Below are 115343 nucleotides of genomic sequence, written 5' to 3'. Positions count from 1 at the left end.
GGATTAGCCACTGTAACAGGTGACGGAAATATTAAAAATTATTCACGTCCTACGGATTTGATGTATGATGATGCTGATCCAAACGTATTACTAACCTTTGCAGAAACAAAGTTCCTAACAGCTGAAGCCATCGAAAGAGGATGGATAACTGGTTCAGCAAAAGATGCTTTTGAAGCCGGACAAAAAGCTGCCGTTACTCAGTTGGTTGTTTACGACGCAACAGCGGTTGTTTCTGATCCTGCGGCTTATGTTACAGCGAATCCATATCCTGCATCCGGAAGTCTGGCTGATAAAATGACGCAGATCCATAATGAAATATTCATTCTGACTGCCTCAACTTTCAACCATTACGAAGGATGGGCAAACTGGCGCAGAACCGGAATTCCGGCATTGAAAGCAACGAATTATCCTGGCAACCAGACTGGCGGTGTTATTCCACGCCGTTTGATTTTGCCGATTAATGAAAAAGCGGTTAACGAAACCAACTATAACGATGCCGTATCACGCATTGGCGGCGACACGTTCCTTGGCCGTATGTGGTGGGATAAACAATAAGTATTTTCACTTATCAAAAAGATGCTCCAAAACTTTTGGAGCATCTTTTTGCTTTTTATCCTAATTTTGAACTTCTACCGGATCTTAACCAAACTTATCAAATATGCTTGATGTATTTCCAGCTTCGACCGACAAAGCTGTTGTTTTTGAAAACGTTCAGAAGTTCATTGACGAACAAGGTTTTTCAGTTGTAGCCAAAGACCATTCCCGTCCCTGGGGAGGTTTTTTTGTACTTGACGAAAGTCAGGCACCTCAGTTTATCAAAACTTTTTTCCCGCATCTTTCATTGGAAGATTTCGCGGGTTATGACAAATTGAGCCCTAAAATATTAGTTGTTGCACCTGAAAAACGTTTATCGTGGCAATACCACCACCGCCGTGCCGAAATATGGAAAGTAATCGGAGGAAATGCCGGTATCGTAATCAGTGATACGGATGAAGAAACGGAAATGAAACAATTGCCAATCGGAACGGTGATCAGCCTTAACCAGGGCGAGCGTCACAGACTCATCGGCGTTGACGAATGGGGCGTAGTTGCTGAAATCTGGCAGCATACCGATCCTTCGAACCCTTCGGATGAAGATGATATCGTTCGTGTTCAGGACGACTTTGGAAGATAGTTCAGCGTATAATATTGACAAGTGCCATGGTTATATTTCATCCATGGCACTTCTTTTTTATACAATGAGCTAAGCGGGATTTTACTTCCTCGTTGATTCATTATATTTATTATCTCAAAAAAGAAAAACAAATACTAACCGACCAGCCATGAAATTCGGAAAAATTGATAACCCGGAAGTAGTTGATTTCGTACTTCCACCCGACCATAAAGACAACAAGCTCGTTTTAGAAAAATCAAAAAAAGGGAAACCGAATATATACATTGGCTGTGCCAAATGGAATAAATCGGATTTGAAAAACTTTTATCCGAAAGGTACAAAGGACGAATTGGCATATTATTCGACACAATTCAACAGCATTGAATTGAATGCCACTTTCTATAATAATTTCCCGCTTGAAACCATTGACAGCTGGCATACCAAAACGCCGGAAGGATTTCGCTTTTTCCCAAAACTTCATCAGGGAATAAGTCATTGGAAAAGGCTCAAAGATGCCGAACAGCCAACAAGCGTTTATCTCGACCACATTTCTCATCTGGAAGAAAAACTGGGAATGTTATTTTTACAAATGCCGGATAATTTCGGGCCTAAAAACTGGGAAGTATTAAGAGATTATCTGGAAGTATGGCCTTCGGGATTTCCATTGGCTCTCGAATTAAGACATTCCGGCTGGTATGACGGATCCTGGGACAGCAACGAATTATACGCGCAGCTTGAAAAGAAAAACATTACACATATCATTACCGATACTGCTGGCCGGCGTGATATTATGCACATGCGGTTAACAACGCCTACGGCATTTATCCGTTACAATGGAGCCAATGTGGATTCGGATTACAGCCGTCTGGACGACTGGATGGACCGTTTGAAACTTTGGGCTGATCAGGGCATCGAAAATATTTATTTCTTCGTGCACCAAAATCATGAAGAGGCTTCTCCCCTTTTATCTGCCTATCTGATTGAGAAAGTAAATAAAGAATTTGAGACTGATATTAAAATTCCGCACAATCCGAACGCCTCAAAACAAATCGGATTGTTCTGATAATTGGCTTATTCTTGCCACGAATGCACTAATTTTCACAAATGTGTTTTGGTTTACGTGTTCGTGGTATTTTTATAATTCAAAAGCTGTGCCTTGCTCTGGATAAATAATTTCTAATCCCAATGCATTATTGCTACCAAGCTGGCCTTTGATAATTACTTCGTTCTGGCCGGTTGGTTTGATGTGCGTGATGATTAACTTTAAATCTTTCATATTTTCCTTTCCGGCCAACATCGCCAGCTTATCCATTTCCTTCATAATCCAGTTTGGCGTTAAGTGACCAAACAGTTTGTTATCGGGCTGTTCATTTGGATAGGAAACTTCCAAAAAAATTCCTGTTAATGTTTTTGCTCTAATTAAAGGAGCAACAGCTTCCCATACTTTTTGCAGCCTGGTTGATTTTTCGACTTCATCCGGACCGGTATCACCAAAATATAAAGCATGTTTTCCATTATTCTGAATTAAAAAAGCCGCGCTTTCATAAGGACTGCCATGACTTAACGAAAAAGCCTTCACAGTCATTTCCGTATTTTCAAGCGTCATTTCCTGACCTTCTGATAATGGTTTGTAAGTATATTTTTTCAAAGGAGTAACACCTTCGCTTCCAAAATTTGGCCAGCTTTCCCAGTTGAAATAATGGTTTTTTATGACATCAAGACATTTTGGAAGCGCATAAATACTTTTCGCAGTATCCTCAGGCGCGTTTGTGATCATGCCTGAAACGTGATCCAGATGAGCATGAGAAATGAGAAAACCTTTAATAAAACTTCTTGAAACCTGATCTGCCGTTGCTGCAAAAACACCGTTGGCAACAGCCACTTCAACTCCTTGCCGAACCGTTCCGGCATCCAGACAAACATAGTCCTTGGAGTTAATTGGGGCAATCATGTAAGCCGAAAGGTTTCCTTCCGCTCCTCCACCTTTTACGCCCAGCGGTACCACATTAAAAGCCGATTGCGCCTGACTAACGGAAACAAAAATCAGGTATAAAATGGAGGTTGAAATCAGGTTACAAATCCGTTGTCTCATGATGATTTGGATTAAGAGGTATCGTAAAAATAAAATCCTTCACCCTAAAAGTACGGATGAAGGATTTATATTATTGTTTATTTAAAATTCAATTCAACAATCTGATAACTAAAAGTCGAATTTGAATTACTAAAATGCTACAGTATATCGTACGGAAACGGCGCGACCGGGTAAATTATAACCCCGTTTTTCGTAATAATTTTCGTCTGTCAAATTATTTACTTTCAATGCCAATGTGTGTTTCTGAGCGATTTTGAAAGCGGCTGTGAAATCCAGAACCATGTATTTTGGATAATCGATTACCGGATTAATTGGATCAGTGTAGTCAATATCCGTACGTGTTCCAATCGAACGACCCGACAAACGCAGGCGTAACCATTTCAAATTATCATATTCCAGACCATAATTGATCGTATTTTTCGCCACATTCTGGATGTCGCGCGTAACTTTTGATTCGTCCGTTCCAACGATATCTTCCGTTGCTTTGAACATGGAAGTTGCCTTCACAAAAGCTTTCAGCGAATATCTGTAATTTGATAATGCACCAAAATCATACGTCACTTCCGTTTCCAAACCATTGATTTCCGCATTGGCCGCGTTGACAAAAGTCGCACGGGAAACGATCACATCTTTGTTAGCAAGGGGCTCATTAACCGTTCTGATCACCTTCGTAATCCGGTTCGTTACCTTTGTTGAGAAATAAGTAACGTTTGCAGAAAGTCCGGTTTTCGGTTTATTAAAACTCAATCCTAAATCCCAGCTCACGCTACTTTCATTTTTCAAATCAGGATTTCCGGCAGTCACAGCAATTCTTCCTTTTGAATCACGCACTTCATTATATCCGGCCACACTGTAAGCATCCGTGGTCACGAAAGCACGGCCGATTGTTCCTTTCACACGCAAAGCCGGAACAAGTTCATAACTTATTCCAAGACTTGGGCTCGTAAACGGATTCGTTTTTTTACCCGATTTATAGGTTGGTAAAAGAGCCGTTTCCTTCACATCAAAAGTAATATTATCATAACGAACACCCGGCTGAACAGTCAGGCCACCGAAATTCAACATCGCCTGAGCGAAAAAGGCAGAAGAAATTAATGCATAAGCAGGCTGCGTCGGTGCACGTTCTGTGGTATCATTCGTCCAACGCCGACTTTGTGTTGAAGAATTTAAATAATCATATCCAACAATTAAGGAGTGCTTACCGATTGACCAAACATCTTTTACCTGGATACCTTTCCAATTATTCCCTAACTCAGCCGAACGGAAAGGCACAACAGGTTTGCCGGATACATTGAGTGTATAGTTTTTAGTATTTTCTTCCGAAGTAAACACTTTCAGACTCGGACTATGGTTCCCAATTTTTCCGGTCAGCGATACATCAAACGCAGCACGATCCACATCTTTGGTACTTGCCTCGGTAGATCCGGAAGAAATTTCTCCCGGAGATTCAACGCCTTTTGCCTGAAATTTATCACCACGAATATCAACTCTCCAATTGTCATTCAACTGATATCCCAATCTCAATGCACCTGAGAAATAATGTAGTTTGGTGTAAGGTCTTGTTGCACCGTCTGTCTTAGTTTCGTCAACGTCCTGCGCAGGTTGAGTCGTGTAATTTTTTCGAACCGTATTATAATCAAAAGCATCACGGAACAAATTCCATTTCCCGATCTTGTAATTTTTTGATCTTTCAAAATAAGAAAATGACATATCGTAATCCAGTTTTTTCGTCAAATTACCGCCTGCATTTAGTCCGGCCTGGTATGACTGAAAGCTACCATATTCCAGAAAACCATTTCCTTTTGTATCTCCTTTTGATCGTTGGGTAATGATGTTGATAACACCACCCATCGCCTGAGAACCATACAAAGAAGAAGCCGGGCCTTTTAAAACTTCAATTCTTTCAACACCATTCAGATTGATTTGAGACAAATTGGTTGCTCCCGCGGCACGGCCATCAATAAGCAACAATGTCCGCTGATTCAATCCCGAAAACTGGGGACGAAAACCACGGATACCAATGCCAGACGAAAGGTTTGGATACTGAATAACATCCACCGCAGCCGTTTTCCGTACAATATCCGTCAGGTCATTTGAAGGCGTCATTTCAATATCCTGACGTGTGATAATATTCAGTTTTTGAGGAATTTTTTCTTTCCGGGTTTCATAACGCGTTGCCGTAACAACGACAGGATTCAAAATATTTTCTCTTGTAGAATCTGATAAAACCACTTCCTGTGCCTGCGCAGAGAAAGTGGCGGTCATGGCGAATAGACCTGCAAACGTGAGTTGATGAATGGTAGATTGGTAAAAATTGAAATTCATTGGGTATGGATATATAAATGGATTGCGATTTTAAGCGAAAAGAAAGAAGACTTGTTGAAAATTCATTACCCTTCAAAAGCTCCGTATAGTGTGATAAGTCCGATAACGATTGAAAAAGTACCGACTACATAATTGATCATTTTCAAAACTGAATCCCGTTTCTCGGCAAATTTGTTAATAGAAAAAGCGAAGAAATAACCGTAAGCCGACATGGAGAAGATGATCCCGAAGCTTTGAAGAATGATAATCCAGACAGCGGTATAAGCATCGCTTGCAGCAAGGGTTAATGCAACTGCGCAAGCACCACCCGTTCCGGCAAGGCCATGCACCATACCAACCCAAAATGATCTGCTAAATTTTTGTTCAACTATCGGTTGTGCTTTAAAATTCGGCTTCCTGAAATTCCGGCGAAAAGCAACAATTCCAAGCCAGATCATCAAAGGCCCAATTACCAGTTCGACCTTTTCAGAAATATTCAGAGAGATTGTTGATTTCAATATCAAAACTAGACAAGCAAAGAGAATTAGCGTCAATGAATGCCCAAGCGCCCAGTGCGACGACCGCCAGATTAGCTTCAAACGATCCTTTGGCTTTTGATTTTTTTCCGTGGCCAAAACAGAAACTGCCGCCATATGGTCCGGCTCAAAAGAATGTTGAACACCTAGAAGAAGAGAGTCGACCAATAAATAATTTATCATTTTCTTTTCACATAAGTTGTAGAAAAATCCCGTCTCAGACATAAACGGGCAACTTTATGGAAAATGCAATACGAAGCAACCTGGCAACAAAACAACGCTGCCAAACCAGTAACTTCACGCCCTTTTTCCCGAAAGCATTCCGAATATGATGTTATATGGCAGGTCTTCTGGCTCGTTCAATCAAACAACGCCTTCCCGGTCCAATGCTGAATTTTGAATGAGTGAATGATAGAATGGTGGAAAAACTGAGATCTGGCTCACTCCATCATTCACTCATTCACCAATTCTATCATTCAACATTATTCCCCCAGTGGCAAAAATGTTGTGACTTTTTAGTGAACTTACAGCAGCGGGTACTACTCCGGATTTTCACCGGATTCCCTTTTAAGTGCTCGGCAAATTTTGCTTCACACACCACTTAACGGCTGCAAACTTACTATTAAATTTATTAGGTGATTAAATTATTTTGCTTCTACTTTAAAATCAGACCATACTGACAAACCCGATTCTTGATGTATTTTTGCCTTAGACTATCACTAACGCCATTCGCCGACTCCTATGAAGCACAGATTTATTTACCTGCTCTTATTTTTATTTCCGCTTCTCTCTGAGGCCCAAAATGCAGCGATGCCAGACACGGGCTGGGTTAGGAAAAACTATCAAAAAACAGAACAATTCATTGAAATGCGGGATGGCGTGAAGTTATATACTGCCATTTACACGCCTCGTGATAACGACGAAAAATATCCGATCCTGATGCAAAGGACGCCCTATTCCTGTCGCCCTTATGGTGTAAATAACTACCGTCCACGTATCGGACCGAATGGTGTTCTGATGAAAGAAAAATACATTTTTGTTTACCAGGATGCACGGGGACGTTATAAAAGCGAAGGAAACTTTAGGGAAATGACACCCGCTATTGATAATAAAAAAACGAAACAGGATGTCGATGAATCCAGCGATACCTATGACACGATTGAATGGCTTTTGAAAAATACGGCTTCCAATGGCAAAGTTGGGATTTATGGAATTTCCTTTCCAGGATATTATTCCTCGGCGGCATTGCCTGATGCTCACCCGGCTTTGAAAGCTGTTTCGCCGCAAGCACCGATGTCAGATGAATTTTTGGGAGACGACTGCAACCACAACGGAGCATTTTTCCTGATGGATAATTTCGGTTTTTACAGCCATTTTGATGGTCCGAAAAGTGAAAACGGAGAAAGTTATAAACCGTTTTTCAATGCAGATTTCAGTGATGCTTATCAATATTTCCTGGATTTCGGTCCGTTGAAAAAGACAAATACGAATACCTTTTTCTCAGATCCAAATAGTGTTTGGCGGCAAGTTACTTCCCACGATACTTACGACGAATTCTGGCAATCCAGAAATATCAAAAAGCATTTGAATAATATCAAACCTGCGGTGATGGTTGTTGGCGGATGGTTTGATGCGGAAGATCTGTACGGTGCTTTAAAAACCTATTCTGCAATTGAAAAACAATCTCCGAACAATAATACGAGATTGGTTATGGGTCCGTGGACGCACGGCGGCTGGGCTTCACCAAGTTGGAAATCGTTTGCAGATTATCAGTTTGGCGCTGATTTAAACCAATATTATCAAAATGAAATCGAAACCAGGTTTTTCAATTTTTATTTGAAAGATAAAGGTGAATTTAACCAGGCAGAAGCGACCGTTTTTGAAACGGGTTCTAATCAGTGGAAAAATTATGATGTCTGGCCCCCGAAAAACAGTCAGCCGGAAACATTCTATTTTCACCCGAAAGGAAAACTTTCTTCGGATAAACCCAAAACTGCAAAAGCAGTTACCGAATACACAAGCGATCCTGCCAAACCTGTTCCTTATACCAACGAAATCAGCGGCGACAGAAATAATAAATACATGGCCGAAGATCAGCGTTTTGCTTCGCGCCGCCCGGATGTGATCTATTTTCAAACGGATTCTTTAACCTCTGATCTGACTTTGACAGGCGAAATAACAGCAAATCTTTTTGTATCAATCACCGGAACAGATGCTGATTTTGTGGTAAAAGTAATTGATGTCTGGCCGGATAGTTTGCCCGCACAAGTACAACGCGGACAACCTAAACCATTGGATATGAGCGGTTATCAACAAATGGTGCGTGCAGAAGTCTTCCGTGGAAAATTCCGTAACAGTTTTTCAAAACCGGAACCGTTTGTAAAGGATAAGGTTGAAAAAGTATCTTTCAAACTAAATGAAGTGGCGCATACATTCAAAAAGGGTCACCGCGTGATGGTACAAATCCAAAGCAGCTGGTTCCCCCTGGTTGATCGTAACCCACAAAAATTTATTAACATATTCGAAGCCAACGAATCCGATTTCCAATCCGCCAAAATCACCGTCCACCACGACCTAAAAAACAGCAGCAACGTAATATTGCCCGTCCTAAAATAGGTATTGGATAGGTTACACAGAGATTCACAGAGTTAAAAAGAGGGGGCACAGAGTTTTTCTTTTTCTCCAATAAAACCTCTCTGTATCTTCTATTTACTATGTGTACCTCTCCTTTTCTCCGTGGCCCTCTGTGTAACCAAAAAACATGCAAAGTTCTCATTTTCTCATTTCAGCTCCTTCCAGTAATTCCGGTAAGACCACCCTTACCCTCGGCCTTTTGCGGGCTTTGAAAAATCGAGGATTGAGTGTGCAGCCATTCAAATGCGGGCCGGATTATATTGATACACAACACCATACAACCGCATCAGGAAATCCGGGAATAAATATGGATACTTTCATGGCTTCCGAAGCGCATGTCCGGGATATTTATGAACAGTATTCTGAGACGGCTGATGTTTCGGTGACAGAAGGTGTTATGGGACTTTTTGATGGTGCTGATAAAATGAAGGGAAGCAGCGCGGCGATTGCGGAGTTACTGGATATTCCGGTGATTCTGGTAATCAATGCTAAGTCGATGGCGTATTCCGCGGCGCCTTTGCTTTATGGTTTCAAAAATTTCTATAATAAAATTCGTGTCGTTGGCGCGATTTTCAACTTTGTCAGCACCGCTTCGCATTACCGGTTTTTACAGGAAGCTTGTGAAGAAGTTGGTATTGAAGCACTTGGTTATTTACCAAAAAATGAAGCATTATCGATTCCGTCACGACATTTAGGATTACATATTTCTGCCGAAACAGATTATGAAATTATTATCGAAAAACTGGCCGAAGAAATCCCAAAAACGATAAATATTGATCGGTTACTGGAAATTTCAACAAGAGAAATTCTTCCCAAAACAGAATCAATAGCCGTATCTAAAAATCCTGTTTTAGCTAAAAAATATAAAATAGCTATCGCCCGGGATGAGGCTTTCACTTTTACTTATCATCAAAATATTGAAGTACTTTCTTCTTTCGGCGAGGTTACGTTTTTTAGTCCAATGCATGATAAGATACTTCCTGAAACGGATTTCTTATACCTGCCTGGCGGTTATCCTGAATTGTTTGGGAAAGTCTTACGCGCAAATAAATCAATGCTTGAAAGTATTCAATCGTATTGTTTTAAGGGCGGATTGACTTTTGCGGAGTGTGGAGGTTTGATGTATTTGGGGAATGAAATTATTACTTCCGAAGGTATCAATTTCCGAATGACCGGGATTCTGGATTGCACAACTTCCATGGAAAATTCGAAATTGACATTAGGATACCGGATAGTTCAATGGAATAATTTGGAAATGAAAGGACATGAATTTCATTATTCCCGGTTTGTGAAAAATACTTTGCGTGCTGAATCTGTCATTATTAAAAATGCTAAAGGAATTGAGGTGGAAACACAGCTTTTCCGAAAACTGAATACGTTTGCTTCTTATGTGCATTTGTATTGGGGAGAAAATCGTAGCTTCATTGAATACTTATTGGAAAATTTCACGCAAAGCAGGTAAGAAAAAAAAGCAAAGCACGCTAAGATTTCCCTTTGCGGACTTAGCGTTTTATCGGCGCGGCGTCCGCTTTTTTGCTTTGCGTGAAAAATCACACACATCTAAACTTAAAAATGAATAAAGACGACACACTCCTATGTTTACAAAATTAATTCAGTCGAAGGATAAAAGTTAAATTTGTAAGATAAAGTGATAAAAAGATGAGAGTAGATGACACACTCAATAACTCATGAAGTATATTGTTCCATAGAAATTGCCTCATCTTTTTTTATCTTTTCGAGTCTGAACAGAATGTAAGGAATTGAGTATAACTCAATATTCAGAATATCCAACCAGGAGACAAGACTGTGGGAGATTCATCACTTTATGTTAACTATTAACATTAGAACGATGAACACTTTAAAACAAGTATTGGGAGTAGATGTAGCACAGAAGGAGCTCGTGGTCACGTTAGGTCGGTTGCTGGCAGATTTAAGCATTGAGTTGTATGCTTATAAAGTTTTTAGTAACACAGAAAAGGGCTTTTCTTCCTTGTTGACATGGGTTCAAAAGTTGACAAATCCTGATACAGAAGTTCGGTTTGTGATGGAGGCCACTGGTGTCTATCATCAGAAATTTGCTTATTTTCTGGATGATCATGGTTACTGTTTAAGTATTGTTTTACCCAACAAGATCAGTAATTACATCAGGACTCTGGATGTTAAAACGGTTACAGACAAAAGTTGTTCGGAGGCCATAACCAGGTTTGGGTTGGAGCGAAAGCTAGATAATTGGAAACGTCCTAAAAAAACTTATAAAAGCCTTCAGCAACTTACCAGAGAGCGAGATCAGGTGGTTTTAGAGCGATCAATGGTAAAAAATCAGCTACATGCGGAATCTCAGGAAGCAGAGCCACATGAGCGGAGTTTGGAGCGCTTGAAGGAGCGGATTAAGTTTCTTAGTAGTCAGGAGAGAGAAATTAAAGAAGATATAGAGCAGGTTGTTAATCGGGATGCTGAGCTCAAAAAAGAAGTGGAAATTATCAGTAGTATTCCAGGGGTAGGAGAATTGACGGCTGCAATTATTTTGGGAGAAACAAATGGTTTTGAATTGATACGAAATAAGAAGCAGCTCACCAGTTATGCGGGCTTTGACGTCAAAGAAAAACAATCAGGGACCTCGGTGAAAGGCAAACCAAGAATATCAAAAAAAGGAAACCGAAGCCTTAGGAAAGCGATGTATTTACCATCAATGAGTGCAGTGAAATGGGACGATAATTTCAAAAATATGTATGTAAGGATCGTCAGTAAACAGGGTATAAAGATGAAGGCCTTGATAGCTGTCCAGAGGAAATTATTGGAACTGGCGTACACCTTATTTAAGACCAAGGCAAGCTATGACAAATCATACGAAAGCAAAAAGGTAGAACAAAAAAATAGCATGTCAGCACCAAAGGCATGAGCATGCTATACTGGCTGCCTCTGGACCGCCTTCAAGAATAAAGGTATGAAAAATTTAAATTTTTAATAGGTAATCAACACAGAATCTATGGAAAGGAATACTCGAAAATATCTGCGATGATTTTTTAAAATTTTTCTTCGAAGACGCAGAAGAGCTCTTCGACTTAGAAAGAGGCTTTCAGTTTTTAGATAAAGAACTCGAACAACTTTTCCCAACAGAAGAAATAGAAGCGCCGAAGTTTGTGGATAAGCTTGTGAAAGTTTTTACCAAAACCGGAGAGGAAGACTGGATTTTAGTACATATTGAAGTGCAGGGATATGATGATAAGGATTTTGCCAAACGGATGTTCACCTATTTTTATCGCATTCTCGACAAGTATGGAAAGCCGGTAACAGCCATCGCCATTTTCACAGATGCGAACAAGAAATTTCATCCTGGTGTTTATGAATATAAATATCTCGGCTCGAAAATTATTTATAAATTCAACACATATAAAGTTATAGAGCAAGATGAAGTGGCGCTGATTGAAAATGAAAATCCATTTGCAATCGTTGTATTAACGGTATTACTGGCGTTAAAAAAGAAAAAGCTGGATGATGAAAGTTTGTTTGATCTTAAATATTCGCTGGCAAAAAATTTACTCAAACGGAAAATTTCAAAGAAGAAAATAGATGATCTGCTGATCTTTCTGCAACGTTACATAACCTTTGCAGATCAAGGATATAATGTTAAATTTGATAAAGAAATCGGAGAGCTAACCGGAAATCAAAAAAGTATGGGAATAAGAGAAATGGTACTCGATAAGGCGAAGAAAGAGGGTATTGCAAAAGGCAAACAAGAAGGTCGTCTTGAAGGCCTGGACGAAGGAGTTGAAAAAGGTTTTGAAATGGCACAAATTTCATTTATTAAAAATCTTTTGGCAACCGACAGTTTTACTACTTCCCAAATTGCAGTTCTTGCTAATGCTTCTGAAGCTTTTGTTGAAAGTGTTAAAACCATGGCAAAGTAATTTTTAAATAAAACACCTTACACACCACCAACCTAAAAAGACTCCCACCCCGGAGTCTTTCTTTTTATTAAAAAACACGTTAACGGCCACACTAAAAGCTAACCGCTAATAGCCAACGCCTGAAAACTTATGTCAGAAATTAAACGCCAACGTATCACCCGCGCAGACGGGAAAGCCATCAATCTTGTACAGCGCCGGGGACATTTGTCTTATTGTTACAACGCTTGCTGCTGCGGTCGCGTGGATCGCGGGTATGCGCCTATTCCAGTTGAATTGTACAAAAGTGAGTGGCTGCGCCGGAAAATGCGGAATGTGGTGCATATGACCAAAGGTGGTTGCCTGGGTCCGTGCACTTTGGCAAATGTGGTTACGCTTTTGTTTGACGGGAATTCTGTATGGTTTCATTCGGTGAACAGCGACTGGCAGATTATTGCTATTTTTGATTATATCGACAGCATGATCGCGGCCGATCGTTTCCTCGTTCCGCCAGCAGAATTATCTGAAAATGTATTTCAATTTTATACCTGGAAAGGCTCCGAAGCTTCCACAAAAATCGGGCAAACGCCTATGCCGACGGAAGGAATTGTCTTCCTTACCCATGCGGATACTGATCTGTTAACACTGCACCGAACCATCCAGGATTTGCCTGATGATTTCCCGAAAACATTAGGCATTAACCTGATGGCCGTGAAAAGCGAAGCGCAGATGGAGCAGTTGCTCGATGGTGAAATTGCGGCGGCGCAAATTATTATTCTCAGGATTCTCGGTCGGCCTAGTGCTATTCCGGGGTTTAATGAATTGATCAATCGTGCTAAGAAAAACGGGCAGCATCTTATTGTCGTCAGCGGAACGGGTGATTTAAATCCTGATTTTGCAGCTGCTTCTACGGTTTCGCCAGCGATTTTGCATGATGCGATGTTATATCTTCAAGCCGGCGGTTATACCAATTTCAGTTCGCTGCTTTATTACCTTTCCGATCATTTATTGATGACAGGTTTTGGCTCCGAAACGCCGGTTACCTTGCCCGAACATGGCATTTATCACCCGGAACTTCCCGAAAACGCTGATCTTTCTGATTGGCTTAAACGATATAATCCAGACCAGCCGACAGCCGGAATTACCTTTTACCGCTCGCACTGGACGAGTGGAAATACTGCTTTTATTGACGCGATGGTCGCTGCTTTGGAAGATCGGGATATGAATGTTTTACCCATTTTCACCTCATCGCTCAAAGTGACCGATCCGGTTTCCGGGCAACCTGTTGCTTTCCAGTTTTTCAACGGTGAAAATGGTGTTCAGATTGATGTTTTGGTTAATACGCTTTCGCTTGCGATTACCGATATTCAAAAAGCAGGTTCTGACAATACCGGTGCAGAAAAAGCATTAAGTCAGCTGAATGTGCCGATTATCCAGGCCATTTCCAGTACCATGAACCGCAATGCCTGGGAATCATCCAGTCGCGGGTTGGGTACTTTGGATACGGCTATGAATGTTGCGATTCCTGAATTTGACGGGCGGATTATCACCGTTCCGATTTCTTTCAAGGAAAAAGACAGACAGGCAAAAGGGTATGAAGCGCTTGACAATCGCATCGATCGCGTGGCCGGCATTGCGCTGCGTTTTGCCCGTTTGCGCCATTTGAAAAACTCGGAGAAAAAAATTGCTTTCATTTTTACCAATTCCAATACCAAAGCTTCCCAGATCGGGAATGCGGTTGGACTGGATGCGCCGGCTTCGCTGATGCATATTTTGCATGCGATGCAAGCCGAAGGTTATCAGATTAAAAACCTGCCGGCTACCGGAACGGAATTGATCCATCAGTTAATTGACCGCTGTTCCTACGACCAGACTTACCTCACACCCGAACAACTTTCCAACGCTGCCGGTCAGGTTTCGTTCGAAAAATATAACGGTTGGTTTGATGAATTACCGGAAGTTTTACGCAAAAAAATAACCAAACAATGGGGACAGGCACCCGGCGAAACGTATGTCCACGATGGCCATATCGCCCTCGCCGGACTTGAACTCGGTAATGCGTTTGTAGCCTTGCAGCCGCCGCGTGGGTATGGCATGGATCCGGACGCCATTTATCACCAGCCGGATCTGGCACCGACGCATCATTATTATGCACTATACCGCTGGCTGCGTGATGGCTGGGGTGCCGACGCGATTGTGCACGTAGGCAAACACGGAACACTGGAATGGCTCCCGGGCAAAGGAATCGGGTTGTCAGAAAACTGTTTTCCGGATGCGATTCTGGGCGATCTGCCGCTTTTTTATCCTTTTATTATCAACGATCCCGGCGAAGGTTCACAGGCGAAACGCCGTGCCCATGCCGTGGTGGTGGATCACCTGACGCCTCCCATGACTTCCGCAGATAGTTATGGCGAACTGGCGCAGCTGACCCAGCTTGTCGATGAATATTATCAGGTGGAAACGCTTGATCCTTCGAAATTGCCTTTGCTGCAAAGACAGATCTGGGAGCTGATCAAACAGACCAATCTGGATGCCGACCTGGCTGCGATGCTGAGCCGTGACCATGGCGATCACAAGCATGATTGGGACGATGACATGACGCCCGAAGGTGTGCCGGCAAGTCTGGCGGAGATGGATGGAAAGGATATTGCCCACCTGATCGAGGACATCGACGGATATTTGTGTGAATTGGGCGCGGCGCAGATCCGTAACGGTTTGCACACGCTTGGACAAATGCCGGAAGGTGACGCGCTGATCGATATGCTGCAAGCGCTGACCCGACTGCCCAATACCACGGTACCGGGTTTACAGTCGGAAATGGCTTTGCTTTTTGGATTTGAAATTGACGATCTTTTACAGAAAAAAGGTCAGAAAATAGATTCCGTTTCGCCGCAGTTTCAGTCGCTTGCCGGACGGCCGGTTGTGACGGCGGCGGATGCGATGGAAATTATTGATGAGCTGAATAATCATCTGTTCCGGGTGCTGGCTAAGCATCGTTTTCATCCGAAATCCATCGATCAGGTTTTCTATGAAGCGCTGGATATGGCGCCTTCGACTACGGGTTTGGCAGGGATCCGGCTGGTGTTGGAATTTGTCTGTACCCAGCTGGTACCGAATCTGGCGCGGACGGATGAAGAAATCACCAACCTCATGCACGGACTTTCCGGCGGGTATATTCCTGCCGGTCCGAGTGGCGCGCCTACACGGGGCATGGCGCATATTTTGCCAACCGGACGAAATTTTTATGCCGTAGATCCGCGTGCACTTCCGTCCAAAGCGGCCTGGGAAGTGGGCCAGCAGCTTGCGCGGGAGGTTTTGGATCGTCACATGAAAGAAACGGGGCGTTATCCGGAAAGTGTCGGGATTAGTATCTGGGGCACTTCGGCGATGCGTACCCATGGGGACGATGTAGCGGAAGTGCTGGCGCTGATGGGCGCCCGGCCGGTATGGCAGCAGGAAAGCCGGCGCATTACCGGCGTGGAAATTATCTCGCTCGAAGAACTTGGCCGGCCGCGGATTGATGTGACCACCCGGATCAGTGGATTTTTCCGTGATGCTTTCCCGCATCTGATCGAATTGCTGGATGATGCCGTGCAGCAGGTCATCGCGCTAGACGAACCGCTTGACCAGAATTTTGTCCGCAAACATTATCTGAAAGATCTGGCTGAACTGCAAAAAGACAATGAATTATCGATTGAAGATGCCGAGGAACGTGCCAGTTACCGGATTTTCGGGGCGGCTCCTGGCGCTTATGGTGCGGGGATTTTGCCTTTAATCAATGAAAAAAACTGGCATGGCGATGCGGATTTTGCACAGGCCTATGTCAACTGGGGCGGTTATGCCTATACGAAGAACGCGCAGGGTGTGGATGCCCGCAGTGAATTTCAGCAATGTCTTTCCGGTGTGGAGGTGGCGCTGCACAACCAGGACAACCGCGAACATGATATTTTCGACAGCGACGATTATCTGCAATTCCATGGCGGGATGATTGCGACCATACGCAGCCTTACCGGACAGCAGCCAAAACATTATTTCGGCGACTCGCAAAACCCGGCCCAGCCGGTGGTGCGCGACCTGAAAGAGGAAACTTTGCGCGTTTTCCGTTCAAGGGTTGTGAACCCGAAATGGCTCGACAGCATCAAAAAACACGGTTACAAAGGCGGACTGGAACTTACTGCTACCGTTGACTATCTCTTCGGTTATGATGCCACGGCGAACGTGATCGACGACTGGATGTACGAAAAAGTAGCCGAAACCTATGCCCTGGACGCCAACATGCAGCAATTTTTCGCTGAAAGCAACCCATGGGCCTTACACGCCATCGCCGAAAGATTACTCGAAGCCGCACAAAGAGGCTTATGGGCCGAGCCCTCCGCTGAGGTTTTGCAGGGGTTGAAGGAGGTTTATCTGGAGAGTGAGGGGTTGTTGGAGGTGAGGGGGGAGTGAAGGGATCATTAAGGGTTAAACTGATGGATTTGATTGTCTAACCTGTTGAACTTCAAGGAGTAGATCATATAACCCTTCATTAAGTTGGTCGTAATTACCTTCTTCATATTCTATAAATTCTAAATTATAGGTATTTGTGTTGTAATTCTTTATTATTTGATGCAGGTTATTTGCCGTTATAAAATAATGCGGATGCGGAGTGGGAGCTGTAATATTTACATTTTCCAATACCAATTGAATATCTGGATCATTTAGGCTATAACCTACAAATAAAATGGTATGAGAGAGAAATAAGGAATCCAATACCTTGTAAAAATTAGAGTAATCCTTTCTTGCTTTAAAATATTGAGATTTTGTCAATACTATTTTGTTGGCATCTGAAACACATCCGTGAGCCTTAACGATAATCCTAACAGGAGATCTAACATCGGTAAGTAAGTGATCATCATAATACTTTGAAATATTATAACCGTCAGAAGCTACTCCATTTGTACAATAATTATCGTAAATTTTATCATAATTGGTTGTTATAACTATCTTTGGATCCAGCTGCAAAACACATTCATGAATTTTAGATGGTCCATAACGGGGTAAATCTAACTCTTCTCGTATTGATCTAGAATAATCAGCTTTGGGTAGAAGCGTATAAATAACTTCGGCTGCCTCTAAATATTTACCGGTTTTTAAAAAGTCTGCTATCATTAGTTTATCAGGAGTATCTGGAATTAAATCCACCATACCTTTCAAAAAATTTTCCCATGTTGGTGGATTCTTTGATCCATCATGTGACAAACTACCAGCAGATGCACCAGCACCTAGGAATATTATACATCTTCTTGCTGCTAATTCCGTTACCAAAGCCTTAGGCCAATGCATAGCTATTTGTTAAGGTTATTAAATAGTTTTTCTACTATTTTTTTAAGTATTTCCTGATAATCCTGAACCTGTTTAAATTGGGATCCTACCAATCCATCACTCCCTTTGAGTTTAAGAAGAGGACTGGCATTTGATTGCGCTAATGGGATCAAACTATATAAATGAGGCACATCCCCCAATTTCAAATCTTGTTTTTCAAGATTTGATTTCCAATATTTACCAAGAGAATTTTCGATTTCTGCGGGAACACTATTAATTATTTCTTCATAAGCCTTTGTAGGTCTTCTAACACCCCCATAACTTTTTGTTATATATTGTTGAATAGTATATCCAATGTATCCACTTTTTACTTTAACCTCCTCCGGTATGTTATATCTTTTTAAAACTCCGGGTGCCCTTTGTTCACATAGTTTTAAAGAATTGTCATAAAGGTCTAACCAACTACTCAGCCATTCAGCAATATTTCTGATTCCTAGTATACTAAAAATGTCTGTACCCATAGGAGTAATAAAGTAGTCACAACCAATTAACACACTTCTATTAATAGAACCTAAACTAGGTCCTAAATCAAAAAATATATAATCGTAGTTATTTTTTACTTTATCAATTAAAAATTTATTCCAATTACTTTTTCTTATTCCACCAATATCTCCTCCTTTAAGTTCATGCCAAGCAGCGCCTAAACGGTCTTCGATAATTGAAAACTTCGGACTGCCTGGAATCAAATCTACATTAAACCGGGTTTCAGAACTTTTTATTGGAACAATGATGCTACTTATATCTGAATCTCCATCTTCAATTGGCTGCAAAATTTGACTTATCGTTGTTACAGTTGAAGATTGCTCTCTATTCCAATAAAGTTTTGTTGAAAATTCTTCGCCCATTAACAATTGCGTCGTGTTACACTGAGGATCACAATCCACTACCAATACCCTTTTTTGGTAGTTTTCAGCGATATAGGAAGCAATATTATTAGTTAATGTAGTTTTCCCGACCCCACCCTTGTTATTAAACATGGCAATAGAAATCATAAATTAAGAATTTACGTTTATGCAATCTTTTGAAATACTAGTATGGTCTCTATTTTGTTACCACTATGATCACGTCGAACTCTCCTATTACTTGGTATTAAGCTCTCATGTTTAAATGTTAACTCATATTTCCCTATATCATTAATAAGTATGTTAGAAATGATTTCTGGTAGGGTAACTTTATATTTTTTACTATAATTATCTCCTAAAAATAAAATACACTTCCCATTAGAACTTAACATTTCATTCCAGTTCTTTAAGCAGTCAGTAATAATCTTAATAAAATCGATTTCCTTCGGCGAAATAATCTCGTCTAAGACTTTATGATTTTCAACGCCTAAAAACCAAAGTCTTAATCTATTATCTCTTGCATAATTTAATTGACGCATGTAAGGTGGACTGGTTATAATCGCATCAATTTTCTCGCGTACAATTAATTTTGAAGCATCCTCATTATAACAGTGTCTGCCAATACCCAAATCGAAATTGGGTTGTTTTTTTGTCGCTCGAATAATCTTTTTTATTAGCCTGTCTTTTACACTTCTATACTCGTATAAACTAGGAAATTCACCTTTTGGAAATTTATTAGTTCGTAAATATGGAACAGTATGACTGGATGGATGAGATAAAAAACCGGGTCTTTGATGGTGTAATATTCCTAGTAAACACGATAGAATAAACCATGATTCCTCTGTCTTTAAAATCTCGGTCCAAACTATTATTTCCCTTAGTGTTTCTGGATGGAAAAATGCCTGCACCCATTCAGGAACGTTAGCTAAGTTAACAGTTTTAACCCTTTCGCTTACCTCCTTATCGTATTTCTCAATTTCCGAAATTATTTCATTTAAGGAATTGGGAGGAGAAAGTTTCGCACTTGTAAGGATGAAGGCATATTTATTAAGATCGTTTCCAATTGCATTACGCCCTAATGACCAAGCTTCAAGAGGTATTGTACCAGCCCCACAAAATGGATCAAAAATCAAATCTCCTTTTTGAGTGAAATTTTCAATGAGATATTTTGCTATAGAAGATTTAATTTTACCTATATACGGAGACAATTGATGTAAAGACCATTCAGACCCAACAGCACTGTTGACGCATTCTTTATTAAATTGGTCAATTAATAATTGATTTTGTAAACTTTCAGTGAAGACTTCGGACATAAAGATTGATAAAGTGTTTACAAAAATAATTTCTTTCTGTCAGTTGACTGTCACAAATTGGTAATAATATAATAAATTTTGACTAAAATACTATTCAATTAGAACCAAAAAATTGATGTCTAATCCAGACTGATATACGTTCATTATCAATTGATTTATTCCAGTTGTCTAAGCCTCTTACCATTACATATAATCCAGCAGCTAACTTCATTGAAAAACTAAAATCTTCACTAACGGCACTTAACTCAAAATTCGAAGTTCTCAATAAGAAAAATATTGTCAGTATTCCAACAACGTATTCGATTATTGCATAAAAAGTTAAGTTGACCTGCTTAAATTTATACATTAGTCCAGCAATTAGAATGCTGACGATTAAAAAGAATGCAGGGCCAGTTTTACTATACAAATATCCAAAGTTTGGATATATATAAAATACAATAAAGGACATTAACAAAGACGCGCCTATTGTTATTAGAAAATTTCGAAACTGTTGATTCTCTGAACTTTTAATTTCATCCTTTAATAAATTCTCATTTCCCTTTTCATTCAATAAGTAAGATTCTATTTCGGATAATGATGTAATTTCAATATCATTATCCTTTGCATATTGAATGATTTCCTTATCTAATGTGGCAATCTTAACTTGTCCCTCCTTATGCTTAATTTCTGACGCAACTTGTATAATCTGATCATCTGCTCCTTCCAATGTAAGATGTTTGAAAAGAAATTCCCATTCAGGGAATGTATCAACGGGTGAGCTGGCACTTATAATTGTCCCATTATCTATTGCTTGTTTTATAAATCCTACAAAAGGACTAAATATGGCATTTTTAATACCGATGTTTTGCGTTCGTTGGTACAATTCCCTTTGAACATGAGTAGGGACAACAAATATGACGTCAGGAATTTTTGTAGAAATGATAGACGGATACCTAATAATAACCGATGTGTCTAGAACAATTTTAGTCATTAAAAAAGAAAAGTAAGTTAAGAGGGTAATGTTGAAATGTAATAATATGAATTAAATTAGAAAAAACAACATTTAACTTGCTTAATGGTTACACCAAGAAATATCGTAAACCATATTGTATAGCGATAAAAAAAGGGAAACCTTATGGAATCCCAGATGACTCCTAATAGTAGTTCGTGACTGAGTTCAGAATCCATTTCAAATATGATGAATATCCTTGATAATCTTGCTTGGCGTACTCCTATCCAACCAACTCATACTCCTTAATCAAAGCATCCGCAGGAATATGCAGCAATTTGCTGAACTTACGGATCATGGTTAGCGACAGTGCCTGTTTGTAGTTCAGCACTTTGCTGATTGTTCCCTTGTCGCCATATTCATTGGCGAGATCCGCGGATTTATAGCCAAAATCCGCCATTCTGATTTTGATTAATTCAATGGGATCAACCTCCGGCAAGTTGCGGTTTTCCTTTTCGTATTCTGAAATGAGATGTGCCAAAAGGATTTTTTCCTTGTGATCAGCAGAATTTTTCGAAGCCCGTTTTACTTCTTCATACCGGGCAAGAGCGCTCTCGTACTCTTGCTCTGTTTCTATCAAAAACCATTGTGGCTGTGTCATTTCCTTATTTTTTAAATCCAGTATGATTATATCGTTTCAGCATCTATCAAATCATATTCTGAATGTGTTCCGATAAACCTAATTTCTACAATGCCATCTTCATAATCGACCTCCACAATGAGACGGTATTTATTACCAACGATCTTGAATCTGGCTCTGTTTCCTTTAATAATTTTGGCTTTGGGGAAGTCATGAAGTACATCAAAACTTCTCTTCCAAACTGCCCTTTCCATCACCGATATCCAAACGCGCAGACTTTTCCCCGAGTCGGAATGCTTACTGACAAACTTGTCCAGTTTGCGGGAATATAATAGTATCATGTCATAAAAGGTTCTTTCTAAACGCTCCGTGTACTTATTCCAATGGATTGATTATCAAGATTTTCATAACAATAACATAAATACAAATCTAGGGAAATAGTTGGTTATTTGCCAACTATTTCCCTGGATAATTTTTCATTATAATGGGATAGATAATTTTTGAAATAAAACGGCATCGGGATATTGCCCAAAACCTAAATATCAAATACCCTGACCAAAACGCTCCAGCTGCTGAAAAACAGGAATTAGCGACTGTCCTTTTTCGGTAAGTACATATTCAATGTGCAAAGGTTTTTGTTTGATCACATTTTTTTGCAGCAGTCCAACGACTTCCAGCTCTTTTAAGGCAACGGCCAGTGTTTGTTTATTAGCACCCTCAATCTGGCGAAGCAGGCTGCTGAAACGCAAGGTGCCGTCCACAGCCAGGCGAAATATTTCAGGCTTCCATTTCCCGGAAAGCGACTTTAAAAGTGCCTGGGCAGGACAAGTTTCATTGGTTACCAATTCGTTTTTAGTAGTCATAAATATCTGACTTATTGCGCACTCAAAATTAAGTCCTCAACTTTACCCAAAGATAAAAATAAACGGTGTCGGGTAATCCACTACCCGTAAAAGTAACTTATCCAACCACAATTTCCATAATGGAAATTTCAGTGACCAGGCTCAAAACAAAACGAAAATGCAAGAACAAATAAATCCTTTACTATGTGACATTGAAAGCGGTCTTTGTGAAGTTCCCGTTGATCAAAAGGACACCGCAGCCCTTGAAACATCAAAAGCAATTAAAAAACCCTTATCCATAACATATTACACAGACCCGATTTGTTCCTCCTGCTGGGGAATTGAACCGCAATTGCGAAAGCTGAAATTAGCATACGGAAATGATTTTGAAATTGAATATAAAATGGGCGGTTTGCTCAAAGACTGGAGTTATAACAGCGGGCAGATCAGCAAACCGACGGACGTAGCAGGGCATTGGGACGAGGTAAGTGTGCATTACGATATGCCCATAGACGGGGATATCTGGCTGGAAGATCCCCTGGATTCATCCTATCCACCATCGATTTCATTTAAGGCGGCTCAGATGCAAAACAGGGAAAAAGCCCTTTTATTTCTTCGTGAGATCAGAGAAATGGTCTTTTTGCAAAAGAAAAATATCACCCGATGGGAACACCTGGAAGCGGCTGCGACAAAAGCTGGACTCGACATTGTACAATTTAAAAACGACTACGAGGGAAAAGCAAGGATATTATTCCATGAGGATGTACAGGCTGGAAAAGAATCAGGTGTCAGAGGATTTCCAACGATGATCTTTACCAATGCCATGGGAGAACAGGAATTCGTATATGGTTCGAAGCCCTATGGTGTCCTTGAAAGCGTAGTGCTTAAACGCTGTCCGGCAGCAACAAAACTGATCTATAAAACGGATTGGAATTCCGTATTTTTGAAATACAATTCATTAACAGCGAACGAGTACGCACAAATAACAGGAACCGAAAGAAATCATAGTGAGAATATTTTAAACGGCCTCGCTGCCGACGGAAAGTTAGAAAAGTTAAGTACGAAAAATGGAGCCATCTGGACTCTGAAAAAAATACAGTAAGGAGCTTTTGGCAATTAGCTGTTAGCATCTGGTACTGTAATCGGATGATTGATAAGTCATTGTAAAATCAATGAAATCAACTATTTCTTGCTAATGCTTATTTAAGTGATAGCTGGGGTTATGAAAAACATAAAAATTAAAAATATGGAACAAAACCAACTTACCGACCCGGAAACCCTGAAAGAGCAAAAAAAGATAAAAAACAATAAAATGATCAATTCATTCCTTATTGGTATGTGTATAGGCATTACCGTGTACAGCGCGGTGAAAAATGGTTTCGGCTTTTTTACGTTTTTCCCCTTGATTTTAGCTTATTTGCTGTTTTATAAGAGAGATAAAATCAAATTATTATAAGTCAGAAATTCCATGCAAATCAATTTAACAGTAGTTTTTAAAAGCAAGCCTGAGCATATCGAAGACGTACGTGCCATGCTTTTGAACCTGGTTGAAAAATCAAGAGAAGAAAAAGCCTGTCTGCAATATGACCTGCACCACGGTACAAAAAATCCCGAAATTTTCATTTTTCACGAAATATGGGAAAGCCAGGAAGGTCTGGACCTGCATGATCAGCAGCCTTACATCAAAAAGCTTGTTGCAGAAATTCCTGCTTTAATTCAGGAACCAGCCGCGATTTACCATACAGAATTGTTGAATTTGTAAAAGTTAATGGTAAACACTCCGGTATATTGTGGTATGCCGGAGTGTTTATGATTTGGCCTACTATGCTTTTTCTGAAGCGTCGGAAAGAAAACCAAACTGACTCCCCAACCACCACCCTATTCCGATCAATCCCACCCTCATAAAAATCAACTACAGTCTTTCAGTGCACGATCATGCACGATTACAAATGTTATCCATATCATGACCAGGATTAATAGCAACATTAATAATTGTAAGTGTTTTGTAATAATTTCTCTGAAAATCACTGGACTTGCTGATCATTTTTATAACCTAAAACCTGGAATCCTTTGAATGAGAGCTCTTAACGATAACACATTGATCCTCGAATAAAGACAAGTGATTAGAAAGCCTGCGAACAGTAAAATCTTTTTTTTGAACAAAAATTGGTTAACTTTATTAAATACTCCAAAAAACGATTTGCTAAATTATTTTTGTGATATTGTTTATGAAATCAGTAATATATCTGCACTTTTTACTGTTTGTTGCTTTGGTTTCCAACGCACAAAATTCCAGCAAAACTACCGCTGACAAAGCTGGTATTGATTCATTAATTGTTAGCTTCAGTAAGGCTTTTAATGCGCATGACCCAAAGGCCTTTACGGCAAACTTTACCCGTGACGCGGATTTTACAAACTGGCTTGGTATTTCCGAACATGGATGGGCCGAAATTGAAGAATCACATATCCCAGTACTTACCGTCATGTATAAAAATGCCCAACAAAAGATAACTTCAAGCAGCGTTAGATTCATTAGGCCTGATGTTGCCGCGGTGGATATTAGGGCAGAGGTGTCCGGAGGCGTTGCCCGTGATGGAAAGGTACTACCGTTAATGAATTTCCTGTTAAATTGGACGGTTACCAAAGAATCTAATGGGAAATGGTTAATTACAGTGATGCACAATACCCGGATATTACCAATTGAGGCATATGCACCGGGTCCAAAATGACGTTATAAAATTTCTGATATGAGATATTTTTTAAATATCACTAGTAGCGGGTATGGGAATTAGACATAAGTAAGAAGTGATCAAACCATAATTTCCAATACCTTTCCCAAATCCCACTTCGCTTGGCGGTCTGGAGACTACGCTCAATAAAAACCTAAATACAACCAAAAATCATACAAGCCGAATCTTATAAATCAATACTTTCCTCAACCCTATTCCCATCAACCCACCAAGCCAACCCCAGCACAATCACCTGCAAAACCACAAACGAAACTAACAACATCATAATATTATCTTCCGGTGGCGGGCCGAACATGTTGTAGGCGTTGGCCAGGACGAAAAAGCCGGTCATGATCCACAATCCCCAGGTACCCTGGGCGTTGATGGCTTTGGTGTTTTTTGCATAGATATAAACGCCGCCGAAAAAGATAATACTTTCCAGCAATATGGTGATCATTTTATAATTCCATAAACCCATCCCGACTTTGAAATCACCAAAAGGCGTCAGAGGCAGATCCGGGATATGGACAACAACGTCCAGAAACCAGTGGCTCAACACCGCGAGACCGACAATAACAGCGCTTTTGACATCCTTTTTGAAAAACCAGTAGCCGCCTCCAACGATCAGTCCCCAGACAATTCCCATAAAAAGGCTGTGCGTATAGGGATAATGGACGAATTCGAAAGGTGTCACTTCGGTAAAACCGGGATGTATTTTCACGGTTTCAATATGGAATAGCAATAAAAACGGCCACAGGATATCTACAAATTCTACGGCTACAAAAAGCATGGTAAGCGAAACTTTGGGAGCGATTTTCTTCGCGGCAAGGGCGAGACCGTAATGTCCTAAAAACATGATTTCTGACTTGGTTTAGTACATTACAAAAGTACCGGTCGGCCAGACCAAGCTACTTGATAAAAATCAAGAAAACGGATTTGGAGGAAAATTTTAAAACTTTGAGAAGTTTATGTACGGGATCATTGCAATTGTTTCCTCCGGATACGGCTGATGGTTTCGGGTGTCATCCCGAGCATGGAGGCAATGTATTGCAAAGGTACCTGGTTGAATAGTTCGCGGTTTTTCTCAAAAAGAAATTGATACCGTTCCTCGGCTGTCATCGAGATAAATGAAAAAATCCGGTCTTCCATCATCGTGAAACAATGCGCCAGGAACAACTTTTCCGTCTCCGGCCATTTCGGAATTATCTCCCCCAGCCGGTTATATTCCGCCCGTTCAATCACAAATATTTCCAGGTTCGTAAGCGCCTGCATATTCCAGCGCGACGGCGTTTGAAATAGCAGACTTGACAGATCTGCCACAAAATAACCTTTGGTTGATATCCATTGCGTCACTTCCTTGCCGTCCATGTCCGCATAAATCCGCAAAAGCCCCGACTGGATAAAACATAGCTGATTACACGGTTTACCCGTTTTCAGGAAATAATCACCTTTATTCAAAGTTTTCTTTTTGAACAGCGCAGACACTTTCACAAGGTCGTCCTGATCAAAGGTAAAATAGGCATGGAGGTATTGTTCGAGGTCGGTCATTTTTGGCGGTCGGCGTTCGGCTATCGGCTTTCTGATTTATGCAAGGAACGAATTTTTGGATGATAACAGAATTTCTACGACAGAGGATCTTATAATTTAATTCGTGCTAAGTTATTATGAAATATTCAAATTCGTAATCTAATTTGCATTTTCCCAATCAAAACGTTTACTTACCACCGTAAAAGTAATTCTCTACTAACAACCAATGTATTATGGGCAAATATGTGATAACCAAACGTTCAAATGGTGAGTATCAGTTTAACCTTAAAGCGGATAACGGCCAGGTAATTTTGGCCAGCGAGGGATATAGTGCCAAAAGTTCCTGTGAAAACGGGATAGAATCGGTAAAGAAAAATTCGCCGGACGATGCGCGTTACGAGAAGAAAACTTCCACCAACGGCAAGTACTATTTTAGCTTAAAAGCCACCAATGGCCAGATCATCGGCAGCAGTGAAATGTACGAAAGCACAGCCGGAAGAGATAACGGAATAGAATCTGTGAAGAAAAACGGACCGGCTGGAACGGTTGATGATCAGACGGTTTAGTGATATTTATGTTCTGAAAACTCACAGGGTTTGATCTCGTGAGTTTTCAGAATGGTTTTGGCCTATTCAGTAATCCCCATCAATCAATCTTCAAAGGAGGTCCAACAACCTGCATTTCATTCTCCACAAATATCCGGGCGATTTCATCCTGTGCAGGCACATGATCAAGACCGGCCATGGTGACAAAGAAATTTTCGATCTTGCCCGCAGGCTGAAATATCACCAGCATTTTACCTTTTTCGGAAACCTGTGTCCAGGCGTGCGGGACTTTGCGGGGAAGAAATATACTGTCGCCCGTTTTCAAATCGTACCTATCTTCTCCAACTTTAAAAATATACGAACCATCAATAACGTAAAAAGTCTCGTCCTGTAATGGATGTACGTGCAGCGGCGTACCTTTGCCCTGAGACAGCGATGTTTGTTCAAAAATAGCCAGATCTCCATTGGTATCACTACCAGAAATTTTGACGTCCAGTACATTCGCGTTCACGCCTTTTAGCTGAATATGTCCGTGAATTCTTCCTTCTCCTGCCGGGATTTTAAAGCCTTTTTCACTTCTTAAAAAAACCTTATTTACATTATTCCATGCGATTAATGGTGCTGAAAAAATCACAAGCAGTGCGGTGATAAAGTTTTCCCTTTTCATATTTTAAATGATTTAATTGCATTGATTAACAATAAGTTAATCATGATACCAATACTCAATTGATATCAAAATTTAACAATAAATCGTGAAACGACCATGAAATCCGATCAGCAGTTAGTAAACGGGGATTTCAAATTTCATTGGCTGAAATAACTTTGGTAAAACAGGTTATCTTTTGCCTGCGCAATACTTACTCTGTGGTTCAAGCCACCAATACACGAATTTTTACTAAATAAGTATTTTTTTATTCTGTTTTTAAAACAAAGACTCTACCCCAATTTCCAAAAAACCGTGACAAATGTCAATGTCAAATTGTGTCATTTAGCTTCGTTTTCAAGGGCTGAGAGCCCATACTTTTGCAAGGCATCTGAGAAGGTACAGATGCTTAACAAATTGATAAACAATAAAATAGAAAACGCTAAATATCATGAAAGATCAATCAAACAGTAACAACGACCCGATTTATTACCAGGAAGCAACCACGCTTGCAAAGCTTATCCGTAATAAAGAAATATCATCAGTAGAAGTTGTGCAGGCGCACCTTGACCGGATTGCAGAAATAAATCCCAGGATTAATGGTGTGGTAACACTCATGGGCGAACAGGCACTTAAATCAGCAGCCCTGGCCGACAAAGCTGTAAGCAGCGGAGAAGAACTTGGTCCGCTTCACGGTGTGCCTTTTTCAATTAAAGATGCGATTGACACGGCCGGCGTACCAACGAAAAGAGGCTCCAAAATCTTCGAAGATTTTATTCCTGAAAAAGATGCGACCGTCGTTACCCGCATGAAAAATGCCGGCGCCATTCCCTTAATGAAAACCAACATTCCTGAATTTTCAGCCCATTGGGAATCGGATAATCTGGTTACCGGCCGCTCGTTAAATCCCTGGAATCCTGACCGTACGCCAGGTGGATCAAGTGGTGGAGAATCTGCGGTGATTGCAGCCGGTCTTTCCCCGATCGGACTTGGCAGTGATGTTGCCATTTCGCTACGTGGCCCTGCTGCTTTTACCGGTATTTCTGCATTGAAAGCAACTCATGGACGTGTACCTTATACCGGCCACTTTCCTCAGGCATTAAGCAGATTCTGGCACATAGGCCCAATGGCTCGTACCGTTCGTGACGTCGCTTTGGGTTATTCGATCATCAATGGTGCAGACGGAATTGATGGATACGGCATTTTCGCAAAAGACGCAGCCCCTGCCACTTTTAGGATTCCTGGCCAGAAAATCCGTGTGGGCTGGGTATCGGATACTGCCTTCGGGCCTGTGGATCCGGAAATTACTACTGCCATTAAGGCAACGGCCAAATTACTTGCAGATGTCGGCTGTGATGTGGCAGAAGTACGCCTTCCATTCATGGAAAATACCGACTGGTTGACACCATATTTCAATTTGGTTTATGGAGAACTGGTTCCTTACATGCAGCAGTATACGCGCGGTCGTGAATCAGAACTGCATTTTATTGGAAAGGCTACGATGGATTATCCGTTGCTTAACGCGGCTGAATATGTCAAAGCTGAGGCAACGATTGAAAAACTAAGAATGCATTTTGCAGGTTATTTTCAGGAATATGATGTTTTATTATGTCCCGTAAATCCGATGACTGCGACCGGACATGGTTTGAATGAATATATTGTTGACGGAAAAACGGTTTCGGCATACCACGTAATGACCGCCACTGCTCCTTTCAATATGACTGGACTTCCTGCACTTTCTGTTCCCGTTCGTTTAAGTTCTGAAACATTGCCAATTAACATCCAGCTGGTTTCCAGATGGTTTGATGAAGCAACGATTCTTGCTCTTGGTGAAAAAATACAAACTGGCAGTGAAGCTTATGGTAAACATCCGATAAATTAATCAAAACAATCAGATGAGTAAAAAGCGACCTTCCGGCAAGTTCAGGAAGGTCGCTTTTGTTATGGCTGTTTCGTAAATTCCTTTCTGATCCGGCTTAATGTTTCCCTGGAAATACCCAGATAAGAAGCTACCATGTGCAAAGGAACCCGGTTGAATACGCTGGGATATGTTTTCTGAAAATCCAGATATTTCTCTTCCGCCGAATTACTGATCAGAGAAAAAATTCTGCGCTGGCTCGTTTCGTAGCCTTTCGCCAAAAGTTGTTCGTTAAATAGTTTAAGCGCAGGAATAGTACTCATTAACTCCTCCCACTTATCTTTCTGCCAGATGATAACCGTACTTGCAGCCAATGCTTCAATATTATACTCAGATGGCGTTTCATTGTTAAAACTTTCCTGATCACTTATCCACCAGTTATCTACACCAAACCTGAGCGTATGATCCGTTCCGTTTTTATCAAACCGGTAAAGTCTAAAACATCCGCTTGCAATGAAACAGGTTATACGCCATACCTCGCCCTCATGCAAAATGGATTGCCATTTCCGCAATTTCCTTTCGACACTTGCAGACCGGATTATTTCCAGATCTTCATATGAAATTTCAACCTTCTGACGTAAATATTTTTCAAAGACCTCAAACATAATTACCAAATTTACTCAATTTGGATAACTAAGTGCGGTCAGATATAATTTAAATGTGTCATGCGGTTTCTAACCCAGTGTCGTTATTTTTTAGCAACAAAAAAGGGAGACCGCCTCATGGCAGTCTCCCTTATGCAACAATTCTTTTCTTTATTGGACCGTTTTCAAAGCAGAAAGAATTTTTTCAGCAACCAGCTCCGCTGATGCAGGATTTTGTCCGGTAATCAGCACGCCATCGCTTACTGCAAATGACTGCCAATCTGCACCTTTCTGATAAACTGCACCATTTTCTATCAACATATCTTCCAGCATAAACGGAACCTCGCCTGTTGATTGTCCGGCAATTTCTTCACTGTTTGTAAATCCGGCCACTTTTTTGCCTTTCACAAAAGGTTCGCCGTTCTGACTTTTAACATTTTTCAAAGCTGCCGGCGCGTGACATACCAAGGCAACCGGCTTTCCTGCTTTGTAAAATGATTCAATGATATGAATCGAAATTGCATTTTCAGGAAGATCCCACATAGGGCCATGCCCACCAGGATAAAAAACGGCATCATACGCACTTGGATCTATATCCTTCAAAGCGACCGTATTGTTCAGTTTTTCCTGCGCGGTCGCATCGCCGAAAAATCTTTTTACTGATTCTGTATTAAATTCAGGTTTTGTACTTTTAGGATCAATCGGCGCTTTACCTCCTTTTGGCGAAGCAACAGTGACATTGATACCTTGTGCAGTCAATAAAAAATAAGGAGAAGCAAATTCTTCAATCCAGATTCCGGTTTTTGTTCCGTTGGGAACCTGATCGAAAGAGGTTACCACGAACAGGACTTTTTTAGTTTTCATATGGTTAGTCATTTGTTTACTTAAATTTGTGTCGGGCGTGTTTGCCTTCAAAATCGCAAAGGGAATCAAACAAAGCGCCAAAAGAAATGATGTGATTTTCATAGTTATTTTTTTCACAAAGGTCGGCAGCAATTGACGATCAGGATAAGGGAATAAATCACTGTTTTGCTGTGACAAACATCACACCACGATATCAGTAATGAAGGTTAAATCTTAAAATTTGCTGGTTCAACAGATCAGATACCAAAGTATGAGCTTACGTTTAAGAACACATATCGAAGAAATTATCACGCTGACAGACGCTGAATTCGACTATATTCTCTCACATTTTGAATTGAAGAAATTCAGAAAGCATCAGTTTGTTGTACAGGAAGGAAATTATGTGGATCAGGAATATTTTGTCTTGGAAGGTCTGTTAAAATCCACCTATCTGAATGATGACGGGAAGGAACATATTCTTCAATTTTCTATGGAAAACTGGTGGGTTACGGATTATCAGGCTTTTAATAATTATGAAAAAGCTACACTCAATATCGACTGCATTGAAGATGTATCTGTGCTCGTCCTGACTGATTTTAACAAAAGCAAGCTTTGCTCCGAAATGCACAAGATGGAGCATTTTTTCAGAATTAAAACGAATATGGGTTATGTGGGTTTACAGCAAAGAATTTTATCATTTTTGAAATTCGATGCCAGATCGAGATATATGCACCTGATTGAAAAATATCCGCAGTTATATCAACGGGTCCCCAAAACGCTAATGGCTTCGTATCTTGGCGTTTCAAGAGAAACGCTGAGTAGATTTTCAGCTTAAATTCATGAGTGTTTACCCATGAATTTAAAACCTCGTTTCGGATATTATTTGAACGGCTTGTTGTTTATTATTTTACCAAAAATTATTTTGCCACGGGCTTTTTCTTTGTCGGATCATCGGCCGCGTTTACATAGGTCGTTCCCGTTGGTCCATAACCCGTAATTGCCACAATCACTTTCGTATCACCCGTTTGGGCAAAATGATTGACACCCGACCCTTCTGAATATACACTGCCAACCGGTAAAGTTTTCAATTTCGCAACATCAAATTTTGAACCATATCCAAAATGCCAGGTTCCGGATACAACAGTTCCAATCCTGTCGTCCGGATGATCGTGCGCGGCAATGGTGGTATTGGGCTCAACTTCCAGCAAAATCGTATAAAGTCCGGCTTTGGACGGATCGCCATACAAAACAATAACTTTCACAGCCTCATATCCCGACGAGCCGGGAGCAAGTTTTCCTTCTGGCGCTTTTTTGGCAATCACTTCCTTTTGGGTAAGCCGCAACTGGCCTCTGAAAGGTGCTGCATTCTGGGCATTTGCGGTTGCCAAAAGGCTGGAAATAACCAGGATTTGCAGTAAAATTTTGATACGGTTGGTAAGGATTTCAGGCATAACATTTACAATTTTAAAATGATATTTTGAACGTCTGAGTCATATTGTCAAATACAATACCACTTCAATAGCAATCTCATAATCAGATAGTTAATTCAAAATAAAAAATATCAGGCAACGATATTTCGTCTGAATACTTATCAAGAAACGGTATAAAGTCGGTTAAGAAGATCTGATTGGCTATCTGTTTCTGCAAAATGTCATTCTCCATATTGATATCATAATTCTGATAATAACCCATGAATCGTGTTATTTTTATAATAATCAAGACCGTGGTAATTTCGTGTCATCAAAAAAAGAGATATTAAAATGACAAAAATATTCATCATCAACGGAGGGCAAAAATTCGGTCATTCGGGTGGACGGTTTAATGAAACCATTGCAAATGTCACTGAAAAATTTTTCTTGCAACAGGAAGGATTTGAAGTTAAAACAACCAATATCAATCACGATTACGATCAGAAAGAGGAAGTTGAAAAATATAAATGGGCGGATTTTGTGATTTATCATACGCCGGTCTGGTGGTTCCAGGTACCGCACGGATTTAAAAAGTATATCGATGTAGTATTTACCGAAGGACATAACAACGGAATCTATCACAGCGACGGACGTTCTTCAAGTAATCCTGCTATTAATTATGGTACAGGAGGTATGTTGAAAGGAAAAAAATATATGGTTACTACTTCATGGAATGCTCCAAAAGAGGCTTTCACACTTCCCGGAGAATTTTTCCAGGAAACCAGCGTCGATAACGGTCCGCTTTTCGGCTTCCACCGGATGAACGCCTTTACGGGCATGACACCTCTGGAAAGTTTACATTTTCATGATGTTGAGAAAAATGCAGACATCGAGCGTGATATCAAATTATATATCCGGCATCTTGAAAAGGAGTTTAGCAGACAGGTAAACATCACCGTTCCGGTGTGTGGTAATGTGAATAAACTTGCAGTGTGTTCCTGAAACAATGACTCCCGGTTTCCTGCCGGCAACGGCAAGAAATCGGGAGTCATTGTTTTATTAGCAAATCAGATATCCGAATAGTCCGTTGGATATAAGAATTTAGTATCGTTCTTGGAGACATTATGCTGGTATTCGGGCATCGCAACCAGCTTTTTCCAGTAGTCGTCTTTACCAAATGCATCCCAGTGTGCATCCCGCGAAGCTTTGTTTTCGAATGTAGTCAAATACATCAGATTAGGCATATGGCTGCCTGCCATTACCTTGGCATAAAAAACGGCATTGAATCCCAGTCTTTTAAAAAGCCCAACCTCATCCCCTTTATTAAACATGACGATCTTATTTTCGGAGATCTTTTCGGTGTGTCCTTCATAACTTCTAAGCTCATAGATCCGGTCTTTTTTCGGGCCGGTCAGTACCGGCATTGTAAAAACAGGACTTTTATCAAATGCCTCAAGAACGATTATCTCAATACGTTCATAAGGTAAATTGCTGTAAACGGCATCCAGATAATCACTTCCCGCAGCTGTATATTGCTTGTCCGCACTAAGTTTCTGATCCAGTTTGAACAATTCCTTCTGCGCAGAAAACGGGATGAAAACATAGATCAGCTTTTCAGCAACTGCTTCGCCACCGGGAACTGGTTTGAAAACACCTGCCTTAGCGATTCCTGCACGGTGCAAGGCAGGTAAATACGCATTTTGCAGGAAGGTATCCACCCGCTTTTCTTGCTCAGGATTCTTCAAATGGTAAATTTTAATTTGGTAAAATTCCTTTGACGGAGCAAAACCGGCGAAGAGTCTGCCACAACAAAACATTGCCGCGAGGATCAGGAATGAAATTCTTTTCATTTAAAAAATGGTTTAGGAATAATGAGTTTAATTCACGCAAAGTAAACCAGTGGTTTGCATTAAAACTAGATTCATTGTAACAGATCTTAACTCATAATTTTCTTAGTACATCTTTATTTCTTCGAAAATGCATATAAATCTGCCACAATAATATTTTCGGTAAGTTTTTATTCTATCAACTATGTGATGGAGGAAACTCCATTTCTGTCTCGGAAAACTTGCAAAGTCCATCAAGCAGCTCGCTTAACCTCTCCCCATTTTTTGTCAGGTGGTAGTTAACGATAACTTGCTGAGAATCTTCTGATCTGCTAATAAGAGAATATTTTTCAAGGAGTTTCAAACGATCTGCAAGCATATTGTCGCTGATCTGTTCCAAATCATCTTTTAAAGTAGAGAAACGATGATTTCCTTCTTCAATACTGAATAACACTTCGGTAAGCCAACGTTTGCTTAATAAATGAATAAGCTCATTTAAAGCACACTTTTCTTCAAGAAAGAGCTGATTAAGAAAATTGGTGGAATTGGTTTTTCTCATGACATAAGTAGTTTAGAAAGGTAAGGGTACTCTTTATAAACTATTTATCTCACGAAAATATTGCAAAACCTCAAACACCTTAAAATTGGGAAATAACATCAGTGCTCACAAAGCAGGAAATTTCGTGTTTGAATCAGAAATTGCTTTTATCGGGCCAACTGGTTGTACCCTTCATCCGATAAAAAACCATTATAACTAAATGTAGACGAGTCGCAGATTACAAACCGGCTACTTTTGACAAAATGGAAATTATATATCCTAAATCTCAGATGTCTTTACCCAATAAAATCCGCCTGATAGCCGTAAGATGTGAAAACAATACCATCGGAACCAACAATGAAGGCAGAAATACAAAAGGGAACAGCAGAATACCAAAATTAGGCTGCTCAAAAGCGAATTGCTGAAATGCACCGGGTACTGACAATATCGCGTTAACTACAATATTAAACAGCAAACCAAGGCAAATAAAATTCCACATCAGAAGAACGAACTTGCCGGCTGTTTTCTTTACAAAAACAAAATAATAGATAACCGGCGCCGAAATACCAGACAGGATATCAAAATTCCTGCCCTCAAAAGTCATAAGTCCCGGAACTAACTTGTGCATAAAAAGCCAAAGTAAAGTCAGCTCAACAGGGATTCTGATGACATGAAACAGGGTGAGGGTTTTGAGGTTTAAACCATCAATAAAAATTCTTCCTTTTTTTGTGGAGAAAAGTATGATGGTCATTACCAGAGGCGGCATCAATAATAAACCAACTCTGGGCGGAACTGTATTGGTGATTTTGTAAAAACCGGAAAGACTGATAGCGGTTTGTACGATTATCCAGCCAGCGATAATAATCAAAAATGTTTTCGAATAATTCGTTGCTTTATAAAAAAGAAACACGGTTACTAAAACGGTGAGCCCAAAAACCAGATAGACGTAAATCGGTAGATTTTCCATTGCTTAAATGTTTATAATACAAAGGAAAACATTGACGCATGGAATGCACTTGTCAAATGACAAGAAATAGTTTTTTCTACTCTTTTTTCGAAAATTCCCGTCTTATCCTGCTCAAAGAAGTGTCCGTAATGCCAAGGTATGAAGCGATATATTTTAGCCGGGCATATTTAAAAATCTCTTTTTCGGAACTGATCAGGTTTTCGTAGCGCTCTTCTGCACTTTTATTGATCATCGCTAACGTACGTTGTTTAAACGCAACAAATTCTTTGACCAGCATTGCCCGTCCAAATTCCCGGAATTCAGGAATTGAGTGAAAAAGCAAATTCAGTTTTTCAAACGTTATAATGTAGCCCGTGCAGTCCGTCAGAGCCTGAATATTTTCGGTGGAAATGGTATGCATAAAAAAGGATGAAGCCTCAAATACAACCCTGTTTCTGGTATAAAAGTAGGTTGTCACTTCATTCCCGTCGGTATCAAAAGTAAAGGCTCTCATAAAACCGTCCGCCAAAAAGAAATAGCTGTTACTGACATTTCCCTCCTTCAAAAAATATTCATTTTTCAGAAAGGTTTTTTCTTCAAAATGTGCCGCTATTGCAGTGAGCGTTTCATTTGACGCAGGAATGGTATTCTGAATAAAATCTGTTAGTGGCTTTTTATGCATTTTTTTCGACTGGAATTCGGAGCGATCCATGTAAGATAACTCAACAGGAATTGATAAAAGTCAAAACCAAGTAAATCAAACACTTCAACCGGATAATAACACAATTGATAATCAATCACTTAAAGTAATTAATTTAATATTATATTTTTATTTTTTCATTTTAAAACATGCCATCATGCCTAAATATGTCATTGAAAGAGAAATCCCTGATGCAGGAAAACTGAGCGGGGAACAGCTGAAAGGAATTTCGCAGACTTCCTGCGGAGTTCTGTTAAACATGGGGCCGCAAATCCAGTGGGTTCAGAGTTATGTTACGGGCGACAAAATTTACTGTGTTTACATTGCGCCAAACAAAGAAATGATTCTTGAACACGCCAGACAAGGCGGTTTTCCGGCAAATTCAGTTAACGAGATATCAGCAATTCTGGATCCTACAACAGCTGAATAGGGACTTGCATCAAATGATATTCAGACGCGGTGGGTGATTACGTCTGAATATTATTATACCCAATTCCAAAAATTTAAGTCATGATATATCGGTTCCAACCGCCAAGCCCGAACGATGTCTTGCTCAATAGCGTTATATTTACAACGAATACTGTTATTCCATTTAAGGTTTTTAATAGGGGGAAGATTTTAAAAAATTTCCTTCATTGGATGGCCGGAAATTTAGATGAGCACTTAACAGACCTAAGATAAAATCAATCGGATGAGTGAGGTAAGGAAGTTTGTTGAGTCAGGAATATTGGAAATGTACGTCATGGGAGACGCTAGTCCTGAGGAAAATGTACTGGTAGAGCTGATGGTGAACAAACATCCCGAAGTAAAGGAAGAACTGTTTTCAATCGAAGTTTCATTGGAGAATTATGCCCTGAGCCAGGCTACTACAGTTGACCCGGTAATTAAACCATTTTTGATGGCTACCGTGGAATATATGGAGCGTATGACCAAAGGAGAACAGCCTTCATTTCCGCCAAAACTTCATGTCAATTCTTTAATTTCTGATTTTGGCGAATGGCTCAACAGACCTGATCTGGTACTTACAGAGCCTTTGGATGAAATTGATGCCCGGATTATCGGCGCAACTCCTCAAATGACTACGGCTATTGTCTGGATTAAAAACGGTTCTCCGCCCGAAATCCACAAGAATGAATATGAAACTTTTCTTATCGTAGAAGGTACCTGCAATATTATCGTTGACGGGACAGACAATCACCTCAAATCCGGAGATGTATTTACAATCCCATTGTACCTGTCTCATACCGTGATTGTTACTTCCAAAATTCCGTGCAAACTTATTCTGGAAAGACTAGCGGCCTGATAAAATTTAATTTTATTTCCCCGGCATTGTTACCACTGCATTACAAACAATCGTTGCATTAATGACAACGCCATCCGCAGTTTTTCCCGTTATCGTTACGGTTTTTGAACTCCCGCTTTCCTTAACAGTCAGTTTGCCGCCGCTTCCCTGCTTTTTACCGGCAATAGAATTGTCGCTGTTGTTTACTTCGTAGCTTTTGCCCATCAGCCTTTTACCAAAAGCTACTTTTATGTAAAATTTGTCCGTGCCCTTTTTGGCTGCTTCATAATCATCTACCAAAAGCTGAAGACTTGAAAATTCTTTGTCTGCCTTACCGCTAACAGAATATTGATTGCCAAAAGATTTTGGTCCGGTCAGTCCCATACTGCATGTTGGGTCCACGCTGGTTGCCGAAAACGCTCCTGCATTAGTACCACCTGTTAATGTTCCGCTAATGATAGTTCCAGGCGCATTTCTGTGTAAAGATCTCTCAGAAAAAAACATTACAGATGCTTTTTTGCGTTCAGAAGGATTTCCATAAACAAGAAAAACCGAGCTTATAAACAATAGTAATTTCGCCATACGGTTGCTGATAGTTTGAGGTTAAAATAAGATTTGGATTGAAATAAATCAGGATAAAAAATAATAGTGGAAATAAATAAAAAACTTCCAATTAAGTAAATCTTTATCAGATTGTTACCCCGAAAATTTAATCAAATAAAGTATAACCACCATCACATTTCCTCATCATCCATACTTTTTTAATTGCTATTTAATCTCCGAATTTTGTCACTAATGATTACTTTCTTCAAAACATCACGCTTTCTGCCTGGCATTATTTTTGATCTGTTAATTTCCTAACCATTAATTACATCACTATGGAAAATATCAGTATGCCCGCCGATCACACAGAACTTCGTTTTACAGATAAGGACGGCAATCGTCATGAAGGACATTACAGCAAGGTTTTAAAATCGTTTGTTGATACTGAGGGAGGAAAAGATCCTCAGGATATCAATAATATTTATCAGGAATATAAAATTGTAGACTGGGAATATTTACATAAAAATAAAAACCCGGATTCCGATATTATGGTCATTTTATGATAAAATCTAATAGAAAAAATTCCGTTGCAGATACAAATCTCTGCAACGGAATTTTCTTTTTAGTACATTACTTACATTGAACAAGTGTAGCAGCTCCTGTTTCCCAGCCCGGATTTACGGCCTTTAACGAAGGAACAGAAATCGTTTTCAATTGCCAGGATTTCAACTTAACCAAAACACTGTTTTTACATAAACTTAGAGAGGTGAGATTATAACAGGACGAAATTTCAAGATTTTCAAGCGCTGATAATTCACTCAAATCAAGCGACTTAATCATACTGGAATTAGAAATAATTATTTTCAGATTAACGTTAAGCCCTAACGTCAGATTTCCGATCGTTGACGCATAACCTCCTCCGTCCGAGGTACCTGAACAATCCAGATATTCCAGTTTTAAATTATTACTAACATCCAGTGTATCAATCGATGGAACGAAATTATCCACGACGCCAATCGGAAATGCATAGTAGTAAATATTCGGGTTAATGGATGCCGTAGAGTAATATCCCCTGACTTTTAAATATTTCAGATCTGTAAAATATTCAATTCCTTTCAGACTTTTGCTGATTCCGTAAAATGCAATATCAAGACTATCGATGTTTTTGATATGCTCATATCGAATCTTGCCATTCAAGTTTTTGTCGGGATCAATTTTATATTTTATCAGCAATTTTTCAAATTCTGGCGATATGAATACAAAGGCGCTGTCAACAGGGATTTTTAAAGGTTCTTTAATTACTTCCAGTGGCTCTATTTCCTTCTCCCTGGATTTTTCTTTGCAGCCCGAGAGGCTAAAAAAAATGAGGAATAAAACAGATAAACTTGAAAATACCCGAATTTCTAATTCGTTGTAAAAGCTTCGTAAGATGTTTTTCATAGCCCAGTAGATTTTACTTAAGGAGTAAAAAAATCATCAAAAGGTTGTAAATTAAATTGTTGAAATTAAATTCCGGAAAATATGAAACCTTTGTTGCTGCTGGTACTATTTATTGGTTGTAGTTTTTCTACATCATTTGGTCAACATCAGAAATTGCTATACAACAGCTCAGATATCGGCCAGTCGGACAGCCTTACGATTAAGACGATACGTGGGCAGCAATACAGCCGTTATGTAAAAGTCTTTAACCGGAGCGGAACAAAAATCAAGATTCCCAAAGATTCTTTGTGGGGTTTTACCGATAGAAAAGGTCATATCTACCGCTTTTATAAAAAACTTCCCTATCGGGTAGTTTTCAAAAACGATTTCGTGAAATACATCTATAACGGTTGCCGCTTCACCAATATTTTTTACAGCAAATCACCGGATTCAGAAATGGTGCGCTGGAAAAGGAATCTTTAATTTACTGGTTATTGTCTCAAAATCTACCTGGACGACGTCTGACTTTTACTGATTGCCTATCCCCCACAACTAATTGAAAACTAACAAATAAACCATCATTCCCCGGTCAATAACATACGCTTTTGTAATTAGGAAAATGGGAAATGCCTGTATACTTTTAATAAAGAAAATCGCGATAACAAATAATAATAACAGAACGTTATTTGGCATATTAATCCTTTCTGAAAGTCTACTTCATTTTTCATACTAAAACAATTTTAACCATGTGCCACCACAATTCACATCATCCGATCCAATGTATTATTCCGCCTTACATGAGCGATAAATTGCTGGACGAAGCGGGCAAAAGCAAATTGCCCATGATCCTGAAAACAGATCTGAGAAATTCACGTTTCAGAAGTGATCGTGCGTTTTTTGCAAAGCTTACCGACACACAGCGCGCGGCTTTGCTTCCTGCCCCAAAACCAGCTGCGAAACCGGTTATGAAAATGCAGGTTTATAATATGCAGCACGATACCGTGATCAGTAAAGGAAAACTGGTTTGGGACAATGGAAAAGAAAAAAAGCCGATGGACGCCGATACAAAAAATGTGGTAGCTGCCGGAACAGCTACCTGGGATTTGTATTTCCGGATTTTTGGCCGGAATTCGGTAAACAATCTTGGTCTGGTACTTAAACATTATATTCATTATGACAATAAATATGATAATGCGTTCTGGGACGGACAGCGAATGGTTTATGGTGATGGAGACGGAAAAATTTTCGGCAGCTTTACGGCCGATCCGGATATTATCGGGCACGAACTGACACATGGCGTTACGCAATATGAATCCGGTCTGGAATATCACATGCAGAGCGGTGCTTTGAACGAATCGGTTTCCGATGTTTTTGGTATTATGATCAAGCAAAGATTATTAAACCTGGATGTCAAAAAATCAAAATGGCTGATTGGTGAAAATGTGCTGAAAGGTGCCAAATACGCTTTACGGAGCATGAAAGCTCCCGGGACTGCTTATGTTAACCACCCTGATCTGGGAACGGATCCGCAGCCGGCTACTTTTGATAAGTTCGTAAATCTGCCCGACACAGATCGCGGCGACTGGGGTGGTGTTCATATTAATTCCGGTATTACCAATTTCGCATTTTATGTAACAGCTTTTAATTTAGGCGGTTACTCATGGGAAAAAGCAGGAAGAATCTGGTATTCCGCTTTAACGGATACTCAAAATTTAAAACCCACTGCCAGCTTCGCCGAATTCAAAAATCTAACCATACAAAAAGCAGAATTATTGTTTGGTACAGGAAGTCTGGAAGCGAAAGCCGTAACAGACGGCTGGAATGCGGCAAAAGTATAAATCGTTTTGTTTATGGAAATAAAATTACAGCGTTTTGGTGGAATGGTTCCGCTAAAACAGGAGGCTACCACACAGGTAAACTGGTCGGATCAGGAACTGGAACAATTGATCGGTCACATTTGCCGGGACGAAAAAAAAGAGCCGGAAAACATGAATGAGATCTGTCATTATCTTGAAGTACAAGGGCGCGAAATTCCCGTCGATCTAAAAAAAGTACCCCCCAAATATAAAGCTATATTTGAGGGGCTGAAAACTGAATTAAAATACGTAAAAGCATAAAATAACCCTGGAGCCTGGCTCCGGGGTTATTTCATTAGAGCTGTCGCCTTATCGATTTCGGCAGTAAATGCTTTGAGCGCATCACTCACACGAACAACTCCCTGATCTGCTTCTGACCAGTTGCGCTGCTCAATAGCTTCGCGAATCATCGGCAAAGTTTTCACACCATAACCTGTGTAAAATCCCGGAGCGTAAATCTGGTGTTTGTACCATGGGCGTCTTGGCAAACCTTGTTCATTGATCAAAAAACGCTCTGATTTGTATAAAATATCATTCAATTGTTTAAGTTTGTCCGCCGGTAATGTCGTCATTTTTGCAGATGCAGCGGCATAAGCGGAAGCACTTTTTTCCAAAACAGTCAATGCATTTTCCAAAGGTGAGAAATTCAGGTAAGGCGCAACTTCCATGGAAATCGGTTTCACAAAAGGTTCTTTCGGATCCGCAGTAAGTTCAAAACGATTTTCAGAAATCAATTTATTCTGATCTTCCGCTTTCGTTCTTACGGACTCCAGGTCGCGTTTTATTTCGGTTGCGTAAGTCTGAACCGTGTTTGAAAAATTGCTGAAATCAAAAGGAAGAACTTCTGCATCTGCAAATCTCAGAACGGAGCGTCCCATCATTTTGGCAAGTGTTACACCATATGAAAAGTCAGTGTCTTTGAAACGGACATAATTATCATAAGAATCATAAATGGAATGGTAATCGCCACCTTCATCTTCACCGCCAAAACCAAGATTAAGTGAAGAAACACCCAAATGCTGAATAAATGGCGTAAAGTCAGAACCAGAACCTAACGCACCTATACGTACGTCGCTACGGGTGCGGGTTTCCATTTTTGATGAGGCAGGGCCGTCAACAATCATTTTTGAACGAAGGCGCTCAATAACGCTAACTCCTTTTTCCGGATCCGTAACACTTTGTCCAACCTGATTTATGAATTTTTCCAAGGTATGAGAACCGCCAACGCCTAAAAATCCACGTCCGTTTCCATCGGTATTCAGATAAACAACCGTTTTTTCCGAGACGATTTTTTTATACTTTTCAACCCATTCTGTTGAACCTAACAAACCCGGCTCTTCACCATCCCACCAGCAATAAACGATCGTTCTTTTTGGTTTCCAGCCGGTTTTCATCAATTCTCCCAGCACGCGTGCTTCTTCAAGTTCGGCTACTGCACCACTCACAGGATCACTCGCACCAAATACCCAGGCATCATGGTGATTGCCACGCACAACCCACTGATCAGGAAATTCAGTTCCTTTAATAGTCGCGATAACGTTATAGGCCGGAACGATATCAAAATTAAATTCAAGCCTTAAATGCACTTTTGCAGGACCCGGTCCAATATGATACGTGATCGGCAAAGCACCGCGCCAGGAAGCAGGAGCAACTTGTCCGCCCAACGCTTTTAATAACGGCAACGCATCACCATATGAAATCGGCAAAACCGGAATTTTCATCATACTTGGTGCATCTTTAACCGACAAACGTTTATTTTCCGCACTGGCCACAAAACCGTTTGTAAGCGGATCGCCCGGTGCCAAAGGTAAATCTACAACAGAACCGCGCTGGGCGCCCGCGTCATTTTTAAACGGACCTTTTGGATAAACTTCACCTTGAAAATAGCCATCTTCCTTTGGATCGGAATAGATGATACAACCAATTGCGCCGTGTTCATAAGCCACTTTTGGCTTGATTCCGCGCCATGAATTACCATATTTCGCAATAACAATTTTTCCTTTTACATCAATTCCCAACTTTGCCAGTTCGTCATAATCTGCCGGAATTCCGTAGTTGACATAAACCAGCTCTGCCGTCACATCACCATCTGCCGAGAAAGCGTGGTAAGGAGGAAGTACATCTTTGGTTTGGCCGGATGTTGCATCTTCTTTCACAGAACGTTCCGTCAGAGAAGCCTTAAATTTTGTTGGCTCGGTTAATTCTACAATCCTGATTTTGGGAGTCGGGAATAAAACGTGTACTGTATCCAGATGTGCCTCAAAACCCCAGGAAATAAGCTTATCCCGAAGGAAAAGCGCATTGTTAAGTCCATATGCTGAGCCTAGCTGATGTGGATATGCCGTCATTCTTTTCATCCATTCCTGCAAATTTTTGGCTTGCAGCTGTTTGTCAAAAGAAGCTTCCAGATCAATTTCCTTTTTTGACGATTCAGCACCAAAACCCATCAAATTCTGGGCATAAACGGGACTCATCAAAATCTGTGAAAAGAGCAGGACACGGATTGTTTTTCGAAAAATGTGTTTCATAAAGGGAGCAAAAATTTTAGTCAGGTAGAAAGAATAATCCTAATATAGCAATTATTAAAATTGAAGATTTTCGACCTGGATAAAATCATAAATAAGCTAAGTTTTATTCTATATATATCTACTGATATTTTGTATCAACTTCTGACTATCGCTTCATTGCAGCTCCGGTCTTTTGACAGGCAGAAAGAAATCAACATGCTCTACACCGCGATAAAATCATCGTGACAATAAAAACGCCCCCACTTTAACTTTCAATCCATCAGCCACAGCCAGACCCAGTTTCGTATCGATTTTGAAAAAGTGGTAAAGTTGTTCTTTTATTATTTCCTCCTTTTGCGAATTATTGATTCCCTTTAATGAGCAGACAATGTTACATACCAGATTGATCCTGTCTTCATCGGATAACATTTCTCTGTAAAAAATACCTGACAAATTATAATCACCCTCATTTACTGAAAAACCTTCTGTGGCGTTCAGATTCATCAGTAAAGGTGATATTCCTGTGGATTCAGAGGTAACAGAATATTCTGAATCTGTCAGAAATTCCTGTTTAAACCGGATTCCTTTTCCCAAACAGATACCCGATCTTTTTTTATTATCGCTCATGGTTTAAGAATCTTTAAAGTTTTCAGGTGAATTTTGGCGATAGTAAACAATCCTTCCAAAAGTTATAATAACGGGAATAAAGAACCGGCTTTACTCCCGTTGATTGCAATACTGATTAATAGACAATTCAAAAGTACAAACCCCCTATTGCTTCCACGATTGCTAAATACAGGTAAAACGTGTACAAATTATCGGAATGTAAAATGATCGAAAGATAAATGATCATTATCACCTTACGTTTAATACATATACGCAATTCTGACAGATACAGATCATCAGTCAAAACCATATAATTAAATCAGGATTACTTTTAAGGTGGAAAACCAGGAGCAGAAAATACATTCTAAACATCTGATAGAAAGATGAATATAGCCATTTCACGAAAGCCTCATGAGTTTGCTTTCTGACCTAAAAATCGCTACTTTTCATGGGTAAACGGAGATAAAAAAGACAATTCCGTTTGATTATAAATTAATAAAATCATGAAAAAGCTGCTGTGGATTTCATTGATTGTTTTGGCGTTAAGTACCTGCAAATGTGCCACATCGAAGGGCAGACATAAAGTTGTGATTCTTGAAAAAAGCGAGACGACCGTTGCACTTCGCAACGGTTCATCATTAATCGTAAAACTGCCTTTACAGGCGGGAACCGGTTACGACTGGACACTCGATAAGGGCAAATCGCAAATCGAAGAAATATCCTCATCAACACAAAAAACCGAGAAAAAAGACCTTCCCGGCGGCAAAATGATAAAAACATTTACGCTGCGCACAACCAAAGCTATGGGAGAAGATGTGTTGACATTCAACCTGAGCCGCTCTTTTGAAAAAGGCCCGGCAGCTGAAACACGGATTTTAAACGTAATCATCGAACCATGAAGTGCCAGGGTAAAACAGGACTCGCAACCTGCTTATACCCAGGATACCTCAAGGATCAGTATAATAGCATCATTTGAAAGGGCTTCAAATTCCAGCTCATCAAGATTCCAAAGCGACAAACCGTCTCTGGCCTCCATTAATCTGTTCTGAACTTCAAATGCACCTTCGATAATAAAAACAAATATTCCGTTTTCGGGATTTTTGAGTTGGTATAGATCTTCTTGTCTGCCGCTATATTTCCCGATATATCCGAAAGTTCCCTGATGAGTAGTAAGACCATTTTGTCCCTGAGAAAACAGGGGAAAAAGCTGATTTCTGATTTCCAGATCAATATTAATTTCCTGCATTTTTGGAATAAAAGAATGCTGGTTATTCGTTAAAAATAGCTGGATAAAATTGATAAGCTCTGTTTCATATGGATTAATAATTTCATATTCCATGCCTTTTGCGGCTGAGAAAATCTGCATTTGTCCGGCTTCCAGAATTCCGGTTTCACCCAGACTGTTTTTGTATTCAATCGCGCCGACGACCGGAAGTAAAATCACTTCGGTATTTTCTTCCAACTGCATTTTAAAGCTTTTTCCGGCTGCTAATGTATCGTCATTAAAAACCTGCAAATTACCAAACGGCTCTCTGTTCTGATCCTGATAAAGACCGAAATTAAAGGTATGAAAACTTCTGAACCAGGATAATTGAGAACATCCGCGCTGACCTGCCAGATATATTTGCCCTTCCGTTTGTGTGATCATATCAAATTAATTTCGCTTTCAGCAGTTGGTACCAAAGATTCACTTTCCGCTTTTAAAACAGGTTTTGCAGCCGGAAAAATTACACTGGAAATATTCAGAAATGGTTGCAGCGCTATTAATTCTGTTTCTACTTCCTCTCCCAGATTAATCGCTTCACGCTGATCTCCGTAAGCAATTAATAACTTTCCATCCAGCGTATCAATCCAGGTTAGCGGTTCGCTGTAAAAATAAATCGCAACCATATGGCTTGCCTTGTCCTTTACATCCGATTGTATTATTTCAAACTTAAAACGGTTAAAAGGAAGGTACAATTTCCCATAAATATTGGCTATATCCGGAACAATATCTTTCAATTGTCTTATATAATTGAACGCAGCCGTACTCACCAGATAAGTCAGATTCTGAGCTGCGGGAATATTTTCCGATATTTCCTGAAAAGTCCTGTATTTGCCTTCCTGGTTGTAAGTCTGCGCCTGCATGAAAAACTCCATGTAGGTATCGTCGAAAACATATTTGTCCCAAATCTTTTGTGAATGAGCATCAATTATTTTCCGGTAGCAGAGCTGGATAAGGCCTTTTGTCATTTCCTGGTCAATTTAGCTAATTTTAACAGCACATTATCCTGCGACAACAATCGTATGCGTCAGCACATAACCCTCAGAAACACTGCCTGTAAACGAAGCCAGTTCTGTTGTAACGCCGTCGCTGAAAACATTATCATTTGAGTTTGTAGTATCCTGCAAGCCATGACTTTTGTAGGCCCCCTGAGCATAAACCGTATTACAAATAGTCTGATCAAAAGCAATTTGCGTCACCAAAAGCGAAGTTCCTGAACTGTTGTAGATATGCGCATGTATATGCGGCGCACGCCCTGAATACCAACCCGGATAAATACTTGTAAAAGTAACCAGACCATTCGCATCCGTTGTTTGTCTTCCGCGAAGGAAATGAACCGTTGTATAATTGGTAGACTGCATCCCGCTTCCACCATATTCAGAATAATTGCCGGCTGCATCACAGTGCCAGATATCCACAATGGCATTGGCCAGAGCCGCGCAGCTGTTGTTTTTATTCTGAATCGTGATTTTCACCGTAAGTTTTGTTCCGGTACGATCAGAAGTGATATCATTCATCACCAATGTGCCCGGTGTTTTTGTCGGAAACGGGCCCGCTGTTTCAGTAGCCGTTGTCGTGCATGAACCAGTGGTGGTTCCTGTTGTCGTACCTGTCGTTGTCCCGGTAGTGGTATCCGTCGTCGTTGGATCTACGCTATCTTTGCTGCATGATCCCAAAATCGGAAGAATAGCCGCCGAACCTAATGCTGATAAAAATCCTCTTCTTAAAAATTCCTTGCGTTCCATAGTTCAGTGAGTATGTTTTTTCAGACAATACGCGGGAACGGGCGCCAATGTTGCTGAATGTAAAGACATTGAGGTAAAACGCAAGAATGTTGCGGTAAATTCCGGTTTTTAATGATTTATCTGCCAACTATTAAGCGATAACTGATTTACTTTGTTTTATGAAAAAATACGTCATTTTAATCTCCGCGCTGGTTTTGGGATGCAGTACTGCCAAACAGCAATCCGCAACCGCTGTATCTTCCTCAAATCTTACTGCCGAAGGAAAATTATTTACAGCATTGTTTCAACAACGCGCTGCGGAATATAAGGCACTTTGTTTTCAGGCTTTCAATATTGCGCATATTCGGGTGGACGAAGCATTGCTTTTGCCACAATCCGGGCCTTTGGCCATTGTTACCGATATTGACGAAACAGTTTTAGACAATAGTCCGTATGACGTAAAGCAGTCGTTGCAGGGAAAAGATTACGAGCAAAAATCCTGGGAAGAATGGACGGCACTTTCCAGGGCTGATACAATTCCAGGCGCTTTACCATTTCTGAAATATGCATCTTCAAAAGGTGTGAAAATATTCTATCTGACCAATCGTGCTGAGACTGAGAGAAAAGGAACGTTGGCCAATCTGGTAAAATTCGGGTTTCCTGACGCTGTCAATGAAAATCTGATTTTGAAACAAACGGTTTCTTCCAAAGAAGCAAGGCGGCAAAAAATAGCGGAAACACATAATATTATTCTGCTGATGGGCGATAATCTGGCTGATTTCAGTGCATTGTTTGATAAAAAACCGGCAGATGAAAGATTGAAAAATACCTACGCGTCAGCCGCCGATTTTGGCAAACGTTTTATTGTTTTACCAAATCCGGTTTATGGTGATTGGGAGGGAGCCGTTTATCAGTACAATCTCAAACTGAAAGCTGCACAAAAAGACTCTGTTATTAAAAGTGTTTTGAAAAGCTACTAAAAAAAGGTGCAGCGCACCATAATACTTGTAGCACAATAATATCCGTGTAAATTCAAAAAGGTGCAAAGCACCGCAATTCCTAACATGAAAAAATCACTATCCATTTTCATCCTGCTTCTTCTGTCTTTACCATTTACCTGTAATTCCCAAATCACAAAAAAAGGAAAACCACTCAGCGAACTTCAACAACAATTTATCGATTTGCGCTTCGGAATGTTTATTCATTACAATATTCCGACTTATGTCAATCAGGACTGGCCTGATCCGGATACTTCACCTTCAGTTTTCAACCCGACAAAACTGGATTGCAACCAATGGGCAAAAGCGGCGAAATCTGCCGGGATGACTTACGGCTGCCTGACGACCAAACATCACAGCGGTTTTTGTATCTGGGATACCAAGACGACCGATTATAATGTCATGAACAGTCCTTTGAAAAAAGATGTCGTTAAAGAATACGCTGAAAGTTTCCGGGCGAACGGATTGAAAGTGATGCTTTATTATTCCATTCTTGATACGCATCATAAGCTTCGTCCGGGTTATATTGAGAAGAAACATATTGATATGATCAAAGCTCAGTTAACAGAATTATTGACCCGGTATGGTGAAATTTCTGCTCTGATCATTGATGGCTGGGACGCGCCCTGGTCAAGAATTTCTTATGACGATGTTCCTTTTGAAGAAATATATACTTTGGTAAAAACCTTGCAGCCGAATTGTTTGCTGATGGATTTGAACGCTGCCAAATATCCAAAAGAAGCACTTTATTACACCGATATTAAATCATACGAACAAGGCGCCGGACAGAAAATTTCAAAAGAAACCAACAAGTTGCCAGCACTTTCCTGTCTGCCGATCAACAGCTCATGGTTTTGGAAAACCACTTTCCCGACCGATCCTGTTAAAAACCCGAATGAATTGGTCAGCAATAACCTGATTCCATTCAACCAGGTTTTTTGTAATTTCATATTAAACGTAGCACCAAACCGTGACGGATTAATTGATGACAATGCATTGAAAGCGTTAAAAGAAATGGGTGATTTATGGAAAAAAGGTAGTGCAGTTCCAAAACTGGGTCCCGTGGATGCACCCATTATTTCTTCAAACATCGCCAAACATCAGCAAACAAATTCAAGTTGGAGCAACGACATGGATATCATGGATTTTGCCAATGACGACAATTTCAGCACTTCCTGGGTTTCAAACAAAGAAGTAAAAAATCCGTGGTTTGAGATTTCTTTTGACAAGGATAAGGCCTTCAATATGATCACGATTGCACAAGGAGAAGCTTCCATTAAAAAATATCGCGTGGAATATTTTGAAAACGGAACCTGGAAACCGCTCCAAACGGTAACGAATCCTGAGAAAATAAAAACATTACGTTTTGACAGAATCTGGGCTGGAAAAGTGAGAATCTCAATCGATGAATTTACCGCCCCTCCAACTTTAGCCGAAGTAGGCGTCTACAACGAAAGGAGATAACCAAAAAAAATCAATTTTAGAAATCCACCAACCCTTAAATCAAATATCTAAAAATCCATCAATCCTTAAATCAAGATCCAGGTGACAATTATCATATAAGTTTCCAACCTGCATCAATTTTTCTGCTCCGACTAAGTTCTAGTTTTGAAGAGTGAAAACTTACTACTTCAAGCCACTCATGAGCAAGGAAAACACGACGCATACTTTTCATATTCCGGTTTTAGGATTGGGCTATTCTGTTGATACACCTATTAAAGTTTCTCATTTCGGGATTTCGTCCGTCGCCTCCATTGTGGATGACGAAATGATTGAACGGATGCGGAAATTTCATACATTAAAAAATGACGAAACATATATTCCGATTCTTTCCAGCGAACACGATTTCAGAAGCAGGCGCATTACAGCCTACCTGGATTTGATGGAAAGAATTGTCAACAAACAATTTGACAATCTACGCCAGCAACCTTTTAATGAAGGAAATGACATTACCCGTTATTTTGATCTGCTCCCCGATACATCTTCTCTAAAAAAGCGTTATGAAAAAATGCTGTTATCAGAAGATCCGGAAGAGAAAAAATGGATGCAGGGCGCTTTGCGGAATTGTCTGAAAAAAGGAGCTATTGACGTAAATATTATGTCAAAAGTAGATAAATTAAACAGAGATGTTTACGGAGAGATTTTGTCAGACGACTATTCTGATGCTTCTGCTGCTCTGCGTGGATTTGCCAATAGTACGCTGACTTCCTCGCTTATTCTTTCCGCGGGAATGAATCCAAGACTTTACAATTACCTTGAAAATTTCAGGGATTTTTATCCCGACGAAAATGATAATTTCCGTAAAAAGATCATACTAAAAGTGAGCGATTTTCGCTCTGCTTTCATTCAGGCAAAATTCCTGGCAAAAAAAGGAATCTGGGTTTCGGAGTTCAGAATTGAATCAGGATTGAACTGTGGCGGACATGCTTTTGCCACGGAAGGATATTTGTTAGGGCCAATTCTGGAAGAATTTAAAGACCGGAAAGAAGAAATGCTGACAGAACTTTTTGGCTTGTACAAAGTTGCGCTTGAAGCAAAAGAATATCAAATCAGTAAAATTCCTGAGCTAAAAATCACAGTTCAAGGCGGGATAGGAACAGCCGAAGAAGATCATTTTTTACTGGAACATTATCAGGTAAATGCGACTGGCTGGGGAAGTCCGTTTTTGCTGGTCCCGGAAGTTACCAATGTGGATGAGGCTACGTTAAAGGATTTGGCAGAAGCAAAAAGTGATGACTATTATATCAGCAATTCATCGCCGCTTGGTGTTCTTTTTAACAATTTCAAAAAAAGCAGTGCAGAAAAACAGCGTTTAGAACGCATAGCAGCAGGTCGGCCGGGAAGTCCTTGCAAGAAAAAATATCTGGTTTCTAATACAGAATTCACGAGCGAACCGATTTGCACCGCATCCAGACAGTATCAGCATCTAAAAATAAAACAATTGCAGGAAACTGAACCCAGACCGGCTGATTACGAGGAACAATTTAATGCGATCACAGAAAAACTTTGTCTTTGTGACGGACTGAGCACATCAACACTGCTCAAAAATCATCTGCTCAAACCAAGAGAAAACACAGCCGTTTCTATTTGTCCGGGTCCAAATCTTGCCTGGTTTTCAAAAGTGTATTCTCTGGATGAAATAGTTAAACATATTTATGGCAAAATCGATTTATTGAGTAAAGTGAACCGGCCCAATATGTTTGTCAATGAGTTGAATCTTTATGTTGATTATTACAAAAAAGACCTTGAAGCAAATGCTCAAAAGCTGAATGAGAAAAAAAGGAAATATTTGATCAAATTTAAAGAACAACTGCTCGTCGGGATTGATTATTACAAAGAGCTTGTGCCAAAAATTACGAATCAGACGTTGGCTTATAAGGCGGAGATGATTGGGCAGCTGAGAGGAGTTGAGATGGAATTGAGGGAGATTGGGTTGTAGGGTTAATAATTTTGCTCAGAATCCGTGAGGATCATTTAAAAACTGGGCAAATAATTTTTTGACGGCTTCCCGCTGTTTTTGCTCTAATGAATCTGCAATAAAAAGATCGAACTTATAAAACAGAAAATAGCCAAATCGGGAATATTCCTTTTTAGCATCTTGAAGTAATACGAGCTTTTCAAAAATATCTTTTAACGAATAACGTCCAACTTCTGGCTTAATCTTATTACTGATTAAGTCGGTAAGCACTCTTTTTATATTATTTACAGTTTCGTTTAAAATGGTCAATCTTTTAACAATAAGTTCCTTTCTGTTAAGACCACATTCTGATTGTTTCTTTTGCTTGTGGCGTTAATCCTTCAATTTCGCCATTAGGCTTGAAGATAAAATGAGCTTCAACGATATCAATTTCAGGGTTCAATAATAATGCACCTTCATCAGTGAAATACTGAGAATTGATTAGTTTAGATTCATCGTTTGGAAGACCATCAACTCCTATTATTGGGGCTGAAATTCTGATTCCGGTAATTGGAAAATAATTTGATTTCTTGCGATTACATTTACTGCAACTCAGAATAAGGTTACTCCACTCATAAGCTATCCAATAATATCCTGAATGTGTTGTGTCTTCCGTAACCTTCGCCTTTGGACGATAATGCTCTACTTGCATTGGAGCTCCGGCAGAAGTATCTGTTTCACAATACGCACATTTGTGATTGTATAATGTTTCAAGAACCTCCAAAGTTGTGTTGCGATAAACTGCTGATTTGAATTTGTGGCTGTTCTTCGTTGCAATTGAATCTAAAATGAGTTCTAACCTTTTAGACTTAACTAATTTATGAGGGAGGGCTGCAAAATCTTTTTTTACGCTAATCATTATTCTTACCCTTATTTACTTTTTAGATTGAAATAGTTCGTCTGGAAACTCCTCGTTACTCTTCTCAAAATCTTCCAGGTATTTATCTACTTCGTCATTTTTCGTCATCTCATCAAAAGTATTTTCGGTTCTGACTTCGGTCAAATCTTCTAATTGAGAAGAAAAAATATTATCCATGTCAAATATTCCGGACGTGAGGAGCAAATTGGGCGTAAGATTTTTTAGATCAACATCTACTTTTTCTATTGTTATTCCTTCCTCTTTTGTCCGGTTGACTTTTAGAATTACTGAATTTTTCGGTGCTCCAAGTAATGGTATTGGACTGTGAGTGGAAACTATAAACTGAATACCAGGAAAAACTTCACTAAATAATTCCGGTATTTGTTTTTGTAATTTAGGATGCCAGTGAAGATCAAGTTCATCAATGATTACGATTCCTTTTAATTTTGAAGGGTCTTCAACATCCTTTTGCGTATGCGATAATCTTACAATCATATCTCCTGCCATACCAAGAATACTTCTGAATCCGGAAGCAATATTTTCGAAAGGTAGCGGCTCGTATTGCGCACTGCCATCCAAGAGATCTTTTTCTATATATTCGATCCGGTCTGTGGATTCATTGAAGCGAATTTCCGAAATGTATGGAACAAGCTTACAAAAAGCATTTTTGATTAATTGAAACCGTTTGTCTTTTTTAAGATACCATTTTACAAGTTCACTTTCAATATTTAGCAAGACACCATCTGTTCTGAAAAGACTGTAAAGTGTTCCGCTTCTCTGCGCTGCTTCGCTAACGGTAGCATCAACCTGCATATTTAATCTGACGGGTCCGTATGCAGCCAGGTGAATTAATGGAGACGGATTGAAACGAAAATCGTTAATCAAATTTTCCTCTTCAAATTTATATCCAACCTTAATTTGTGCATTAGAATCAATAACATAATCATGGGAACCATCCTTTGAACCGTGAAGTCCAAGCATGATGGATTGAAGAATTGTACTTTTTCCAAAACCATTTTCTCCAACTAAAAATACCCAATTTGTGTCAACAGGAAGATTTTCAATGGTTGCCCTTTTGATGCCTTGAAAATTTGAAACGGATAAACTTTTTAGACAATATTTGAGAATTTTATCTTCTTCCAAAAAGGTATCTGGTTCGTTTTGAAGTAGTATTTCATCATGCAGATAGAAAGGATTTGAATAATCAATTTCTGACATTTTTTCGTAATTCCTAACAAAAGATAACCATTCGTTAAACGTATCTTGTACTTCATACTTCTGTAATTTCTGGTCCTCTGCATATGAATCATCAACCGCAGTATATAAATCGTAAGGAACTCTTGCCACTACATATTCAACAGATTGATTTTCAATTTCATAATCTGTTACTTCAAAGTAGATTTTTGAATATTTTTTGTAAGTGATTTTATATCCAAACCGCTTATCTGATTTTAAGTCAAAAGATAGTTGCGATTCATATATTCGACCTTGTATGTAATCAGTAATTTCCTTTAATTCTTGTGCAACAATCAAAGGAAGATTTTTAGCATTCATAAACTTTTCAATTTTAGCTACAAATCAAAAATACTAATAACATATCATTAAAGTAAAGAAAGCATAAATATAGAAACGGACAGATTCTTGCCAAGCCAATACTCTCAAAAACTTTCCCGAACTTTGCCTCTACATTGGTTTACTTCCAAACCATAAAATCTAATTCCAGACAACCAGTCTGTTTTGACTTTGAAACTATATAGAGGATTAATAGAGGCGACGGTTCAGGCCTTGCAGCAAATTTTTTCAGACAAGCAACAAGCAGATCGTGTTGTAGAACGTTTACTAAAATCCAATCCAAAATGGGGTGCGCGCGACCGGGCTTTTTTGGCGGAAAATATTTATGAAATTGTGCGCTGGTGGCGTTTAATTAAGTTTTCTGCCAGTCTGGAAAAAGTGACGCAGCCGGATCATTTCTGGAAAATGGTGGGTACCTGGCAAATTATCAAACCTGCACAACTTCATACGGAAACGGATAATATCTTGCCTGAATGGGCGGAATTTGAAGAAATTAATCCGGAAACGGTTTTGAGCCGTTATCAGGAAGCTCTCAAAGTCCGCAAAATTGCGCAATCCATTCCTGACTGGATTGACGAAGTTGGTGAAAGAGAACTAGGTGATAAGTGGGAAAAAGAAATCACGGCACTGAATCATCAGGCTCCTTTTGTTTTGCGTGTCAATACGTTGAAATCGGATTTACAAGCCGTTATTTCTGTTTTTGGGGAAGATAAAGTAGAAACGGTTCCCGAAGTTCCGACGGCGATTATTCTTAAAAAGCGGCAAAATGTATTTGGACAGGATGCTTTTAAAAGAGGCTTTTTCGAGGTTCAGGATGCTGGTTCGCAATTAATACCTGCATTTCTTGATCTCAAACCCGGACAAACGGTGATTGATGCCTGCGCAGGTGCGGGTGGAAAAACGTTACAAATTGCTTCTTTACTGGAAAATAAAGGAAATATCATCGCGCTTGATATTGAAAATTACAAACTGGAAGAGCTTCAAAAACGCGCAATCCGGAATGGCGTTAAAATTCTGACAACGGGCCTGATCAAAAATGATTCAACGGTGAAAGATCTGGTTGAAAAAGCAGACCGCCTTTTGCTGGATGTTCCTTGTTCAGGACTCGGCGTTTTGAGAAGAAATCCGGATACGAAGTGGAAACTTCAACCTACTTTCCTGAATACGATCCGGAATACACAATGGCACATTCTGAGCACTTATTCCAAAATGGTGAAAAGAGGCGGAAAAATGGTTTATGCCACATGCAGTTTATTACCTTCCGAATCAGAAGATCAGGTAACAAGATTTATCATGGAATTTGGCGACCGTTGGAGGCTGATGAACGAGCGTCGCACGTCCGTAGCTGATGAAGGTTACGACGGATTTTACATGGCTCTTTTAGAAAGAATCAAGTAAGACTAAGCTGTCAATTATTATTAACAGCAAAATCTTTTGCAATTAACAAACTCTTTGGAATACCATTTTCCGACCAGCATAGTGCCGCATGGTAAATTCCTTGCGGCATTTTTTGCGGAATAATGGCAGAAAAAGAAGGAGGAGCCAAATCCTGGTTCATCAAATTTCCCAGCCATTCATTGTTATTAAGCCGCAGCGCAATCAGGTAAGGTTTATCCATTTTCAGACGATCTGATAACATCAAATACACATCTTTCCTAGGAATTCCAGCTGGCAAATGATCAATTTCAATACTTAAAACTGGATATTTATATTCTCCATATCGGGATTTATCATCAATAAGGCTGGTCTTGAAAATACTTTGTGTGTTCAACTCCTGGCTGCTTAACAGCTCATTCCAGCGCTTAATTTTACTTTCAGAAAAATATTCCGGAAAAGCATAATGTCTGAAAAACTGCTTGTCATGATCTTCTGATTTGGTGTACTGATGAATGAAAAGTGTATGATTTGGGAAATTGTATGAATCGACTTTCAACTCGTCGCTATGCCCGGTAACTGTATTGTCGTACTTTGCATAAGCCCAAAAATTCAAGGTTAATGCACTCAATAAAAACACAAAAAAAAGTGAGTACCGGAGTTTCTCATTTTTAATATTACTTAAAACAAATAAGTAAAATAACCCGTAAATGCAGGCCGAATAAACCTGAAATCTCATCGCAGCCATACTATCAATGTCGGACATTCCACGTCCCATAGCAATCATAAATCCACAGGCCAACAATTTTAAAAAACAGATTTCAGCGAAACTGATTGGGAATAAAACACCTTTCCAACCATCGGAAGTTGTAAATTTCTTTACAAAAAAAAGCAGGTAAATTATAAGAAAAAACCCTCCGGCGGTGAGTGACAGGATATAAACGTGTGAATCCGAAAGCACTTTTACAATCGATCCCGTAAATGAAACAAAACCTCTGAAAACCAGCCAGATGGTTTGAGACAAAGTGAAAGATTCCGAAGAAAAGGAAAATCTGAATCCCTGAAAAAAGATATAAAGATAAACCGCGGAGACAACGGCAAAAATAATACTTTCCCGGGTTCTTTTTTGTAATATCAACCACACCAGCCCAACCGGAATAATACTTAAACCATCCAGATTTGCCAGCGTGGCTGCAATCGCAAAAGGAAAAGACAAATACCAGTTTTTTTGTTTGGAAGGTTGTAAAAAATAAAGACAATATAGTGAAAATGTGATCGCCAGTGTTTGTTCAAAGGCCGTAATGCTCCAAAGTTGAACAACGTAAACAATGGGTGAAAATACCAATACAGATACTGGAAGGAAGAAAATCAGTTTGTTGCTGACCGTTTTGAAAACCAAATACAATGTGTGCCCCAGCAGGATCAGATTCAGGTAGCCGCAGATGATCATGGTCCTGAAATTCATTTCCCCGTTAAAAAATTCGATCAGTACGGCAGTCAGTCTTGAAAAGAAAATCCGGTGATCATTATGCTGGACCAAGAGGGCGTGAAATAAATTCCGGCCATTCTCATGGATCAGGTTAATGCTGATCAATAGCGCCTCATCATCGCCGAAAGGGACATTAATGGCATTTTTAAAAATATAAATGCCAAATGCGAAAACTGGGATGAGAAGTAAAAATACACGCAAAGATGACCGCAGAGAACTTGAAAACATAGGAAGCTAATTTCCTGAATAAAAGGACTAAAGAATGAAGGTACTAAAAACTGATAAATATTCTCTGAGGAAATTTATGAAGAGAAAGAATATTTGTAACAATTCTAACAAAATATTTCAAAGGCTGGATTATGATGGGTAATTATTTAATCAATCGGAGCAGCTTTCCTGATGTCATCCAGGTTTAAATTCCTGGCAACTAAAATGCTGTTATTAATGCCTTTGCTCTTCCAGCACAGCGCAATATTATAAATCTTATCCGGCATTTTTCGAGGAAAAGTAGCCAAAAAGGACCTGTCCGCCGAGTTGGATTGCAGTATCTTCCTGAGCCAGGTAACATTTCCATGCCTTATAGCCACCAGAAATATTTTGACAGGCTTTTCGAGATTATATAAAGCAAGGTATACGTCCTTATCCGGTACTGACGCAGGTAAATTGTTGATTTCAAAATGGATAACAGGATAAATCCATTTTTTATATTCTGGCAAATGATCCAAATTCTCACTTACAAATTGTATCTGCGGACTTACCACGCCCTCTTTTAATCCCTCATACCAACTGTCGATTTTTTCTTTGCTAAAATATTCAGGGAATTCGTAGTGCAGGTATAACAGCTTACCGGGATCCGGATTTTCTGTATACTGATAAAGAAAAAAAGTATGATTGGTGAAATTGTAAGAATCAACTTTCAATTCATCATTGTGAACCGCCACGGCATCAGGATATTTTAAATAAGAAAGAGCATTCAGAGACAGAGCGAATAAAAGAAAGAAAAGGAAAAAGTATCTTTTGTATTTCTCATTTTTTAAAACACTTAATACGAACAGGTAAAATAAGATAAAAGTGCTGACCGCATAAACCTGAAATCTTATGGCAAGCATACTGCCGGCAACATCACCTGCTCTGCCAAGGGCGATCATCATACCGCAGGCCAATAGCTCCAAAAAGCCAATTTCAGCCAGACTTATTGGAAATAAAACATCTCCCCAATCTTTCTTTTTGAAAAACTTAATTACGTTAATTCCAATGAATACAATTAATATGCACGCGCCTGCAATTGTCGATAAAACAATTCCGTGAGAGTCGGATAACACTTTTAATATTGACCCGCAATAAGAAACGAATGCCTTAAATACAATGCCGATAATTTGAGGAAATGGCGGGAACCTGGAAGCTGCTGAAAAATGAAACCCGATAAAAAATATAATTACATAAAGAATAGCAAAAAGGGCAAAATACATACTTTCTTTTTTCCGCTTCTGGGTAATCAGCCACACCAGCCCAACCGGAATAACGCTTAATCCATCAAGATTGGATACGGCTGCGGCGATTGCAAAAGGAATTGACCAGAACCATATTTTCTGTTTTGAAGGCTGCAAAAATATAAGACAATAAAGCGAAAAGGTTATTGCCAGCGTATATTCGAAGGATGTAATTGCCCAGAGATGGGTCGCGTAAACGATTGGTGAAAATAGCAGAACGGCTACAGGAATAAAAAAAGCCAGCCTGATATTAGCTGATTTGTAAATCAAGAAAAATGAATATCCCAGTAAAACCAGATTTAAATAACCGCAAATAATCATTACCCTGAAATTCATTTTTCCGGATACCAGTTTAATTGTCAAACTGGCCAGGCGGGAGAAGAATATACGATGATCATTTTGCTGTTCAAATAACGCAGAAAAAGAATCCTCGGGGACTGCAATGATTTGATTCAGAGAATATAATAAAGCTTCGTCGTCGTTGTAAGGGATATTTAGCGCATGTGCAAGAATAAAGACACCAAAAGAAAACAATGGTATCAGTATAATCAAAATATAAAATAACGAGTGTAAAACATTGGGGCGCAAAATAGAGGGGTTTATAAACAGTAACTTTATATAAATAACAAAAAAATCTGCTTGTAATCATACGTTTTGGCGTAATGAAACAAGCAGATCTTATTATACGGTCAATTTGTTGGTTGTAATAGCTAGCTCTTATAAACATACATATCCAAAAACCCATTTCTGAATTTCCCCTGCGGATCGTATTCTTTTATTAAGTTCTGAAAATCAGGGAGTTTATCATACAAAGATTGTAACCTGGCAGGTGCCATCGTAAACATTTTCCCCCAGTGAGGACGGGCGTTAAACGGAGCCAGTTCCCTTTCAATAATCGGCAAAAGTTTACTGACATTCGGCCAATCCTGTTTCCAGGTAAAATGTATGGCAACGCTATCCTGTTTATAACAAGGGCTCATCCAGAGATTGTCTGCTGCGATAGTGCGGATTTCGGTAGTCATCAAATGCGGACCAACCTGATCTGCCAGTTTGTAAACTGCCATAATCGCTTCAACGGCATTTTTCCTTGGCACGAAATATTCCGATTGCAGCTCAACGCCGCTGCTCGGCGTGAAACCCATTTTAAAATGCGGCATTCTTTCATACCAAGGACCTGGTACACCCATTTGTACGGTACAATTTTCAGCCGATAATTCCGGAATGGGATGGAGATTTTTTGTTGCCAGTTTTGCACCAAACAGTTCTGCATCCGGTTTGTAATTTTCTCCTTTTTCAATTTTCCTTTTCACCCACACTTCCGCAATATCCCGGCTTTGCCAGTTTGTAAAAAGACTGACGCTGTAACCCTTCGCTTCAATGGCTTCAAAATTATCTTTCAGCTCTGAAAACGGTAAATTCTGATAAACATATTGGTTCATCTCAAAAGTTGGCTGAATATCCAGCGTCACTTTTGTAACGACGCCCAATGCACCCAGGTTTACAACAGCAGCCAGAAATTTCTGTCCGTCTTTTTCCTTTGTCAGTTTAATCGTTTCGCCCGTTCCCGTAACAATTTCCATCCCGGAAACTGCCGTAGACAGGTTTCCGTTTTTATTTCCGGATCCATGCGTGGCCGTAGCGCAGGCACCTGCAACGGAAATGTGCGGAAGCGAAGCGAGATTGTGCAAAGCATATCCTTTTTTATCAAGAACCGGACTGAGCTGTCCGTATTTCAAACCGGAATTTACGGTAACGGTTTTGCCATCTGAGGAAATTTCAATCAATTCGTCAGCCTGCGTCAGGGAAATAAATTCGTCTTTACTATCCGCGATTTTATTGAAACAATGGCGCGTTCCAAGTACTTTAAACTTGCTGTGTTTTTTGACAAATTCGCTGACCTGTTCCGTTGATTTGGCCTCGTATAATTTTGTAGTGCTATATTCAAGGTTACCAGCCCAGTTTTTGAGCTTTTCGCCAGTCGCCCAACCCGTCAGCGGAGAAAATAAAGGAGCAGTCATTAAAGCAGATGATATTTTTAAAAAGGTTCTTTTCTTCATACCAATTCAGATCAAAATATAATTTTATCCCAAATTAGTTTAATAATAACAAAAAAGCGATAATATATTTCCAGTCTTAAAAAGAAGCTTTTTGCACCCGTCAATTACGAGTACAATTATTAGTGAATTCGTTTTTCCAATCGAAATTCCGTAGCCGATTGCCGACCACCGAAAGCCTAAGTCATTTCCATTAAGATTCCTCTTTTTCCCTATATTCCTTCGCAATTTGCTCTCCTGATTTTGCCAGATTTCTTGCTTCAATATAAATTCTTTTAACATCTGGGTAAGAAGCCCGGATGTTGGTTTCAGTCCGGCTGATGGCATCAACGACTTCTTTCAAACTGATATCTTTTCTAAACTGAACATCCAGTGCCAGCAAAATCTCATTTGGAGCAAGATGCATCGTCAGCGGATAGTAAACCGTGGAAACATCCGGATCCTGATTGACCAACTCATAAATTCCACGAACAATATCGGACTGAGCACTTTCACCTACCAATAATTTCCTGCTTTCAACAACCATCACAACGGCTACAACGCATAATATTAAACCGATAACAATAGAAGCGACTCCATCAAAAAGCGGGTTGCTGAAATAATGGCCTAGAAACACACCTGAAAATGCCGTAATTAAACCGGCCAAAGCGGCGGTATCTTCATAAATAACGGCAAAAAGAGAAGGATCTTTGCTTGCTCTTAATTCACTCCAGAAAGTACCTTTTCCTTTAAGCTCATTAAATTTTTTGATAGCAATAATCAGCGATCCACCTTCGAAAAACATAGAAACGGCCAGGACGATATAATTCCATTTAGGGTCTTTAAGCGGCTCTGGGTGTTGAATATGTGTGATTCCTTCATACAAAGACATGCCTCCGCCAAGTGCAAAAATTAAAATCCCTACAATCAATGCCCAGAAATAAAGCTCTTTTCCGTGACCAAAAGGATGTCCCTGATCTGCTGGTTTTTTGCTTCTGCTGATCCCTAAAAGAAGTAATAATTCATTTCCTGAATCTACCGTGCTGTGAATTCCTTCCGAAAGCATGGCAGAACTGCCGGTGAAAGATGCTGCGATAAATTTGATAATGGCAATACCAATATTAGCGCCGAGTGCACCGTAAATAGGAAGTTTGGATTCTTGGGCCATGAATAAGGATCAGGAGTGAGTAGACTTTTAGAAAGTTAGGGAAAAGAACTGTACCAAATGAGTTTTTTGCAATCAGTAAACTTCCTATTTTTAGACTTTTAGTACTAACCACAATTCATTCAGGATATGAAACGCGTTGATACTATTGATTTTACCAGAGGTTTGGTCATGATCATTATGGCTCTGGACCATGTGCGCGATCTGATGCATACCACGGCATTATCCCAAAATCCTGTGGACCTGACCACCACCACGGCCGGGATTTTTCTGACACGCTGGATTACACATCTTTGCGCACCAACCTTTGTTTTCCTATCCGGAACGTCAGCCTTTATTTCTCTGAAAAATAATGCTGATATTTCTGTTGGCAGAAAGTTTCTCGTTAGCCGGGGATTGTGGCTGATTCTTCTGGAATTTACGATTATCAATTTCGCCTTATGGGCTGATATTCAATTTAGAATGCTGGTTTTCCAGGTTATTGCGGCTATTGGCGTTGGATTAATTATTCTTTCATTTTTGTTAAAATTATCTTCCCGAATAATCGGAATGATTGGATTGATTATCATTTTGGGCCATAATCTTTTAGGCAATATTACTTTTAAAGAAAACCCTGTTTTGAGAGTAATCTGGTCTTTTCTTTTCCGTTTGGACGTATTGCCCGTCACACAAAATTTCACATTCGCTATTCTTTATCCGATTATTCCCTGGTTAGGAATTATGCTGGCGGGTTATGGCTGCGGACAAATATTTTTGCTTGAAAATAAGAGACGAAGAAGAACTTTATTTTTTATCGGGATTGGTTTACTGGCGTTTTTTACGATGCTGCGATTTACCAATTTCTATGGTGATCCGTCGCCATGGTCGGTACAAAAAAATGCTGTTTTCACTTTTTTGTCCTTTATCAATATTTCCAAATACCCGCCTTCTTTGCTTTATTCGGCTATCACATTAGGCTTTGCGTTTTTGTTTCTTGCTTTGGCTGATGGCGTGAAAAATGGATTTACCCGCTTTATTTCTGTTTATGGGAAAGTGCCTTTGTTTTATTATCTCCTCCATTGGTACCTGATTCATTCTCTGATGTTTGGACTGATGTTTTTGCAGGGATTTACCTGGAAAGATTTGCCTTTCGGGCCGTTTATGTTTGGTCGCCCTGTTGATGGTTCGGGAGTTGAGCTTCCTTACGTTTATCTGATCTGGGCTTTTGTGGTGCTTTCGCTTTATCCGCTATGCCGCTGGTATGTGCGTTATAAAGCTGAGCATCGGGAGAAGAAGTGGTTGCGGTATCTTTAAAAAGGATTCACGCAAAGGCCAAACGCTAAGAAGGGGAGCTTTCGTATAGTGTTTAAAGTAAGACGTTTTTTGTAGGCTTGATTTTTATAGGGATAGAGACATTAATTTTTTGTAAATTTCATAGGGGCATTTGCTGAATAGGCCTCATCATTTGTACTAACGCCCACATGAGTTCAATTGTACCGCCGCCTTTTTACCATAAGCTTTCACATACGATGATCGCTTTGGCTTTGATTACGCTTACCATTTATCTTGGACAGGATATTATTGTGCCACTGGCTATGGCCACTTTACTTGCCGTTTTATTACGACCCATTGAAAGCTGGCTGACGCGCCATGGCATTCCCAAAATGCTGGCGATAAGTTTAGCAGTTTTACTGGCTATTTTAATTGTAGCCGGACTAGCCGTTTTTCTTTCCATGCAGCTGGCGGATTTCTCCGACGAATGGCCGAAACTCCGGAAAAATATTAATGATTTTTATGCAGATGCCCGTCGCTGGGTTCGCCGTGAATATAGTGTCAGCTATCGTCAGCAGGATCAATATCTGAAAAAGGCGCAGACACAGACCATGGAAAATTTTCAGGGAGGCGAAACGCTGGGTATCATTACCGGACCACTCGGAAGTTTGGTTTTACTTCCGATTTACATGTTTTTGCTGCTTTATTACCGAGGCATGCTTTTGCTGTTTATGGTTGAATTGTTTACGCAAAAACATAAAGATAAGGTCATGGAGGTTTTGGGTGAGATCAAGTCCATTATCCAGAGTTATATGGTGGGTCTGCTTTTGGAAACGACCAGTGTTGCTATTTTGAATTGTATCGGATTATTGATTTTAAATGTTCAATATGCCATTTTATTGGGTATTATGGCGGCGATTCTGAATTTGGTCCCTTACATTGGCGGGTTGGTTGCTATCGTTTTGGCTGTGATGGTTACGTTTATCAGTCATCCTGAAATTGATACTATTTTAGGTGTTGTAGGAATATTTCTTGCCGTTCAGTTTGTGGATAATAACTTTCTGGTGCCGCTGGTTATTGGTTCAAAAGTTAAGATCAATGCGCTGGTTTCGATTGTTGGCGTTTTGGTTGGCGGTGCTATCGCAGGACTTTCGGGCATGTTTTTATCGATTCCCGTGATCGCTATGATGAAAGTCGTTTTTGACCGCGTTGAAGGGCTGGAGGCCTGGGGAATATTACTTGGCGACCAAACGCCCAAAGAAGCGAGTAGTAGTTTGTTTGGTTTTAAAAAGAATAGGGAACATGAAAAATTTGAAGAATAATCAAAAGATAAACCAGTCGGGATTTACTTTCGGTTAGTTTCCATACCGGACTACCAGTTAACTTAAAACCGGAGCACACAAAGAGTCCGGATAGACAATATCTTTGCAGTGCATTTACCAAAATCATTGTTTATGAAGTTGTCAAATTTATACCTTTTACCCTTTTTACTTTTCGTTTTACATTTTGCCAAAGCGCAGGAAATAGCACTGGATCCTGTGACGGTGACGTCCTCGCTTATTGAAAAAAGGGCATCGGAAAGTGGCCGTAATATTGCGGTTATCAAAGGTGATTTATTTCAAAATCTGCCGGTTCACAGTATCGATGATCTGTTGAAATACATTCCCGGACTGGAAATTCAGGCACGCGGCCCTATGGGTTCTCAAAGTGATATCGTTTTAAGAGGCGGAACATTCCAGCAGGTTCTGGTAATTATGGACGGTTTGCGACTGAACGATCCGAACACCGGTCATTTCAGCAGTTACATTCCCATCGCTCCTTCCGAAATTGAACGTATTGAAGTTCTAAAAGGAGCTTCCTCTGCTATTTACGGTTCTGAGGCAGTCGGTGGTGTTATCTATATTATTTCAAAAACTTTTGCTGCAAAACTGGCTGCAAAAGGTGATGATATATCTGCTGTAAGCAATGACAAAACTGCTGTAAACGCTTCTGCGGCTGGCGGTCAGTATGGTCTATTTACCGGCAATGTTGGTGCATTTGTTCAAAGAAATAAGCTGGCAGTTTCCGGCGGATTTATTTCAAATAATGCGGATGGCGTTCAGCAACGAGGCACCAAAGGTTATTTCCATAATAATACAGCTTCACTTTCAGCAAACTATGCATTTTCTCCTGCCTGGAATGTTGCTGTCAGATCTTCCTTTGATCACCGTGATTTCGCGGCACAAAATTTTTATACCGCCGCAAAATCAGATACTGCCAATGAGCAGGTAAAAACACTTTGGAACCAGGTGAAGGTGGGCTATAAAAAAGGGAAATCTGCGTTTTCTTTTGATGGGGGATATAAATATGTTGAAGATCAATATTCATTCAATTCTGTTTCCATCCGAAATAATAGCAAATCGAAATTGTGGCAGGGATTATTAACCTGGCAGCAGATTTTCACTTCCAGCACCAGTCTGGTTGCGGGTTTGAATTATCAAAATAAAAACATTGCTTCCAATGACCGCGGAGATCATTCGATAAATCAGCTGGCACCTTTTATTACTTTGTCTCAAAGAATTGGAGAATATTTTACCGTAAGTCCTTCTATTCGTTTTGACTGGCGGGAAAAAATTGGAACTGAAGCAGTTCCACAGGTTAATTTATCATACAAAAAAGACAACTGGCAATTACGCGGAAGTGCAGGAAAAACAATACGTGATGCCGATTTTACTGAACGTTATAACAATTACAAAAAACCTGTTGTAAGCAATGGAAGCAGCGTCGGCGATCCGGCACTGAAAGCGGAAACATCATTCAGTTACGAAGCAGGTGCTGACTGGTTTTTAACAAATCTGAAACTTTCCGGAACAGTTTTCCAACGCAGACAAAGCAATCTGATCGATTATACTTCCACGCCTTACGCACAAATGCCACGGAAGGATAATCTCTCGCCGACCGGCACGTATGCTCTGGCAAAAAATATTGCCAGTGTGAATACAACCGGTGTTGAAATGGATATCCAGTATTCTAAAACCATAGCCGACAGACAAAAATTGTGGCTCACAACAGGACTTACCTGGCTGAATAGTGAAAGCAGCGAAACGACTTCGTTTTATATATCATCACACGCCAAATTCCTGGGCAATTTTTCAGCGTTATACCAATATTCCAACTTTTCTTTAAGCATCAACGGTATCTATAAAAACCGAGCAAAACGTGAAGCCACGGCCATTGAAGCTACTATTTCCAGAGATTATTTCTTGTTGAACGTAAAAGCTGAATACGCGATCTTGAAAAAAACATTAGCCGTTTTTGTTCAGGCCGATAATATTGGAGATACAAAATACAGCGATCTACTAGGTGCTAAAATGCCAGGAAGATGGGTGATGGGTGGGTTGAGATATAGTTTCGCGAAGTAGTTATGTCACCCTTTCCGGGTTCGTAAATAATTCGCCATAACGTCTTTTTTACAATAATGTCATCCTTTCAGGATTTGATCTAATTCAAAATCCTAACCATAATTTTAAAAACAGGTTCGCATTGATCCAGCAATAATCGACAATAATAATTTGAAATAAGTATGTGGATGAAATTATTTAATTCTATTAAATTCAAATAGTTAAACAAAAATTAAATATATCCAGGTACTTAATTACAGGATTGCGATATCACACTTCAAGAATCTTCGTTGCTAAATACAGTTTCCTATAATTGTGCCAGTACTTCGGACTCATTTTACAATCCTGAAAGGATGACATTATTATAGAAAAAACAGGGTCATATACATCTGCAAACCACGAAGTGGTGACATTATATATTTTATTTTTATGCATTTGAGGTGGAAGAATTAAATCTTTCCTCAACAACACTTCGTACATATATAAAAGTTATTTTAAAAGACGCATCTTGCCGATTCAAATAAAAATATGTTGTACCTGACTCTAATGTTAACCTTGTTCTCTACATTGATTTCTTCAGAAAAATCGGTTTCTCAAACAGAAATTATAAAACCGGCAACAGGCGAAACTGCAAAAATGAATCTATATTTTTTAAGTGGCTTGGGTGCAGATAAACGTGTTTTTGATAAATTAAAACTGAACGATCGTTATGCTGTTCACTATATCGATTGGATTCCGCCAAGAAAAAAAGAACCGCTGCATGATTATGCTTTACGATTAATTGCACAAATGGATACTACCAAACCATTCCAGTTAGTCGGACTTTCTTTTGGCGGCATTATGGCTTCTGAAATTGCGGAGATCATTCGTCCTGAACAGATTATATTGATTTCTAGTACCCCTGCCAATATTCCGGTTTCTAAATTTAACCGTGGTTTGATTAAATTTCTTTTGTTCAGTCCGTTTTCTGCACCGATATTAAAATCGGCCAATTCATTTACTTACAAATTCTTTGGAGCCGATACTCCTGAATTAAAAACGTTGCTAAGACAAATTCTTCACGATACGGATAGCAAGTTTTTGAAATGGGCACTAACCCGCATGACCGATTGGAATCATCCTGATAAAGCAGAAAACTTGTACCACATCCATGGCTCAGCTGACAGACTTATTCCTTTGAAAATTGTAAAACCAGATATCATAATTGAAGGTGGCGGACATTTAATGGTTTACAAACAACATGAAGAAATATCAAAAATCCTGAATCAGCAGCTCGCGACAAAATTTAAATAATTAAAATTTATTTCCTCTTTGACCCAACCTCGCTCCCACCCTTTGTAGTTTATTTTATTGACAGCGAAAGTTTCTGTCATTCTTCAAACTTTAACTTCAAAGGGTCATGAAAAAAGGAAAATTAGTAATTGGAATGATTTTGCTGGCGCTGATGCAGCTGGTAGCTTGTGAAAGAAATGATGTGGATGTGGCAGCGGACAAGGTTAAATCTTTCAAACTTAGTAGCATTGAAGCTTCAAAAGAAACAGGAATTAAACGGAAGGAACCAGTTATTTTTACACTTGGCAGTGAATTACCAGCAAGTAATTATCGCTGGAAAGTCTCTCCAAATGAGTACATCTTCATTAACAAAGGCCGCGAAAACACTACCATTATTTTTGACAAGGCCGGTAAATATACCGTCGTTGCCCAAGATAGTATCACATTGGATTCCGTCTTTATCAATGTAGAAGTGGGCACCGAAATTTATCAGGATATTTTGGAGCCAATTGCACTTGGAGATATAATTTCCCTCACGCCTATTACTTACCCAGACTCTGCTTTCCATCTGGATTTCGCTGCATTAACGAAAAATAACTACACATGTTCAAATAATTCTTTAACTTATTCATTAGGTAAAACCGGGGATACATATCAAATTAATTTCAGCGGGGTGACAATTCCGGCCAATTGTTTGGGGGAAAGTTCGAAAGGAAAAAGTAAGATCGTGTTTAACTGGCTTATTAAAGAGAATGTAACCTATGATCTTGAAATTACCTTAAACGGAAAAACTTACAAAGGTTCTTTTGAAAGAAAAGGAGGAAAATACCAGTTCACATGGCCTTATGATGATGGAGTAATTTTCACCACTAAGACATTGTAACGAAAACCTAACAAAAATTAACGCCGGCAAACACTCACCTTTGTCGGCGTTTGGAGCATAAGCTTGAACAACTTAGAGGAAATATTAGCCGGTTGCCGCCGAAAAGAGCGTCAGAGTCAGGAGAAACTGTATCGTCAGTTTTATCCTGTCCTGTTTGCCTTATGCAGAAATTTTTTTGAAGACAAACATGATATCGTTACTGCCATCAATAATGGAATGATGAAGGTTTTCAAAAATCTGGATCAATATGATGCAGCAAAAGGTGAGTTTTTTAACTGGATGTATACGACGGTTAGAAACGCTGCGCTGACTTTGCTCCGGGATAAGAAAACGCAGCATTTTGATTACGATGAAATTAAGGAAAACATGTTTTTTGAATCTAAAGAAAATCCGTTTCAGGAACTGGAATACAATGATATTGAAATTTATATGAGTCAGTTGCCCTTAGCAACACGCCGGGTTTCCAGTCTTTTTTATCTGGATGGATTTTCGGTAAAGGAAATTGCAGAAGCATTAAGTATTAGTGAAGGAACGGTGAAATGGCATTTGAGTGAAAGTCGCAGCAGACTGAAAACTATATTTGAAAAGTCGATTTAAGACCTTGTGAGCAAGAAAAACCTACATATCAAAAAGTACCTTAGCGGAAAATTACCTGAACCGGAAGTTCAGGTGGATGATGCGTGGGCACAAATGAATGATATGCTTAGCGAAACCTCTGCTCCTGATCCTCTGGCTCCGGAAGCAGGTAAATTCAAGTATCTTTTGAAATATGGTCTGGGATTTTTGTCCGGAGTTGCTATTGTTGCCGGTAGCTGGCTTTTACTTCCTGAAAATAACAAAATAAAAACCACCCTAAAATCGAATTTGGAGGAAAAACGTCAAGATAGTATTGAACTTAATGATGCGCTTGAAGAAGTAAAACCAAACGTTGCTGAAAATCTTATTATAGGAGAAGACAGTTTACAAGATAATTCGACTGGCATTGAAAATAATATCATAACTGACTCATTACCAAATGATAAAATACATTCTAAACAATTTACAGATACCAAAAATCAATCCGTTAATTCAGGTTTAACCAATCAATCTGAAATCAGATTACCCTATACAAAAACGAATTCGGAAAGTAAGGAAAACGATCGAAACAAATTAACTCCGCTAGTCCCGGAATCCGATCATTTTGAAAATACGATAAAGAAAAAGATTAACATAAGAATCGTATCAAACAGATTACCAGAAAGTAATAGAAAAAATGCAAGGCTAGTAACTTCGAAAGAGAAAGAATCCGGTAGCAATACTTTTGAAAAATCTTTTAATACAGCGAAAAGTCGGTCTTCTTATTTTGAACAGAAAAACAGTTCACAGGAAAATACAAATGAGATAAAATCAGGTAAAATCATATTTTCTGTGAAAAATCTTGTTTCAAAATCAACCCGATTTCCTGGCCCAGGAAAAAATCGGATTGTAACAATTCCTGTAAAATCAGAAATCAAAAAAGAGGAAAACAAAAAAGTTAAATCTAAAAAGCCCCTTTTAGAAACTATTCATATAGGATTGGAATGGAATGCCTCGTCTTCATTCAAAAACACAAAGTACATTTTAAGCGGAGCCGATAGTATCAACCGGCCTTATCTTTTACTCATTCCCGGTCTTTGGCTTAGTAAAGATTTCAGCGAAAAACAGTCTGTGACTGCAAGCTTTTTCGCTTACCAATCTTATTTTGGCGGAAATAAACTAATCAACCAAAGAGCAGACTCCGTATTTACGGCTACAAAAAATACGAACATGATCAAAGCCGTGGGCTTGAATTTATCTTTACAATATAATTACCGGTTTTATTCCAATTGGGCGGTTTCTGGCGGTGTTTCTTATAGTAAGTTAAGAAAAGCGTTATTTCAGGAAAATCTTCAAAACTATGCGGGTATAATTATTCCTGTCTCTATGGTTACTTTGAAAAAACCGGATCTTACCAACTTCATTCAAACCAATCTTATCAGTTTCAAAACCGGCATTATATTCAATCCCGGCCGATATCAGCTCGGAGCTAATCTGATTGTTCCACTGACCAATGTTTCCGTTACTTCAACACCTTTGAAAACTTTGAACGGACAAATTTTCTTTCGTTTCCAGTTAAAATGATCATCAAATCTTCTGATTACATTACTTTCCAAATCATCTTTTAGATTATTAGAAGAACAGCTTCATTTATTTGGATTAAATCTAATCAATGAATAGCTTTGCGTCTTATTAAGACTAATTACATACAAGGCAACCTATCTAATGACGCAATTAAGATTTACAATCACTTTGGTATTAGCCGCCTGGCTGATTTCGAGTAGTGCATTTTCACAGGGAACAGGGAAAATTAAGGGAACAATCAGAACATCAGACGGCGTTGGTGCAGAGTTTGTAAATGTGGGATTGAAAGGACTTTCGAAAGGCTCAACAGCCAATGCAAAAGGAGAATACGAAATTAAAAATATTGAAGCAGGAAAATATATTCTGATCGCGTCCTTCATCGGACTTGAAACAAAAGAAATTGCTGTTGATGTAAAATCAGGAGAAACAACGGTTTTATCTGATATAACACTTAAAGAAAATGCGCAGACTTTAACCGAAGTAGTCATCAGCGCACAAGGAAAATTGCAACGTGAATCCAGCGAATATGTTTCCAAAATGAATTTAAAAAACCTGGAAAATCCTCAGGTGTACACAACCATCACAAGAGAATTGCTAAGAGAACAACTTGTTTTCAGCATTGACGACGCGCTAAAAAATGCGCCTGGTGTAAGCAAAATGTGGGAGGCTACAGGCCGCAGCGGAGATGGCGGAAGTTATTACAATTCCCGCGGTTTTATCTTGCAAAGCAAGTTGAGAAATGGTATTGCGGGTAATGTTTCTACAAAAATCGATGCAGCAAATCTTGAAAGTATTGAAGTGATTAAAGGCCCATCTGCTACTTTATTCGGAAGTTCACTGACTTCTTATGGCGGTCTGATCAACCGGGTTACTAAAAAACCTTTCGCAAAATTTGGAGGCGAGCTTTCCTATTCAACCGGAAGTTTTGGATTTAACCGTATCAGTGCCGATATTAATACACCACTTGATTCTGCAAAAAATATTCTTTTGCGTGTAAACACAGCTTACAATTACGAAGGAAGTTTCCAGGATAACGGGTTTGGTAAAATGTTCGTCTTTGCTCCGAGCTTATCGTACAAGGTAAATGAGAAATTGTCGTTCAACATAGATGCTGAAATTTTTAGTGGTCAAAATCAAGGCAATACACTTTTTTTCTTTCCTTTTGGCCAAACCATTGCTAGCTTAGGAGTTAACAGAGCAGATCAGATTTCACTTGACTACAAGCGTTCTTTTTCAAGAGGCGATCTTTCCCAGACTTCAAGAAACATGAATTTCTTTGGTCAGATGAATTACAAGATTTCTGATAGCTGGACTTCTTCAACCAATTTCACTTCAACCAACAGCTATTCGGATGGTGTAAATCCATACTTCTACATACTTAGTAAATCAGCAGTAACAGGAATTTCTACGGATATTGGTAATGGCTACGTTTCACGCAATGACCAGGCAACAGAAAATAGTAAGGACCGTGTGATCGAAATTCAGCAAAACTTTAACGGTGATTTCCAGCTTGCCGGCATGAGAAACCGTTTTATTGGTGGTCTTGATTTCTTCCAGCGCAAAGCAGATCAATACTTTACAGGTGTAACTGTTGACACAATAGCTACAACGGGTTCAATTCCAACATACGGAAACTTCAACCTCAACACATTGAAAGCTGCTTATCAGGCGGGCAAAGGTTTTGTTTATCCTTACAATTTCCTTACAAATACATACAGTGCCTATGTTTCGGATGTATTGAATATTACGGATAACCTGATCGTTTCGGCGGGATTACGTATTGATTATTTTGATAACAAAGGTACTTATAGCATCACAACAGGCGAAAAATCGGGCGGTTACAACCAGACTGCTTTTTCGCCCAAATTTGGATTGATCTACATGCCTATTAAAGATGTTGTGTCAATTTTTGCTAATTACCAGAACGGTTTTACGAACCAGGTAGGAAATACTTTTGGCGGCGCGACTTTCAAACCGGAACATGCAAATCAGACAGAAGCTGGTGTGAAGTTGAATGCACTAAATGGAAAATTAACCACTACTTTAAGTTATTACGACATTCAGGTTTCGGATCTTATTCGTGCGGATGTTGCCCATCCAAATTTTTCGATTCAGGACGGAACACAGCGAAGTAAGGGTTTTGAAGCAGAAATCATTGCTCAACCATTACGTGGTTTTAATATAATCGCAGGTTTTGCCTATAATGATTCGAAGTTTGAAAAAGCCGATGAAGATGTTGTTGGCCTTCGTCCTGCAACGGCGATGTCTCCTTACATTGGTAACTTATGGCTTAGCTACCGCATTCCTGAAGGAATGGTTCGCGGTCTTGGATTCGGTTTTGGCGGAAACTATGCAAGCGATAATAAAGTAGTAAACAGCAGAAGCCAGGGAACTTTCATTTTGCCTGAATATACAATTTTGAATGCGACTGCTTTCTACGAACAATCTAAATTCAGATTTGGTGTGAAAGTGGATAACATTACTGATAAAAAATACTGGATTGGTTATTCGACCATGAATCCACAAAAATTGAGAAGCTTTACAGCGAGTCTTTCTTTCCGGTTTTAAGCATAAACCAGACTGATTTTCCGGATAAAGCATACTGATTCTCTTCCCGTATTCTGGTCAAAAAAACCGGAATACGGGATTCGTGTTAAAAATTTTGTTGCAGCGTTTGAAAACTCATTTACCATGAAAAAGGTCTTACATTTTCTCCACCTCTGGTTCGGAATCGGTTCAGGAATCATCGTTTTCATCCTGGCTGTAACGGGCTGTATTTACGCGTTCCAGCTCGAAATTCAGGATGCCACGCAATCATTCCGCTTTGTAGAACCTCAGAAAAAAGCTTTTTTGTCACCTTCTGAATTTAGAGTCATTGCGGAAAAAGCCTTGCCAAATAAAAAAATTCACAGTGTGCAGTATGCGGATAACAAAACTGCTGTTGTCATCACTTTTTTCAATTTCGATCCTGAATATTATTATCTGATGTTTGCTAATCCGTACACCGGTGAAATTCAGGAAACGAGAAATATGGATAGCGATTTCTTTCGGTTTATTCTGTTAGGACATTATTATTTATGGCTTCCGCCGACCATTGGTCAACCGATTGCCGCATCAGCTACGCTGATCTTTGTTTTCATGCTGATTTCTGGTTTGGTACTTTGGTGGCCTAAAAATAAAGCGGCTTTGAAACAAAGATTTAAAGTGAAATGGAATGCGCAATGGAGAAGAAAAAATTATGACCTGCATAATGTTTTAGGTTTTTATTCAATTCCAATCGCGCTTATAATTGCTTGTACAGGTTTGATCATGGGTTTTCAGTGGTTTTCTAAAAGTGTGTATTGGGCAACTTCGGGCGGACAAACCATGACGCAATTTTATGAACCCGAATCCAAAGGAAAACCAGTTTTAGATAAGAATACTCCTGCAATTGATTTCCTTTGGAAGAAGACAATTGCTGAAAATCCGACAGCGCAGACCATTGAAATGCATTATCCGGAAACGGCTAAATCTACGATTGCAGCTGTTACAAACCCTATCGCAGGAACATATTATAAAGCGGATTATATTTACTATGATCAATATAGTTTAAAACCAGTCCCGGTAACCCATAATTTCGGCAGATATCATGACAAGATTACTTTGGCCAATAAAATCATGCGAATGAACTATGATATTCACATCGGTGCAATTGTTGGTTTGCCTGGGAAAATATTGGCTTTCATTATATCTTTCATAACGGCCAGTTTGCCGGTAACCGGATTTATAATTTGGTGGGGAAGAAGGAAGAAAAGTAAAAAACCAAAGGTTAAAATGGGTGTTAAAAAAGAAATGGTAAAAAATTAAACGAAGAGTAAACAGAGTTTAGCAGGGAGTTGCACAGAGTTTTAATTAATTATCAGCGTAACTCTGCGTGAAACTTTTGAACTCTGCGTTTAAAGGTTTCACACAAAGCAAAAAAGTTAGGCGCAAAGTTCGCAAAGCTAATTCGCGGTCTTTGCGTTATTTCTTATTTGCTTTGCGTGAAACCTTTCTTTAAAACTTATGCTAAGAATACTAAGAAGCGACAGCGATAATCCAGATTTCAGGAAACTTACAGGCGATTTGGATATCGAGCTTTGTAAAATCTATAATACAAATCCCGAAGACTACGAAGAATACAACCGAATCACCGGCTTACCCACCGTTGTTCTTGCCTACGAAAACGAAGAACCAATCGGCTGCGGTTGTTTTAAGATTTTCAATGATAAAGCCGTTGAAATCAAGCGCATGTTCATCAAAGAAAACCAAAGAGGAAAAGGAATTGCTTCTGCTATTTTAGCCGAAATAGAAAACTGGGCGAAGGAGCTCGGTTACACAGAAGCCGTATTGGAAACAGGAAAAGGTCAGCCTAAGGCGATTAATCTATATATGAAATACGGTTATCAAATCACCGAAAACTACAATCAATATGATGATCTGGAAATTAGCGTTTGCCTGAAAAAAGTGTTGTAAACAAAAAATGCGTGACATCTTTCGACATCACGCATCTCAAATACTTATTTTATTTTATATCAAAGAAACATACTTATTGATACTAACTTTCGCTTTCAGTTCATGCAGCAAGCTGAATAAACCAAAAAACGTACGGTTGATATAGATAAAATGTTTGGAACCGCGGTTCACATTCATTTTTCTCAAATTTTTATCATTCGCGTATTTCTCTCCCAATTCAACCAATCTAGCGAAGAAAACTTCGTTAGCAAAATCAAACTCTTCAACCTGAAAAGGCTCGGTAAACAAAGTCAGTATTTCGTGAAAAAGCTTTGAAAAATAAATAGTTTCCTCTGGTGTATCTTTTTCTGTAAGGATTTCGAGTTCAAATAATTTCCTTCTGAAAATTTCCGGATCATTCATATTTTCCTTTTCCGCAAGCTCGAAATAAGGTTTGTAAAAATCTTCCGGAATTTCTTTCATACAACCAAAATCGATTGCAATCAGGTTTTCGTCTTTGTCAACCAGGAAATTTCCGGGATGCGGATCTGCATGAACCTTCCTAAGCTGATGCACCTGGAACATATAAAAATCCCAAAGTGCCTGCCCGATTTTGTTTGAAGACTCTTGTGAAGGATTTGTTTTAACAAATTCAGAAAGGTGAATTCCCGTCATCCAGTCCATCGTAATCACACGTTCCGACGAAAATTCTTCATAATATTTTGGGAAACGAAGGTTTGGAATATGCGCACATGCTTCTCCGATTTCCTTGCTTTGTGCAATTTCCAGAATATAATTCGTTTCCTCCGTCAGCTTGGTTTCAACCTCTTTGAAATATTTGTCTGAATCCTTACTCTGGATATTGAACATCTTCATCGCAATTGGTTTCACCAGCGCCAGGTCCGAAGTAATACTTTCGGCAACGCCCGGATACTGGATTTTTACCGCTAATTCCTTACCATTTGCAGTCGCCTTATGCACCTGACCGATACTGGCAGCATTAATCGCATTTGGATTAAAGGTATCAAAAAGATCAAGCGGCGATTTGCCGAAATACTTTCTAAACGTTTTAATAACCAAAGGAGCCGATAAAGGCGGTACTGAAAATTGCGAAAGCGAGAATTTCTCAACGTAAGCCTGCGGCATAAAACTTTTCTCCATGCTGAGCATCTGAGCCAGTTTCAAGGCACTTCCTTTCAGGTTTTTCAAGCCATCGTAAATATCTTCTGCGTTATTTGTATTCAGATTATCCCGTGCAGATTCAGGATTAGTGATCTTCTCACCGTAATATTTTAAATAATTTCCACCGATTTTAACACCGGTAGTAATCAATTTGGATGCACGCTGAATTTTTGAAGTAGGTATGCTGTCTATGGTTTCCATTCACTACCGTAATTTTTCTTTAATTAAAAATTTGCCAAAATCGAGCACACTTTCCAATGGAGTCGTGTCAATTAGATCGAACGTGGCACGGATTGATTTTTCGATAAAAAGATCTGTTTTTTCAAATGCAACGGATTCATCGTCAAGCCAGAATTTCATGGTTACCAAAAGCTGTATCCAGGCTCCTTCTTCCAGACCATCCTGCTGCAGTTTTTGAATCCGCTCACTTTTTACCTTTAAATATCCCTGGCTGATCTGAGAAATAAAGTTTTTAAACTCAGATCTCAATTCTTTCAGTTTCATCAAACCATTCAACTTGCTCTGATCACCTTTTAGAGCGAAAACCACATAACTTCTGTTGGCGGTCAGAATTTCAAAGAAAGTATAGTAATAGGTTAATAACTTATCACGAAAACCAAGTAGCTCGGAATCAGCACTTTTGCTCATTAATTCCAGCGTTAGTTTATGAAAGCTGATGAAAACTGATTTTTCAATAGCCTCTATGGATGAGAAATAGGAATAAAATTCTTTCTCAACAATTCCGTTTCTTTTGCAAAACAGATAAACTGATTTTGGATTTTCGTTATTTTCCAGACAGTAATGAATGTACATTTCTGTGATACCGGCTGCTGAAATTTCTTTAATTTTTGTTGCCATCTTTTTTTGAATTAGCACATCGACACGATGATTTCCATTAAATTTAAACGACTAAAAAGATACTATTCTTATTTCCGGAATTATTAAGAGGGAAGAAACTCACCTTATTTTGGGTAGATAAGTTTCGCTTTATTTGATTTTTTTAACATCAACAGCTTACAAGCAACACGCATGAGATTAAAAGATCCGGCAAAAATTATTCTGGTATGCTGTCTGTTAGCTAACACAATTAGCCTGATTTTCATTACAGACTGGGCTCAAAATATTTTAGAAAACTGGCAACAAGCAATCGTTTTAGGAGTATTTATTTTTAGTATCGAATCCCTCATCCTGGCCCGACTTTTAAAACCCTATTACAAAGAGCTTTCGTTAGGCGAACTCTTTTCCCGGAAAAAACTCGTTATTGCAATAATCATGGGTTTCGTCGTCTGGATGCTTGCACAAATCTGGATTTACTACGGGAGCCAAATTCCCGCGCATTTTCCTTCATCATCACGAATAACAAAATACTTTTTGATATTTTTATTTAACTCGATTCCGGCAGCTTTAATCGAAGAATTCATTTTCCGTTTTCTTCCATTACATTTTGCAGAACAAAAAGAAATTCCCAGACAGCAACTAATCGGGTTGGCTGTTGTTGTAGCAATCATTTTCAGCCTTTCCCACGTTTCCGCCTATATTTTCCGTGATCACACAGATTTTTCAATGTTGGCACCACCATTAATCAGCGCCTTTTTTTATGGCATGGCCTATTTCTTTGTATACGTCGTCACAGATAATATTTATTTCACCACCTTGATTCACGCATTTAGCAACAATCAACTCTACTTGGTCAATTCTCCATATAACGATTTGTTCTATTTCTACACACTGATTTTTGTTACCCTGATCTGGTTTATGAGAAAGGAAATGCGAAGGATTTACCGATAAATCACCACGTATTTGTCAGAACAATCTTCCCAATGTGATCACTACTTTCCATTAATTCATGTGCTTTCGCCGCTTCTGCTATCGGAAATTCGCGGTTAATAACGGGGTTAAACTTTCCATTTTCCATTAATGGCCACACATTTTCAAGGATTTCTCTTGTCAAAGCGGCCTTAAATGCTACATCCCGGTTACGCAGAGTACTGCCTGTAATTGTCAACCGGTTTTTCATGATCAACCCAAAATCAACACCTTCGGCTTTATTACCTTTCATGGTATTGATAAAAACCATGCGGCCGTCAACGCGCAGCAATCTAAGATTTTTGGGAATATAATCTCCGCCAACCATATCCAGAATCACATCAACACCCTCGCTTCTTAACACATTTTCAAAGTCTTCTTTTTTATAATTAATACAAAGATCAGCACCCAATTCTTTGCAAGCTTCACATTTATCATCCGAGCCGGCCGTAGCAAAAACTTTTGCTCCGAAACCTTTCGCCAGCTGAATCGCTGTGATACCAATTCCGCTGCTGCCGCCATGAACCAAAAAGTTTTCTCCGCTTTGCAATTGTCCTTTTTGAAATGCATTATGCCAAACGGTATAAACGGTTTCAGGTAATGAGGCCGCTTCTATAAAAGAAAATCTTTTCGGAATTGGCAAACAATGCTGTGCGTTGACAACCGCATATTCAGCATAACCACCTCCCGCTAATAATGCGCAAACCGCATCACCAACTTTCCAGCTTTCGACATTTGCACCGCATTGCTCAATCGTTCCGGCAACTTCCAAACCCGGAATATCCTGAGGTGCTCCCGGTGGTGGCGGATAATTCCCTTTCCGTTGAAAAACATCAGGACGATTTATTCCCGCCGCAAAAACCTTGATTAAAACCTCATTTGATTTAAAAGCAGGAGCGGGTCGCTCCTGAATTTCTAAAACTTCCGGCCCTCCCGGCTGCGTAATGACAACTGCTTTCATGACTTTCTACATTATAAATCAACTTAACAATTACCGTGCCTTTTGTTTTTTAAAAAGCATTAACGAATTCTTTAAAAACACAAAAAACCCGAGAAATCTCAGGTTTCTTTATGTCAATATCAATTCAAAAATCAATAAATATCCTTACCGAAAGGTGTGAAGGACAGGCTCATCAATTTGAAATGCTGTTTGGCAAAAGGCAGACCAATAATTGTTATCGCTAACAAAATCCCAAAAACAAGATGTGTGAGTGCAATCCAGATTCCGCCAATGAAAATCCAGATAATATTGAAAATCGTGGACAAACAACCCGTTTGCCCAGGTACTTCCCTCACCTCTCTGCCAAAAGGCATCAATGTTAATATCCCGATTTTAAAACATTGAATACCAAAAGGTATACCGATAATCGTGACGCAAAGGACAAAACCTGCGATAAAATATTCGATTGCGACGATAAATCCACCGAAAATGAGCCAGATAATATTACCGATTAAATTCATAGCTAATAGTTAAGAAGGAAATCTTACAAAAAAAGTTAATAAACATATTTACAATGAAACCTACAAATTTCCTTCCTTCATTTTATTAACGGCAAAATCAACCGCACGTGCGGTCAGAGCCATGTATAGCAACGATGGACTTTGATTTCCGGTACTCGTCATACAAGCACCATCGGTTACAAATACATTTGGGCAATGATGAAGTTGATTATGCTGATTCAACATAGACGTTTTCGGATCTTTTCCCATCCTGCAACCGCCCATTTCATGAATATCCAGTCCCGGAGCCTGTTTATTATCATGCTGAGAAATATTAGTACAACCTGCTTTTTCAAACATTTCAGCACTTTCTTTCAAGAAATCACGGATCATTTTTTCATCATTATCATCATAACCAACCGAAGTCACCAAAAGCGGAATCCCCCACTGATCTTTTTTATCAGAACTTAAAGTGACCTGATTAGTAGCTTTCGGAATCGTTTCGCCCTGCATGTACATATACACTTTCCAGCCACCGGGTTTTGACATGGCTTTTTTAAAATCCTCACCAAAAGTTGACTGGACTTTTTCATTTCCACGTGTCCGGTATGCGCCCATGAATGTGGTAAAACCGCCAACATAATCGGTATCCTGTTTATGTAGATTGCGATAATTAGCCAGAATCGGTTCCGTTGGATTTCTTCCAAAATAATATTTATCTTCAAAACCGGGCATATCAGCTGCCACCGAAGCGCGGTAATTATGAAAGGCAATATATTTCCCCAAAACACCGCTATCATTTCCCAGACCATTGGGAAAACGTTTTGATTTTGAATTAAGTAAAACCAGATTACTGTTAAGCGCAGAAGCATTCAGAAAAATCACTTTGGCAAAATATTCCTGCACCTCCTTTGTGTTCGCATCGATGATTTTTACGCCACTCGCCTTGCCGGTTTTTTCATCATAAACAATGGAATGGACGACCGAATGTGGCCGAACGGTAAGATTTCCCGTTTTCTCAGCCCAAGGTAAAGTAGAACTTACGGAACTAAAATATCCACCATAAGGACAGCCGCGCATACATAAATTCCTGGCCTGACAACCGCCTCTGCCTTGTTGCAGATGAATTTCTTTCGGCTTTGTCAAATGCGCCCATCGGGCATGAACCAGATGACGGTCTTTGTAATTTTCGGTAATCTTTTCCTGAACAACTTTCTGGACACAGTTCAATTCAAAAGGAGGTAAATATTCACCGTCGGGCATGGCTTCCAACCCATCTTTATTTCCACAAACACCGATAAATTCTTCCACATGCGAGTACCAGGCCGCCACATCTTTATAACCGATAGGCCAGCCAATTCCATAACCAAAACGTTCCGGAGCTGTAAACTCGAATTCACTCCAACGCTGACATGCACGCCCCCAGGTTAGTGACTTCCCTCCTACCTGATAGCCCCGAATCCACTCAAAAGGCTTTTCCTGAACATACGGATGGTCTTTATCCTGCACAAAAAAATGTTTTGTATCATCCCCAAAACCAGCGGCTTTACTGATTAGCGGGTTTTCATCCAGAAACTTTTTGGTCAGATTTCCGCGGTGTTCAAAATCCCAGGGATTTAAATGTGCTGTTGGATAATCTTTGTTGTGTTCCACATTTCTGCCCCGCTCCAAAACAAGGGTTTTCATTCCCTTTTCGCATAATTCCTTGGCGGCCCAGCCTCCACTAATACCAGAACCAATTACTATTGCATCGAAATAATTCGGGGTCTTTGAATCCCGTATTTGATTTTGTGACGGATCTCTCATGGTGGCTAGTGATTAGAAACGGTTTCTCTGGTATTGTCAGAAAGCTGGGAAGCTGCTTCCTCGTCAAGAAAAACAAAGGCATTTTCGTGAGAGCGGATAATCGTACCCGGAATTTTATTAGAGATTTTTTCTGTTAAAACTTTTAAAACAATTTCCGCTTTTTTCTTCCCAGCAACGATTAGAACAGCCGTTTTCGCTTCGGAAAAATGTTGTAATCCAAGCGTTATCCCGCCAGAAAGTTCAGTTGTTTTAGTGAAATATTTTTGTGCAACTTTTACGGTAACCGGATCCAGTTCGGTAATATGTGCGTAGGAATGAAAATCAACGCCGGGCTCATTCAATCCAATATGCCCATTCATTCCCAAGCCCACCAACATCAAATCAATCGGACCATATTCCTGAATATATTGATCTATTCGCTTGCATTCCTGATCTGGATTTTCAGCAAGACCGTCGAAAAATATTATTTGTTTCTGGCTGATTTTCAATGGATTGAAAAAATTGGAATACAAATAATGTTTGCAGCTTCCTGCATCATTTTCATCCATACCAATCCATTCATCCAAACCCACAAAGCGGCATTGGCTGAAATCAACATGACCTTCCAGACCATATTTTACCAGAGAATTTAGTACAATCGTAGGAGATTCACCGGACGGAAAACATAGCAGAGAATCCGGTTTTCGCCGGATCTGGTCAGCAATCAGATCGGCCGTTGCCCTGGACATGGCATCCTTATCGGAATATATACTTAATTTCATGGAATTGCTTTTACAAACAAAAGAACATGAGATTGATTTGTTACTATTTATTCGCAGCAAAAGTCAATAAGTTACTAGCGCGTAAATTACTCGCGCCAGTTTTCTATTTTCAGTTTTCTAAAAAAATCTTCCTCTTCCAATTCCCTTACCCCTCCTGGTTTCAAGTCACCAATTTCCATATCTTCAATGGACATACGGATTAACCTTTTGCATTTATGTCCGGCGGCAACTACCATTTTTCTTATCTGATGATATTTCCCTTCAGTTAAGGTGATTTCCAGCCAACTGTGCGGTACGTTCTCAGGTTCTTTTGAAAGTTTCAACCAGCCTTTAGGTTTTTCTACAATTTCAACTTCGCAAGGCGTAGTTACATATTCAACATTTCCTTTTATTATGATCGGAATACCAGTTCTGAGCAAATTCAGTTTTTCCTGGCTCACCACATGTTTGACATGCACAATGTAAGTTCTTTTATGCGGCACTTCTCCCTGAAACAATAAACGGGTGACTTTTTTATTCGTCGTCAAAATTAATAAGCCTTCAGAATGGCTGTCGAGCCGGCCAATTGCATGAATTCCTTCGGGAAAGTCATATTCCAAATCGCCAAGCAAACCCACAGCATCAGGACTGATAAACTGCGATACCATATTGGGCGGTTTGTTAATAATAAAATAACGATGTTTTGACTCGGTCATGAAGCTGGATTGTTGACAGATTGTCCCGTCATTTTTACTCAAAGATTGTTCCTTTTTATTTGAAAATCCGTTTGATATTTTAATCTTAATTGATAAACATGTCACTCAAAGAGACTTTCCTTAAACCGTATTTTAAATCCGTGTTAAACTTTACAATTAATTAATACAACAATTTCTATATAAATTCTGAGCACTTCCATCGTATAATGCCAATATAAAACCGTTTGGAATTCGTACTATTGTGTAGAAAGCGGACACATTTTCAACGTAGTTGTACTCTCCTCATGAAGTGGGAAAATTTACTCTCGGCAAAACGCTGGGGAAGCGAAGATAAAAATATTGAAGACCAGGCGGAAGCCCGGTCGGAATTTCAGCGTGATTATGACCGTTTGATATTTTCTTCACCTTTCAGAAGGCTTCAAAATAAAACACAGGTTTTCCCATTACCCGGAAGCATTTTTGTCCATAACCGATTGACGCATAGCCTTGAAGTAGCCAGTGTCGGCAGGTCATTGGGCAGGATTTTTTACAATCGTTTGAAAAAAAGCAGACCTGAACTCGACGACGAGCTGCCATTGATCAGTGAAATCGGGAATATTGTGGCTGCGGCGTGTCTGGCTCATGATCTTGGGAATCCGGCTTTTGGGCATTCCGGAGAGGCCGCAATTTCTTATTATTTCACGAATGGTGACGGGCGTATCTATAAAGATAAAGTAACGGAGGCTCAATGGGAAGATCTGACTCATTTTGAAGGTAATGCCAACGCTTTCCGAATTTTGACGCATCCATATGCAGGAAAAGGCTACGGAAGTTTTGCCCTGACCTATTCCACCCTGGCATCCATTGCGAAATATCCCTGCGAATCACTTGCAGGTCATGATAAATCGAAAATTTTTAGAAAGAAATATGGATTTTTCCAATCCGAACAAGCGGGTTTTGAGAAAATCGCAACCGAACTTGGGTTAACTAAAGTTGAAGATAATTATCTGATTTACAAGCGACATCCCATTGTTTATCTGGTTGAAGCTGCCGACGATATTTGTTACAACATTATAGATCTCGAAGACGCGCACCGGCTGAAAATATTATCCTATCGTGAAGTCGAAGATTTGCTGTTACCGTTAGCTAACGATCCAAAAATGGCTGAGCGGCTGGACGAAATTGACGACGATGATGCCAAAATAAGTTTTTTAAGGGCTAAATCGATTAACACGCTCATCGGTCAATGCTCTGAGCTTTTTTATAAAGAGCAGGAAAGTATTTTGCAAGGTGATTTTAATCATAGCCTGATCGATCAGATCAACGAACCGTTTCGCACGATCATGAAAAATATTGAAACGATTTCGATTAAGAAAATTTACAATTATTCGTCTGTTGTGCAAATTGAAGTGGCTGGGTATAAGGTAATGGGCGGACTTTTGGAAGAATTCATACCGGCTTACCTGAACAACAATTCTCACTATTCGAAAAAACTTGTTGAGCTGATCCCGAAACAATTTATTACAAAAGAGACGGACGAATATGCCAAGATCCAAACCGTTCTCGATTTTGTATCCGGCATGACAGACCTATATGCAGTAGAATTATTTCGAAAAATAAAGGGAATTTCGTTTCCGTCTATTAGTTAGAAAGCAATCGTAACATTCATTTCAATTTTATATTTCTCAGGCGTTTAACAAGGGCAGGTTTTGCTTCCTGATAATTACTCAACTGCTCGGAAACTTTCATTATCTTGTATCCTCAAACCGGTTTTCAAAAGCCCTATCTCAACTATGAAAATTGAACAGTTCGTCTACACTGACGAAGCCTCCGTAAAACCGTTTACAATAAATCCCCAACTTATATTCGCGTTTGGCCACCGCGAACTTATTGAAAATCAGACCTTAACTAAGGAACTGGCCAGGAAATATCCAAATGCTATTCTGACTGGCTGCTCCACAGCAGGAGAAATCATCGGAGAATCAGTCCGTGACGGAACGATCATTTTTACAGCCATTGAATTTGAGAATGTAAAAATCCAGTCAGCAAAAGCTGGATTGAAAGATTCAGATTATAACAGTTTTGAAATTGGCAAAAAACTGGTTTCGCAGTTTCCACAAGAAGGGCTCAAACACGTTTTTGTTGTTTCGGATGGCTTAAAAGTTAACGGCACTGATCTTGTAAAAGGAATCGCTGATGAATTGCCGGAAAATGTCACCTTAACAGGCGGGCTTGCCGGCGACGGACCCAATTTTTCTAAAACAGTAATTGTTGAACCTGACGGAACAGTGGCTACTGAAAGTATCGCGGCGGTCGGTTTTTATGGCGATTCTCTGCAAATCGGTTTCGGGTCACGTGGTGGCTGGGACAGTTTTGGTTTGGACAGACTAGTCACAAAATCAAAAGAAAACGTATTGTATGAGATTGATGGTCAGCCTGCTCTGGATTTGTACAAATCGTTTTTGGGCGATAGGGCAAAAGACCTTCCCTCATCCGGACTTTTGTTTCCATTAAGTATGCGTGACAGCGAAGACCGTGCTCCCGTTGTAAGAACGATTCTTGGTATTAGCGAAGAAGACAAAAGCCTCACTTTTGCAGGAGACATTCCACAAGGAAGTTTCGTAAGATTGATGAAAGCCAACACCGATAGACTGATAAACGGCGCGGAAGAAGCTGCCGTTGCCGCTAAAAATGGCGATAAAAAATCTCCGGAATTTGCCTTGCTGGTAAGTTGCGTCGGCAGAAAACTTGTGTTAAAACAGATTGTGGAAGAGGAAGTTGAGTCCGTTTCAGAGGTTTTAGACAAACCTTTCATTACAGGATTTTATTCTTACGGAGAAATTGCGCCTTTTAACCAGAATGTTCAATGTGAGCTTCATAATCAAACTATGACCATTACCACTTTCCGGGAATCATAAATCATCGAATATTGGAAACAACGGAAATTACTTATCACCGTCTTTTAAAACGCCAGATCAGGAAATCGTTACCACCTGGACTGGCTGAAAATCCTGAATTTCAGGATTTTCTTAATTCTGTCAATCAGGCTTATCTTGAATTTCAGGATGATATCGCACGTGTGGAACATATACTCGAACAAAGTTCGACAGAATTATTTAAGGCCAACAAGGAGCTGATCAGCATTGCCGATCAGAAAACAGAAGAGGCGGCTTCTACCAACAGAAGACTGGAAGAAGTGGCCAACAGTATTTCGGAAGTGCTTATTCAGCTCAATAAAGAAGGCAATATAATATACCTTAACAACGCCTGGGAAACGGTAACAGGCTTTAAAGTAACCGATAGTTTAAATAAAAACTGGGCTGAATTTCAGATCAACAGTGATTCAAAAAGCAGACTGGAATCGCTGTTTACAGGAAAAATAAAATCAGTTCAGGATACTTTTAAATTAACGACGGCTGATAAAACCGAAAAATGGCTCGAAATTTCTATTTCTGCACAGTTGGATTCTGACGAAGAAGTGATCGGATTTATTGGAACGGTCAGTGATATTACTTCCAGAAAAGCACAGGAAGAGCAGATTAACCGGATGGTCGAATGGTTTAATGAATCAAGTGAGGCGGTTCAGGTTTCGGATGACACTGGAAAGCTACTCTTCATTAACCACGAAGCGGCCCGCCGTTTAGGTAAAAAACAGGAAGAAATAATCGGGTCACATATTAGCAGCGTTGAAAAAATATTTGAAGATCCTCAAAGATGGGAAGAGTACGTAAATAGTTTGAAAAGTACTTCCAAAATGATCATTACCGGTGTCCATAAAAAGACAGATGGCAGTACTTATCCGGTAGAATCGAGTGTAAAATATTATGAAACTGACGGCCAGGGTTATGTTCTGGCATTTATCCGTGATATTACTGAACGGGTGGAAGCGGAGAATAAACTCAAATCGTACATGCGCGATCTGGAAAGGATCAACGCTGAACTTGACCAGTTTGCCTATGTGGTAAGTCACGATTTGAAGGCGCCGCTACGTGCAATCAATAACTTATCTGAATGGATTGAAGAAGATATTGAGGATCATCTTGATGGCGATACCAAGGATCAGTTCAAACTTTTACGTGGACGTGTTCATAGGATGGAAAGCCTGATTAATGGGATTCTATCCTATTCCAGAGCCGGACGTATCAAAACAACTAAAGAAAGATTTCTGGTTAAATCATTGGTTGATGATCTTTGTGATACTTTTAGCTCAAAGAAACCTATCGAATTCATCTTTGAGGGCGATCCCAAAAAGGAGTTGCTTTCTGAAAAAATAACGTTGGGACAGATCATGCAAAACCTGATTTCTAACGGGATTAAGTACAACGACAAAGAGGAAATCAAAATCACAATTGGCTGGAAAGATGGAGATGAAGGCGTAGAATTTTTTGTAAGAGATAATGGACCCGGAATCAGTCCTGAGTTTCATGAAAAAATATTCGTTATTTTCCAGACCCTGCAATCCAGAGATGAAGTCGAAAGTACAGGTGTAGGACTTGCCATTGTTAAAAAGATCATGGATGAAAAAGGAGCAAAGATCCGTATCCAATCTACTATGAAAGAATCAACTACATTCTTTTTTACCTGGCCGGTTATTGAAAGAGCCGAGATCGAAAAAATATAGAATTAATTTGAGTAACCCTCTATTTATTAGTAATAAAAAGTCATTAATTATAACAATCTTTACAAATGTCCATTTCAAATCCAATCCCCATGACAATCTTACTTGTTGAAGATGACGAAGTAGATATCATGAATGTGAAGCGAGCATTTAAAAAAAATAATATCTCAAATCCACTCGTGATTGCCCATAATGGTGTTGAAGCCCTGGAAGTTCTTCGGTCCACAGCAACAGATGCTCCAAAACCAAGAATTGTTCTTCTGGATCTTAATATGCCAAGGATGGGAGGAATTGAATTTCTTAAGGAAATCAGACAGGATCCGGAGCTAAGTTCCTTATCCGTTTTTGTCATGACAACTTCCAATGAAGATGGCGATAAAATTGACGCCTTTAACCTCAACGTAGCCGGTTATATCCTGAAACCTTTATCAATGGACCGCTTTATCTCGGCAGTGTCTACTTTGAAAAGCTACTGGACCCTTTGCGAGTACCCTGAGTAAGCCTGCAAGCCCACTTCTTTTCAAAATGTTATGACCCCCTTAAATCTGCTTTTGGTAGAAGACGATGATATTGACGCGATGGAATTCAAACGTGCCATCCGGAAATGTAATGTTGAAATTCAGGAAATGCGTATATGTAAATATGCCGAAGAGGCCATTTTGACCTTGGAATCCTGGATACCTACCTGCATTTTTATTGATTATCAGCTCCCAAAAACCAATGGCCTGGAATTACTGAAAAAGATAAAAAAGATTGCGCCAAAGCTTCCCGTTATTGTTTTGACTTCTCAGGGCGATGAACGGATTGCAGTGGAAATGATGAAAGCGGGTGCTATGGAATATTTTCCAAAAGCCGAAATCAACGCAGAAAAACTGACGAAGACTTTCCATACCATGAGCCAGATGTTCGAGGTAGAAAAAGAACGGGAAGTTGCGCAGAAAGAACTGGCAGAAAAAGAGGAATTTATTCAAAAAGTAGCACAGCTTTCACCTAATATTATTTATGTCATCGATATTGAAAACTGGACAAATATTTTCCATAATCACCAAATCAGCGAAATATTAGGATATAATGATAACGAACCTCTTCCTGAAAACGTTTTTGCATTTTCCAGGCTCATTGACCATCAGGATCTGCTTACTTTCCGGAAACATTATAATTATATCAGGCACAACTTAAAGGACGGCGAGGTAATTGAAAAAGAATTCCGTCTGAAACATAAAAACGAATCCGACGTCTGGATCATCACGCGGGAAGTTCCTTTCAAGAGGAACGATGACGGTGAAGTTTTGGAAGTTTTGGGAACTGCTATTGATATAACAAGTCGTAAACTGGTTGAAAAGGAACTGATACAAGCAAAAAAAGACGCCGAAGAAGCGGCACGTATCAAGTCTGATTTCTTATCAACAATGAGCCACGAAATCCGTACGCCTATGAATGCCATCATAGGATTTACAGATTTATTGTTGACCAGCAATTTGCCGGAAGAACATCTGCAATACTTAAACACCATCAAATATTCAGCTGATAATCTGATGGTTATACTTAATGATATTTTAGATTTTTCTAAAATTGAAGCCGGAAAATTCAGTCTTGAAGATTTCGAATTTGACCTGCGGGAAAAAATCGGGCATTTGTACAGGACTTTTGAATTTAAAGCCAAGGAAAAAGGAATCAGGCTTTCGTTTGATATTGATGACAAAATGCCGGCAATTCTGATCGGCGATGCTTATCGCTTGAATCAGATTATGGTTAACCTTATTGGAAATGCATTGAAATTTACTTCGGAAGGTTATGTCAATATCTCCATCCTGGTTGAAAAAGAATATTCTGATAAAGTAGATTTAAAAATATGTGTCAAAGATTCCGGAATTGGGATATCCAATGATAAATTGAGCCTGATTTTTGACAGTTTTTCACAAGCGCACAACAATGATGCGACCAAATTTTTTGGCGGAACCGGACTGGGTTTGAGTATTACCCGGAAAATTACGGAACTGATGCAGGGAGAAATTACTGCAGAGAGTGAGCTTGGCACCGGCAGTACTTTTTGCGTTAAGCTGACTTTCCGAAAAGGAAATTCTGTTCCAGCCCGGGATATATTGGACACAAATATTCCTTTTTCCCTTAAAGGTTACAGCGTTATTGTTGCCGAAGATATTCTTGCCAATCAGCTTTTGCTCAAACATTTACTTAAAAGGTGGGAGGCAGACTTTGTCATTTGCGATAACGGACAGGAAGTATTGGAAACTTTGCAATTACGCAATTTTGACCTGATTCTGATGGACTTGCAAATGCCTGTGATGGATGGTGTTACCACCATGAAAGCCATCCGGAACTCTTTCCCGCATCTTTCCAAAGTTCCGGTTGTTGCTTTTACCGCAGATACTTTTGCACAAACTTCACAGGAAATCATTGACTGTAAATTTCAGGATTTCATCACGAAACCTTTCAGAATTGATGAGTTGACTACCGTTATTGGGAAACTTCTGAACTTGTAATAAATTTCTACCGGCACTACAAAAAAACATTTTCCATCACGGTAACTTAGATTTGTACTGATGCTAAATTAGCTCACCGGTACCTCTTCATCCATTGCGATTGCTACCTTTGGGCAAAATTATTCACCATGACAAAAGTAAAGCTTACCGTAAATAGCAACGGATCTCTTAAAGTTGACGGAGATTTTGAAATCGTAGATGCGCAGGGAAACGTGTACGGATTGGAAGGAAGAACTGTGGTTTCAATATGCCGCTGCGGACTTTCTGCCAACAAACCATTCTGTGACGGTTCTCACAAAGGACATTTCGAGCATAATGCTGTTGCATTTAATTTGCCCCCGAAGAAAGTTTAGGGCTTAAAAAAATTCTATTCCAAATCCACTGGTTTTCAAAAGCCAGTGGATTTTTTGTTTGTACTTGTTTTTGATACAACTTAATCCATTCATGTATGTTTGACGTATGTTATCTGAAATAAAACCTAAATAAAACGATCTGTGAATTCGCAAACACGTGTCAGTATCATTATTATATTCATTTTATTCGGAGCTTTTCTGTTAACGCTTTCAGGGTGCTCTTTTTTGGGAAGCAAAGCTCACAAAAATATAATTTATGCCAAAGCTTCCGGCAAAATTCCTGATCAGCAACTCAATATCTTCGAACCAAACAAACCCAAATCGCCAAAAGATGTTTTGATCTTTATCCATGGCGGGAACTGGAATTCAGGAAAAAAATCTCAGTATAGTCTGATCGGACGTAACTGGACGAAAAAAGATATTGTTTACGTCATCATCGACTATCCGCTAAGTCCAGTCGCAACTTATAAGGAAATGGCTGAGTATTCGGCAAAATCGGTGAAATGGGTTAAGGAAAATATTCAGAATTATGGCGGAAATCCTGAACGCATATTTATTTCAGGACATTCAGCCGGTGGACAACTGGCCGCGCTTATTTCTATTGACGATCAATATTTTCAAAAATTGGAAATGGCTAATCCTATCAAAGGACTGATCCTGATTGATGCGGCAGGTTTGGATATGTATGGTTATTTACTGGAAGAAAAGTTTTCGAACGACAATACCTATCTCAAAACATTTACAACAGATCAAAAAGTCTGGAAAGACGCTTCGCCACTTTATCATTTACACAAAGTAATGCCTCCTATAACAATTTTCAGAGGCGGAAAAACGTATCCTTCGATTGTTTCAAGCAATGAAAAATTTATTAAAGCCATGCAGGAATTTGCCCCCGAAACTGCCTATGAAATTTTAAAGGGCAAAAAACACATTCCTATGATTACGCAGTTTTTCAATCCCTGGAATAAGCGATATAGTCAAATTCATCATTTCATGGAAAGTGTTGACAGCAAAGGAAGTATTGTCAAAAACTGATTCAAATACTTTCTAATTCTATAAATAATTTCGAGTTAAAGTTTATTTCAGTATCAATTTTTTACTATCTTTGTGATACTATTAGTATCATCAACAAACGTTAGAACATTGATATGTCGGAAAGACTTCATGAGAAGCTTGAAATTCTTGCTGATGCGGCCAAGTACGACGTATCGTGTTCATCCAGTGGAAGTAAACGCACCAATCACAACAAAGGATTAGGGGAAGCAACGGGAAGCGGAATTTGTCACACTTACACAGAAGATGGCCGCTGCGTTTCGCTCTTAAAAATCCTGCTTACCAATCACTGTATTTTCGACTGCGCTTATTGCGTTACCCGCAAAAGTAATGATATCAAACGAGCCGCATTCACGGTTCAGGAAGTGGTCGATCTGACCATGAATTTTTACCGCAGAAATTATATTGAAGGACTTTTCCTGAGTTCGGGCATTTTTAAAAATGCCGATTACACGATGGAAAGGCTTGTTTCAGTAGCCAAAAAGCTTCGCACAGAAAATAAATTCAACGGCTATATTCATCTCAAAACAATCCCCGGCGCAAGTGATGAACTTATGCATGAGGCTGGTTTGTGGGCAGACCGGCTTAGCGTTAATATTGAAATTCCGACGGAAAGCGGACTGAAATTATTGGCACCAGATAAAAATATCAAGGATATGATTGAGCCGATGACTTACTTGAAAAAGGAGATTATCCGGACCAAAGAAGAATCGAAAATATTTAAGTCGGCTCCGCTTTTTGCACCCGCCGGACAAAGCACGCAAATGATCATTGGTGCCAGTGGTGAATCGGATAAAGATATCATGCACACAGCAAATAAATTCTATAAGGGATTTAATTTGAAACGGGTTTATTATTCCGGTTATGTGCCAATCAGTAACGACAACCGGCTGCCCGGTTTAGGAAGTGCGGTTCCTGTTTTGAGAGAAAACCGGTTATACCAAACGGATTGGCTCATGCGGTTTTACGGGTTTCATGTGCAGGAATTATTGAACGATCAGTTCCCAAATCTTGATCCTGAAATTGATCCAAAACTTAGCTGGGCGCTTAGAAATATGGCTTTTTTTCCGGTCGATGTCAATACAGCCGACTTGCAGCTTATTCTTCGTGTACCGGGAATTGGCGTGCAATCCGCACAAAAAATCGTTGGGGCACGTCAGTTTAATAAATTGGGGTGGGATCATCTTAAAAAAATCGGAATCGCGCTTAACAGGGCGAAATATTTTATAATCTGCAACAGTCCGATAACTGACCGAAAGGATTATACAGAAACCAAAATCCGGCAGTTCATCCTCAACGAATCCAGAAGTAAATTCCTTTCCAATGGAGGTCAGCAATATAATCTTTTCGGATAAACCTGTCAACGTTTTTTACGATGGAACCTGGTATGGCTTATTGACCGCGGTTTTCGACGCTTATTCAAAAAAATGGAATGTTTCCTGCTTTTCAGTTATTGATCGCGAAAGTCAGTCGGATTTTTTTGCTGAAAAAGTTGTTGTTGTGACCGATGAAGCGAAAGCACAAAGAGTTTGGCTTGGGCTGAAAAGGGAAGTTCCGAAAGAAAATTGTATTCAACTTTATCGCTGTTATTTATCTGAAATTCCGGGAATAGAATTCACGATATTTTCCTGCATCAAATTTTATTTTTCCGGTTTTGATTCACCGCATCTGGCGTATGGAAATCCTGATGTTTTGAAAGTAAATCAAACGTCGAAGATGGTGTACCGGGAAAAACATAGAATGGAAGCGTTTGTCAGATTCCAGCGCACGGCAGATGATTTGTACTACGCAGGAATTGAGCCGGATTTTAATGTTATTCCTCTTTTGAACGAACATTTTGCTCAGCGTTACGCGGATCAAAATTGGCTGATCTATGATATCCGACGGAAATACGGAATTTATTATGACCAGGATAATGTAGAAGAAATCACGTTAAATTTCTCCAATGAAGCGGGAGCAAAAACAGCTGTGAAAGATGTTTTTCATGATTCGGAAACCTTGTATCAGGAGTTATGGAAGAATTATTTCAAAAATGTGAATATTCCTTCGCGACGGAACATCAAGCTGCATGTGCAGCATCTGCCGAAGAGATATTGGAAGCATTTGATTGAGAAGAAGTGACTTTCTGCTAATAATAGCAATTGATTTAAAAACACTGACTAACTGTAATATCTTTGTTTTGACAATTCGATCTATTATAAGTTTAAGTTAAGAAAAAAATGGAAAAATGTGGAATCAGATTCCATATCTTTCCATTTTTTTCTCGAATCTAGATTGTCAATAATCTCATATATCACCCTTTCGGGGTTTGGCGGGTCGCTTAGTTATATGACTTTCTACAATAATGCCAACCCTTCGGGTTTGTAGCCCAAATTAAATTTTGGAAGAAAAAAATCCCGTTGTTCAAATAATTCAATTATTCATACCTAATCCGGTACGATGTTATTATTTTAGAAAAGGCTCCAAGTGTCGGAAACCCAAATCCCGAAGCGATGACATTATTATAGAAATCACGAAATGCCTTTCGGGCGGACAACCCGGAACGGGTGACATAATTACTTAACAATGCCATTCATTACCCAACCGCAAAAATCCGCTCCTCCGTCAACATATAAATCTTCCTCCCCGCTACCAAATCCACCCCAAATCCACCCGTAAAAACGCCAAAACTTGGCAAAATCGCCTGGTGTTTATCTACAACAAAACAAGGTAACCGGAAACTCTGCCGCCCTTTTCCATACGACGTAAATACAGGATGAATATGCCCGGCAAAAACAAATTTCAACGGGTCCAATTCCACTTTCGGATGGTGTGTGAAGATGAAATCATCCTCTTCAAAATCATTTTTATAAACATCAATATTGTTTTCCAAAAACAAACTTATTGGTAAAACATCATGATTACCAATCACAATGATCATTTCAACAAAGTGATATTTCTTTCTCCATTCCGCGAAAGTTTCCCATTCTGAATTGTATTTGTTATGAAAAAGATCTCCAAGGAAAATAATACGTACCGGACGCGTATTTTGGAGTAATTCGTCAAGTCTTTCGAAATTATTTTCAGCCGCAATTTGAGGAATTGCAATTCCCTCTTTTCTGAAATGAGTAATTTTCCCTAAATGCAGATCTCCGATGAGAAGTGTTTCTTTTTCCTGCCAAAAAATCGCCTTTTGTGTTAATAAATCAAAGTGGTTATTCCGTATTTCAATCCGCATCACTATACTGTTTGAGCATTTTTTGTATCCGGTCTTCCAATTTTTCAGAAGTCAGCTGCTCCCTTAACCGGTCTACCATAATAGGAAACGAAAAAGGTGTTGGCTTTTCCGTTTTTTTGATAATAATTTTTTGTGTCGCAATCCGGTCCAGCGCCTTTCGCATCCTGACTTCCTCCAATTGATAAGTCAGAACCTCCTGGTAAGCCTGATTGACCAGCAAATTATTTTTTTCATACTTCGTCATCACCGTAAACAAAAGCGAACTCGAAGCCTGAACTTGTTCGGTTTTCATATATTTTCCCGGATAACCCTGAAACATTAATCCCGCAATCGCAGCAATTTCCCTGAATTTTCTCTTCGCCATTTCCGTCGCGTTAACGCTTTGATAAATGTCGTCAACCAAATGAGCCGTCGAAAATAAATCAAGTTCCTTCATAATTTTTCCCATGTCCACGTACTGATCGCTTAGCAGTTCAAAACCGTAATCATTCATCGCAACCGAGAAAGTGATCGGTGATAATTTACTGATCCGATACGCCAGAATAATCGACATTCCCTCGTGCACTAATCTGCCTTCGAATGGAAAAATAAAGATATGGTGCCCTTCCCGGGTTTCACATTGTTCAATCAATAATTCACTGGTATTTGGGATCATTGAACGTTCTTGCTGTAATTCCAGAAGCGGTTTTAATTTGGATAGTTCTTTCTCCTTATTCGGATTTTCAATCGCATTGGATAATCTCTCACGAATAAAAGCTGATAATTGAGAAGATAACGGCATTCTTCCTCCCGCCCATCGTACCAAAAATCCTCTTTTGCCCTCTGCCTTTTTGACGGTTACCGTCATTTCATGAATTCGGATAAACTCCACACTCATGCCGGCAAAGACAAAAACATCTCCTGCTTTCATCCTAGTCACGAAAGATTCTTCGACAGACCCTAAATATCGTCCATGTTGAAGCTTCACTTTCAGCGATGTTTCAGAAACGATGGTACCCATACTAAGCATATGCCGGTGCGCAATCCGTTGGCTTGTCACTTTATAAAGTCCGTCGATTCTTTCGACCTTTTTATATTCATCATAAACCACCAGCGACGGACTTCCGGTTGTAATGTAACCCAAAAGCCACTCCCACTCTTCACGATTTATGAACTGATAACCGTAACAATTTCTGACCTCATCAAATAATTGTTTTTCGTCAAAACCTTCACCGACGGCAAGTGTGATCATCCATTGCGCCAAAACATCAAAGGCCTGAATGACAGGCGGACGATCCTCAATGATTTGCTTTTCAACACCATCACGCAAGGAAACGGCTTCAATAAGTTCCAGAGCATTGGTCGGGCAAAAATAAATCTTACTGGCTGCGCCCGGCTGATGACCGCTTCGGCCAGCACGCTGAATAAACCTCGCGATACTTTTCGGACTGCCGACTTGAATTACCGTGTCCACCGGACGAAAATCAACACCCAGATCCAAACTTGCCGTACAAATAACCAGTTTCAATTTTTCCGCATGTAAGGATTCTTCCACCCAATCCCGGATTTCCCGATCCAGAGAAGCGTGGTGAAGCGCCATAATTCCAGCGAATTCCGGATATTTTTCGATAATGATACGATACCAGATTTCCGTTTGTGAACGAGTATTTGTAAAAAGTAAAGTTGTTTTACTTTTTCGGACGATATCAACTACGTAGTCAATAAGCCTCGTGCCCATATAACCAGCCCAGGGAAGTGTCTCCACTTTTTCAGGCAGAATACTTTCAACAAGAATTTTTTTCTGTGTTTTTGCTTTGATGATCACGGTATCTTCCTCCGCAGAATCCATCCCGACCAAAACCTGTTTCGCTTCTTCCAGATTGCCGATGGTTGCTGAAATCCCCCAGGTCTGAAGATCCGGATTAATAGTTCGTAATCGGGCGATAGCTAACTCCGTTTGGGTACCTCGCTTACTTCCCATCAATTCATGCCATTCATCGACAACAATCGTATGCAGGTTTTTAAAAGTTTCGGAGCTATCTTTTTGTGCAAATAAAAGATGCAGACTCTCCGGCGTGATCAGCAGAGCTTCCGGCATTTGCTTCTTTTGACTGGCTCTTTCCTTTGTACTGGTGTCTCCGGAACGTACGCCGATCCGCAAGGTAAGATTCATTTCCAGAACAGCTATTTCCATATTCCGGAAAAGATCTTTTGACAATGCGCGAAGAGGCGTAATCCACAAAATCTGTAAACCTTTGCTTCGTTTTCCGGGATTTTTGGGTAAAGAATTTATGTATCGAATCAAAAAAGGAATCCACAATGAATAGGTTTTTCCGCTTCCTGTTGGTGCATTTACCAAACCACTTTTCCCGGAAAGATAAGCCGCAGAAGCCTCCTTTTGAAAAGCCGCCCATTTCCAGTTTTTATATTTAAACCACTGCTCAACAGCGATATGTCCGCGGGATTTCGTCAAAGAGATAGTTGTTGAAATAGTATTATTTGATAATCAGAATTTTTACGATATAATTTTTTTATCAAATTTCATTCCTGAATGTCGTTATATTACTCATTTTCTAAATTATCAATTAAATCTTTGAAATAGGTAAGTTTGTTAAAGACTAAATGTAAAAACTATGCTAACTACTATTGAAGGCGTTTATGAAAATGGTCAGGTGATTTTGACATAAAATCCTCCTTTAACAAAAAAAGCAAAAGTCTTAATAACATTTATGGAAGAAGTTCAATGATGCCGTCGATGACTTAAAAGATTATATTTGATGGCGTATTTGCTTGACACTTATGTAGTTTGGGCTCTTCATAACAACGAACTCCTAACTTAATCTTCTTTTATTCCATCGTTACCTATGTAAGTCACAAGACAATTGTTTCAATCGAAGTTTGATAAGCAATTATCATTTTAGAATCATCTAAATGGCTTATAATTGCATCCCAGTTTTTGATAAAATAGATATGAAGATCGCGAAGAAGAAGATTCCCCAATTTCAAATAAATCACTTTGACATCGTCTTGATTTAAGAGGGACCGATGATAAAAGTCGGAATCCTTTGTTACAATCACCAGTTGATTTTGTCTCGCATACTCCCAAATATCCTTATCCGGCCATTTTCCGTTAATATCGATCACAAATTCAAAATCGTTGGAATTGAAAAAGCCAAAATTCTTGGGAAGATTCACATCAATTAAAAACCGATATGATTTCATTAAGCAGCCGAAATCAATGAATGGTGCTCGCTGTCCATGGCTCGCGCCGCAAATTGAATGCACGCCGTAATATCATCTTCCTCTAAAAAAGGATAAGCTTCCAGAATGTTTTCATGCGTTTCTCCGGCCGCCAAATATTCGAGGATTGTTTTGACAGTAATCCTATAACCACGAATGATTGGCTTGCCATTACAAATTGCCTCATCAATGACAATGCGATCAAAGTTATTTTCCATATCAAACTGTTTCAGTAGTTTACAAAAATAAGAATCATTTGGATAAACGTAACGTCCTAATCAAAAAGCGCTTAAATGTAGGTTGTAAGTATGTAAATTTAATATCAAATATTACATTTACATACTTGATACCTTAATTCACTTCACTTATATATCTCCAAAATCCCTTTCAAACTCTCCAAAGTATCCGCCTCAGCAGCTTTCTTATCCTTCCGCCACCTCAATATCCTGGGAAACCGAACCGCAATTCCAGATTTGTGCCGTGTTGATTCATTAATCCCTTCAAAACCAATTTCAAAAACCAGCTCAGGCTTAACAGTTCTGACCGGACCGAATTTTTCCAAAACATTTCGTTTAATAAAATAATCAACCTGACCAATTTCTACATCCGTTAATCCTGAATAAGCTTTTGCAAAAGGGATTAGCTTCCCATCTTCACCCCAAACCGCAAAAGTGTAATCGGTGAAAAGTTCAGCTCTTCTACCCGCTCCTTTTTGGGCATAGATCAAAACGGCGTCCACACTTAGCGGATCAATTTTCCATTTCCACCAGTCGCCTTTTTTTCGTCCGACCTGATACGTGCCGCTTTTTCTTTTGATCATAAAACCTTCCGCAATATTTTCGCGGGAAGTTGGATGCAGATCTTGTAACTCGCTCCATTCCTCAAATTTGACCAAAGGAGAAAGATTGAAAACAGACTGCACAGCCATGTTCTTATGAATTTCTTCCAGTTGCGTCCTTCTCTGCATTTGGCTTAAATTCCTTATATCTACACCGTTTGCTTCCATAATATCATAAGCGATAAAAGCAACCGGGGCTTCTTCCAATACCTTTTTAGAAAGATTTTTCCGGCCAATCCGGGTTTGTAAAACATTGAAAGGCATCGGCTTATTATCAAAATAACTTACGATCTCACCATCCAGAACAGTACCGTTTGGCAGGACAGAAGTAAGGAAATGTAATTCCGGAAATTTATCTGTGGACAATTCTTCGCCCCGGGTCCAGATAAATAATTCGTTGTTTCTATAAATAATCTGGGAACGGATACCGTCCCATTTCCACTCAACAAACCAATCCTCCGGATTTCCCAAATTGGAAACATCGCCCTCAATCGGATAAGCCAGGAAAAATGGATAAGGTCTTGAAGCATTGTCATTTTCTCCTTTATCCAAAATCAGTTTTTCAAATGTAGTTTCCAGCGGATTCCATTGACCCATAACGCGGTGAGCGATCACATTGGAATCGGTAGAAGTTGCCTCTGCCAAAGCCCTAACAACCAGCGTCTGTGAAACGCCAATCCGAAAACTTCCCATTAATAACTTATTAAAAACAAATGTTTCGTGCTGCGATAGCTGAGACCAGGCCTGAAGAATATGATCATGTTTTTCTTCATCGGTCATTTTGGGTAATAATCCCAGATAATAAAACCACTCAGATAATGACTTATCAGAATCATCAGATCCATTTCTTGGCAAGATCAGCGAAATCGTTTCTCCCAAATCTCCTACACTTTGATAACTTTCCTGAAAAAGCCACATCGGAATATTGGCTTCCGCAGCCGCCCATTCTTTCACTTGTGTTCTGTTCACTTTAAACGACGGTCGGCGACCTGTAAACAAAGTCAGCGCCCACATTTTATCTTCATCTGGCGCGGTCAGAAAATAGTTTTTCATCAACTCAACCTTTGCATTGGTCTTGTTGGTCCGGTCCAGATTCATGAAAAGTTCAGCGAATTGTTTCATTGTTAGCGATTGGCTTTTAGCGGTTTGGAATTAGCTTAGTTTCAGATCGGGATCATCAGGAATTGGCGATAAGTCTTTGTTATTTTCAATTCCTTCTGCTTCCGGCCCGTTACCCGTCGCCCTGTCCTCTGTTTCCTCTTCATTTCCATACATAGTCGTCACCTCTCCCGCTTCGATCCCATTCTCATTCAGCCAACGTGAAAAAATACTGGTATAACCATGCGTGACATACACCTTTTCAGCTCCGGATTCTATGACCGCAGTATTCAAATCCGGCCAATCCACATGATCACTCAATATAAATCCCTGGTCGACGGCACGACGGTTTTTCGCTCCGCGCAAAGCCATCCATCCCGAACAGTACCCAAGAGAATAAGGATTAAATTTCCGTATCCAGGTACTGCTATCAACCGACGGAGGGGCTAGAACCAATGATCCGCGAAAGCGTTTTTTATCCGTTTCTTTGGTTACCAAAGTGAGCTCTGGCAAATTATGTCCAGCATGTCTAAGCGTATCGTTAAGTGTGTAAATAGCTCCGTGCGCATATATGGGCGCATCAGGCAATTGAATTCCTTTCAAAATCCGCTGCATTTTCCCCAATGAATAACCCATCAAGATACTGGCTTTATCTTCAAGTCTGTTTTGCGCAAACCAGTTATCAATCTCCGAATAAATTTCTTGCTGCGGCTGCCATTTGTAGATCGGCAATCCGAAGGTAGATTCTGTAATAAAAACGTTACACTTTACCGGTTCAAAAGGCACACAGAAGTTATCATCTTCCAGTTTATAATCACCGCTGGCTACCCAGACTTCCCCTTTGTATTCCACCCGAACCTGTGCAGAACCGATAATATGTCCGGCAGGATGCAATGAAAAAACGACCCCATTAATCACAAATTTTTCACCGTATTCAACCGTCTGTAAAGAAATATGCGGGCCAAGACGAAGCCTTAATATAGGCTCACTATCCTTGTGGGCCAGATAATGTTTACTTCCCCAACGCGCGTGATCACTATGGGCATGTGTAATGATCGCACGATCCACAGGTATCCAGGGATCGATGTGGGCATCGGCCTGGGAACAGTAAATGCTTTTGCCAGTGAATTGTAAGAGTGATTGTGTCGCCATAAAACGGATTTCAATAAAAGTATGCCAATATTAAAAGCATTTAAACGCAGAGGGAAAGGAGTTTACGCGCTGGGTTAAATGAGTTAAAATATTGCTCTTGTAACACTCCGCAAAATCTCTTTATTTCTGCGTTTTATTACTTGATGCTGAATTATATCTAAACTGAAGTTAAATCGCAGAATTAATTGAGCTAAAATAATACTCCATGTAACACTGCGCAAAACTCCGCCAACTCTGCGTTTCTTTCCCTAATTTTACCGATCCCTTACCACATGGGGAAATTAATTTTAATTGTTCTTCTCTATGAAATATCCTTTTGCAGCCTTGGTTGGACAGGAAAAATTAAAGCGTGCCTTGTTGTTATGCGCAATCAATCCGTTGATTGGAGGTTTATTGATCAGAGGAGAAAAAGGTACGGCAAAAAGTACTGCTGCAAGAGGATTGGCTGAAATAATGCCGCTAATTCCTAAAAATGAAACCTTTCAGCTAACGATTCAGGAGAATAATTCGCAGGATATTTGCGGAGAATGTCCTGTTAATAGTGAAGAAATTCCAGTCCCTTTTGTTAATCTTCCGCTCGGCGCAACCGAAGATCGTGTGCTGGGAAGCCTGGATCTGGAAGGTATTTTATCCGAAAAAAAGAAAAGATTACAACCCGGATTATTGGCAACCGCTCACCGTGGGATTTTATACATTGATGAAGTGAATCTCCTTCCTGATCATCTGGTGGATGTTTTGTTGGATGTTGCAGCCATGGGCGTTAATACAATCCAGCGCGACGGACTTTCTGAAAGTCATCCGGCAAAGTTTACTTTGATTGGTACTATGAACCCGGAAGAAGGCAATCTTCGTCCGCAATTTCTGGACCGTTTTGGTTTGATGGTTGATGTGGAAGCGCCGCGGGATGTACCGGAAAGAACGGAAGTTGTACGCAGACGAATACATTTTGAAAATAATCCGAAAGCATTTGCTACTCAATGGGCTGTTGCTCAGAAAAATTTGCAAAACAAAATCAAAACGGCTCAGCTATTATTACCATCTGTTGTTTTACCTGATGGTTTGCTGATTCTGATCAGCCAGCTTTGTACCGAATTAAATGTGACGAGTTTGCGGGCTGATATTGTGATGTATAAAACGGCAATTACCTTGGCAGCTTTGGATAAACGAACTACGGTTACAGCCGATGACGTTCGCCAGGCCGCCGAACTGGCATTAATTCATAGGCAGCGTAAAAAACCGTTTGAAGTAAACAGCAAGGGTGACAACAGGCTGGATGAATTAATGCAGCAGGAACAACCCGAGCAAAAAAATCAGCCGCAAGAGAAAAATCAACCTGAATCGAAAAAAGAGGAAGAGCCACAGATTAAGAGTCTTTTGCCTGATGACGACGACACAAATAATCAGGAATCACCTTCTACAAAACAAGAACAGGTATTCGGTGTAACACCTCAAAAAGAAACTCCTAATTTTAAAGTTGATTTAAATCCTGTTTCCCATCAAATGCCGGAAGGCCGGAGAAGTCAGGCAATTAATACGAATCGTGGGCCTGAATTAAGAGCAATTCCGGATCAATCTCCAACTGATATTTCGGTTATGACCACAGTACAATCTGCCTTAATTCGTAATCAGGATGATTTTCAGATTACACGAAATGATCTGCATCAAAAGGTGCGAAAAGGAAAAACAGGAAATTTGATTCTTTTTGTTGTCGATGCTTCGGGATCCATGGCTGCCAGCAGCCGGATGGAAGCGGTGAAAGGAAGTGTGCTGAGTTTGCTTACTGATGCTTACCAAAGAAGAGATATGGTCGGCGTAATTTCCTTTCGTGGCGTGGAAGCGCAATTACTTTTGGAACCCACTTATAGTGTTGAGCAAGCTGAAAAAGCCATGCAAAATTTGCCAACAGGCGGAAGAACGCCTTTGCCTCATGCATTGCAACTGGCGATTCAAGTGATCAGTAAATTAAGTCCTGATAAAGATTTGAAGCCGCTTTTAGTTATTCTCAGCGATGGAAAAGCCAATGTGCCGCTTCCGGGAGGTGGCGATGCCTGGCGGCAAACATTACAATTATCGGGTCAATTATTCCAATCCAATATTCCCGCTTTGGTGCTCGATACGGAAAACGATTACGTCCGTTTTGGAAGAGCTGCCGAAATGGCGAAGATAATGGGCGCAGAATGTTTATCGCTTGAAGAACTTTCTTCGGAGAATATCACGATTACTATTTCTGGTAGAATTGTTAATTAGAAATCCCGAAGGGATGACAGAATTTTAGAAATGAGCCAAACCGAACTAATTTAACCCGGAACGGGTGGCATATGAGTTGACAAGAAATTTTCATATAGAATCTGCCACCCATTCTGGGTTAAGACTTTGCCTCTAGCCGTCCCATAACTATAATACTATCATCCCGTTGGGATTGATTCCTAATGGAAAACTATTATTTTGCCAATAAAATTAAATTTACAAGAATTTCTAAACACAATGTCAACCTACCGCACGCTCATAAAACCAATCATGTTCGTTGGTACCGCTTCCGATGTTGGCAAAAGTGTGATTTGTGCAGGATTTTGCAGAATTTTCAAACAAGATGGTTACCATCCGGCGCCGTTCAAAGCACAGAATATGTCCTTGAACAGCTACGTCACACCGGAAGGTTTGGAGCTCGGAAGAGCACAAGCCGTGCAGGCGGAAGCAGCCTGTATTCCTTGTCATACCGATATGAATCCGGTTTTATTGAAACCTACCAACGACCAATCTTCTCAGGTAATATTAAATGGAAAACCTGTTGGAAACCAATCTGCCTTTGAATATTTCAAAACCACCGACCGGAAGGAATTATTTCAATCCGTAACACAAGCTTATGACAGACTTTCTGCCCGTTATGCTCCTATTGTTATGGAAGGAGCCGGCAGCATTTCTGAATTAAACTTAAAAAAAAGAGATATCACAAACCTGCGGATGGCGCTTCACGCTGGAGCTGCGACCTATCTGATCGGAGATATTGACCGTGGCGGAATTTTCGGGAGTGTTTATGGTACAATAGCTTTGTTGACACCAGAAGAACGCCAGTGTATCAAAGGAATTATCGTCAACAAATTCCGCGGCGATTCACGACTTTTTGAAGATGGAAAGAAAATGCTGGAAGCGTTAACCGGCGTTCCTGTTGTTGGTGTTCTGCCTTTTTTCAAAGACATCCATATTGAAGAAGAGGACTCGGTTTCGCTTCAAAATAAATTCAATACAACGACCGAAGGGAAAATAAACATAGCTGTCATTTTATTAAAACGTCTATCCAATTTTACAGATTTCGACAGGTTGGAAAAAGATCCGCGTGTGCATTTATTTTATACTTCGCAACCTGAAGAAATTGCAAAAGCCGATATTATCATCATTCCCGGAAGTAAAAATACGCTTGACGATTTATTGACGATTAAGAACAATGGCGCTGCCGCAGCGATTATTAAAGCCTATAAAAATGAAAAAAAAGTCATTGGAATCTGTGGTGGTTATCAAATGATGGGAGACCTCATTGAAGATCCTGATCACGTGGAGGGTTCGCAGGAATCGATGCCCGGACTTGGTTTGCTTCCTATAAAAACGGTTTTAAAACCAGTAAAAACCACAGCGCAGCAGCAGTTCAGTTATCGCGAAAATCCGGAGATTTGTACAGGATATGAAATTCATATGGGTGAAACGACTTCTGATTTCAATTCTCCGGTTACTATTTTATCAAACGGGAAACCTGATGGCTACTTTTTAAATGAAAATTGCTGGGGTAGTTATCTCCATGGAATTTTAGATAATGCCGTGGTGATCGATGATTTACTGGCCAGTTTTTCAATAGAAAAAACTTCCGAAACTTTCGACTACCAACAATTTAAAGAATTACAATACGACCGACTGGCAGATCATATTCGCGCGAATGTGGATATGGAAATGATTTATAACAGTCTGGAATAAAAAGAAAACCTATGTTACAAGGCCACGGAGACGATTCGTACCGTTATTCCAATAAAATCATTGCAGATTTCAGTACCAATGTCTGGTATGGAGGGGAACCGTCGGGTTTGAAAGAATATATTTTCAGCCAATGGTCAACGATTAATCGTTATCCGGAAGTAATGGCTGAAAGTTTGAGTGAAATGGTGGCGTCTCATCATAAACTAAATTCCGATCAGGTTTTAATCAACAGCGGAACAACCGAAAGCATTTATCTGATCGCGCAGGCTTTTTCAGGGAAAAGAACGACAATTGTTACACCCGATTTTGCTGAGTATGAAGATGCATGCAAATTGTATCATCACGATTTAGCATTTTTACCCTGGTCCAAAATCCAGGAATTACCTGCGTTGTCAACTGATCTGGTTTTCATTTGTAATCCCAATAATCCTACAGGAGAAACATTTCCTCAGCTTGAAAATTGGGTGCAGCAAAATCCGAAAACACTTTTTGTCGTTGATGAAGCTTTTATCGATTTTACAGAGCAAATCAATTCTTCCATCCCTTTAATCAATCAGTATCCAAACTTGTTGATTATGCATTCGCTTACAAAAGCTTATGCAATTCCGGGGTTACGTTTGGGTTATATTGTCGCTTCGGGAGATTTAATTTCGAAATTGAAAAGTATCAAACAACCGTGGACAGTGAACACGATGGCGCTGCAAGCCGGGAAATTCATTTTTGAAAATTACGAGCAAATTCAAATTCCTTTAAAAAATCTGTTGATGGAAAAAGAAAGATTTGCTCAAAAACTAAGCCAAAACCCTGCATCGAAAATCCATAAAAGTACTACGCATTTCTTCCTGGCAGAGACATTGAAAGGTGACGCAGCGGAACTCAAACAATTCCTGATCGAAAAATATGGACTTTTAATTCGTGACGCGAGTAATTTCAGAGATTTAACAAAACAACATTTCCGGATAGCTACCCTATCGCCGGAAAAGAATAATTTATTAATTGAAGCCCTAGAGGAATGGAGAAATTACTAATAATCGCTCCTTTGGTTTTCGGTTATATTCTCGATTTGATTATCGGTGATCCTGACAACTGGCCGCATCCCATTCGTGTATTCGGAAATGCCATTGCAGCAGGCGATAAAATTTTCAATAAAAATTCGTCCCGTTTTTTGAAAGGTATGTTGCTCGCAATTGGCTTATGTCTACTCACTTTTTCTCTTTTTTATTTCTTAAATGAAATCCTTTTAACCGTTAACGCATGGCTTTTCATTGCCGTCAACAGCATCTGGGTCTGGTATGGGTTAGCGAATAATGCATTAATTTCAGAAGGGCGAAATGTATTTTTAGTCTTGGAAAAAGAAGGATTGGAAGCAGGCCGAAAACAATTGTCACGTATCGTTGGCCGGGATACGTCTCAATTAACCGCCCGGCAAATCCGTATAGCGGTTTTTGAAACCATGTCCGAAAATCTCAGCGACGGTGTAATTGCGCCCTTATTTTTCTATGCGATCGGCGGCGTTCCGGCTATGATGGTTTATAAAATGATCAATACCATGGATTCTATGATTGGTTACCGCAGCGATAAGTACGAACAATTCGGAAAATTTGCCGCCCGACTGGATGATGTCGCGAATTTCATCCCTGCACGTATTACAGCGTTGCTAATGGTGATTCTGACAGCAAATTATCGTGGTTTACAATTTGTATTTAAATATGGGAACCGGCATAAAAGTCTAAACTCAGGATACCCCGAATCCGCCTTGGCTGGAATTCTGGATTGTCGTTTTGGAGGTCCAAATGTATATCATGGAAAATGGGTTGACAAACCTTTTATTGGGGAAAATGATCGGATTATTGAGCCTGGTGAGATTCGGGAGGTAACATGGATTAATCAGAAAACCTGTTTTTTAATGATTTTGATGATCGTTGTTTTTTATTCTCTGCTCGGCTGATTATTCTTTCACTTGTAAAATGCCAGTTAGAATTATTCCAACAAATCACCAACCCGACGCAAATCTTAGTAGTTTTGCACTTATCAGGGTAGTATTCCGGATTTGAAAAAATCAGGTTACTTTAAAAGGGAATACCGGTGCAAGTCCGGAACAGTCTCCGCTGCTGTAAGTTCATTAAAACATTCATGACAAAAAGCCACTGGGGGCAATGATTGAATGATAGAATTTTGAATGATGGAACGCTCCAAAATCTGGCTCACTCCCATTCACTCATTCTAACATTCCCTCATTCAAAATTAAACCGGGAAGGCGTCAGAGGAAATGGAACAAGTCAGAAGACCTGCCTTATCACTTAATACGCAAAGCTTTCGGAAGAAAGGCTTGTATCACAAATGACACAAAAACAGAAAACCTCCTTTTTGGAAGTTCGCAATGACTTTGCGCGCATTCCCAATTTTATTACAGCCGCTCAGTTTGTGGCTTTATTTTTTATCCCACTGCTATTTTTAGCAGGCTGCGGTACTTCTTCCAATCTTACAGAAAGTGCGGAAACGGCTTCTTCCGGAAAAGATTATTTTTCTGAAAAGATCCAGATTCATCATGCCAAAGGATTTACCATCGAATACCACGATAACTATAAGGTCATCAATATTTTAAGCCCATTTGAAAAAAGCACGGATACGGCCAAGTATGTATTGCTGCAACGCGGCACAAAAAAGCCGAAAGGATATCCCAATAGCCAGTTTATTGAAATTCCAATTCGTAGTCTGGTCGCAATGTCATCGATGCATGTTGGTTTGGTTGGACTTTTGGGGGAAGAAAAAATTGTAACCGGACTTGGCAATTTGAAGTACGTTTCTAATCCTGAGATCATCAAACAAATCGAGGCAGGTAAAATTGCCGAAGTTGGAAAAGACCAGGGATTGAATGAAGAAAAACTGATTACCATGCACCCGGATCTGATCATGACCACAGGCAGTCCGGTTTCCAAAATGGAGCGTTATACTACTTTGAACGCCGCCGGAATTCCTGTTTTGATTAATTCCGAGTGGGTTGAAACAACACCTTTGGGCCGCGCTGAATGGGTTAAACTCTTAGCAGCGCTCCTAAACCGGGAAGATTTTGTCAATAAGAAATTTGCCAAAATGGAAGAAGAATATAGGCGTCTTGCTGTATTATCCCAAAAAGTGAAGGCAAAACCGAGTATCATCACCGGTATGAATTCCAAAGACTCCTGGTTTGTCCCAAATGGAAATAGTTATATGGCACAGTTCTTCCGGGATGCCGGCGCCGATTATCATTGGAATAATACCAAAGCGACGGGAAGTTTAGCCTTAAATTTTGAAGCTGTTTATCCGATCGCACTGACGGCGGATTATTGGCTGAATGTCGGGATCAGCAACTACGATAACAAAAAAGAAATTCTTGCCAAAGACCCTCGTTACACCGATTTCAAAGCGTATAAATCCGGACAGATTTACAGTTATAATAAACGCGTAAACAGCCGCGGCTCTAATGATTATTGGGAATCGGGCGCTGTAAATCCGCAAATTGTTTTGTCGGATTTGATTAAAATTCTGCATCCGGAATTGCTGCCGGAGTATGAGTTGGTTTATTATAAGCAGGTGAATTAGGCTGTCGGCTCATAGCGCTCGAACTTTTTGGCTGATTTAAATACCAATGATGCAAACTATTTCTCAATCTTCTTCCAATTCCCGTAGGCTAATTGTTATTGGTTTGGTACTTTTGGCTGTGCTTTTCTTTATGCTTGATATCATGCTGGGATCGGTAAGCATTCCGTTTGGGGAAGTGGCAAAAATTGTCTTTTCAGGAGAATCGGATACGACTGCCTGGTTATTTATTGTTGAAAAAATACGATTACCAAAAGCAATTACGGCCGTCATTGTCGGCTGCGGATTATCTGTCAGCGGGCTTCAAATGCAGACTTTATTTCGCAATCCTTTGGCTGGCCCTTCTGAACTGGGTATCACGGCCGGAGCAGGATTGGGCGTTGCAGCCGTTATGCTGACGAGCGGCAGCACGGCAAGTATTTATGCAATCCGCCAATTAGGGGTTTCCGGAAGTTGGCTCATTGTAGTGATGGCTTCGCTAGGTGCCGCATTGGTTTTGTCCATGGTTTTGTTGATCGCCGGACGGATTAAAGATAATGTTATTTTATTGATTGTCGGTGTCATGGTTGGGACCATTACGGTCTCGGTGATCAGTATCTGGCAATATTTTAGTCAGCCGGAACAGTTGCAGGAATATATTCTCTGGACTTTCGGCTCACTTGGTGGCATTGTTCAATATCATTTATACGTACTTTCCGGCGTTGTGGCTGTTGGTTTGCTCATCGCTTTTTCCTCTTCCAAAGCATTAAATGCCATGTTATTAGGAGAAAATTATGCGCGTAGTATGGGCTTGACGGTTGGGAAAACCCGCTTCATTATCATGGCCAGCACCAGTTTACTTACCGGGAGTATCACTGCTTTTTGCGGTCCAATCGGTTTTGTTGGTATTGCCATTCCACATATCACCCGATCACTTTTGGGAACTTCGGATCATCGGATTTTAATTCCTTGTTGTTGTCTGGTCGGCACGGTGCTGATGCTGATTTGTGATATTATTTCACAAATGCCGGGAACACAAACCGTTCTGCCAATCAATGTAGTAACATCACTATTAGGCGCTCCGGTCGTGATTTGGGTAATTGTCAGTCGTAATAATTTACGTTCTTCTTTCTCATGAACGATATGCCATTACTAACCGCCCGAAATTTGGCCATCGGCTACAAAACGGGGAAAAGAGAACCCAGAATCGTTTCGGAATTTCTTAATCTGGAATTATGGTCTGGGCAATTGGTTTGTTTATTAGGACCAAACGGTGCGGGAAAATCAACACTCATGCGAACACTTTCAGGATTGCAGCCAACGCTTTCCGGAAACATTACGATTGATAACAAATCATTAGCAAATCTAAAACCTGTTGATCTTGCACAAAAATTAAGTCTGGTTTTAACAGAGCGGATTGATGCCGGAAATTTGACAGTCAGAGAATTGGTAGCACTCGGAAGAACGCCGTACACCGGTTGGCTGGGATCACTTTCCGAAATAGACAAAGAAAAAATCGGTTGGTCGATGGACGCTACGGATACGAAACGTTATGCTGACCGCCGAATGAACGAATTGAGTGACGGTGAGCGGCAAAAGGTAATGCTGGCCAGAGCGTTGGCGCAGGACACCAAACTGATTTTGCTGGATGAACCAACCGCCCACCTGGATTTGCCTAACCGTGTTGAAATGATGCGTTTGCTGCATAATCTCGCCCGACAAACCAACAAAGCAATTTTACTTTCCACACACGAACTGGACCTGGCGCTACAAGCTGCGGATAAACTCTGGCTAATGCACCCGGGGGGGAAACTCGTTTCCGGCGTACCGGAAGATCTGGTTTTGAACGGAAGTTTTGAAGCTGCTTTTATCAAAAATGGCTTTCACTTCGACCGGAATACCGGTACGTTCACAATTCACAAAGAAGCCTCATCGACTCCCATTTATTTGTCCGGGAAAAACAATCTTGTTTTCTGGACAAAACGTGCGCTGCAAAGGGAAGATTTTGTAGTAAGTGCTGATCGGGATTTGCCGCACAAAATTGAAATAACAGAAAATGCGGAAAATCCTGTCTGGGTATTTACCAATGGATTAACTACTAAAAAATACCAAAACATCAGCGAATTGCTTGCTGATTTACAAAAGATTAAAAAGTAAAATAACTTTTTTAAAACGTTTTTTTTAATGAAAATATATACCAAAAAAGGCGATAAAGGCACAACAGGATTATTCGGCGGAAGTCGTGTATCAAAAGATGATGTACGAATTGAGTGTATCGGAACTTTGGATGAAGCCAATTCTACCATCGGATTACTGCGCGTAAAACTGGGAAATGATCATGTGTGGCAGCCAAATCTTCATAAGATCCAGAAAGATTTGATGGATATGATGTCACATTTGGCCCGGCCTTCGGATGCGAAAAAAGAAAACAAAAATCCGATGCCGGAAGATGGCGCTGAGTTTTGTGAAATCTGGATCGATACACTGGAATCAGAAATGACATCGCCTTCAGATTATTTTTTATTACCAGGAGGAAATGAAATTTCAGCTTTATGCCACATGGCGCGCACACAAATGCGCAGAGGCGAACGAAGGCTGGTTTCCTTAACTAAAACGGATACCGTCCACGAAGCGATTCCTGCTTACATCAACCGCTTATCTGATTTATTTTTCACCTTGGCGAGAGCGGAAATGGACAAAGCGGGTGTCGCAGAGGAAAAATGGCAGCTGTTTCTTTACAAACGTTTTAAAGCGCCGGAAGAAAAATGATCATCTATATCACCGGAGGCGCACGGAGCGGAAAAAGCCGTTTTGCACAGGAAAAAGCTTTGCAGCTCAGCAAGTCCCCGGTGTATGTTGCGACGGCACATATCTGGGACGACAACTTTGCTGAACGCGTACAATTACATAAAAACGAACGCGGACCAGAATGGACAACCTACGAATCGGAAACAAATATTCATAAACTACCCATCGAAAATCAGGTTGTCGTTATTGATTGCGTGACGCTTTGGTTAACGAATTTATTTGTCGCTTTTGATAATAATATTGACCAGTCGCTTGCTGCATTTAAAGAAGAAATCGATGCAATCGCACAGCGCTCCGGCACATTCATTATTATCTCAAACGAGATTGGAATGGGCGTTCATGCTGACACGGAGATTGGTAGAAAGTTTACGGATTTGCAGGGCTGGGCAAATCAATATGTCGCTAAAAAGGCTAATGAAGCCATCTTCATGGTATCCGGCTTACCTCTAAATTTAAAAGGATAGGTTACACAGAGGGCCACGGAGTTAAGGGGAGGGGCACAGAGATTTGTCTTGTGAATAAATAATTTGCTCCGTGCCCCTCTTTTTAACTCCGTGAATCTCCGTGTAACCTAAAAAATTCAAGACTGATGACCTTACTAGAACAGATACAGCATAAAATAAATAACAAGACAAAACCTCTTGGCGCCCTTGGAAAACTGGAAGAAGTGGCTTTGCAAATTGCTTTGATTCAGGAAACTTTGACACCGAATTTGGTCAAACCGCATATCATTGTTTTCGCCGCAAGCCACGGAATTGCAAACGAGGGTGTAAGTGCATTTCCTTCCGAAGTTACCTTTCAGATGGTCTTGAATTTCCTAAACGGCGGCGCAGCGATTAATGTTTTTACCAAACAAAATGATATCGAACTCACCTTGGTCGACGCCGGTGTTGACCATGATTTTGAACCTAATAAAAAACTGATCGATGCCAAAATCAATCACGGTACCAAAAGTTTTCTAACTCAATCCGCCATGACGGAAGACGAATGTCAACTGGCGATTGAAAAAGGAAAAGAGATCGTGAAAAACATTGTAAAAACAGGATGTAACGTAATTGGTTTCGGCGAAATGGGTATTGGAAATACCTCCTCAGCAGCGGTGCTCATGAGTAAATTACTGGCTATTCCGATTGAAGACTGCGTGGGAAAAGGAACCGGTGTGAATCCTGATCAATATCAAAACAAGATCACGATTCTTCAAAAAGCGATTTCGAATCATGCGGAAGTTTCTACGGATGCTATCCAGGTTTTACAAACTTTTGGCGGTTTCGAAATTGCGATGATGTGCGGCGCTTTTCTCGCAGCGGCTGAGGAAAAAATGGTTTTGATGATCGATGGTTTTATCGCCTCGGCAGCATTTTTATGTGCTTTCAAACTAAATCCTGAGATCAAAAATTTCGCTGTTTTTTGCCACCAATCGGAAGAAAAAGGCCACCTGCTTTTGCTTTCCCATCTGAATGTCAAACCTTTGCTGAATCTGGATATGCGCCTGGGCGAAGGAACAGGTTGCGCCGTGGCTTACCCTCTGTTAAAAAGTGCAGTGGCGTTTTTAAACGAAATGGCAAGTTTCGAAAGCGCCGGGGTTTCTGATAAATGAATTTTGTAATGAATTCTTAGGTTACACAGAGAGCCATAGAGTTCAAAAGAGATACACAGAGATTATATTTAACAAAAACCCTGTGCCCTTCTCCCTAACTCCGTGGCTCTCTGTGTAACCTACCTACCAAAACTATGAACGGGAAGAAAGTTAAGTATATCATTGCAGGCATTATCGCCATTTTAGTTGGTTATATCATTTACGATTCAAGTTCTCAGCCGACGGTCAATGATCTGAAAGGCAATTTTAAGGAAGTCGCGCTATATCGGAATCCTAATAATACAGGTCCGATTTTGCGGATTTATGCCGTAACAGTTCAGGGTGAGCCTTGGGAAGAAATGCAGAAATACGGTGATTTGATGCCTTACACGAAATATGGAAACACAAAAGTTTTCTTTTTCCAGGAAGGTAAATCAGTGCCTGCTTCGCTCGTATTGGAAGAGCCGAATTTCGATGCTCAGTTTCAGCAAAATTGTATTGCCAGGTATGAAAAAGACGCAAACGGACAGGTTTCTTTGAGCAAAAAACCTTTTAATCCATAAGACGAACCCTATCTTTGTAAAACGTTTTGACTAAAATTTCTTTCTAAAATGACCGCATTTGATATCGTAAAACAATATTATAACGCATTCAACGAAAAAAACTTTGAAGGAATGCTCTCTCTACTCCACCCGGAAGTGCGTCACGAACCGAATCAGGGCGAAGTAAGAACAGGTATCGAAAAATTTACGGAATTCATGAAAATGATGGACGATTCGTACGAAGAAACGCTTACGGATATGGTGTTTTTCTCCGAACCAACTGACAAAAGGGTTTCTGTTGAATTCGTCGTAAATGGAATTTACAAAAAAGGCGATGAAGGTTTCCCGGAAGCGCGCGGACAAAAATACGTCCTGCCAGCCGCTGCGTTTTTAGAAGTAACGGACGGAAAAATCAGTCGGGTTACGACATATTACAATCTGGAACTTTGGATTAAGCTGGTATCTTGAAAGCTAATACCGATTAGCTTTTAGCTGGATCTAACTGAAACCTGGTCTTCGCTCAAAACCATTGATCTTTATATTTTCTAAAACATTATTCATTGCGACACTAACAGCCAATTCCTAAAAGCTAACAGCCAAAAGACATGTCACTTTCATTTCTGACCAAACAAGGCCAAGCGATTGAATCTGTTTTTGATGATCTGGCGAAATTGCGGATCTCAGTTTTTCGGGATTACCCTTATTTATATGAAGGTACGGAGGAGTATGAAAAGGAGTACTTGAAAATTTATTCAAACTCCGATAGTTCCTTTCTTTTTGCCATCTATGACGGTGAGAAGATGGTTGGCGCCACAACCTGTATTCCGTTGCGGGATGAAACAGAGGATATTCAGGCACCATTTAAAGAAGCCGGTTTTGATATAGGCAGCATTTTTTATTTTGGAGAGAGTATATTGCTTAGTCAATACCGTGGTTTAGGACTTGGTCATCGTTTTTTTGATGCACGGGAAGAATACGCGGAAAGTTTTGGCACATTTAAGACAACCTGTTTTTGTTCTGTTGAAAGAATAAATCATCCGGCCGAACCTGCTGATTATCGCCCCAACGATACATTTTGGATTAAAAGAGGATATAAAAAAGTCCCGAATTTAAAAGCAACGATGGAATGGCCGGATATTGGCGAAAAGATTTCTACACCCAAATCGATGATTTTTTGGATGAGGGAAACCGTTTAGCTTTTGGCAGTTAGTTTTTAGCCAGATCAGCCTTAGAAAGGGTGCAGAGCACCAAAATACTTGTAGAAAAAAGAGCATCAATTCAAAAGCAAAGGTGCAGCGCACCGGAATACTTGCTAAACCCATTTTTTTAAAATTCACAACCGCAATATTATTCCTGTATGATTATCGCCTCCGCCAATTACCCCATTACTGAACACGCTACTTTT

The 115343-nt window shown here is 39.8% G+C and carries 108 protein-coding genes and 2 riboswitches (2 of these 110 running past the window's edge); of the genes, 61 read left to right on the top strand and 47 right to left on the bottom strand.

Translation table 11 applies throughout. The features are described from left to right. From FDK13_RS03420 to FDK13_RS03410, 3 genes are all read left to right on the top strand, one after another. Positions 1-555 carry the final stretch of a SusD/RagB family nutrient-binding outer membrane lipoprotein gene (locus FDK13_RS03420; protein ID WP_137338563.1) on the top strand. It extends 984 nt beyond the left edge of the window, so only the last 555 of its 1539 coding nucleotides appear in the window; its start codon lies beyond the left edge, outside the window; the stop codon is at positions 553-555. 103 nt (positions 556-658) lie between these two features. Continuing rightward, on the top strand, positions 659-1174 hold the full coding sequence (locus FDK13_RS03415) for a cupin domain-containing protein (RefSeq protein ID WP_137338562.1): 516 nt from the start codon (positions 659-661) through the stop codon (positions 1172-1174). A 148-nt stretch (positions 1175-1322) separates the two neighbouring features. Continuing rightward, positions 1323-2216, top strand: a complete 894-nt coding sequence (locus FDK13_RS03410; RefSeq protein WP_137338561.1) for a DUF72 domain-containing protein — start codon at positions 1323-1325, stop codon at positions 2214-2216. Positions 2217-2288: 72 nt separating this feature from the next. Here FDK13_RS03410 and FDK13_RS03405 read toward each other — a convergent pair whose 3' ends face one another. The 3 genes from FDK13_RS03405 to FDK13_RS03395 form a co-directional block, all read right to left on the bottom strand. Beyond that, positions 2289-3245: an MBL fold metallo-hydrolase gene (locus FDK13_RS03405; protein WP_137338560.1), complete on the bottom strand. Its 957-nt coding sequence runs from the start codon at positions 3243-3245 to the stop codon at positions 2289-2291. Positions 3246-3374: 129 nt separating this feature from the next. Further along, positions 3375-5570 carry a TonB-dependent receptor plug domain-containing protein gene (locus tag FDK13_RS03400; protein ID WP_137338559.1) on the bottom strand — a complete coding sequence of 732 codons (2196 nt, stop codon included), beginning with the start codon at positions 5568-5570 and terminating at the stop codon, positions 3375-3377. 65 nt (positions 5571-5635) lie between these two features. After that, positions 5636-6268, bottom strand: a complete 633-nt coding sequence (locus FDK13_RS03395; protein WP_137338665.1) for a cytochrome c biogenesis protein CcdA — start codon at positions 6266-6268, stop codon at positions 5636-5638. Between the two features lie 140 nt (positions 6269-6408). After that, a riboswitch (cobalamin riboswitch) is annotated at positions 6409-6702 on the bottom strand. A 124-nt stretch (positions 6703-6826) separates the two neighbouring features. Between FDK13_RS03395 and FDK13_RS03390 the strand changes: the two genes are divergently transcribed. From FDK13_RS03390 to FDK13_RS03370, 5 genes are all read left to right on the top strand, one after another. Next, complete coding sequence (locus FDK13_RS03390) at positions 6827-8701, top strand: CocE/NonD family hydrolase (RefSeq protein WP_137338558.1); 1875 nt, start codon at positions 6827-6829, stop codon at positions 8699-8701. 145 nt (positions 8702-8846) lie between these two features. Continuing rightward, a complete protein-coding gene (locus FDK13_RS03385) occupies positions 8847-10181 on the top strand; it encodes a cobyrinic acid a,c-diamide synthase CobB (RefSeq protein ID WP_137338557.1) in 1335 nt (444 codons plus the stop codon). A 387-nt stretch (positions 10182-10568) separates the two neighbouring features. Next, positions 10569-11618, top strand: coding sequence for an IS110 family RNA-guided transposase (locus FDK13_RS03380; protein WP_137338556.1), 1050 nt, complete (start codon positions 10569-10571; stop codon positions 11616-11618). Between the two features lie 241 nt (positions 11619-11859). Next, on the top strand, positions 11860-12627 hold the full coding sequence (locus tag FDK13_RS03375; RefSeq protein ID WP_229215881.1) for an RpnC/YadD family protein: 768 nt from the start codon (positions 11860-11862) through the stop codon (positions 12625-12627). Positions 12628-12756: 129 nt separating this feature from the next. Beyond that, a complete protein-coding gene (locus FDK13_RS03370) occupies positions 12757-17049 on the top strand; it encodes a cobaltochelatase subunit CobN (RefSeq protein WP_137338554.1) in 4293 nt (1430 codons plus the stop codon). 15 nt (positions 17050-17064) lie between these two features. Here FDK13_RS03370 and FDK13_RS03365 read toward each other — a convergent pair whose 3' ends face one another. The 7 genes from FDK13_RS03365 to FDK13_RS03335 all read right to left on the bottom strand — a co-directional run bounded on the left by FDK13_RS03365 (position 17065) and on the right by FDK13_RS03335 (position 22550). Beyond that, entirely contained in the window at positions 17065-17925 is an 861-nt protein-coding gene (locus tag FDK13_RS03365; RefSeq protein ID WP_137338553.1) for an SIR2 family protein, read from the bottom strand. 2 nt (positions 17926-17927) lie between these two features. Then, positions 17928-18956 (bottom strand): ParA family protein, encoded by a 1029-nt coding sequence (locus FDK13_RS03360; RefSeq protein ID WP_137338552.1) that lies wholly within the window; start codon positions 18954-18956, stop codon positions 17928-17930. A gap of 17 nt (positions 18957-18973) precedes the next feature. Beyond that, positions 18974-20119, bottom strand: a complete 1146-nt coding sequence (locus FDK13_RS03355) for a DNA methyltransferase (protein WP_137338551.1) — start codon at positions 20117-20119, stop codon at positions 18974-18976. A gap of 94 nt (positions 20120-20213) precedes the next feature. Then, complete coding sequence (locus FDK13_RS03350) at positions 20214-21089, bottom strand: PIN domain-containing protein (RefSeq protein WP_137338550.1); 876 nt, start codon at positions 21087-21089, stop codon at positions 20214-20216. A 241-nt stretch (positions 21090-21330) separates the two neighbouring features. After that, the gene (locus tag FDK13_RS03345) at positions 21331-21708 is read right to left on the bottom strand and encodes a helix-turn-helix domain-containing protein (RefSeq protein WP_137338549.1); all 378 of its coding nucleotides are present in this window, start codon (positions 21706-21708) and stop codon (positions 21331-21333) included. Between the two features lie 26 nt (positions 21709-21734). Then, entirely contained in the window at positions 21735-22028 is a 294-nt protein-coding gene (locus tag FDK13_RS03340; RefSeq protein ID WP_137338548.1) for a type II toxin-antitoxin system HigB family toxin, read from the bottom strand. A 201-nt stretch (positions 22029-22229) separates the two neighbouring features. After that, positions 22230-22550 carry a winged helix-turn-helix transcriptional regulator gene (locus FDK13_RS03335; protein WP_137338547.1) on the bottom strand — a complete coding sequence of 107 codons (321 nt, stop codon included), beginning with the start codon at positions 22548-22550 and terminating at the stop codon, positions 22230-22232. 157 nt (positions 22551-22707) lie between these two features. Here FDK13_RS03335 and FDK13_RS03330 point away from each other — a divergent pair, with 157 nt between their 5' ends. The 4 genes from FDK13_RS03330 (at position 22708) to FDK13_RS03315 (ending at position 25258) form a co-directional block, all read left to right on the top strand. Further along, positions 22708-23631: a DsbA family protein gene (locus FDK13_RS03330; protein ID WP_137338546.1), complete on the top strand. Its 924-nt coding sequence runs from the start codon at positions 22708-22710 to the stop codon at positions 23629-23631. A 144-nt stretch (positions 23632-23775) separates the two neighbouring features. After that, a complete protein-coding gene (locus FDK13_RS03325; RefSeq protein ID WP_137338545.1) occupies positions 23776-23985 on the top strand; it encodes an FUSC family protein in 210 nt (69 codons plus the stop codon). Between the two features lie 12 nt (positions 23986-23997). After that, a complete protein-coding gene (locus FDK13_RS03320) occupies positions 23998-24291 on the top strand; it encodes a putative quinol monooxygenase (protein WP_137338544.1) in 294 nt (97 codons plus the stop codon). Between the two features lie 466 nt (positions 24292-24757). Further along, entirely contained in the window at positions 24758-25258 is a 501-nt protein-coding gene (locus tag FDK13_RS03315; RefSeq protein WP_137338543.1) for an SgcJ/EcaC family oxidoreductase, read from the top strand. A 187-nt stretch (positions 25259-25445) separates the two neighbouring features. Here FDK13_RS03315 and FDK13_RS03310 read toward each other — a convergent pair whose 3' ends face one another. Both FDK13_RS03310 and FDK13_RS03305 read right to left on the bottom strand, forming a co-directional pair. Further along, the gene (locus FDK13_RS03310) at positions 25446-26114 is read right to left on the bottom strand and encodes a hypothetical protein (protein ID WP_137338542.1); all 669 of its coding nucleotides are present in this window, start codon (positions 26112-26114) and stop codon (positions 25446-25448) included. A 122-nt stretch (positions 26115-26236) separates the two neighbouring features. Next, a complete protein-coding gene (locus FDK13_RS03305) occupies positions 26237-26806 on the bottom strand; it encodes a Crp/Fnr family transcriptional regulator (RefSeq protein ID WP_137338541.1) in 570 nt (189 codons plus the stop codon). Between the two features lie 212 nt (positions 26807-27018). On the opposite strand from FDK13_RS03305, the gene FDK13_RS03300 reads away from it, so the two are divergent. Then, positions 27019-27351, top strand: coding sequence for a YegP family protein (locus FDK13_RS03300; RefSeq protein WP_137338540.1), 333 nt, complete (start codon positions 27019-27021; stop codon positions 27349-27351). A 79-nt stretch (positions 27352-27430) separates the two neighbouring features. Here the strand turns inward: FDK13_RS03300 and FDK13_RS03295 are convergent, their stop codons facing one another. Then, entirely contained in the window at positions 27431-27997 is a 567-nt protein-coding gene (locus FDK13_RS03295) for a cupin domain-containing protein (protein WP_137338539.1), read from the bottom strand. A gap of 427 nt (positions 27998-28424) precedes the next feature. Between FDK13_RS03295 and FDK13_RS03290 the strand changes: the two genes are divergently transcribed. Continuing rightward, complete coding sequence (locus tag FDK13_RS03290; protein WP_137338538.1) at positions 28425-29855, top strand: amidase; 1431 nt, start codon at positions 28425-28427, stop codon at positions 29853-29855. A gap of 59 nt (positions 29856-29914) precedes the next feature. On the opposite strand, the gene FDK13_RS03285 is transcribed toward FDK13_RS03290, so the two are convergent. After that, entirely contained in the window at positions 29915-30496 is a 582-nt protein-coding gene (locus tag FDK13_RS03285) for a Crp/Fnr family transcriptional regulator (RefSeq protein ID WP_137338537.1), read from the bottom strand. A 150-nt stretch (positions 30497-30646) separates the two neighbouring features. Next, positions 30647-31339, bottom strand: a complete 693-nt coding sequence (locus FDK13_RS03280) for a type 1 glutamine amidotransferase domain-containing protein (protein ID WP_229215880.1) — start codon at positions 31337-31339, stop codon at positions 30647-30649. A gap of 250 nt (positions 31340-31589) precedes the next feature. On the opposite strand from FDK13_RS03280, the gene FDK13_RS03275 reads away from it, so the two are divergent. Then, positions 31590-32153 (top strand): Crp/Fnr family transcriptional regulator, encoded by a 564-nt coding sequence (locus FDK13_RS03275; RefSeq protein WP_137338535.1) that lies wholly within the window; start codon positions 31590-31592, stop codon positions 32151-32153. 82 nt (positions 32154-32235) lie between these two features. Here FDK13_RS03275 and FDK13_RS03270 read toward each other — a convergent pair whose 3' ends face one another. Continuing rightward, entirely contained in the window at positions 32236-32769 is a 534-nt protein-coding gene (locus tag FDK13_RS03270; RefSeq protein WP_220417313.1) for a cupin domain-containing protein, read from the bottom strand. Positions 32770-33078: 309 nt separating this feature from the next. Here FDK13_RS03270 and FDK13_RS03265 point away from each other — a divergent pair, with 309 nt between their 5' ends. After that, on the top strand, positions 33079-33729 hold the full coding sequence (locus tag FDK13_RS03265; protein ID WP_137338534.1) for an NAD(P)H-dependent oxidoreductase: 651 nt from the start codon (positions 33079-33081) through the stop codon (positions 33727-33729). A 65-nt stretch (positions 33730-33794) separates the two neighbouring features. On the opposite strand, the gene FDK13_RS03260 is transcribed toward FDK13_RS03265, so the two are convergent. The 4 genes from FDK13_RS03260 to FDK13_RS03245 all read right to left on the bottom strand — a co-directional run bounded on the left by FDK13_RS03260 (position 33795) and on the right by FDK13_RS03245 (position 36749). Beyond that, positions 33795-34577: an NIPSNAP family protein gene (locus tag FDK13_RS03260; RefSeq protein ID WP_137338533.1), complete on the bottom strand. Its 783-nt coding sequence runs from the start codon at positions 34575-34577 to the stop codon at positions 33795-33797. Positions 34578-34752: 175 nt separating this feature from the next. Next, a complete protein-coding gene (locus FDK13_RS03255; protein WP_137338532.1) occupies positions 34753-35112 on the bottom strand; it encodes a winged helix-turn-helix transcriptional regulator in 360 nt (119 codons plus the stop codon). A gap of 265 nt (positions 35113-35377) precedes the next feature. Then, positions 35378-36058, bottom strand: a complete 681-nt coding sequence (locus FDK13_RS03250; RefSeq protein WP_137338531.1) for a hypothetical protein — start codon at positions 36056-36058, stop codon at positions 35378-35380. Between the two features lie 76 nt (positions 36059-36134). Next, positions 36135-36749, bottom strand: a complete 615-nt coding sequence (locus tag FDK13_RS03245; protein ID WP_229215879.1) for a Crp/Fnr family transcriptional regulator — start codon at positions 36747-36749, stop codon at positions 36135-36137. Between the two features lie 145 nt (positions 36750-36894). Here FDK13_RS03245 and FDK13_RS03240 point away from each other — a divergent pair, with 145 nt between their 5' ends. Together FDK13_RS03240 and FDK13_RS03235 are read left to right on the top strand one after the other, a co-directional pair. Next, complete coding sequence (locus tag FDK13_RS03240; protein WP_137338530.1) at positions 36895-37167, top strand: DUF4242 domain-containing protein; 273 nt, start codon at positions 36895-36897, stop codon at positions 37165-37167. A 261-nt stretch (positions 37168-37428) separates the two neighbouring features. Further along, a complete protein-coding gene (locus tag FDK13_RS03235) occupies positions 37429-38040 on the top strand; it encodes a cupin domain-containing protein (protein ID WP_137338529.1) in 612 nt (203 codons plus the stop codon). A 12-nt stretch (positions 38041-38052) separates the two neighbouring features. Here the strand turns inward: FDK13_RS03235 and FDK13_RS03230 are convergent, their stop codons facing one another. Beyond that, positions 38053-38601, bottom strand: coding sequence for a hypothetical protein (locus FDK13_RS03230; RefSeq protein ID WP_137338528.1), 549 nt, complete (start codon positions 38599-38601; stop codon positions 38053-38055). A gap of 296 nt (positions 38602-38897) precedes the next feature. Between FDK13_RS03230 and FDK13_RS03225 the strand changes: the two genes are divergently transcribed. Continuing rightward, positions 38898-39125: a hypothetical protein gene (locus FDK13_RS03225; RefSeq protein WP_137338527.1), complete on the top strand. Its 228-nt coding sequence runs from the start codon at positions 38898-38900 to the stop codon at positions 39123-39125. A gap of 67 nt (positions 39126-39192) precedes the next feature. Here FDK13_RS03225 and FDK13_RS03220 read toward each other — a convergent pair whose 3' ends face one another. Next, complete coding sequence (locus tag FDK13_RS03220) at positions 39193-40002, bottom strand: hypothetical protein (RefSeq protein ID WP_137338526.1); 810 nt, start codon at positions 40000-40002, stop codon at positions 39193-39195. A gap of 81 nt (positions 40003-40083) precedes the next feature. On the opposite strand from FDK13_RS03220, the gene FDK13_RS03215 reads away from it, so the two are divergent. The 3 genes from FDK13_RS03215 (at position 40084) to FDK13_RS03205 (ending at position 42098) form a co-directional block, all read left to right on the top strand. Beyond that, positions 40084-40464, top strand: a complete 381-nt coding sequence (locus tag FDK13_RS03215) for a hypothetical protein (RefSeq protein WP_137338525.1) — start codon at positions 40084-40086, stop codon at positions 40462-40464. 263 nt (positions 40465-40727) lie between these two features. After that, positions 40728-41819, top strand: coding sequence for a M4 family metallopeptidase (locus FDK13_RS03210; protein WP_137338524.1), 1092 nt, complete (start codon positions 40728-40730; stop codon positions 41817-41819). A 12-nt stretch (positions 41820-41831) separates the two neighbouring features. Next, positions 41832-42098, top strand: coding sequence for a hypothetical protein (locus FDK13_RS03205; protein ID WP_137338523.1), 267 nt, complete (start codon positions 41832-41834; stop codon positions 42096-42098). Between the two features lie 26 nt (positions 42099-42124). Here FDK13_RS03205 and FDK13_RS03200 read toward each other — a convergent pair whose 3' ends face one another. Continuing rightward, positions 42125-44365: a transferrin receptor-like dimerization domain-containing protein gene (locus FDK13_RS03200; RefSeq protein ID WP_137338522.1), complete on the bottom strand. Its 2241-nt coding sequence runs from the start codon at positions 44363-44365 to the stop codon at positions 42125-42127. A gap of 216 nt (positions 44366-44581) precedes the next feature. Further along, positions 44582-44971, bottom strand: coding sequence for a catalase-related domain-containing protein (locus tag FDK13_RS03195; protein WP_137338521.1), 390 nt, complete (start codon positions 44969-44971; stop codon positions 44582-44584). Between the two features lie 482 nt (positions 44972-45453). Between FDK13_RS03195 and FDK13_RS03190 the strand changes: the two genes are divergently transcribed. Further along, entirely contained in the window at positions 45454-45849 is a 396-nt protein-coding gene (locus tag FDK13_RS03190; RefSeq protein ID WP_137338520.1) for a protease inhibitor I42 family protein, read from the top strand. Between the two features lie 32 nt (positions 45850-45881). Here FDK13_RS03190 and FDK13_RS03185 read toward each other — a convergent pair whose 3' ends face one another. Genes FDK13_RS03185 through FDK13_RS03175 form a run of 3 tightly spaced genes read right to left on the bottom strand, consistent with a single transcriptional unit; the run spans position 45882 to position 47959 of the window. Then, complete coding sequence (locus FDK13_RS03185) at positions 45882-46598, bottom strand: pirin family protein (RefSeq protein ID WP_137338519.1); 717 nt, start codon at positions 46596-46598, stop codon at positions 45882-45884. After that, on the bottom strand, positions 46595-47182 hold the full coding sequence (locus FDK13_RS03180) for a hypothetical protein (RefSeq protein WP_181956141.1): 588 nt from the start codon (positions 47180-47182) through the stop codon (positions 46595-46597). The genes FDK13_RS03185 and FDK13_RS03180 overlap by 4 nt, the downstream gene beginning before the upstream one ends. Before the next feature lie 33 nt (positions 47183-47215). Then, positions 47216-47959 carry a dioxygenase family protein gene (locus tag FDK13_RS03175; RefSeq protein WP_137338518.1) on the bottom strand — a complete coding sequence of 248 codons (744 nt, stop codon included), beginning with the start codon at positions 47957-47959 and terminating at the stop codon, positions 47216-47218. Between the two features lie 158 nt (positions 47960-48117). On the opposite strand from FDK13_RS03175, the gene FDK13_RS03170 reads away from it, so the two are divergent. The 3 genes from FDK13_RS03170 (at position 48118) to FDK13_RS03160 (ending at position 52375) form a co-directional block, all read left to right on the top strand. After that, positions 48118-48918 carry a 5'-nucleotidase, lipoprotein e(P4) family gene (locus FDK13_RS03170; RefSeq protein WP_137338517.1) on the top strand — a complete coding sequence of 267 codons (801 nt, stop codon included), beginning with the start codon at positions 48118-48120 and terminating at the stop codon, positions 48916-48918. An 84-nt stretch (positions 48919-49002) separates the two neighbouring features. Beyond that, positions 49003-50400, top strand: coding sequence for an alpha-L-fucosidase (locus FDK13_RS03165; protein WP_137338516.1), 1398 nt, complete (start codon positions 49003-49005; stop codon positions 50398-50400). 178 nt (positions 50401-50578) lie between these two features. Beyond that, positions 50579-52375 (top strand): hypothetical protein, encoded by a 1797-nt coding sequence (locus FDK13_RS03160; protein WP_137338515.1) that lies wholly within the window; start codon positions 50579-50581, stop codon positions 52373-52375. Between the two features lie 15 nt (positions 52376-52390). On the opposite strand, the gene FDK13_RS03155 is transcribed toward FDK13_RS03160, so the two are convergent. Genes FDK13_RS03155 through FDK13_RS03145 form a run of 3 tightly spaced genes read right to left on the bottom strand, consistent with a single transcriptional unit; the run spans position 52391 to position 54806 of the window. Continuing rightward, on the bottom strand, positions 52391-52663 hold the full coding sequence (locus FDK13_RS03155; protein ID WP_137338514.1) for a hypothetical protein: 273 nt from the start codon (positions 52661-52663) through the stop codon (positions 52391-52393). Between the two features lie 25 nt (positions 52664-52688). Next, positions 52689-53252, bottom strand: coding sequence for an HNH endonuclease (locus FDK13_RS03150; protein ID WP_137338513.1), 564 nt, complete (start codon positions 53250-53252; stop codon positions 52689-52691). A gap of 15 nt (positions 53253-53267) precedes the next feature. After that, on the bottom strand, positions 53268-54806 hold the full coding sequence (locus FDK13_RS03145; RefSeq protein WP_137338512.1) for an AAA family ATPase: 1539 nt from the start codon (positions 54804-54806) through the stop codon (positions 53268-53270). A gap of 189 nt (positions 54807-54995) precedes the next feature. On the opposite strand from FDK13_RS03145, the gene FDK13_RS03140 reads away from it, so the two are divergent. Then, on the top strand, positions 54996-56222 hold the full coding sequence (locus FDK13_RS03140; protein WP_137338511.1) for an RsmB/NOP family class I SAM-dependent RNA methyltransferase: 1227 nt from the start codon (positions 54996-54998) through the stop codon (positions 56220-56222). Between the two features lie 10 nt (positions 56223-56232). Here FDK13_RS03140 and FDK13_RS03135 read toward each other — a convergent pair whose 3' ends face one another. The 4 genes from FDK13_RS03135 to FDK13_RS03120 form a co-directional block, all read right to left on the bottom strand. Further along, complete coding sequence (locus FDK13_RS03135) at positions 56233-57915, bottom strand: hypothetical protein (RefSeq protein ID WP_137338510.1); 1683 nt, start codon at positions 57913-57915, stop codon at positions 56233-56235. A gap of 146 nt (positions 57916-58061) precedes the next feature. Then, positions 58062-59729, bottom strand: coding sequence for a hypothetical protein (locus FDK13_RS03130; protein WP_137338509.1), 1668 nt, complete (start codon positions 59727-59729; stop codon positions 58062-58064). Positions 59730-59887: 158 nt separating this feature from the next. After that, positions 59888-61234, bottom strand: coding sequence for a D-arabinono-1,4-lactone oxidase (locus tag FDK13_RS03125; RefSeq protein ID WP_137338508.1), 1347 nt, complete (start codon positions 61232-61234; stop codon positions 59888-59890). Between the two features lie 190 nt (positions 61235-61424). After that, positions 61425-62378, bottom strand: coding sequence for a cation diffusion facilitator family transporter (locus FDK13_RS03120; RefSeq protein WP_137338507.1), 954 nt, complete (start codon positions 62376-62378; stop codon positions 61425-61427). 126 nt (positions 62379-62504) lie between these two features. Here FDK13_RS03120 and FDK13_RS03115 point away from each other — a divergent pair, with 126 nt between their 5' ends. The 10 genes from FDK13_RS03115 to FDK13_RS03070 all read left to right on the top strand — a co-directional run bounded on the left by FDK13_RS03115 (position 62505) and on the right by FDK13_RS03070 (position 75794). Next, the gene (locus FDK13_RS03115) at positions 62505-63668 is read left to right on the top strand and encodes an acetyltransferase domain-containing protein (protein WP_137338506.1); all 1164 of its coding nucleotides are present in this window, start codon (positions 62505-62507) and stop codon (positions 63666-63668) included. Between the two features lie 167 nt (positions 63669-63835). Then, the gene (locus FDK13_RS03110) at positions 63836-64948 is read left to right on the top strand and encodes an AI-2E family transporter (RefSeq protein WP_137338505.1); all 1113 of its coding nucleotides are present in this window, start codon (positions 63836-63838) and stop codon (positions 64946-64948) included. A gap of 132 nt (positions 64949-65080) precedes the next feature. After that, entirely contained in the window at positions 65081-67027 is a 1947-nt protein-coding gene (locus tag FDK13_RS03105) for a TonB-dependent receptor plug domain-containing protein (RefSeq protein ID WP_137338504.1), read from the top strand. A gap of 615 nt (positions 67028-67642) precedes the next feature. Then, positions 67643-68299, top strand: coding sequence for an alpha/beta fold hydrolase (locus FDK13_RS03100; RefSeq protein WP_229215878.1), 657 nt, complete (start codon positions 67643-67645; stop codon positions 68297-68299). Positions 68300-68405: 106 nt separating this feature from the next. Continuing rightward, positions 68406-69161, top strand: a complete 756-nt coding sequence (locus FDK13_RS03095) for a hypothetical protein (RefSeq protein WP_137338502.1) — start codon at positions 68406-68408, stop codon at positions 69159-69161. A 63-nt stretch (positions 69162-69224) separates the two neighbouring features. Then, positions 69225-69758: an RNA polymerase sigma factor gene (locus FDK13_RS03090; RefSeq protein ID WP_220417312.1), complete on the top strand. Its 534-nt coding sequence runs from the start codon at positions 69225-69227 to the stop codon at positions 69756-69758. A gap of 6 nt (positions 69759-69764) precedes the next feature. Continuing rightward, positions 69765-71300: a hypothetical protein gene (locus FDK13_RS03085; RefSeq protein ID WP_137338500.1), complete on the top strand. Its 1536-nt coding sequence runs from the start codon at positions 69765-69767 to the stop codon at positions 71298-71300. 141 nt (positions 71301-71441) lie between these two features. Next, positions 71442-73868: a TonB-dependent receptor gene (locus tag FDK13_RS03080; protein ID WP_137338499.1), complete on the top strand. Its 2427-nt coding sequence runs from the start codon at positions 71442-71444 to the stop codon at positions 73866-73868. A 123-nt stretch (positions 73869-73991) separates the two neighbouring features. Continuing rightward, entirely contained in the window at positions 73992-75146 is a 1155-nt protein-coding gene (locus tag FDK13_RS03075; RefSeq protein ID WP_137338498.1) for a PepSY-associated TM helix domain-containing protein, read from the top strand. A 198-nt stretch (positions 75147-75344) separates the two neighbouring features. Beyond that, positions 75345-75794, top strand: a complete 450-nt coding sequence (locus FDK13_RS03070; protein WP_137338497.1) for a GNAT family N-acetyltransferase — start codon at positions 75345-75347, stop codon at positions 75792-75794. Between the two features lie 54 nt (positions 75795-75848). Here FDK13_RS03070 and FDK13_RS03065 read toward each other — a convergent pair whose 3' ends face one another. Together FDK13_RS03065 and FDK13_RS03060 are read right to left on the bottom strand one after the other, a co-directional pair. Continuing rightward, positions 75849-77156, bottom strand: coding sequence for an ABC1 kinase family protein (locus FDK13_RS03065; RefSeq protein ID WP_137338496.1), 1308 nt, complete (start codon positions 77154-77156; stop codon positions 75849-75851). A gap of 3 nt (positions 77157-77159) precedes the next feature. Beyond that, positions 77160-77813 carry a TetR family transcriptional regulator C-terminal domain-containing protein gene (locus FDK13_RS03060; protein WP_137338495.1) on the bottom strand — a complete coding sequence of 218 codons (654 nt, stop codon included), beginning with the start codon at positions 77811-77813 and terminating at the stop codon, positions 77160-77162. 171 nt (positions 77814-77984) lie between these two features. On the opposite strand from FDK13_RS03060, the gene FDK13_RS03055 reads away from it, so the two are divergent. Next, on the top strand, positions 77985-78743 hold the full coding sequence (locus tag FDK13_RS03055; protein WP_137338494.1) for a CPBP family intramembrane glutamic endopeptidase: 759 nt from the start codon (positions 77985-77987) through the stop codon (positions 78741-78743). Position 78744: 1 nt separating this feature from the next. Here FDK13_RS03055 and FDK13_RS03050 read toward each other — a convergent pair whose 3' ends face one another. From FDK13_RS03050 to FDK13_RS03030, 5 genes are all read right to left on the bottom strand, one after another. Beyond that, a complete protein-coding gene (locus FDK13_RS03050; protein ID WP_137338493.1) occupies positions 78745-79722 on the bottom strand; it encodes an NAD(P)H-quinone oxidoreductase in 978 nt (325 codons plus the stop codon). Positions 79723-79853: 131 nt separating this feature from the next. Next, on the bottom strand, positions 79854-80222 hold the full coding sequence (locus FDK13_RS03045) for a YccF domain-containing protein (protein WP_137338492.1): 369 nt from the start codon (positions 80220-80222) through the stop codon (positions 79854-79856). A 60-nt stretch (positions 80223-80282) separates the two neighbouring features. After that, positions 80283-82007, bottom strand: coding sequence for a GMC oxidoreductase (locus FDK13_RS03040; RefSeq protein ID WP_137338491.1), 1725 nt, complete (start codon positions 82005-82007; stop codon positions 80283-80285). Between the two features lie 5 nt (positions 82008-82012). Beyond that, complete coding sequence (locus FDK13_RS03035; RefSeq protein WP_137338490.1) at positions 82013-82768, bottom strand: glucosamine-6-phosphate deaminase; 756 nt, start codon at positions 82766-82768, stop codon at positions 82013-82015. An 86-nt stretch (positions 82769-82854) separates the two neighbouring features. Further along, the gene (locus FDK13_RS03030; protein WP_137338489.1) at positions 82855-83463 is read right to left on the bottom strand and encodes a pseudouridine synthase; all 609 of its coding nucleotides are present in this window, start codon (positions 83461-83463) and stop codon (positions 82855-82857) included. Positions 83464-83747: 284 nt separating this feature from the next. On the opposite strand from FDK13_RS03030, the gene FDK13_RS03025 reads away from it, so the two are divergent. From FDK13_RS03025 to FDK13_RS02985, 9 genes are all read left to right on the top strand, one after another. After that, positions 83748-85091 (top strand): deoxyguanosinetriphosphate triphosphohydrolase, encoded by a 1344-nt coding sequence (locus tag FDK13_RS03025; RefSeq protein WP_137338488.1) that lies wholly within the window; start codon positions 83748-83750, stop codon positions 85089-85091. Between the two features lie 144 nt (positions 85092-85235). Then, a complete protein-coding gene (locus FDK13_RS03020) occupies positions 85236-86360 on the top strand; it encodes an FIST signal transduction protein (protein WP_137338487.1) in 1125 nt (374 codons plus the stop codon). Between the two features lie 11 nt (positions 86361-86371). Beyond that, positions 86372-88063, top strand: a complete 1692-nt coding sequence (locus FDK13_RS03015) for a PAS domain-containing sensor histidine kinase (protein WP_137338486.1) — start codon at positions 86372-86374, stop codon at positions 88061-88063. An 89-nt stretch (positions 88064-88152) separates the two neighbouring features. Then, entirely contained in the window at positions 88153-88560 is a 408-nt protein-coding gene (locus FDK13_RS03010; RefSeq protein ID WP_229215877.1) for a response regulator, read from the top strand. A gap of 30 nt (positions 88561-88590) precedes the next feature. Beyond that, positions 88591-90561 (top strand): response regulator, encoded by a 1971-nt coding sequence (locus FDK13_RS03005; protein ID WP_137338485.1) that lies wholly within the window; start codon positions 88591-88593, stop codon positions 90559-90561. A gap of 128 nt (positions 90562-90689) precedes the next feature. Continuing rightward, the gene (locus FDK13_RS03000; RefSeq protein WP_137338484.1) at positions 90690-90914 is read left to right on the top strand and encodes a CDGSH iron-sulfur domain-containing protein; all 225 of its coding nucleotides are present in this window, start codon (positions 90690-90692) and stop codon (positions 90912-90914) included. A 141-nt stretch (positions 90915-91055) separates the two neighbouring features. Beyond that, positions 91056-91949 carry an alpha/beta hydrolase gene (locus tag FDK13_RS02995; RefSeq protein ID WP_170982698.1) on the top strand — a complete coding sequence of 298 codons (894 nt, stop codon included), beginning with the start codon at positions 91056-91058 and terminating at the stop codon, positions 91947-91949. Positions 91950-92062: 113 nt separating this feature from the next. Further along, on the top strand, positions 92063-93322 hold the full coding sequence (locus FDK13_RS02990) for a putative DNA modification/repair radical SAM protein (protein WP_137338482.1): 1260 nt from the start codon (positions 92063-92065) through the stop codon (positions 93320-93322). Further along, positions 93291-94088, top strand: coding sequence for a TIGR03915 family putative DNA repair protein (locus FDK13_RS02985; RefSeq protein ID WP_137338481.1), 798 nt, complete (start codon positions 93291-93293; stop codon positions 94086-94088). The genes FDK13_RS02990 and FDK13_RS02985 overlap by 32 nt, the downstream gene beginning before the upstream one ends. A 454-nt stretch (positions 94089-94542) precedes the next feature. Here FDK13_RS02985 and pdeM read toward each other — a convergent pair whose 3' ends face one another. From pdeM to FDK13_RS02955, 6 genes are all read right to left on the bottom strand, one after another. Further along, a complete protein-coding gene (gene pdeM / locus FDK13_RS02980; RefSeq protein WP_137338480.1) occupies positions 94543-95184 on the bottom strand; it encodes a ligase-associated DNA damage response endonuclease PdeM in 642 nt (213 codons plus the stop codon). Beyond that, the gene (locus FDK13_RS02975; protein ID WP_137338479.1) at positions 95174-97636 is read right to left on the bottom strand and encodes a ligase-associated DNA damage response DEXH box helicase; all 2463 of its coding nucleotides are present in this window, start codon (positions 97634-97636) and stop codon (positions 95174-95176) included. The genes pdeM and FDK13_RS02975 overlap by 11 nt, the downstream gene beginning before the upstream one ends. Positions 97637-98034: 398 nt before the next feature. Then, positions 98035-98385 (bottom strand): DUF5615 family PIN-like protein, encoded by a 351-nt coding sequence (locus FDK13_RS02970; protein WP_137338478.1) that lies wholly within the window; start codon positions 98383-98385, stop codon positions 98035-98037. Further along, a complete protein-coding gene (locus tag FDK13_RS02965; protein ID WP_137338477.1) occupies positions 98385-98621 on the bottom strand; it encodes a DUF433 domain-containing protein in 237 nt (78 codons plus the stop codon). The genes FDK13_RS02970 and FDK13_RS02965 overlap by 1 nt, the downstream gene beginning before the upstream one ends. 143 nt (positions 98622-98764) lie before the next feature. Then, positions 98765-100363 carry an ATP-dependent DNA ligase gene (locus FDK13_RS02960; protein ID WP_137338476.1) on the bottom strand — a complete coding sequence of 533 codons (1599 nt, stop codon included), beginning with the start codon at positions 100361-100363 and terminating at the stop codon, positions 98765-98767. 30 nt (positions 100364-100393) lie between these two features. After that, a complete protein-coding gene (locus FDK13_RS02955) occupies positions 100394-101491 on the bottom strand; it encodes a ligase-associated DNA damage response exonuclease (RefSeq protein WP_137338475.1) in 1098 nt (365 codons plus the stop codon). A gap of 303 nt (positions 101492-101794) precedes the next feature. On the opposite strand from FDK13_RS02955, the gene FDK13_RS02950 reads away from it, so the two are divergent. The 14 genes from FDK13_RS02950 to FDK13_RS02885 form a co-directional block, all read left to right on the top strand. Then, on the top strand, positions 101795-103738 hold the full coding sequence (locus tag FDK13_RS02950; protein ID WP_137338474.1) for a magnesium chelatase subunit D family protein: 1944 nt from the start codon (positions 101795-101797) through the stop codon (positions 103736-103738). A gap of 237 nt (positions 103739-103975) precedes the next feature. Then, a complete protein-coding gene (locus tag FDK13_RS02945) occupies positions 103976-105454 on the top strand; it encodes a cobyric acid synthase (protein WP_220417311.1) in 1479 nt (492 codons plus the stop codon). An 11-nt stretch (positions 105455-105465) separates the two neighbouring features. Beyond that, positions 105466-106482 carry a threonine-phosphate decarboxylase gene (locus FDK13_RS02940; protein ID WP_137338473.1) on the top strand — a complete coding sequence of 339 codons (1017 nt, stop codon included), beginning with the start codon at positions 105466-105468 and terminating at the stop codon, positions 106480-106482. Continuing rightward, positions 106467-107402: an adenosylcobinamide-phosphate synthase CbiB gene (gene cbiB, locus FDK13_RS02935; RefSeq protein WP_137338472.1), complete on the top strand. Its 936-nt coding sequence runs from the start codon at positions 106467-106469 to the stop codon at positions 107400-107402. The genes FDK13_RS02940 and cbiB overlap by 16 nt, the downstream gene beginning before the upstream one ends. A 69-nt stretch (positions 107403-107471) precedes the next feature. Further along, positions 107472-107764, top strand: a riboswitch (cobalamin riboswitch). Between the two features lie 30 nt (positions 107765-107794). Next, positions 107795-109036, top strand: coding sequence for an ABC transporter substrate-binding protein (locus tag FDK13_RS02930; protein WP_137338471.1), 1242 nt, complete (start codon positions 107795-107797; stop codon positions 109034-109036). A 46-nt stretch (positions 109037-109082) separates the two neighbouring features. Beyond that, positions 109083-110150, top strand: coding sequence for a FecCD family ABC transporter permease (locus tag FDK13_RS02925; protein WP_137338470.1), 1068 nt, complete (start codon positions 109083-109085; stop codon positions 110148-110150). A 5-nt stretch (positions 110151-110155) separates the two neighbouring features. Next, entirely contained in the window at positions 110156-111169 is a 1014-nt protein-coding gene (locus FDK13_RS02920) for an ABC transporter ATP-binding protein (RefSeq protein WP_229215876.1), read from the top strand. Positions 111170-111196: 27 nt separating this feature from the next. Then, positions 111197-111781, top strand: coding sequence for a cob(I)yrinic acid a,c-diamide adenosyltransferase (locus FDK13_RS02915; protein WP_137338468.1), 585 nt, complete (start codon positions 111197-111199; stop codon positions 111779-111781). Then, a complete protein-coding gene (locus tag FDK13_RS02910; protein ID WP_137338467.1) occupies positions 111778-112284 on the top strand; it encodes a bifunctional adenosylcobinamide kinase/adenosylcobinamide-phosphate guanylyltransferase in 507 nt (168 codons plus the stop codon). The genes FDK13_RS02915 and FDK13_RS02910 overlap by 4 nt, the downstream gene beginning before the upstream one ends. Positions 112285-112409: 125 nt before the next feature. Beyond that, entirely contained in the window at positions 112410-113417 is a 1008-nt protein-coding gene (cobT, locus tag FDK13_RS02905) for a nicotinate-nucleotide--dimethylbenzimidazole phosphoribosyltransferase (RefSeq protein ID WP_137338466.1), read from the top strand. Between the two features lie 134 nt (positions 113418-113551). Beyond that, on the top strand, positions 113552-113959 hold the full coding sequence (locus FDK13_RS02900; protein WP_137338465.1) for a hypothetical protein: 408 nt from the start codon (positions 113552-113554) through the stop codon (positions 113957-113959). A gap of 48 nt (positions 113960-114007) precedes the next feature. Next, a complete protein-coding gene (locus FDK13_RS02895) occupies positions 114008-114406 on the top strand; it encodes a nuclear transport factor 2 family protein (protein WP_137338464.1) in 399 nt (132 codons plus the stop codon). A 137-nt stretch (positions 114407-114543) separates the two neighbouring features. Next, entirely contained in the window at positions 114544-115134 is a 591-nt protein-coding gene (locus FDK13_RS02890) for a GNAT family N-acetyltransferase (RefSeq protein WP_137338463.1), read from the top strand. Positions 115135-115295: 161 nt separating this feature from the next. Continuing rightward, positions 115296-115343, top strand: partial view of a carbon-nitrogen hydrolase family protein gene (locus FDK13_RS02885; protein WP_137338462.1) — the 5' end (the start) only. It continues 846 nt past the right edge of the window; the window shows 48 of its 894 coding nt (coding positions 1-48); its start codon is at positions 115296-115298; its stop codon lies beyond the right edge, outside the window.

Origin of the sequence: Dyadobacter frigoris (assembly GCF_005280585.1) — a bacterium.
GTDB lineage: Bacteria > Bacteroidota > Bacteroidia > Cytophagales > Spirosomataceae > Dyadobacter > Dyadobacter frigoris.
This window is presented reverse-complemented; position numbering and strand designations above follow the sequence as displayed.

Excerpts from the sequence above, each read along its gene's own strand:
- FDK13_RS03070 (WP_137338497.1), top strand. The coding sequence starts at position 75,345 with ATGCTAAGAATACTAAGAAGCGACAGCGATAATCCAGATTTCAGGAAA.
- FDK13_RS03080 (WP_137338499.1), top strand. The coding sequence starts at position 71,442 with ATGACGCAATTAAGATTTACAATCACTTTGGTATTAGCCGCCTGGCTG.
- FDK13_RS03305 (WP_137338541.1), bottom strand. The coding sequence starts at position 26,806 with ATGACCGACCTCGAACAATACCTCCATGCCTATTTTACCTTTGATCAG.
- FDK13_RS03000 (WP_137338484.1), top strand. The coding sequence starts at position 90,690 with ATGACAAAAGTAAAGCTTACCGTAAATAGCAACGGATCTCTTAAAGTT.
- FDK13_RS03045 (WP_137338492.1), bottom strand. The coding sequence starts at position 80,222 with ATGAATTTAATCGGTAATATTATCTGGCTCATTTTCGGTGGATTTATC.
- FDK13_RS03385 (WP_137338557.1), top strand. The coding sequence starts at position 8,847 with ATGCAAAGTTCTCATTTTCTCATTTCAGCTCCTTCCAGTAATTCCGGT.
- FDK13_RS02920 (WP_229215876.1), top strand. The coding sequence starts at position 110,156 with ATGCCATTACTAACCGCCCGAAATTTGGCCATCGGCTACAAAACGGGG.
- FDK13_RS03025 (WP_137338488.1), top strand. The coding sequence starts at position 83,748 with ATGAAGTGGGAAAATTTACTCTCGGCAAAACGCTGGGGAAGCGAAGAT.
- FDK13_RS03055 (WP_137338494.1), top strand. The coding sequence starts at position 77,985 with ATGAGATTAAAAGATCCGGCAAAAATTATTCTGGTATGCTGTCTGTTA.
- FDK13_RS02900 (WP_137338465.1), top strand. The coding sequence starts at position 113,552 with ATGAACGGGAAGAAAGTTAAGTATATCATTGCAGGCATTATCGCCATT.
- FDK13_RS03230 (WP_137338528.1), bottom strand. The coding sequence starts at position 38,601 with ATGGCGAAATTACTATTGTTTATAAGCTCGGTTTTTCTTGTTTATGGA.
- FDK13_RS03105 (WP_137338504.1), top strand. The coding sequence starts at position 65,081 with ATGAAGTTGTCAAATTTATACCTTTTACCCTTTTTACTTTTCGTTTTA.
- FDK13_RS03115 (WP_137338506.1), top strand. The coding sequence starts at position 62,505 with ATGAAACGCGTTGATACTATTGATTTTACCAGAGGTTTGGTCATGATC.
- FDK13_RS03310 (WP_137338542.1), bottom strand. The coding sequence starts at position 26,114 with ATGTTTTTAGGACATTACGGTCTCGCCCTTGCCGCGAAGAAAATCGCT.
- FDK13_RS03320 (WP_137338544.1), top strand. The coding sequence starts at position 23,998 with ATGCAAATCAATTTAACAGTAGTTTTTAAAAGCAAGCCTGAGCATATC.
- FDK13_RS03255 (WP_137338532.1), bottom strand. The coding sequence starts at position 35,112 with ATGAGAAAAACCAATTCCACCAATTTTCTTAATCAGCTCTTTCTTGAA.
- FDK13_RS02930 (WP_137338471.1), top strand. The coding sequence starts at position 107,795 with ATGACACAAAAACAGAAAACCTCCTTTTTGGAAGTTCGCAATGACTTT.
- FDK13_RS03200 (WP_137338522.1), bottom strand. The coding sequence starts at position 44,365 with ATGAAACACATTTTTCGAAAAACAATCCGTGTCCTGCTCTTTTCACAG.
- FDK13_RS03175 (WP_137338518.1), bottom strand. The coding sequence starts at position 47,959 with ATGGAACGCAAGGAATTTTTAAGAAGAGGATTTTTATCAGCATTAGGT.
- FDK13_RS03275 (WP_137338535.1), top strand. The coding sequence starts at position 31,590 with ATGAGCTTACGTTTAAGAACACATATCGAAGAAATTATCACGCTGACA.
- FDK13_RS03340 (WP_137338548.1), bottom strand. The coding sequence starts at position 22,028 with ATGATACTATTATATTCCCGCAAACTGGACAAGTTTGTCAGTAAGCAT.
- FDK13_RS02970 (WP_137338478.1), bottom strand. The coding sequence starts at position 98,385 with ATGAAATCATATCGGTTTTTAATTGATGTGAATCTTCCCAAGAATTTT.
- FDK13_RS02895 (WP_137338464.1), top strand. The coding sequence starts at position 114,008 with ATGACCGCATTTGATATCGTAAAACAATATTATAACGCATTCAACGAA.
- FDK13_RS02940 (WP_137338473.1), top strand. The coding sequence starts at position 105,466 with ATGTTACAAGGCCACGGAGACGATTCGTACCGTTATTCCAATAAAATC.
- FDK13_RS03390 (WP_137338558.1), top strand. The coding sequence starts at position 6,827 with ATGAAGCACAGATTTATTTACCTGCTCTTATTTTTATTTCCGCTTCTC.
- FDK13_RS03265 (WP_137338534.1), top strand. The coding sequence starts at position 33,079 with ATGACAAAAATATTCATCATCAACGGAGGGCAAAAATTCGGTCATTCG.
- FDK13_RS03065 (WP_137338496.1), bottom strand. The coding sequence starts at position 77,156 with ATGGAAACCATAGACAGCATACCTACTTCAAAAATTCAGCGTGCATCC.
- FDK13_RS03190 (WP_137338520.1), top strand. The coding sequence starts at position 45,454 with ATGAAAAAGCTGCTGTGGATTTCATTGATTGTTTTGGCGTTAAGTACC.
- FDK13_RS02990 (WP_137338482.1), top strand. The coding sequence starts at position 92,063 with ATGTCGGAAAGACTTCATGAGAAGCTTGAAATTCTTGCTGATGCGGCC.
- FDK13_RS03400 (WP_137338559.1), bottom strand. The coding sequence starts at position 5,570 with ATGAATTTCAATTTTTACCAATCTACCATTCATCAACTCACGTTTGCA.
- FDK13_RS03005 (WP_137338485.1), top strand. The coding sequence starts at position 88,591 with ATGACCCCCTTAAATCTGCTTTTGGTAGAAGACGATGATATTGACGCG.
- FDK13_RS03345 (WP_137338549.1), bottom strand. The coding sequence starts at position 21,708 with ATGACACAGCCACAATGGTTTTTGATAGAAACAGAGCAAGAGTACGAG.
- FDK13_RS03220 (WP_137338526.1), bottom strand. The coding sequence starts at position 40,002 with ATGAAAAACATCTTACGAAGCTTTTACAACGAATTAGAAATTCGGGTA.
- FDK13_RS03010 (WP_229215877.1), top strand. The coding sequence starts at position 88,153 with ATGACAATCTTACTTGTTGAAGATGACGAAGTAGATATCATGAATGTG.
- FDK13_RS02890 (WP_137338463.1), top strand. The coding sequence starts at position 114,544 with ATGTCACTTTCATTTCTGACCAAACAAGGCCAAGCGATTGAATCTGTT.
- FDK13_RS03410 (WP_137338561.1), top strand. The coding sequence starts at position 1,323 with ATGAAATTCGGAAAAATTGATAACCCGGAAGTAGTTGATTTCGTACTT.
- FDK13_RS03395 (WP_137338665.1), bottom strand. The coding sequence starts at position 6,268 with ATGATAAATTATTTATTGGTCGACTCTCTTCTTCTAGGTGTTCAACAT.
- FDK13_RS02985 (WP_137338481.1), top strand. The coding sequence starts at position 93,291 with ATGGAGGTCAGCAATATAATCTTTTCGGATAAACCTGTCAACGTTTTT.
- FDK13_RS02915 (WP_137338468.1), top strand. The coding sequence starts at position 111,197 with ATGAAAATATATACCAAAAAAGGCGATAAAGGCACAACAGGATTATTC.
- FDK13_RS03250 (WP_137338531.1), bottom strand. The coding sequence starts at position 36,058 with ATGGAAAATCTACCGATTTACGTCTATCTGGTTTTTGGGCTCACCGTT.
- cobT (WP_137338466.1), top strand. The coding sequence starts at position 112,410 with ATGACCTTACTAGAACAGATACAGCATAAAATAAATAACAAGACAAAA.
- FDK13_RS03360 (WP_137338552.1), bottom strand. The coding sequence starts at position 18,956 with ATGATTTCTATTGCCATGTTTAATAACAAGGGTGGGGTCGGGAAAACT.
- FDK13_RS03035 (WP_137338490.1), bottom strand. The coding sequence starts at position 82,768 with ATGAAATTAAGTATATATTCCGATAAGGATGCCATGTCCAGGGCAACG.
- FDK13_RS03295 (WP_137338539.1), bottom strand. The coding sequence starts at position 27,997 with ATGAAAAGGGAAAACTTTATCACCGCACTGCTTGTGATTTTTTCAGCA.
- FDK13_RS03060 (WP_137338495.1), bottom strand. The coding sequence starts at position 77,813 with ATGGCAACAAAAATTAAAGAAATTTCAGCAGCCGGTATCACAGAAATG.
- FDK13_RS03125 (WP_137338508.1), bottom strand. The coding sequence starts at position 61,234 with ATGAAGAAAAGAACCTTTTTAAAAATATCATCTGCTTTAATGACTGCT.
- FDK13_RS03050 (WP_137338493.1), bottom strand. The coding sequence starts at position 79,722 with ATGAAAGCAGTTGTCATTACGCAGCCGGGAGGGCCGGAAGTTTTAGAA.
- FDK13_RS03235 (WP_137338529.1), top strand. The coding sequence starts at position 37,429 with ATGAGTGAGGTAAGGAAGTTTGTTGAGTCAGGAATATTGGAAATGTAC.
- FDK13_RS03330 (WP_137338546.1), top strand. The coding sequence starts at position 22,708 with ATGCAAGAACAAATAAATCCTTTACTATGTGACATTGAAAGCGGTCTT.
- FDK13_RS03095 (WP_137338502.1), top strand. The coding sequence starts at position 68,406 with ATGAAAAAAGGAAAATTAGTAATTGGAATGATTTTGCTGGCGCTGATG.
- FDK13_RS03075 (WP_137338498.1), top strand. The coding sequence starts at position 73,992 with ATGAAAAAGGTCTTACATTTTCTCCACCTCTGGTTCGGAATCGGTTCA.
- FDK13_RS02950 (WP_137338474.1), top strand. The coding sequence starts at position 101,795 with ATGAAATATCCTTTTGCAGCCTTGGTTGGACAGGAAAAATTAAAGCGT.
- FDK13_RS03335 (WP_137338547.1), bottom strand. The coding sequence starts at position 22,550 with ATGACTACTAAAAACGAATTGGTAACCAATGAAACTTGTCCTGCCCAG.
- FDK13_RS02955 (WP_137338475.1), bottom strand. The coding sequence starts at position 101,491 with ATGGCGACACAATCACTCTTACAATTCACTGGCAAAAGCATTTACTGT.
- FDK13_RS03300 (WP_137338540.1), top strand. The coding sequence starts at position 27,019 with ATGGGCAAATATGTGATAACCAAACGTTCAAATGGTGAGTATCAGTTT.
- FDK13_RS03355 (WP_137338551.1), bottom strand. The coding sequence starts at position 20,119 with ATGTCCGAAGTCTTCACTGAAAGTTTACAAAATCAATTATTAATTGAC.
- FDK13_RS03165 (WP_137338516.1), top strand. The coding sequence starts at position 49,003 with ATGAAAAAATCACTATCCATTTTCATCCTGCTTCTTCTGTCTTTACCA.
- FDK13_RS03380 (WP_137338556.1), top strand. The coding sequence starts at position 10,569 with ATGAACACTTTAAAACAAGTATTGGGAGTAGATGTAGCACAGAAGGAG.
- FDK13_RS03315 (WP_137338543.1), top strand. The coding sequence starts at position 24,758 with ATGAAATCAGTAATATATCTGCACTTTTTACTGTTTGTTGCTTTGGTT.
- FDK13_RS02925 (WP_137338470.1), top strand. The coding sequence starts at position 109,083 with ATGATGCAAACTATTTCTCAATCTTCTTCCAATTCCCGTAGGCTAATT.
- FDK13_RS03415 (WP_137338562.1), top strand. The coding sequence starts at position 659 with ATGCTTGATGTATTTCCAGCTTCGACCGACAAAGCTGTTGTTTTTGAA.
- FDK13_RS03195 (WP_137338521.1), bottom strand. The coding sequence starts at position 44,971 with ATGAGCGATAATAAAAAAAGATCGGGTATCTGTTTGGGAAAAGGAATC.
- FDK13_RS03160 (WP_137338515.1), top strand. The coding sequence starts at position 50,579 with ATGAGCAAGGAAAACACGACGCATACTTTTCATATTCCGGTTTTAGGA.
- FDK13_RS03170 (WP_137338517.1), top strand. The coding sequence starts at position 48,118 with ATGAAAAAATACGTCATTTTAATCTCCGCGCTGGTTTTGGGATGCAGT.
- FDK13_RS03365 (WP_137338553.1), bottom strand. The coding sequence starts at position 17,925 with ATGCATTGGCCTAAGGCTTTGGTAACGGAATTAGCAGCAAGAAGATGT.
- FDK13_RS03100 (WP_229215878.1), top strand. The coding sequence starts at position 67,643 with ATGAATCTATATTTTTTAAGTGGCTTGGGTGCAGATAAACGTGTTTTT.
- FDK13_RS03215 (WP_137338525.1), top strand. The coding sequence starts at position 40,084 with ATGAAACCTTTGTTGCTGCTGGTACTATTTATTGGTTGTAGTTTTTCT.
- FDK13_RS03145 (WP_137338512.1), bottom strand. The coding sequence starts at position 54,806 with ATGAATGCTAAAAATCTTCCTTTGATTGTTGCACAAGAATTAAAGGAA.
- FDK13_RS03040 (WP_137338491.1), bottom strand. The coding sequence starts at position 82,007 with ATGAGAGATCCGTCACAAAATCAAATACGGGATTCAAAGACCCCGAAT.
- FDK13_RS03290 (WP_137338538.1), top strand. The coding sequence starts at position 28,425 with ATGAAAGATCAATCAAACAGTAACAACGACCCGATTTATTACCAGGAA.
- FDK13_RS03285 (WP_137338537.1), bottom strand. The coding sequence starts at position 30,496 with ATGTTTGAGGTCTTTGAAAAATATTTACGTCAGAAGGTTGAAATTTCA.
- FDK13_RS03260 (WP_137338533.1), bottom strand. The coding sequence starts at position 34,577 with ATGAAAAGAATTTCATTCCTGATCCTCGCGGCAATGTTTTGTTGTGGC.
- pdeM (WP_137338480.1), bottom strand. The coding sequence starts at position 95,184 with ATGCGGATTGAAATACGGAATAACCACTTTGATTTATTAACACAAAAG.
- FDK13_RS02945 (WP_220417311.1), top strand. The coding sequence starts at position 103,976 with ATGTCAACCTACCGCACGCTCATAAAACCAATCATGTTCGTTGGTACC.
- FDK13_RS03120 (WP_137338507.1), bottom strand. The coding sequence starts at position 62,378 with ATGGCCCAAGAATCCAAACTTCCTATTTACGGTGCACTCGGCGCTAAT.
- FDK13_RS03205 (WP_137338523.1), top strand. The coding sequence starts at position 41,832 with ATGGAAATAAAATTACAGCGTTTTGGTGGAATGGTTCCGCTAAAACAG.
- FDK13_RS03020 (WP_137338487.1), top strand. The coding sequence starts at position 85,236 with ATGAAAATTGAACAGTTCGTCTACACTGACGAAGCCTCCGTAAAACCG.
- FDK13_RS03135 (WP_137338510.1), bottom strand. The coding sequence starts at position 57,915 with ATGTTTTCAAGTTCTCTGCGGTCATCTTTGCGTGTATTTTTACTTCTC.
- FDK13_RS03210 (WP_137338524.1), top strand. The coding sequence starts at position 40,728 with ATGTGCCACCACAATTCACATCATCCGATCCAATGTATTATTCCGCCT.
- FDK13_RS03180 (WP_181956141.1), bottom strand. The coding sequence starts at position 47,182 with ATGACAAAAGGCCTTATCCAGCTCTGCTACCGGAAAATAATTGATGCT.
- FDK13_RS03185 (WP_137338519.1), bottom strand. The coding sequence starts at position 46,598 with ATGATCACACAAACGGAAGGGCAAATATATCTGGCAGGTCAGCGCGGA.
- FDK13_RS02965 (WP_137338477.1), bottom strand. The coding sequence starts at position 98,621 with ATGGAAAATAACTTTGATCGCATTGTCATTGATGAGGCAATTTGTAAT.
- FDK13_RS03370 (WP_137338554.1), top strand. The coding sequence starts at position 12,757 with ATGTCAGAAATTAAACGCCAACGTATCACCCGCGCAGACGGGAAAGCC.
- FDK13_RS03245 (WP_229215879.1), bottom strand. The coding sequence starts at position 36,749 with ATGGATCGCTCCGAATTCCAGTCGAAAAAAATGCATAAAAAGCCACTA.
- FDK13_RS03225 (WP_137338527.1), top strand. The coding sequence starts at position 38,898 with ATGGAAAATATCAGTATGCCCGCCGATCACACAGAACTTCGTTTTACA.
- FDK13_RS02910 (WP_137338467.1), top strand. The coding sequence starts at position 111,778 with ATGATCATCTATATCACCGGAGGCGCACGGAGCGGAAAAAGCCGTTTT.
- FDK13_RS03350 (WP_137338550.1), bottom strand. The coding sequence starts at position 21,089 with ATGACTAAAATTGTTCTAGACACATCGGTTATTATTAGGTATCCGTCT.
- FDK13_RS03270 (WP_220417313.1), bottom strand. The coding sequence starts at position 32,769 with ATGCCTGAAATCCTTACCAACCGTATCAAAATTTTACTGCAAATCCTG.
- FDK13_RS03280 (WP_229215880.1), bottom strand. The coding sequence starts at position 31,339 with ATGAAAACTAAAAAAGTCCTGTTCGTGGTAACCTCTTTCGATCAGGTT.
- FDK13_RS03150 (WP_137338513.1), bottom strand. The coding sequence starts at position 53,252 with ATGATTAGCGTAAAAAAAGATTTTGCAGCCCTCCCTCATAAATTAGTT.
- FDK13_RS03240 (WP_137338530.1), top strand. The coding sequence starts at position 36,895 with ATGCCTAAATATGTCATTGAAAGAGAAATCCCTGATGCAGGAAAACTG.
- FDK13_RS02960 (WP_137338476.1), bottom strand. The coding sequence starts at position 100,363 with ATGAAACAATTCGCTGAACTTTTCATGAATCTGGACCGGACCAACAAG.
- FDK13_RS03110 (WP_137338505.1), top strand. The coding sequence starts at position 63,836 with ATGAGTTCAATTGTACCGCCGCCTTTTTACCATAAGCTTTCACATACG.
- FDK13_RS03030 (WP_137338489.1), bottom strand. The coding sequence starts at position 83,463 with ATGACCGAGTCAAAACATCGTTATTTTATTATTAACAAACCGCCCAAT.
- FDK13_RS03325 (WP_137338545.1), top strand. The coding sequence starts at position 23,776 with ATGGAACAAAACCAACTTACCGACCCGGAAACCCTGAAAGAGCAAAAA.
- cbiB (WP_137338472.1), top strand. The coding sequence starts at position 106,467 with ATGGAGAAATTACTAATAATCGCTCCTTTGGTTTTCGGTTATATTCTC.
- FDK13_RS03405 (WP_137338560.1), bottom strand. The coding sequence starts at position 3,245 with ATGAGACAACGGATTTGTAACCTGATTTCAACCTCCATTTTATACCTG.